Source organism: Bradyrhizobium sp. dw_78, assembly GCF_018449525.1.
In the GTDB taxonomy this organism is placed as follows: Bacteria; Pseudomonadota; Alphaproteobacteria; order Rhizobiales; family Xanthobacteraceae; genus Bradyrhizobium.
The window spans coordinates 57,672-172,228 of the sequence record NZ_JAAVUS010000008.1 but is presented as its reverse complement, the minus strand read 5'-3'; the positions used below and the strand labels follow the sequence as shown (position 1 = coordinate 172,228).

Annotated in this window: 104 protein-coding genes (2 of these 104 cut by a window edge); 49 read left to right on the top strand and 55 right to left on the bottom strand. The window is 63.4% G+C overall.

The features are described from left to right. Together HB630_RS20715 and HB630_RS20710 are read left to right on the top strand one after the other, a co-directional pair. Positions 1-980 carry the 3' portion of a site-specific DNA-methyltransferase gene (locus tag HB630_RS20715; protein WP_213774153.1) on the top strand. Its footprint begins 154 nt before the window's first position, so the window shows 980 of its 1,134 coding nt (coding positions 155-1,134); its start codon lies off the left edge, out of view; the stop codon is at positions 978-980. Positions 981-1,267: 287 nt separating this feature from the next. Continuing rightward, positions 1,268-1,954: a glutathione S-transferase N-terminal domain-containing protein gene (locus HB630_RS20710; RefSeq protein WP_213774151.1), complete on the top strand. Its 687-nt coding sequence runs from the start codon at positions 1,268-1,270 to the stop codon at positions 1,952-1,954. Positions 1,955-2,058: 104 nt separating this feature from the next. Here the strand turns inward: HB630_RS20710 and HB630_RS20705 are convergent, their stop codons facing one another. Together HB630_RS20705 and HB630_RS20700 are read right to left on the bottom strand one after the other, a co-directional pair. Then, complete coding sequence (locus HB630_RS20705; RefSeq protein ID WP_213774150.1) at positions 2,059-2,679, bottom strand: glutathione S-transferase N-terminal domain-containing protein; 621 nt, start codon at positions 2,677-2,679, stop codon at positions 2,059-2,061. Between the two features lie 69 nt (positions 2,680-2,748). After that, a complete protein-coding gene (locus HB630_RS20700) occupies positions 2,749-3,864 on the bottom strand; it encodes an A/G-specific adenine glycosylase (RefSeq protein ID WP_213774148.1) in 1,116 nt (371 codons plus the stop codon). A gap of 151 nt (positions 3,865-4,015) precedes the next feature. Between HB630_RS20700 and HB630_RS20695 the strand changes: the two genes are divergently transcribed. The 8 genes from HB630_RS20695 (at position 4,016) to HB630_RS20660 (ending at position 13,842) form a co-directional block, all read left to right on the top strand. After that, positions 4,016-4,495, top strand: a complete 480-nt coding sequence (locus HB630_RS20695; protein WP_213774146.1) for a DciA family protein — start codon at positions 4,016-4,018, stop codon at positions 4,493-4,495. Between the two features lie 121 nt (positions 4,496-4,616). Next, the gene (locus tag HB630_RS20690) at positions 4,617-5,273 is read left to right on the top strand and encodes a DsbA family protein (protein WP_213774144.1); all 657 of its coding nucleotides are present in this window, start codon (positions 4,617-4,619) and stop codon (positions 5,271-5,273) included. Between the two features lie 315 nt (positions 5,274-5,588). Next, positions 5,589-9,053: a chromosome segregation protein SMC gene (gene smc / locus HB630_RS20685; RefSeq protein WP_213774142.1), complete on the top strand. Its 3,465-nt coding sequence runs from the start codon at positions 5,589-5,591 to the stop codon at positions 9,051-9,053. 47 nt (positions 9,054-9,100) lie between these two features. Next, complete coding sequence (locus HB630_RS20680) at positions 9,101-10,081, top strand: small ribosomal subunit Rsm22 family protein (protein ID WP_213774140.1); 981 nt, start codon at positions 9,101-9,103, stop codon at positions 10,079-10,081. A gap of 150 nt (positions 10,082-10,231) precedes the next feature. Then, the gene (locus tag HB630_RS20675) at positions 10,232-10,792 is read left to right on the top strand and encodes a LemA family protein (protein ID WP_213774138.1); all 561 of its coding nucleotides are present in this window, start codon (positions 10,232-10,234) and stop codon (positions 10,790-10,792) included. Between the two features lie 152 nt (positions 10,793-10,944). Continuing rightward, the gene (locus tag HB630_RS20670; protein WP_213774137.1) at positions 10,945-12,165 is read left to right on the top strand and encodes a M48 family metalloprotease; all 1,221 of its coding nucleotides are present in this window, start codon (positions 10,945-10,947) and stop codon (positions 12,163-12,165) included. Positions 12,166-12,358: 193 nt separating this feature from the next. Further along, positions 12,359-13,114 (top strand): hypothetical protein, encoded by a 756-nt coding sequence (locus HB630_RS20665; protein WP_213774136.1) that lies wholly within the window; start codon positions 12,359-12,361, stop codon positions 13,112-13,114. Between the two features lie 59 nt (positions 13,115-13,173). Beyond that, the gene (locus HB630_RS20660; protein ID WP_213774135.1) at positions 13,174-13,842 is read left to right on the top strand and encodes a hypothetical protein; all 669 of its coding nucleotides are present in this window, start codon (positions 13,174-13,176) and stop codon (positions 13,840-13,842) included. A 49-nt stretch (positions 13,843-13,891) separates the two neighbouring features. Here HB630_RS20660 and HB630_RS20655 read toward each other — a convergent pair whose 3' ends face one another. From HB630_RS20655 to petA, 7 genes are all read right to left on the bottom strand, one after another. Then, on the bottom strand, positions 13,892-14,431 hold the full coding sequence (locus HB630_RS20655; protein WP_213774134.1) for an adenine phosphoribosyltransferase: 540 nt from the start codon (positions 14,429-14,431) through the stop codon (positions 13,892-13,894). Positions 14,432-14,555: 124 nt separating this feature from the next. Further along, positions 14,556-16,724, bottom strand: a complete 2,169-nt coding sequence (locus HB630_RS20650) for an anthranilate synthase component I (RefSeq protein WP_213774133.1) — start codon at positions 16,722-16,724, stop codon at positions 14,556-14,558. Positions 16,725-17,047: 323 nt separating this feature from the next. Further along, positions 17,048-17,338, bottom strand: coding sequence for a type II toxin-antitoxin system RelE/ParE family toxin (locus HB630_RS20645; RefSeq protein WP_213774132.1), 291 nt, complete (start codon positions 17,336-17,338; stop codon positions 17,048-17,050). Beyond that, a complete protein-coding gene (locus HB630_RS20640) occupies positions 17,335-17,562 on the bottom strand; it encodes a hypothetical protein (RefSeq protein ID WP_213774131.1) in 228 nt (75 codons plus the stop codon). The genes HB630_RS20645 and HB630_RS20640 overlap by 4 nt, the downstream gene beginning before the upstream one ends. Before the next feature lie 57 nt (positions 17,563-17,619). Beyond that, positions 17,620-18,294, bottom strand: coding sequence for a dienelactone hydrolase family protein (locus HB630_RS20635; protein WP_213774130.1), 675 nt, complete (start codon positions 18,292-18,294; stop codon positions 17,620-17,622). Positions 18,295-18,483: 189 nt separating this feature from the next. Next, on the bottom strand, positions 18,484-20,553 hold the full coding sequence (locus HB630_RS20630; protein WP_213774129.1) for a cytochrome c1: 2,070 nt from the start codon (positions 20,551-20,553) through the stop codon (positions 18,484-18,486). A 64-nt stretch (positions 20,554-20,617) separates the two neighbouring features. Next, positions 20,618-21,145 (bottom strand): ubiquinol-cytochrome c reductase iron-sulfur subunit, encoded by a 528-nt coding sequence (petA, locus tag HB630_RS20625; RefSeq protein ID WP_213774128.1) that lies wholly within the window; start codon positions 21,143-21,145, stop codon positions 20,618-20,620. Between the two features lie 418 nt (positions 21,146-21,563). Here petA and HB630_RS20620 point away from each other — a divergent pair, with 418 nt between their 5' ends. Genes HB630_RS20620 through hemF form a run of 4 tightly spaced genes read left to right on the top strand, consistent with a single transcriptional unit; the run spans position 21,564 to position 23,955 of the window. Then, on the top strand, positions 21,564-22,034 hold the full coding sequence (locus HB630_RS20620) for a tRNA (cytidine(34)-2'-O)-methyltransferase (protein WP_213774127.1): 471 nt from the start codon (positions 21,564-21,566) through the stop codon (positions 22,032-22,034). Beyond that, positions 22,031-22,663 carry a 7-carboxy-7-deazaguanine synthase gene (gene queE / locus HB630_RS20615; protein WP_213774126.1) on the top strand — a complete coding sequence of 211 codons (633 nt, stop codon included), beginning with the start codon at positions 22,031-22,033 and terminating at the stop codon, positions 22,661-22,663. Before HB630_RS20620 ends, queE begins: the two co-directional genes overlap by 4 nt. Before the next feature lie 31 nt (positions 22,664-22,694). After that, a complete protein-coding gene (locus HB630_RS20610) occupies positions 22,695-23,060 on the top strand; it encodes a 6-carboxytetrahydropterin synthase (protein ID WP_213774125.1) in 366 nt (121 codons plus the stop codon). Between the two features lie 7 nt (positions 23,061-23,067). Next, positions 23,068-23,955, top strand: a complete 888-nt coding sequence (gene hemF / locus HB630_RS20605) for an oxygen-dependent coproporphyrinogen oxidase (protein ID WP_213774124.1) — start codon at positions 23,068-23,070, stop codon at positions 23,953-23,955. A 23-nt stretch (positions 23,956-23,978) separates the two neighbouring features. Here the strand turns inward: hemF and HB630_RS20600 are convergent, their stop codons facing one another. Genes HB630_RS20600 through HB630_RS20585 form a run of 4 tightly spaced genes read right to left on the bottom strand, consistent with a single transcriptional unit; the run spans position 23,979 to position 26,771 of the window. Continuing rightward, on the bottom strand, positions 23,979-25,235 hold the full coding sequence (locus HB630_RS20600) for a CCA tRNA nucleotidyltransferase (RefSeq protein ID WP_213774123.1): 1,257 nt from the start codon (positions 25,233-25,235) through the stop codon (positions 23,979-23,981). Further along, a complete protein-coding gene (locus HB630_RS20595; RefSeq protein ID WP_213774122.1) occupies positions 25,232-25,495 on the bottom strand; it encodes a DUF6111 family protein in 264 nt (87 codons plus the stop codon). The genes HB630_RS20600 and HB630_RS20595 overlap by 4 nt, the downstream gene beginning before the upstream one ends. Beyond that, positions 25,492-26,163, bottom strand: a complete 672-nt coding sequence (locus HB630_RS20590; protein ID WP_213774121.1) for a CoA pyrophosphatase — start codon at positions 26,161-26,163, stop codon at positions 25,492-25,494. The genes HB630_RS20595 and HB630_RS20590 overlap by 4 nt, the downstream gene beginning before the upstream one ends. After that, on the bottom strand, positions 26,160-26,771 hold the full coding sequence (locus tag HB630_RS20585; protein ID WP_213774120.1) for a DUF1285 domain-containing protein: 612 nt from the start codon (positions 26,769-26,771) through the stop codon (positions 26,160-26,162). The genes HB630_RS20590 and HB630_RS20585 overlap by 4 nt, the downstream gene beginning before the upstream one ends. A 267-nt stretch (positions 26,772-27,038) precedes the next feature. On the opposite strand from HB630_RS20585, the gene HB630_RS20580 reads away from it, so the two are divergent. The 6 genes from HB630_RS20580 (at position 27,039) to HB630_RS20555 (ending at position 36,850) form a co-directional block, all read left to right on the top strand. Then, the gene (locus HB630_RS20580) at positions 27,039-28,043 is read left to right on the top strand and encodes a MoxR family ATPase (RefSeq protein WP_213774119.1); all 1,005 of its coding nucleotides are present in this window, start codon (positions 27,039-27,041) and stop codon (positions 28,041-28,043) included. Further along, a complete protein-coding gene (locus tag HB630_RS20575; protein ID WP_213774118.1) occupies positions 28,043-28,987 on the top strand; it encodes a DUF58 domain-containing protein in 945 nt (314 codons plus the stop codon). The genes HB630_RS20580 and HB630_RS20575 overlap by 1 nt, the downstream gene beginning before the upstream one ends. After that, a complete protein-coding gene (locus HB630_RS20570; RefSeq protein WP_213774437.1) occupies positions 28,987-31,800 on the top strand; it encodes a DUF4159 domain-containing protein in 2,814 nt (937 codons plus the stop codon). Before HB630_RS20575 ends, HB630_RS20570 begins: the two co-directional genes overlap by 1 nt. Positions 31,801-31,809: 9 nt before the next feature. Then, entirely contained in the window at positions 31,810-33,873 is a 2,064-nt protein-coding gene (locus HB630_RS20565) for a hypothetical protein (RefSeq protein WP_213774117.1), read from the top strand. 142 nt (positions 33,874-34,015) lie between these two features. Then, positions 34,016-34,438: a DUF2946 domain-containing protein gene (locus HB630_RS20560; RefSeq protein ID WP_213774116.1), complete on the top strand. Its 423-nt coding sequence runs from the start codon at positions 34,016-34,018 to the stop codon at positions 34,436-34,438. A 153-nt stretch (positions 34,439-34,591) separates the two neighbouring features. After that, the gene (locus HB630_RS20555; RefSeq protein WP_213774115.1) at positions 34,592-36,850 is read left to right on the top strand and encodes a TonB-dependent receptor; all 2,259 of its coding nucleotides are present in this window, start codon (positions 34,592-34,594) and stop codon (positions 36,848-36,850) included. Between the two features lie 78 nt (positions 36,851-36,928). On the opposite strand, the gene HB630_RS20550 is transcribed toward HB630_RS20555, so the two are convergent. From HB630_RS20550 to HB630_RS20540, 3 genes are all read right to left on the bottom strand, one after another. Then, positions 36,929-37,441 (bottom strand): N-acetyltransferase, encoded by a 513-nt coding sequence (locus HB630_RS20550; RefSeq protein WP_213774435.1) that lies wholly within the window; start codon positions 37,439-37,441, stop codon positions 36,929-36,931. Positions 37,442-37,555: 114 nt separating this feature from the next. Continuing rightward, positions 37,556-38,764, bottom strand: coding sequence for a hypothetical protein (locus HB630_RS20545; protein WP_249780949.1), 1,209 nt, complete (start codon positions 38,762-38,764; stop codon positions 37,556-37,558). Between the two features lie 45 nt (positions 38,765-38,809). Beyond that, entirely contained in the window at positions 38,810-39,301 is a 492-nt protein-coding gene (locus HB630_RS20540; protein WP_213774114.1) for an NUDIX domain-containing protein, read from the bottom strand. Positions 39,302-39,479: 178 nt separating this feature from the next. On the opposite strand from HB630_RS20540, the gene HB630_RS20535 reads away from it, so the two are divergent. Then, positions 39,480-40,367: a metallophosphoesterase gene (locus HB630_RS20535; RefSeq protein WP_213774113.1), complete on the top strand. Its 888-nt coding sequence runs from the start codon at positions 39,480-39,482 to the stop codon at positions 40,365-40,367. 98 nt (positions 40,368-40,465) lie between these two features. On the opposite strand, the gene HB630_RS20530 is transcribed toward HB630_RS20535, so the two are convergent. The 3 genes from HB630_RS20530 to aceA form a co-directional block, all read right to left on the bottom strand. Further along, positions 40,466-41,026 (bottom strand): hypothetical protein, encoded by a 561-nt coding sequence (locus HB630_RS20530; protein WP_213774112.1) that lies wholly within the window; start codon positions 41,024-41,026, stop codon positions 40,466-40,468. Between the two features lie 202 nt (positions 41,027-41,228). Then, positions 41,229-41,438, bottom strand: coding sequence for a hypothetical protein (locus HB630_RS20525; RefSeq protein WP_213774111.1), 210 nt, complete (start codon positions 41,436-41,438; stop codon positions 41,229-41,231). Positions 41,439-41,450: 12 nt separating this feature from the next. Continuing rightward, the gene (gene aceA, locus HB630_RS20520) at positions 41,451-42,761 is read right to left on the bottom strand and encodes an isocitrate lyase (protein ID WP_213774110.1); all 1,311 of its coding nucleotides are present in this window, start codon (positions 42,759-42,761) and stop codon (positions 41,451-41,453) included. 175 nt (positions 42,762-42,936) lie between these two features. On the opposite strand from aceA, the gene HB630_RS20515 reads away from it, so the two are divergent. Then, positions 42,937-44,382, top strand: a complete 1,446-nt coding sequence (locus HB630_RS20515; RefSeq protein ID WP_213774109.1) for an XRE family transcriptional regulator — start codon at positions 42,937-42,939, stop codon at positions 44,380-44,382. Positions 44,383-45,199: 817 nt separating this feature from the next. Further along, a complete protein-coding gene (locus tag HB630_RS20510) occupies positions 45,200-46,009 on the top strand; it encodes a hypothetical protein (RefSeq protein WP_213774108.1) in 810 nt (269 codons plus the stop codon). A 202-nt stretch (positions 46,010-46,211) separates the two neighbouring features. Here HB630_RS20510 and yghU read toward each other — a convergent pair whose 3' ends face one another. Then, a complete protein-coding gene (gene yghU / locus HB630_RS20505) occupies positions 46,212-47,087 on the bottom strand; it encodes a glutathione-dependent disulfide-bond oxidoreductase (protein WP_213774107.1) in 876 nt (291 codons plus the stop codon). Positions 47,088-47,463: 376 nt separating this feature from the next. Between yghU and HB630_RS20500 the strand changes: the two genes are divergently transcribed. From HB630_RS20500 to HB630_RS20480, 5 genes are all read left to right on the top strand, one after another. Further along, positions 47,464-48,216 (top strand): class I SAM-dependent methyltransferase, encoded by a 753-nt coding sequence (locus HB630_RS20500; protein ID WP_213774106.1) that lies wholly within the window; start codon positions 47,464-47,466, stop codon positions 48,214-48,216. A gap of 154 nt (positions 48,217-48,370) precedes the next feature. After that, positions 48,371-49,045, top strand: coding sequence for a hypothetical protein (locus HB630_RS20495; RefSeq protein WP_213774105.1), 675 nt, complete (start codon positions 48,371-48,373; stop codon positions 49,043-49,045). A gap of 222 nt (positions 49,046-49,267) precedes the next feature. Beyond that, positions 49,268-50,581, top strand: a complete 1,314-nt coding sequence (locus HB630_RS20490) for a lytic murein transglycosylase (RefSeq protein ID WP_213774104.1) — start codon at positions 49,268-49,270, stop codon at positions 50,579-50,581. 198 nt (positions 50,582-50,779) lie between these two features. Next, a complete protein-coding gene (locus HB630_RS20485; RefSeq protein WP_213774103.1) occupies positions 50,780-51,283 on the top strand; it encodes a DUF1993 domain-containing protein in 504 nt (167 codons plus the stop codon). Positions 51,284-51,704: 421 nt separating this feature from the next. Beyond that, positions 51,705-52,805: an alkene reductase gene (locus HB630_RS20480; protein WP_213774102.1), complete on the top strand. Its 1,101-nt coding sequence runs from the start codon at positions 51,705-51,707 to the stop codon at positions 52,803-52,805. A gap of 53 nt (positions 52,806-52,858) precedes the next feature. Here the strand turns inward: HB630_RS20480 and glpD are convergent, their stop codons facing one another. The 13 genes from glpD to HB630_RS20415 form a co-directional block, all read right to left on the bottom strand. Continuing rightward, positions 52,859-54,415, bottom strand: coding sequence for a glycerol-3-phosphate dehydrogenase (glpD, locus tag HB630_RS20475; RefSeq protein WP_213774101.1), 1,557 nt, complete (start codon positions 54,413-54,415; stop codon positions 52,859-52,861). A 56-nt stretch (positions 54,416-54,471) separates the two neighbouring features. Beyond that, the gene (locus HB630_RS20470; RefSeq protein WP_213774100.1) at positions 54,472-54,891 is read right to left on the bottom strand and encodes an acyl-CoA thioesterase; all 420 of its coding nucleotides are present in this window, start codon (positions 54,889-54,891) and stop codon (positions 54,472-54,474) included. A 122-nt stretch (positions 54,892-55,013) separates the two neighbouring features. Beyond that, positions 55,014-57,116 carry a 3-hydroxyacyl-CoA dehydrogenase NAD-binding domain-containing protein gene (locus tag HB630_RS20465; protein ID WP_213774099.1) on the bottom strand — a complete coding sequence of 701 codons (2,103 nt, stop codon included), beginning with the start codon at positions 57,114-57,116 and terminating at the stop codon, positions 55,014-55,016. 8 nt (positions 57,117-57,124) lie between these two features. Beyond that, positions 57,125-58,408, bottom strand: coding sequence for an acetyl-CoA C-acetyltransferase (locus HB630_RS20460; RefSeq protein ID WP_213774098.1), 1,284 nt, complete (start codon positions 58,406-58,408; stop codon positions 57,125-57,127). Continuing rightward, a complete protein-coding gene (locus tag HB630_RS20455) occupies positions 58,408-60,675 on the bottom strand; it encodes an acyl-CoA dehydrogenase (RefSeq protein ID WP_213774097.1) in 2,268 nt (755 codons plus the stop codon). The genes HB630_RS20460 and HB630_RS20455 overlap by 1 nt, the downstream gene beginning before the upstream one ends. Positions 60,676-61,015: 340 nt before the next feature. Next, positions 61,016-61,639 carry a flavin reductase gene (locus HB630_RS20450; protein WP_213774096.1) on the bottom strand — a complete coding sequence of 208 codons (624 nt, stop codon included), beginning with the start codon at positions 61,637-61,639 and terminating at the stop codon, positions 61,016-61,018. Between the two features lie 164 nt (positions 61,640-61,803). After that, a complete protein-coding gene (locus HB630_RS20445; RefSeq protein ID WP_213774095.1) occupies positions 61,804-62,412 on the bottom strand; it encodes a TetR family transcriptional regulator in 609 nt (202 codons plus the stop codon). 19 nt (positions 62,413-62,431) lie between these two features. Beyond that, positions 62,432-65,581 carry an efflux RND transporter permease subunit gene (locus tag HB630_RS20440; RefSeq protein ID WP_213774094.1) on the bottom strand — a complete coding sequence of 1,050 codons (3,150 nt, stop codon included), beginning with the start codon at positions 65,579-65,581 and terminating at the stop codon, positions 62,432-62,434. Positions 65,582-65,657: 76 nt separating this feature from the next. Next, the gene (locus HB630_RS20435; RefSeq protein WP_213774093.1) at positions 65,658-66,764 is read right to left on the bottom strand and encodes an efflux RND transporter periplasmic adaptor subunit; all 1,107 of its coding nucleotides are present in this window, start codon (positions 66,762-66,764) and stop codon (positions 65,658-65,660) included. Between the two features lie 171 nt (positions 66,765-66,935). Then, the gene (locus HB630_RS20430) at positions 66,936-67,682 is read right to left on the bottom strand and encodes a glucose 1-dehydrogenase (RefSeq protein ID WP_213774092.1); all 747 of its coding nucleotides are present in this window, start codon (positions 67,680-67,682) and stop codon (positions 66,936-66,938) included. Positions 67,683-67,864: 182 nt separating this feature from the next. Beyond that, positions 67,865-69,031, bottom strand: a complete 1,167-nt coding sequence (locus HB630_RS20425) for a crosslink repair DNA glycosylase YcaQ family protein (RefSeq protein ID WP_213774091.1) — start codon at positions 69,029-69,031, stop codon at positions 67,865-67,867. A gap of 69 nt (positions 69,032-69,100) precedes the next feature. Then, positions 69,101-69,331 (bottom strand): hypothetical protein, encoded by a 231-nt coding sequence (locus HB630_RS20420; RefSeq protein ID WP_213774090.1) that lies wholly within the window; start codon positions 69,329-69,331, stop codon positions 69,101-69,103. A gap of 329 nt (positions 69,332-69,660) precedes the next feature. Then, positions 69,661-70,251, bottom strand: coding sequence for a TetR/AcrR family transcriptional regulator (locus HB630_RS20415; RefSeq protein ID WP_213774089.1), 591 nt, complete (start codon positions 70,249-70,251; stop codon positions 69,661-69,663). Between the two features lie 140 nt (positions 70,252-70,391). Between HB630_RS20415 and HB630_RS20410 the strand changes: the two genes are divergently transcribed. Further along, positions 70,392-71,846 carry an MATE family efflux transporter gene (locus HB630_RS20410; RefSeq protein ID WP_213774088.1) on the top strand — a complete coding sequence of 485 codons (1,455 nt, stop codon included), beginning with the start codon at positions 70,392-70,394 and terminating at the stop codon, positions 71,844-71,846. 10 nt (positions 71,847-71,856) lie between these two features. Here the strand turns inward: HB630_RS20410 and HB630_RS20405 are convergent, their stop codons facing one another. After that, entirely contained in the window at positions 71,857-72,336 is a 480-nt protein-coding gene (locus tag HB630_RS20405; RefSeq protein WP_213774087.1) for a VOC family protein, read from the bottom strand. Positions 72,337-72,562: 226 nt separating this feature from the next. Here HB630_RS20405 and HB630_RS20400 point away from each other — a divergent pair, with 226 nt between their 5' ends. Beyond that, a complete protein-coding gene (locus HB630_RS20400; RefSeq protein WP_213774086.1) occupies positions 72,563-74,089 on the top strand; it encodes an amidohydrolase family protein in 1,527 nt (508 codons plus the stop codon). Between the two features lie 83 nt (positions 74,090-74,172). Here the strand turns inward: HB630_RS20400 and HB630_RS20395 are convergent, their stop codons facing one another. After that, positions 74,173-74,700, bottom strand: a complete 528-nt coding sequence (locus tag HB630_RS20395) for a cupin domain-containing protein (protein ID WP_213774085.1) — start codon at positions 74,698-74,700, stop codon at positions 74,173-74,175. 134 nt (positions 74,701-74,834) lie between these two features. On the opposite strand from HB630_RS20395, the gene HB630_RS20390 reads away from it, so the two are divergent. Next, positions 74,835-75,050, top strand: a complete 216-nt coding sequence (locus HB630_RS20390; protein ID WP_213774084.1) for a CsbD family protein — start codon at positions 74,835-74,837, stop codon at positions 75,048-75,050. A gap of 77 nt (positions 75,051-75,127) precedes the next feature. Here the strand turns inward: HB630_RS20390 and HB630_RS20385 are convergent, their stop codons facing one another. The 3 genes from HB630_RS20385 to ggt form a co-directional block, all read right to left on the bottom strand. Then, complete coding sequence (locus HB630_RS20385; RefSeq protein ID WP_213774083.1) at positions 75,128-76,111, bottom strand: D-2-hydroxyacid dehydrogenase family protein; 984 nt, start codon at positions 76,109-76,111, stop codon at positions 75,128-75,130. Positions 76,112-76,136: 25 nt separating this feature from the next. Next, entirely contained in the window at positions 76,137-76,547 is a 411-nt protein-coding gene (locus tag HB630_RS20380; protein ID WP_249780961.1) for an FKBP-type peptidyl-prolyl cis-trans isomerase, read from the bottom strand. Between the two features lie 101 nt (positions 76,548-76,648). Further along, positions 76,649-78,235, bottom strand: a complete 1,587-nt coding sequence (gene ggt, locus HB630_RS20375) for a gamma-glutamyltransferase (RefSeq protein ID WP_213774081.1) — start codon at positions 78,233-78,235, stop codon at positions 76,649-76,651. 253 nt (positions 78,236-78,488) lie between these two features. Between ggt and HB630_RS20370 the strand changes: the two genes are divergently transcribed. Both HB630_RS20370 and HB630_RS20365 read left to right on the top strand, forming a co-directional pair. After that, positions 78,489-79,241, top strand: a complete 753-nt coding sequence (locus tag HB630_RS20370) for a rhodanese-related sulfurtransferase (RefSeq protein ID WP_213774080.1) — start codon at positions 78,489-78,491, stop codon at positions 79,239-79,241. Next, positions 79,234-79,458 carry a SlyX family protein gene (locus HB630_RS20365; protein ID WP_213774079.1) on the top strand — a complete coding sequence of 75 codons (225 nt, stop codon included), beginning with the start codon at positions 79,234-79,236 and terminating at the stop codon, positions 79,456-79,458. Before HB630_RS20370 ends, HB630_RS20365 begins: the two co-directional genes overlap by 8 nt. A gap of 183 nt (positions 79,459-79,641) precedes the next feature. Here the strand turns inward: HB630_RS20365 and HB630_RS20360 are convergent, their stop codons facing one another. The 4 genes from HB630_RS20360 to HB630_RS20345 form a co-directional block, all read right to left on the bottom strand. Further along, on the bottom strand, positions 79,642-80,409 hold the full coding sequence (locus HB630_RS20360; RefSeq protein WP_213774078.1) for an alpha/beta hydrolase: 768 nt from the start codon (positions 80,407-80,409) through the stop codon (positions 79,642-79,644). Positions 80,410-80,594: 185 nt separating this feature from the next. Continuing rightward, complete coding sequence (locus HB630_RS20355; RefSeq protein ID WP_213774432.1) at positions 80,595-80,858, bottom strand: hypothetical protein; 264 nt, start codon at positions 80,856-80,858, stop codon at positions 80,595-80,597. A gap of 85 nt (positions 80,859-80,943) precedes the next feature. After that, positions 80,944-81,828, bottom strand: coding sequence for a LysR family transcriptional regulator (locus HB630_RS20350; RefSeq protein WP_213774077.1), 885 nt, complete (start codon positions 81,826-81,828; stop codon positions 80,944-80,946). Between the two features lie 341 nt (positions 81,829-82,169). Next, positions 82,170-82,406, bottom strand: a complete 237-nt coding sequence (locus HB630_RS20345; RefSeq protein WP_213774452.1) for a hypothetical protein — start codon at positions 82,404-82,406, stop codon at positions 82,170-82,172. On the opposite strand from HB630_RS20345, the gene hemE reads away from it, so the two are divergent. Continuing rightward, positions 82,384-83,430, top strand: a complete 1,047-nt coding sequence (hemE, locus tag HB630_RS20340; protein ID WP_249780947.1) for a uroporphyrinogen decarboxylase — start codon at positions 82,384-82,386, stop codon at positions 83,428-83,430. The two genes, HB630_RS20345 and hemE, sit on opposite strands and share 23 nt — an antisense overlap. On the opposite strand, the gene hemC is transcribed toward hemE, so the two are convergent. The 3 genes from hemC to bioB form a co-directional block, all read right to left on the bottom strand. Beyond that, positions 83,431-84,414, bottom strand: a complete 984-nt coding sequence (gene hemC, locus HB630_RS20335; protein WP_213774075.1) for a hydroxymethylbilane synthase — start codon at positions 84,412-84,414, stop codon at positions 83,431-83,433. A gap of 184 nt (positions 84,415-84,598) precedes the next feature. Then, positions 84,599-86,242, bottom strand: a complete 1,644-nt coding sequence (locus tag HB630_RS20330; RefSeq protein WP_213774074.1) for a choline dehydrogenase — start codon at positions 86,240-86,242, stop codon at positions 84,599-84,601. Between the two features lie 96 nt (positions 86,243-86,338). After that, entirely contained in the window at positions 86,339-87,349 is a 1,011-nt protein-coding gene (gene bioB / locus HB630_RS20325) for a biotin synthase BioB (RefSeq protein WP_213774073.1), read from the bottom strand. A gap of 218 nt (positions 87,350-87,567) precedes the next feature. On the opposite strand from bioB, the gene HB630_RS20320 reads away from it, so the two are divergent. Then, on the top strand, positions 87,568-88,824 hold the full coding sequence (locus HB630_RS20320; RefSeq protein WP_346656117.1) for a multidrug effflux MFS transporter: 1,257 nt from the start codon (positions 87,568-87,570) through the stop codon (positions 88,822-88,824). A gap of 35 nt (positions 88,825-88,859) precedes the next feature. Here HB630_RS20320 and HB630_RS20315 read toward each other — a convergent pair whose 3' ends face one another. Next, positions 88,860-89,732 carry an amidohydrolase family protein gene (locus HB630_RS20315; protein ID WP_213774072.1) on the bottom strand — a complete coding sequence of 291 codons (873 nt, stop codon included), beginning with the start codon at positions 89,730-89,732 and terminating at the stop codon, positions 88,860-88,862. A gap of 334 nt (positions 89,733-90,066) precedes the next feature. On the opposite strand from HB630_RS20315, the gene HB630_RS20310 reads away from it, so the two are divergent. The 7 genes from HB630_RS20310 to nuoB are packed head-to-tail and all read left to right on the top strand — an operon-like array spanning position 90,067 to position 97,485. Further along, the gene (locus HB630_RS20310) at positions 90,067-90,354 is read left to right on the top strand and encodes a helix-turn-helix domain-containing protein (RefSeq protein WP_213774071.1); all 288 of its coding nucleotides are present in this window, start codon (positions 90,067-90,069) and stop codon (positions 90,352-90,354) included. Positions 90,355-90,366: 12 nt separating this feature from the next. Then, positions 90,367-92,379 (top strand): hydrogenase 4 subunit B, encoded by a 2,013-nt coding sequence (hyfB, locus tag HB630_RS20305; RefSeq protein ID WP_213774070.1) that lies wholly within the window; start codon positions 90,367-90,369, stop codon positions 92,377-92,379. Further along, positions 92,370-93,326, top strand: a complete 957-nt coding sequence (locus HB630_RS20300) for an NADH-quinone oxidoreductase subunit H (protein WP_213774069.1) — start codon at positions 92,370-92,372, stop codon at positions 93,324-93,326. The genes hyfB and HB630_RS20300 overlap by 10 nt, the downstream gene beginning before the upstream one ends. A gap of 3 nt (positions 93,327-93,329) precedes the next feature. Beyond that, positions 93,330-93,995: a hydrogenase-4 component E gene (locus HB630_RS20295; RefSeq protein WP_213774068.1), complete on the top strand. Its 666-nt coding sequence runs from the start codon at positions 93,330-93,332 to the stop codon at positions 93,993-93,995. Next, positions 93,992-95,443 (top strand): hydrogenase 4 subunit F, encoded by a 1,452-nt coding sequence (locus tag HB630_RS20290; RefSeq protein ID WP_213774067.1) that lies wholly within the window; start codon positions 93,992-93,994, stop codon positions 95,441-95,443. Before HB630_RS20295 ends, HB630_RS20290 begins: the two co-directional genes overlap by 4 nt. A gap of 4 nt (positions 95,444-95,447) precedes the next feature. Next, a complete protein-coding gene (locus HB630_RS20285; RefSeq protein WP_213774066.1) occupies positions 95,448-96,962 on the top strand; it encodes an NADH-quinone oxidoreductase subunit C in 1,515 nt (504 codons plus the stop codon). A gap of 1 nt (position 96,963) precedes the next feature. Continuing rightward, entirely contained in the window at positions 96,964-97,485 is a 522-nt protein-coding gene (gene nuoB / locus HB630_RS20280) for an NADH-quinone oxidoreductase subunit NuoB (protein ID WP_213774065.1), read from the top strand. Positions 97,486-97,557: 72 nt separating this feature from the next. Here the strand turns inward: nuoB and pdxA are convergent, their stop codons facing one another. The 4 genes from pdxA to HB630_RS20260 form a co-directional block, all read right to left on the bottom strand. Further along, entirely contained in the window at positions 97,558-98,580 is a 1,023-nt protein-coding gene (gene pdxA / locus HB630_RS20275; protein WP_213774064.1) for a 4-hydroxythreonine-4-phosphate dehydrogenase PdxA, read from the bottom strand. A gap of 83 nt (positions 98,581-98,663) precedes the next feature. After that, positions 98,664-99,752 carry a four-carbon acid sugar kinase family protein gene (locus tag HB630_RS20270; RefSeq protein ID WP_213774063.1) on the bottom strand — a complete coding sequence of 363 codons (1,089 nt, stop codon included), beginning with the start codon at positions 99,750-99,752 and terminating at the stop codon, positions 98,664-98,666. Between the two features lie 133 nt (positions 99,753-99,885). Then, positions 99,886-100,128 (bottom strand): hypothetical protein, encoded by a 243-nt coding sequence (locus HB630_RS20265; protein ID WP_213774062.1) that lies wholly within the window; start codon positions 100,126-100,128, stop codon positions 99,886-99,888. A 484-nt stretch (positions 100,129-100,612) separates the two neighbouring features. Beyond that, positions 100,613-101,389, bottom strand: a complete 777-nt coding sequence (locus HB630_RS20260) for a MetQ/NlpA family ABC transporter substrate-binding protein (protein WP_213774061.1) — start codon at positions 101,387-101,389, stop codon at positions 100,613-100,615. A gap of 469 nt (positions 101,390-101,858) precedes the next feature. Here HB630_RS20260 and HB630_RS20255 point away from each other — a divergent pair, with 469 nt between their 5' ends. Then, complete coding sequence (locus HB630_RS20255) at positions 101,859-103,346, top strand: FAD/NAD(P)-binding protein (protein WP_346656116.1); 1,488 nt, start codon at positions 101,859-101,861, stop codon at positions 103,344-103,346. On the opposite strand, the gene HB630_RS20250 is transcribed toward HB630_RS20255, so the two are convergent. Further along, the gene (locus HB630_RS20250; RefSeq protein ID WP_213774060.1) at positions 103,321-103,986 is read right to left on the bottom strand and encodes a methionine ABC transporter permease; all 666 of its coding nucleotides are present in this window, start codon (positions 103,984-103,986) and stop codon (positions 103,321-103,323) included. The two genes, HB630_RS20255 and HB630_RS20250, sit on opposite strands and share 26 nt — an antisense overlap. Further along, positions 103,976-105,100: a methionine ABC transporter ATP-binding protein gene (locus HB630_RS20245; RefSeq protein WP_213774059.1), complete on the bottom strand. Its 1,125-nt coding sequence runs from the start codon at positions 105,098-105,100 to the stop codon at positions 103,976-103,978. Before HB630_RS20245 ends, HB630_RS20250 begins: the two co-directional genes overlap by 11 nt. A 580-nt stretch (positions 105,101-105,680) precedes the next feature. On the opposite strand from HB630_RS20245, the gene HB630_RS20240 reads away from it, so the two are divergent. Together HB630_RS20240 and zigA are read left to right on the top strand one after the other, a co-directional pair. Next, positions 105,681-106,499, top strand: coding sequence for a MetQ/NlpA family ABC transporter substrate-binding protein (locus HB630_RS20240; RefSeq protein WP_213774058.1), 819 nt, complete (start codon positions 105,681-105,683; stop codon positions 106,497-106,499). A 290-nt stretch (positions 106,500-106,789) separates the two neighbouring features. Further along, a complete protein-coding gene (gene zigA, locus HB630_RS20235) occupies positions 106,790-107,995 on the top strand; it encodes a zinc metallochaperone GTPase ZigA (RefSeq protein WP_213774057.1) in 1,206 nt (401 codons plus the stop codon). Between the two features lie 23 nt (positions 107,996-108,018). Here zigA and HB630_RS20230 read toward each other — a convergent pair whose 3' ends face one another. The 3 genes from HB630_RS20230 to HB630_RS20220 all read right to left on the bottom strand — a co-directional run bounded on the left by HB630_RS20230 (position 108,019) and on the right by HB630_RS20220 (position 111,089). Next, complete coding sequence (locus HB630_RS20230; protein WP_213774056.1) at positions 108,019-109,344, bottom strand: UDP-glucose/GDP-mannose dehydrogenase family protein; 1,326 nt, start codon at positions 109,342-109,344, stop codon at positions 108,019-108,021. Positions 109,345-109,402: 58 nt separating this feature from the next. After that, on the bottom strand, positions 109,403-110,200 hold the full coding sequence (locus HB630_RS20225; RefSeq protein ID WP_213774055.1) for an FkbM family methyltransferase: 798 nt from the start codon (positions 110,198-110,200) through the stop codon (positions 109,403-109,405). 139 nt (positions 110,201-110,339) lie between these two features. Beyond that, positions 110,340-111,089, bottom strand: a complete 750-nt coding sequence (locus HB630_RS20220; protein ID WP_213774054.1) for a sugar transferase — start codon at positions 111,087-111,089, stop codon at positions 110,340-110,342. Between the two features lie 499 nt (positions 111,090-111,588). On the opposite strand from HB630_RS20220, the gene HB630_RS20215 reads away from it, so the two are divergent. From HB630_RS20215 to HB630_RS20200, 4 genes are all read left to right on the top strand, one after another. Continuing rightward, the gene (locus tag HB630_RS20215; RefSeq protein ID WP_213774053.1) at positions 111,589-111,804 is read left to right on the top strand and encodes a hypothetical protein; all 216 of its coding nucleotides are present in this window, start codon (positions 111,589-111,591) and stop codon (positions 111,802-111,804) included. A 73-nt stretch (positions 111,805-111,877) separates the two neighbouring features. Continuing rightward, positions 111,878-112,615, top strand: coding sequence for a metallophosphoesterase family protein (locus tag HB630_RS20210; protein ID WP_213774052.1), 738 nt, complete (start codon positions 111,878-111,880; stop codon positions 112,613-112,615). A 128-nt stretch (positions 112,616-112,743) separates the two neighbouring features. Next, positions 112,744-113,334 (top strand): polysaccharide biosynthesis/export family protein, encoded by a 591-nt coding sequence (locus HB630_RS20205; protein ID WP_249780946.1) that lies wholly within the window; start codon positions 112,744-112,746, stop codon positions 113,332-113,334. 65 nt (positions 113,335-113,399) lie between these two features. Then, on the top strand, positions 113,400-114,557 hold the 5' portion of the coding sequence (locus tag HB630_RS20200) for an acyltransferase (RefSeq protein WP_213774051.1). Its footprint extends 63 nt past the window's final position; only the first 1,158 of its 1,221 coding nucleotides appear in the window; the start codon lies at positions 113,400-113,402; the stop codon falls past the right edge of the window.

Below are 114,557 nucleotides of genomic sequence, written 5' to 3'. Positions count from 1 at the left end.
ATCTGCAGCTCAGGGGCGACCTCAAGCGCCCCGACGAATCCCATGTCGACGCCGTCAACGACGATTGGGACAAATTTTCGTCCTTTGCCGCCTACGACGATTTCACGCGCGCCTGGCTGCTGGCCTGCCGCCGCGTCATGAAGCCGTCGGCGACGCTGTGGGTGATCGGCTCCTATCACAACATCTTCCGCGTCGGCGCGATCATGCAGGACCTCGGCTTCTGGGTCCTCAACGACATCGTGTGGCGCAAGACCAACCCGATGCCGAACTTCCGCGGCCGCCGCTTCACCAATGCCCATGAGACCATGATCTGGGCCGCGCGCGACGAGAAGGCGAAAGGCTACACCTTCAACTACGAAGTCCTGAAGGCCGCCAATGAGGACGTGCAGGCGCGCTCCGACTGGCTGATTCCGCTATGTACCGGCGAAGAGCGCCTCAAGGGCGAGGACGGCAAAAAGGTTCATCCGACCCAGAAGCCCGAAGGCCTGTTGGCGCGCGTGCTGCTGTCGTCGTCAAAGCCCGGCGATCTGGTGATGGACCCGTTCAACGGCACCGGCACCACCGGCGCCGTGGCCAAGCGCCTCGGCCGCCGCTATATCGGCTTCGAGCGCGACGAAACCTATGCAAAGGCGGCGGAAGCCCGCATCGCCGCCATCGAGCCGCTGCCGGAAGCGACGCTGGCGCCGTTCATGACCGCGCGCGAAGCGCCGCGGGTGGCGTTCTCCGAATTGATCGAGCGCGGCATGATCTCGCCCGGCACCAAGCTGGTCGATTCCAAGAAGCGTCATGGCGCGCTGGTGCGCGCCGACGGCGCCATCATGCTCGGCGACAAGGTCGGCTCGATCCACCGCATCGGCGCCGTGGCGCAAGGCTCCGAGGCCTGCAACGGCTGGACCTTCTGGCACGTCGAAACCAAGCAGGGTCTGCGCCTGATCGACGAGCTGCGCGCCGAGATCCGCTCCGAAATGGCGGCGGGCTGAATCTTCAGATCAGGCAATTTCCATCTGCCATTCCGGGATGCGCCTTTTGGCGCAGGCCCGGAATCCATTTACCCAAACAACCTGTGGCCCAATGGCTTCCGGGCTCGCCCTTCGCGCGCCCCGGAATGACGATTGGAAAGATCGTCTTCCTTTCACAAACTCGTCGCTTGCGCTTTCCGCCGAAATTTGCGCATGGACATAATCGCCCGCGGCAGCGCGCCGCATCCTGATTTTGTCCTGATTTTTCTTGGGGCCAATTTGGGCCAACAAAGCAAGGGAGATGTTAGATGCTCAAATTCTACTTCAACGGTGCGCCGAACCCGAACAAGGTCGCGCTGTTTCTCGAAGAGTCCGGCCTGCCTTTCGAGCCGGTGCCGGTCGACACCCGCAAGGGCGAGCAGTTCACGTCGGAATTCCTTAAAGTGAATCCGAACGGCAAGGTGCCGGCGATCGACGATGACGGCGTGTTCGTGTTCGACAGCAACGCGATCCTGTTGTACCTCGCCGAAAAGACCGGAAAATTCCTGCCGCCGAACACGCCGAGCAACCGCGCGCAGCTGTTGTCATGGCTGATGTTCATCGCCACCGGGCTCGGCCCCTATTCCGGGCAGGCCGTGCATTTCAGGCACGTCGCGCCCAAGGAATTGGAATACGCGCATAACCGCTACCAGTACGAAGCGCATCGCCACTACAAGATCCTCGATGATCATCTCGCGGGCAGCCGCTACATGGTCGGCGATACCTACACCATCGTGGACATGGCGTTCTGGGGCTGGGCGCGCATGGCGCCATACGTGCTCGGCGACGACGTCTTCACGAAATACCCGAACGTGAAGCGGCTGCACGATGAAATCTCGGCACGCCCGGCCGCGTCGCGCGCCATCGCGCTGAAGGACAAGTTCGCGTTCAAGGCGGAAATGGACGAAGACGCGCGCCACATCATGTTCGGCCACCTCAAGACCAAGGCGGCGTAATTCATCGACCGTCCATCGTCATTCCGGGTCCACGCGTCAACGCGCGGACCCGGAATCCAGAACGGCTAGGCGAGACTCCGGATTCACCAACCCCGGCCGCGACCTCAACTCTTCTGCTCGTCCATCACCTTGCGCACCGCCGGCCGCTCCGACATGCGCTTGCGATGATCGATCACCCGCGGCAGCGTCGACAAATCGACGCTGTCGCCTTCCAGCCATTGCGCGAGCGTGAACAGATAGGCGTCGCAAACCGTATAGACCTCGCCCATCACCCACGGCCCCTTCAGCATGTTGCGCTCGATCAGCGCGAAACTGGCGCCGACGGATTTGGGGATCATGCGCTTCATGTCGGCGAACGAGCTTTCCTCGCTGGCCCAGCGATAGCCCCGCCCCTTGTGGGCATGCGCCACATGCACTGTGGAGCACAGATAGCTGTTGAAGGCCTGGACCTGCGCGAAGGCAAAGGGATCGTCGAGCGGCGCCAGCCTGGCCTGCGGAAAACTCTGCGCGATATAGGCCAGCATCGCCGGGGTCTCGGTCAGCACGCCGCGCTCGGTCACCAGCGACGGCACCCGCCCCTTGGGATTGATCGCGAGATATTCCGGACGGGTCTGCTGGCCGGTTTTGAAATCGATCCGCTCGACCGTATACGCAGCGCCTGCTTCCTGCAGGGCAATGTAAGAAGCGATCGCGCAGGTGCCGGGGGTATAATAAAGTTTGAGCATTGCTGTCCTCGTGAGAGAGCTCGGAGGTTAGCGACACGCGCTTCCGCCGTCCATCCTCGGCCTGAACGGTCAGAGATCCAGCCCATGCGCAACCACCTTGCGCATGACGTTGGGCAACGCCTCGTCCGCAAGTGTTGCAATCGGCACCCAGCGCATCCCCTCCGGCGCCGCCATGCGTGCGGAGAGGTTGGCGGTATAGACCACAAGTTCGAGCGGAAAATGCGTGAAGACATGCGTCACTACGCCGGCCTTGCGGTGCCACCGCGCAACCCCTTTCAGGACAGGCGCTTGCTTCAACGCCACCCCGTCGTCCTGCTCTGCAAGCCAGTCCGACGTCGGCACTTCGGTCATGCCGCCGAGCAGACCTTTTTCAGGGCGGCTGCGCACCAGCAATTCGTCGCCGCGCGTGACCACGAACGCCGCGCCCCGGCGTAGCGCGCCGGCTTTCTTCGGCGCCTTTCGCGGAAAGGTTTCCTGATCGCCGCGCGCGCGGCTGACGCAATCTCCATTGAGCGGGCAGAGCGCGCAGGCCGGCTTCTTCGGCGTGCAGATCGAAGAGCCCAGATCCATCAGCGCCTGCGCGCTGTCACCGGCGCGAGATTTCCCGTCACCGGCCCGGATTGGGCCGAGCAGCGTGGAAGCGAGTTCCTGGATCAGCGGCTTGGCCTGCGGCAACGACGCTTCGGCGGCGAACAGCCGCGACACCACGCGCTCAATATTGCCATCGACCGGCATGGTGCGCCGTCCGAAGGCGATCGCGGCGATCGCAGCCGCCGTGTACGGCCCGATCCCCGGCAGCGCGCGCAGGCCTTCCTCGGTGTCCGGGAACACCCCGCCATGATCGCACAGCACCGCGACCGCGCAGGCATGCAGATTGCGCGCGCGCGAGTAATAGCCAAGCCCGGCCCACATCCGCAGCACGTCGTCGAGCGAGGCGCGTCCCAGCGCAGCGACATCGGGCCATCGCGCGACGAATTTTTCGAAATAGGGCCCCACCGTCTTGACGCCGGTCTGCTGCAGCATGATCTCCGACAGCCAGACCCGATAGGGATCGGCGCGCTCGCCAGCCGGCGGACGCCATGGCAACCGGCGGCGGTGACGGTCGTACCAGTCGAGCAGCAGCGCGGGACGGTCGGGCGCGCCGACGGGACGTGTAGCTCGTTTGCTGGCTGCGCTGGGACTCATGACAGCAGACTAGTATCAGAATACAAATCTCTCCACGTCATGCCGGCGCTTGTCGCAGGCATCCACGTCTTTCTTGGGCGCGCCGGCGCTATTTCCGGCCATGACGGTTGAGACCGTGCTTCAGGCAGATTGCGATGTGGTATAAGCAATCATGTCCAAACCCCGTCCGATAACCGCAAAGCCGCTTTCCGTCCTGCTCGGCGACGTGTTTTCCGAAGCCTACGCCAAGCAGGGATTTGCGGCGCGGGAACTGGTTACGCGCTGGGCCGAAATCGCAGGCCGGGACGTCGCCCGGTACTCCGAGCCGCTGAAAATCCAGTGGCCGCGGCCGGTGGAGGGACAGCCGCAGGAGCCGGCCACGCTGGTGTTGCGGGTGGAAGGCCCGACGGCGCTCGAAATCCAGCACGCCTCCAACACCATTCTGGAACGGGTCAACCGCTTCTTCGGCTGGCACGCTGTGGGCCGGCTGGCGTTGCGGCAGGCGCCGTTGGCGCGCCGCAACCCGCCTGCGGCCCCGCGCGCGCCCGATCCAGCATCGATCGCCAAAATCGAGGAAAGCCTTTCGGCGGTCGAGGATGACGAATTGCGGGCCGCCCTGGCGCGGCTCGGCGCATCGATCAAGCGAAATTGAGCCTGCCGCGATGTCCGGGGACGAAGGCGCGCCATTGCCACCATTGAAGTTTCAAGCTAGCGAACAGACCTCTTCTTTAGGTTCTTCGGGCGTACACGCGCCAAATTCCGGGAGCAGACCGTTGATCATTACGCGCCGCGCCTTCACCACCGCCCTGTCGCTGACAGGGCTTGCCGCCCTCGCCGGCTTCTCGCCGTTGCGCCTGATCTCGGGCGCGATGGCGCAAAGCGCTTCCGACGTTGCCAAGCCGGTGTCACTGCCTGACATGGCGCTCGGCCCCGCCGACGCCCCGGTGACGATCACTGAGTTCGCGTCGATGACCTGCCCGCATTGCGCGGCCTTCAACGCGGAGGTGTTTCCGAAGATCAAGTCGACTTATATCGACACCGGCAAGATTCGTTACATCTTCCGCGAATTCCCGCTCGACATCAAAGCGGCGGCCGGCTCCATGCTGTCGCGCTGCATCGCCAAGGATGACGCCGGCAAATATTTCGCCGTCACCGACATGCTGTTCCGCTCGCAGGCCGATTGGGTGATGAAGAACACCACCGAGACTCTGACCCGCATCGGCAAGCAGGCCGGGCTGAGCCAGCAGCAGGTCGAGGATTGCCTGAAGGATCAGGCCCTGCTCGACAAGATCGCCGCCGACCAGAAATACGCTTCCGAAGTGCTGAAAGTGAATTCGACGCCGACCTTCTTCATCAATGGCGACATGATCAGGGGCGAGGCCTCGTTCGACGAATTCGACAAGAAGATCAAATCGCTGCTGAAGAGCTGATTTTCAGGCTAAAGGGGCGTGGAACCCGGATCGGTTCCGCCCAAAACCCTGTAGAAGTCTCCCGGAAAAGCCTTCAGGCCAACGGCCAAAAGACTTTTCAGATCAAAAGGCTCGGGAGACAAAGGCTTTAAACGAAAAGGCTTTAAGCGATAAAGGCTTGGAAAAGCCCGGAGCGGCGGTTGCCCTGCGGCTCCGGCCTCGCCATTGTCGTGGGTCACGAGAGCCGTACAGGCGACTCGCCCACACACCGACATTGCCTTCCATGGTATTGTCGCGGCCGGGAGATTTGCATCCGGCCAACCGAGCAATTTGTCCATGAAACTTACGCGTCTTCGTCTCCACGGTTTCAAGTCCTTTGTTGAACCCACCGACTTCGTGATCGAACCGGGCTTGACCGGCGTGGTCGGACCGAATGGCTGCGGCAAATCGAACCTGGTGGAAGCGTTGCGCTGGGCGATGGGCGAGACCTCGCACAAATCGCTGCGCGCCGCCGACATGGATGCGGTGATCTTCTCGGGCTCCGGCAACCGGCCGTCGCGCAACCATGCCGAAGTGGTGATGACGATCGACAACACCGACCGCACCGCGCCGGCCGCGGTCAATGATCGCGAAATTCTGGAAATCTCGCGCCGGATCGAGCGCGAGGCAGGCTCGGTCTATCGCATCAACGGTCGCGACGTGCGTGCGCGCGATGTGCAGATCCTGTTCGCCGACGCCGCCACCGGCGCGCGCTCACCGGCACTCGTGCATCAGGGCAAGATCGGCGAAATCATTCAGGCCAAGCCCGAGCAGCGCCGCCGCGTGCTGGAGGACGCCGCCGGCGTCGCCGGGCTTCACGCCCGCCGCCATGAGGCCGAACTGCGGCTCAAGGCCGCGGAAACCAATCTCACCCGCGTCGAGGACGTGGTCGGGCAACTGACCGGACAGATCGACGGCCTGAAGAAACAGGCGCGCCAGGCGATTCGCTACCGTGAGGTCGCGACCAGGGTGCGCAAGGCTGAAGCCACGCTGCTGCATCTGCGCTGGCTGGAAGCCAACACCGATGTCGCGGAGGCCGGCCGCGTCCACGACCTTAGCGTCCGCGAAATGGCCGAGCGCACCCGCGAACAGGCGGAAGCCGCGCGCATTCAGGCGATCCGCGCCTCCGAGCTGCCGGCCCTGCGCGAGGGCGAGGCCCGCGCCGCCGCCGGACTGCAGCGGCTCACCAATGCGCGCGAACTGCTCGACCGCGAGGAAGAGCGCGCCAAGGAGCGCGTCGCCGAGCTCGATCGCCGGCTGACGCAGTTTTCGGCCGACATCGCCCGCGAACAGCAACAGACCGCAGATGCCGAGGTGGCGCTGCAACGGCTCGCGGTCGAGGACACCGAACTGAAGGAAGAGATCAAGTCGCGCGTCGAGCAACGCAGCGGCGTCGATGGCCGCGTCTCCGAAGCGGAAGCGACGCTGGCCGCCGCGGAACGTCTGTTCTCCGAGCTGACCACGGCGCTCGCCGACCTTAGCGCCAAGCGCAGGCAGCTCGAAGGCAATGTGCGGACGCACCGCGACCGGTTGGCGCGGCTGGATCAGGAAATCGCCAACGTTCAAGCCGAAGAGCAGAAACTGGCGCAGACGACCGGCGGTCTCGGCGACCTCGCCGAACTGACGGCCGTGACGGAATCCGCGCAGCAGAATCTCGCGCAGTCCGAGGCGACCGTGCAGGCCAGCGAAGCCGCCCACGTCGCCGCGCGCGCAAAGCTGGAAGCTTCCCGCGCCCCGCTCAACGAAGCCGACAAGCGCGTGCAGCGGCTGGAGACCGAAGCGCGCACGATCGCGAAGCTCGTCAACGGCGAAACCAAGAATCTCTGGCCGCCGATCATCGACGGCGTCACCGTCACCAAGGGATACGAGAAGGCGATTGGCGCCGCGCTGGGCGACGATCTCGACGCCCCGGTCGATCCCTCGGCGCCGATGCGCTGGACCAATGTAGGCGTGACCGACGGCGACCCCGCTTTGCCCGAGGGTGTCGAGTCCCTCGCCAGCCATGTCCAGGCGCCCGGCGAACTGGCGCGGCGTCTCGCACAGATCGGTGTCGTTGCGAAGGAGCGCGGCGCCGAACTGGTGTCGCAGTTGAAGACCGGCCAGCGGCTGGTATCGCTGGAGGGCGACGTCTGGCGCTGGGACGGTTTCGTCGCGGCGGCCCATGCGCCGACCGGCGCGGCGCGACGTCTTGCCGAGCGCGCGCGACTCGTTGATATCGAAAGCGAGCTCGAGCAGGCCCGCATCGACGCCAGCGCCAAGCGCCAGGCGCTGGAGACCGCCGACGCCGAATTGAAGGCCGCCGCCGCCGCGGAATCTTCCGCGCGCGAGGCATGGCGCGCCGCGCAGCGCGAAGCGGATGCCGCACGCGAACGTCACGCCAATACCGAACGCGAGATCAACCGCCACGCGGCGCGGAAGTCGGCCTTGACCGAGGCGCATAGCCGCCTCGACGCCGACCGCAGCGAAGCCGACAACGCGCATCAAAGCGCCACGGTAGCGCTCGACGAATTGCCGCCGAGCGTCGATGCCGAGACAAAACTCGCCGCCGTCCGCAGCGATATCGACGGCCATCGCCGCCTTGCCGCGCAGGTGCGGGCCGAGGCGCAGGCGCTGGCGCGCGAAGCGGAACTGGCGGACCGCCGCCTGCAAGCCATCGTCGCCGAGCAGACCCAGTGGCAAAACCGCAAGCAAAGCGCCGCGTCGCAATTGGCCACGATCGAGGCCCGCATCACCGAGATCACGGCCGAGCGCACCGACCTTGCCAATGCACCGGCGGTATTTGCGGAAAAGCGCAGCGCCCTGATCAGCGAGATCGAGTTTGCCGAGAACGACCGGCGCGTCGCCGCGGATGCTCTGGCCGCCGCCGAAACCGCGATGGCGGAGACCGATCGCGCCGCCAAGGCTTCGCTCGAAGCGCTGTCGAGCGCGCGCGAGGCGACCGCGCGCGCCGAGGAACGCATGGAAGGCGCCAGGCGCCGTCTCGCGGATGTCGAACGCGAAATCCACGACATGCTGGAAGTCGAACCGCAGGCGGTGGCTGGCCTTGCGGAGATCACGCCGGAGACGGCGTTGCCGCCGCTTTCGGAGATCGAGGAGAACCTGGAAAAGCTGCGCCGCGACCGCGAGCGGCTCGGCGCGGTCAATCTGCGCGCCGAGGAAGAACTGCACGAGGTCGAAGCCCAGCACACCGCGCTCACCACCGAGCGCGACGATCTGGTGGAAGCCATCAAGCGGCTGCGCCAGGGCATCCAGAGCCTCAACCGCGAAGCGCGTGAACGCCTGCTGACCTCCTTCGAGACCGTCAACAACCATTTCAAGCGGCTGTTCGTCGAACTGTTCGGCGGCGGCGAGGCGGCGCTGCATCTGATCGAAAGCGACGATCCGCTGGAAGCCGGGCTCGAGATCATCGCCAAGCCGCCCGGTAAGAAACCGCAGACGCTGTCCCTGTTGTCGGGCGGCGAACAGGCGCTGACGGCGATGGCGCTGATCTTTGCGGTGTTCCTCACCAACCCCTCGCCGATCTGCGTGCTGGACGAGGTCGACGCGCCGCTCGACGATCACAATGTGGAGCGGTTCTGCAACCTGCTGCACGAGATGACCGGAACCACCGAAACCCGCTTCATCATCATCACGCACAATCCGATCACAATGGCGCGGATGAACCGGCTGTTCGGCGTCACCATGGCCGAACGCGGCGTGTCGCAACTGGTCTCCGTCGATCTCGAAAATGCGGTGAAGATTCTCGACCAGCACGTGGCATAGGCTCTCTTCATCCCATTCTCACCAAGGGAGAGGGGAAGAAGGCGGTGATGACTGTCGCTCCCGACCTTCCCGCCGAACTCAAAGCGGCCCTCGACGCCAGATTGCAGGGCGTTTCACGCAACGACGCCGCCGAGCGTGCCGCGCGGATCTCGCAGACCTATCGCGGCGGCGGCAATTCCGTCGCGATCCGGTCCGAGGCCGATGCGCTCGCCTATGCGCTGGCGCGGATGCCCGCGACCTATGCCGCGGTGATCGCGAGCCTGAACGCGCTGTGCGGGAGCAGACCCGGCTTCGCACCTGAAAGCCTGCTCGATGTCGGCGCCGGGCCGGGCACGGCGACGTGGGCGGCCGCCCAAGCCCTGCCGTCGCTCGCAAGCTTCACGCTGATCGATGCCAACAGCGCCTTGCGTGAACTGGCGCTCGATCTCGGCCGCGGCAGCACCCGGCTGCGCGACATGCGCTACCAACGCGGCGAGGCTCTCGCCACGCTGGCGAACGCGCCGGCCGCCGATCTCGTAGTGGCGAGCTACATGATCGGCGAGATCGGGCAAGCCGGGCAAGGCCCGCTTGCGGAACTGATCTGGGCCAAAACCCGCGACACGCTGCTGGTGGTCGAACCCGGCACGCCCGCAGGCTATGCCAGGATCATGGCGCTGCGGGAACGGCTGATCGCGCTTGGCGCGCATGTCGCCGCGCCCTGCCCCCATGATAGAAAATGTCCGCTCCAGCCGCCGGACTGGTGTCACTTCACACAGCGCCTGCCCCGTTTGCGCGTACACAAGCAGGTCAAGGGAGCCGACCTTCCTTTCGAGGACGAGAAATTCAGCTATCTCGCGCTTACCCGCACGCCGGTTTCGCCACGTCCCGCCCGGGTGCTGGCGCAACCCAATGTCACCAAGGTCGAGATATCGGCGAAACTCTGCACCTCGGAGGGCGTTGCTGTCATAAAAGTGCCGCGCCGCGCCAAGGCCGACTACGCCCGTGCGAGACGCTGGCGGTGGGGCGACGCGGTGGCGGGAAAAGACTGATATCGGGTTAAAGATTTCTTGAACTTAACCTATCTTAGGCTGACCAAAGGGCTGGAGCCCTTCTTATGATGACCTGCTGATGACCTGCCTCTCAGGCTCGTTTTCATCTAAAATCCGCGCAGCTATCCGTCCCATCAGGAGTTGTCTGCCATGTCGACCGGCTGGATCGTTCTCGGCGTCATCGTCGTTCTCGTCCTCTTCGCATTCGCCGCCTATAATCGCCTCGTCACGCTCGGCCAGCGCGTCAACCAGGCGTTCGCCGATATCGACGTGCAGCTCAAGCAGCGCCACGACCTGATCCCGAACCTGGTCGAGACCGTGAAGGGCTATGCCGCGCATGAGCGGGGCACGCTGGACGATGTCGTCAAGGCGCGCAGCGCCGCGGTCTCGGCGCAGGGACCCGGACAAGTCGCAGCGGCCGAAAGCCAGTTGACCGGCGCGCTCGGCCGGCTGATCGCGCTGTCGGAGGCGTATCCGGACCTCAAGGCCAACGCCAACTTCCAGCAATTGTCGAGCGAGCTCTCCGACATCGAGAACAAGATCGCCGCCAGCCGCCGCTTCTTCAACAACGCGGTTCAGGAATACAACACCGGCATCCAGCAGATGCCGGCCGCGCTGTTCGCCGGCATGTTCGGCTTCACCCGCAAGGATTTCTTCGACCTCGGCACCAGCCGGGCCGAAGTCGAGCAGGCGCCGGCGGTCAAGTTCTGATCGTCCCGATCGAAATGAAAGTTTGTTGCTCCCGTCCTTCCGGGACGTCGCAAGGCAATAGCTTCGGAACCGCCTTTCGATCCGGAATCTCCGGATTCCGGGCTCGCCGCGATGCGGCGCCCCGCAATGACTGCGATTAGCGGAAGCGCGTCATGGCCGCCTATGGTCTCTACACGCATATCGCCTCGAACAGATTCCGTTCGATGCTGCTGCTCGCCGGCCTGTTTCTGCTGGTCTATGTGATCGTCTATGCCGGCGCGCTGATCATCGAAGTCGTGAACAACAGCCAGGGCACGGTCGACTATTATCTGACGGTGGCGCTGGATGACGTGATCCGGACCCTGCCCTATTCGACCGGCGCGGCGGCGCTGTGGATCGTGATCGCCTATTTTTTCCACCAGTCGATCATCGACGCCGTGACCGGCGGCGAGGACGTCACGCGGCAGCAGGAGCCGCGGCTCTATAATCTCCTGGAAAACCTCTGCATCTCGCGCGGCATTCCGATGCCGAAGCTGAAGATCGTGGAAAGCGGCGCGCTGAACGCCTACGCGACCGGGCTCAACCGGCGGCAATATGCCGTCACCGTCACCAGAGGCCTGTTGAACGCGCTCAACGACCAGGAGATCGAGGCCGTGCTCGGCCACGAACTGACCCACATCCGCAACGGCGACGTGCAGATGATGGTGATCGCGGTGATCATCGCCGGCGTGGTCGGCTTCTTCGCGGAATTGTTGTTCCGCGGCTTCGCCAATTTCGGCGGCTACGGATGGGGGTGGGGCTATGGCGGCGGTGGCGGTTCATCGTCCTCGTCGTCCTCCGACCGCGGCGACGACAGGAAAGGCTCGGGCGGCGCGGCGATCATCATCGTTCTCGTTGCGGTCGCGCTGATCGCGCTCGCGTGGCTATTGTCGCAACTGGTCCGTCTGGCGCTGTCGCGGTCGCGCGAATTCCTTGCCGATGCCGGATCGGTCGAACTGACGAAGAACCCCGACGCGATGATCTCGGCCCTGCGCAAGATCGAAGGCCGCGGCGAACTTCCCGGCGCGACCTCGGCCGTGATGGAGCTGTGCGTCGACAATCCGCGCGAAGGCTTTTCGGACCTGTTTGCGACCCATCCTTCGGTGGATCAGCGCGTCGCCGCGCTGGTGCGATTCGCCGGCGGCCGCGATCCCGGACCACTGGCCCTGCCGCCGGAGACGACTGGTCAGCCCGATTCGCCTCAGGTCTCGTCGGTCGATAGCCAGACTCCTCAGCCCTTGCCAACGGGACCGTGGGGCGCCCACGTCGATTCCAGCGCCACGACGCAGGTCCCGCCGCAGGAGCCGTCACCAAGCCCCTGGAGCGATCCGCCGGGTCCCTGGGGCCGCCGCTAGATTTTGCCCTCATACCATCGGCCAAGTCCGCCCTTAAAGCCCCTTTGCATGAACGACATGCGCAGTGATTATTCTCGGGCAGCCGCTCTTAAAGAATTGAATTCTCCCTTGTTTCTGCCATGTTCGCGCCCAAAGCAGGGACACAGGAACATTGTGGTCGCCGATCGCGACCCGGGGCGCATAAGGAAAGTTCATGGCTAAGCCGGTAGTGATCGTCGTAGGTGCCGACAAGGGCGGGGTCGGCAAGACCACCATCTCGCGAACCTTGCTGGATTATTTCAGCGCCAACAATATACCCACCCGCGCCTTCGATACCGAATCTCCGCGCGGCACGCTGAAGCGGTTCCATTCGGATATCACCGAGATCGTCGACATGACGACGACCGCGGACCAGATGAAGATCTTCGACACGCTCAATGCGGTCAGCCCGTCCGTCACCGTGATCGACGTCCGCGCCGGACTGATGTCCCCCGCGCTGGCCTCGCTGCGGGATATCGGCTTTCTCGACGCGGCGAGATCGGGACAGATCACCTTTGCCGTGTTCCATATACTGGGCCCCTCGATCGCCTCGCTTGACGAAATCGCCGAGACCGCGAATTTCATGCAGGGCGCCAAATATTTCCTGGTGAAGAATTTCATCAATAACACCAGCTTCTTCGAGTGGGACCAGTCGACCTATAATTCCTATTTCCACCGCATCAAGGACGCCACCGACCTGGTGATCCCGAAACTCAACGAGATGGCCTTCGAGCAGGTCGAGGTGGCCTCCGTGCCCTTCCTGAAATTCGTCGCCAACAAGGGCATGAGCGACGAGGCCGCCAATTATTCCTTCGTGCTGCGCGGCTATGTGCGGCACTGGCTCGCCAACGTCTGGAGCGAGTACGACCGCATCAAGCTGACCGATCTCGTCGGCGCCAGCAAATCGGTCACGCGCAGCGGCGAAAAATAATTGCGCGGCAGCCGGGATTGGGCTGGATTAGGCGGAGAATCCGCCTGATATAGCCTGTGATGAGCTACACGCCCGTCTACATCATCTGCTCGCCCCGCCCGCTCGTCGGCAAGACGATGGTCGCGCGGCTGCTGAGTGAATTCCTGCTGCTGAAGAACGGGACGGTAGCCTCCTTCGACATCAACCTGAAGGAACCGTCGCTGCTCGATTATCTCCCGAAGATCACCGAGACGGCCGAGATCGACGACACCTTCGGCAAAATGCAGTTGATGGACCGGCTGATTATCGATGACGGCGTCGCCAAGGTGATCGACCTCGGCTTTCACGCCTTCGACGAATTCTTCAAGATGTCCGAGGAAATCGGCTTCATCAAGGAAGCGGCGCGGCGACACATCGCGCCGATCATCCTGTTCGTGGCGGACACCGACCGCGTCTCGGCGCGCGGACACGAAATGCTGCAACAGCAGATCCCGGCCTCCGCGCTGGTCACCATCGACAACGAATTTGTGGTGCGCGGCGAAATGCCTCCGGCATTTTCCAACGACCGGATGCTGCGCATTGCCGCACTTCCGGTGTTCCTGAAGACCTATATCGACCGGCTGAATTTCTCGTTCACCGATTATTTGCGCCAGGAGCGGGATTCATCGACCGAACTGCATCAATGGATCCGCCGCAACTATCTCGGTTTCCGCGAGATCGAGCTGAATTTGATCCTGCAGAAGTCGTGACCGCCCGTCGCCCCGGCAAACACCGGAACGGCGGCTGGCTTGCCGAAATTCAATGCCCGTCGAAGGCCATCAGCGTCCGCACCGGCACATCCATCGCGCGCAGTTTCGCCGCGCCGCCGAGGTCGGGCAGGTCGATGATGAAGCAGGCTGCAACCACGTCGGCGCCGATCTGCCGCAGCAATTTCACCGCGCCCTCCGCGGTGCCGCCGGTCGCGATCAGATCGTCGACCAGGATCACGCGTTCGCCGGGACGGATGGCGTCGGCATGCATTTCCATCTCGTCGAGACCGTATTCCAGCGAATAGGCGATCCGCACCGTGGTATGCGGCAGCTTGCCCTTCTTGCGGATCGGCACGAAGCCGGCCGAGACCTGATGCGCCACCGCGCCGCCGATGATGAAGCCGCGCGCCTCGATGCCGGCGACCTTGTCGATCTTCGAACCGGCCCAGGGCTGCACCAGTTCGTCGACCGCGCGACGAAAGGCGCGCGCATCGCCGAGCAGCGTGGTGATGTCCCGGAACAGGACTCCAGGCTTGGGGTAATCGGGAATGGTGCGGACGGCGGCTTTCAGATCCTGTTCAAACGTCATTGGTTCTCTTTCAGTCAATGGTCATTCCGGGGCAACGCGGCAGCGTCGAAACCGGAATCTCGAGATTCCGGGTTCGCTCGCTTCGCTCACGCCCCGGAATGACGGCACGTGAAACTCTATTCAGTCAATTCGCATTCGCCTCTTCCCCAAGCCGGAATGCGTTCTCCACGATGCGCAAACCGACTTCGTCGCCGAGCGACATCAGCGACTCCGGATGAAACTGCACTCCACCGACGGGCAGGGTCTTGTGCTCGATCGCCATGGCGACGCCGTCCTCGGTGCTGGCGGTCACGCTCAGCACATCGGGCATGCTGTCGCGCTCGACATAGAGCGAATGATAGCGGCCGATCACGATTTCATTGGGCAGGTTCCGCATCAGCCGCCCGCCGCGCACCTGGACCCGCGACGGCCGCCCATGCGCCGGCTGGCCGAGTTGCCCGAGATGCCCGCCGAAATATTCGCCGATCGCCTGCACCCCGAGGCAGACGCCGAAAATCGGCAGCTTCTTCTCAAGCGCGGTGTCGATCGTCCCGGAGATCCCGAAATCCTCCGGCCGCCCCGGTCCCGGCGACAGCACCAGGAGATCGTACTCCTTGCTGCCCAGCATCTGCTGCGCATGGATATAGCGCACCACGGTCACGACGGCGCCGACCTGGCGGAAATAATCGGCCAGCATATGCACAAAGCTGTCGTCATGATCGATCAGCAGCACCCGCTTGCCCGAGCCGGTCGCGTCCGGCGCGACCGCCGACAGCGGCTTGGGCGGATCGCCGCGCAGCGCCTGAAACAGCGCCGCAGCCTTGACCTGGCATTCGCGGTCCTCGGCCGCTGGATCGGAATCGAACAGGCAGGTGGCGCCGACGCGCACTTCCGCCAGGCCGTCCTTCATGCGGATGGTGCGGATCGTCAGCCCGGTATTGATGCTGCCGTCGAAATTGACCGCGCCGATCGCGCCGGCATACCAGCGCCGCGGCGAGCGCTCGTGATCTTCGACGAACTGCATCGCCCATAATTTCGGTGCGCCGGTCACCGTCACCGCCCAGGCGTGGGTGAGAAAGGCATCAAGCGCATCGAAACCCGGCCGCAGCGTGCCTTCGACATGATCGACGGTATGAAACAGTTTCGAGTAGGTCTCGATCTGGCGCCGCGCCAGCACCTTGATGCTGCCGGGAACGCACACGCGCGCCTTGTCGTTGCGATCGACGTCGGTACACATGTTGAGTTCGAATTCGTCCTTTTCCGAATTCAGCAATTGCCGGATCTGCTCGGCGTCGCCGATGGCGTCGCGGCCGCGCGCAATCGTGCCCGAGATCGGGCAGGTCTCGACCCGTTTGCCGTCGGAGCGCACGAACATTTCCGGCGAAGCAGACACCAGGAATTCGCCGTCGCCGAGATTCATCAGCGCGCCGTAGGGCGACGGATTGATCCGGCACAGCCGCTGGAACACTTCCGCCGGCGAGCGGTCGCAGGGCTCCGCAAAGAGCTGCCCGGGCACCGCCTCGAACAGATCGCCACGCGCGAACGCGGCACGCGCGGTTTCGACCGTGGCCTGATATTCGCCGGGCGCATGATCGGCAAATCCCTGCTGCGGCGTCCTGGCATAGACGCTCCCGGCGGTTTCGCGCGGCAGGCCGGAAGTGGACTTTGCCTTCCAGGTGAAATCATAGGAGAGCAGCACGCCGCGCCCGGTGGCGCGGTCATAGGCCAGGAGCCGGTCCGGCACGTAAAGCACGATATCGCGCTGGTCCTTTTCGCGCGGGCGTTTCTGCACGATATCCTCGATCTGGAACACGAGATCGTAGGCAAAGGCGCCGAACAGGCCGAGCATCGGATCGTCATTGGCGCTGAACGCCGCCACCAGCGTGCGCACCAGCGACATCACGCTGGCGCGCCGGGTGCGCTGATCTTCATCGACCGGCGCAGCGCCGCGGACGATATGGCCGGCAAGGCGGGTCGCGCTTCGCTCGGAGATGACGACACAGGGCTCGTTCAGGACATCGCCGAGGAAAGCGATCAGCACCTCGCCCCGCGCGTTCAGCGCCGCCAGCGAGAAATCAGAGCCGGCCGTTTCCAGCCGCAACGGCGGATCGGAAAAACCGAGGTCGAAGCTCTCGTAGCGGCCGGGCACCGTGGTGCCCGACGACAGCACCACGCCGCGGCGGCGGTCGAGCAGATCGATCAGGTCGTCGAGCCTGCGGCCGCCGGTGAAATGCTCCACCGCACGGAAAACCTCAAGGCCGCCACGGGTGCGGTATTGGCTATGGGCGGGAAGCGAGAAGGCTGTCCTGTTCATGTGATCCTCTTACGAAACTTGCCGAGGGAACGCCACACAGGACAAACGAAAAGGCCGTCGCGCTGCGATGACGGCCTCTCACGATTGGAAATAAAATCGCACCGGCCACCTTTAAAAGGTGCGCCACCACAGACGGTTTTCGCGAACGACGATGCTCATGGCCTTAGGTAAACACCATAGCGCGGCGGGACGTCAAGGGCATCCCGCCCGTACCTCGGCCGGCTGGTTCTCCCCCTCCATCGCGCCAGCCGAGCCCGCCCCGGAAAATATACGGGCGATTCGATCAAGCCCGGCCAGGCAGTTCAGCCCCTATGCCGCCTTACTTACAATGCCTCGGTTTTCGGTGCGTCACGGCGCCCATCGCGAACATGGATGATGACCAGTTCGCCCTCGCGCACCCGATGATAGACGAGGTAGGGATAACGCGCGGTCGGAAACACGCGAATGCCTGGGATATCGGTTTCCCGCCCAAGGCCGGGATGTCGCGCAAGCAATTCGCTCGTCAGGCGAATCTGCCGCACGATGGCAACCGCCGCCCGCCCGTTATGCCGGGCAATGTATTCGTGGATATCGATAATGTCGGTGTAGGCACGTGGTGCGTACCGCAGTTTCACGGACCGCACTTTTTCCAGAGTGAAGCCATTTCGTCGTCACTCATGAACTCGCCACGCTCGGCTTGCTCAAGTCCTTCAAGCACGGCCGCACGATGCTCCTCCGGTATGCTGAACAGATCACTGCCGGCGGCGGCAATCTGTTCCAGCACCTCGGCGACATAGGCTTGCCGGTCCTCCGGCAACCTCCTCACCTTTTCGATGGCATCTTCCAGAACCTTCGTCATCGACGCACCATATAATTATTCTGCCGGGCGACGCGAGTTGCAGCGTGACAGCTCAATTCACCCCAGATGCTTCTTGAAAAACTCGGTCGCGCGGCCCCAGGCGAGCTCCGCCGCCTGGCGATCATGCACCGCCATCCGCTGCTCGTTGGCGAAGGCGTGCTCGGCGTCATAGCGGAACAGCTCAAACGACTTGCCGGCCGCCTTCATGCCGTTTTCGAACGCATCGACCAGCGCCGGCGTACACCAGTCGTCCTTGTTGGCGAAATGCGCCTGCAACGGAATCCTGATGTCGGCGGGCTTTGCCGCCTGCTCCGGCGGAATGCCGTAGAACACCACGCCCGCGGTCAGCTCCGGCACCTTGGCCGCGCCGATGATGGTCACCGCGCCGCCGAGGCAGAAGCCGGTCAGGCCCACCTTGGCCCCGTTCCTGGAAAGGTATTGCACCGCGCCGCGCACGGTCTGCGTGGTGGCATCGATGAAATCCAGCGAGTTCATCTCTTTGCCAGCCTTATCGGTATCATGATACGGAACCACTGTACCCTTGTAGAGATCCGGCGCCAGCGCATCGAAACCGGCCACCGCGAAACGGTCGCACATCCCCTTGATCTGCTCCGACAGGCCCCACCATTCCTGGATCACCACCACGCCCGGCGCATTACCGCGCGCGGCGTTGGCGAGGTAGCCGTGAGCTTCCTTGCCGTCGGGACGTTTGAACGTGATGCTGGTGCCCATGGGGTGGTCCTTCGCTGATATCCTGATGCCGATTGACAGCTATTTTGGCGATTGCGCGGCCGGGACGCAATCAAGACTGCGTCATTCCGGGTTCAAGGCTCCGCATCGCCCCGGAACGACTTTCTACATCATGGCCAATAAAAAAGCCCCCGCAGGGGCTCTTTTCCGTTCTCAATTTCTGTTGCGGTCTCAGTGCGCGTTGGCCCAGACCTTCTTCTTGGTGAAGTACATCAGGCCCGCGAACAGGATCAGGAATATGAACACCTGCATGCCGACCCGCTTGCGCGCTTCCATATGCGGTTCGGCGGTCCACATCAGGAACGTGGCGACGTCATGGGCATATTGCGCGACCGTCGCGGGCGATCCGTCGTCAAACGTCACCTGACCGTCGCTCAACGGCTTCGGCATCTTGATGGCGTGACCCGGGAAATACTTGTTGTAATAGGACCCCTCCGGAATGCTCACCCCGTCCGGGACCTTGTCGTCAAAGCCTTGCAGGATCGCGGAGACGTAGTTCGGCCCCTGCTCCTGAAACTGGGTGAAGAAATCAAAGATGAATTGCGGGAAACCGCGCTCGTAGGAACGCGCTTTCGTGATCAGCGATAGATCGGGAGGCGCGGCGCCGCCATTGGCCGCGCGCGCCGCCTGCTCGTTGGGAAATGGCGAGGGGAAGTAATCCGCCGGCCGGCCGGGCCGATCGAACATATCGCCCTGGTCGTTGGGACCGTCCTTGACGGTGTAGCCGGCCGCGAACGCCGTCGCCTGGGCCGTCGAATAGCCGGGGCCGCCCGCATCGGCGAGGTTGCGGAACGCAATGTAAGACAGCCCGTGGCAGTTGGAGCAGACTTCCTTGTAGACCTTCAGGCCGCGCTGCAACGCGCCGCGGTCGTATTTGCCGAAGGGACCGGCAAACGACCAGCTCAACGACGGCGGCGTATCGTCTTCCGCCGCGCGGGCGCTTTGCGCGCTGCCGGCAAACAGCGCGCCGGCGACCGCGAGCGCGATCACCGTCGATACCATCGGCGCCGCCTTGCCGCCGGATTTGGCCAGCACGTCATCGGCGATCGAATTCGGCAGCGGCCGCGGCGTCTCGATCCTGGAGAGCAGCGGCAGCACGATCAGGAAATAGGCGAAGTAGCAAACCGTCAGGATACGGCCGGCGATCACATAGATGCCTTCCGGCGGCTGGGCACCGAGATAGCCGAGCAGCACGCAGACGACGACGAACATCCAGAAGAACTGCTTGGCCAGCGGCCGGTATTTGGACGAACGCGTCTTGGCGCTGTCGAGCCAGGGCAGGAACGCCAGCACGACGATCGCCGAAAACATCGCGATGACGCCCGCGAGCTTGTTCGGGATCGAGCGCAGGATGGCGTAGAACGGCAGATAATACCATTCCGGCACGATGTGCGTGGGGGTCACGCCCGGATTGGCGGGAATGTAGTTGTCGGCGTCGCCAAGGTAGTTCGGCATGTAGAAGATGAACCAGGCGAAGAAGATCATGAAGCAGGAGACGCCGAACATGTCCTTGATGGTGGCGTAGGGCGTGAACGGCACGGTGTCCTTTTCCGTCTTCGGCTCGACGCCGGCCGGATTGTTCTGGCCCGCGACATGCAGCGCCCAGACATGCAGCACGACCACGCCGGCGATCACGAACGGCAACAGATAGTGCAGCGAGAAAAACCGGTTCAGCGTCGGATTGCCGACCGAATAGCCGCCCCACAGCAAGGTGACGATGCTCTCGCCGAAATAGGGTACGGCCGAGAACAGGTTGGTGATGACGGTGGCGCCCCAGAAACTCATCTGGCCCCAGGGCAGCACATAGCCCATGAAGCCGGTCGCCATCATCAGGAGGTAGATGATGACGCCGAGGATCCAGAGCACTTCGCGCGGCTCCTTGTATGATCCGTAATAGAGGCCGCGGAACATATGGATGTAGACGGCAAAGAAGAACATCGAAGCGCCGGCCGCATGCGTGTTGCGCAACAGCCAGCCGTAGTTGACGTCGCGGACGATGCCTTCGACCGAACGGAAGGCGAGATCGGCGTTCGGCGTATAATGCATCGCCAGGATCACGCCGGTCAGGATCTGCACCGCCAGCATGAAGGAGAGGATGGCCCCGAAGGTCCACCAATAGTTCAGATTGCGCGGGGTCGGATAGGCCACGAACGAGGAGTGGACGAGACCAAAAATCGGGAGTCGCCGTTCAATCCACTTCAAGACTGGATTCGTCGGCTGGTAATCGGATGGTCCGCTCATGATGCGATCCTGAGGAATTTGAAGACGACGCGACGGGCGTAGGCTCGGATATCAAACCCGGGCGTCAGCCAATCTGGATTTTGGTGTCGGAAACAAATTGATAGGGCGGGACGGGCAGGTTGGCGGGCGCCGGCCCCTGGCGGATGCGGCCGGCGGAGTCGTACTGCGAACCGTGGCATGGGCAGAAGAAGCCGTCGTAATTGCCTTCATGCGCGATCGGGATGCAGCCGAGATGGGTGCAGATGCCGATCACGACCAGCCACTGGTCGTGGCCCGCCTTGACCCGGGATTCGTCGGTGGCGGGATCGGGAAGGTTTGAAAGCGGCACCGCGCGCGCTTCGTCGATCTGCTTCTTGGTGCGGTTCATGATGTAGATCGGCTTGCCGCGCCAAAACACCTTGATGTCCTGACCTTCGGCGATCGGCGCCAGATCGACCTGGATCGGCGCACCGGCCGCGATCGTCGAGGCGTCCGGGTTCATCTGGGAAACGAGCGGCCAGACCGTGGCGACTGTGCCAACCGCGGCGACGGCTCCTGTTGCAACAAAGAGGAAATCACGGCGTGTCGAGCCCGCCGAAGACGCTGTCGTCACGATTCCAACCCCTTTCTTACTTATCAGCCGCAGCCGGTGGACCTACCCCCAGGGAACGCCCGTACACGGACCCGGAAGAGGCTGCCGGCTCCCGCGACCCCCGCGGCGGCAGAGGACCGCTTTGCCCAGCCAAATAGGCGGAACAAGCAATCCAGAATCGTTCTATTCGCACCCTTGCCGGGAGAGCGCAAGCCCGCTATCGGCAGACAAAGGTGCAATGCGCTATAGCGTTTTCAAACGAAAGCCGGCTCCGGACTTGATCCAGGTTGGCTTCCGGTTCGCGTAAAGAAAACGCGTCAAAACCGAAGAGTAGAGCCTTTTCGGTCCTGATTCCATCAGAACCGAAAAGGTTCTAAATCCGCCCCACGCGATGATTTGTTCAGGCATTTCATCGGGACTTTTTTCAAACCGCCGCATCATGCAAATCGCGCTGTTCCAGCCCGACATCCCCCAGAACACGGGAACGATCCTGCGCCTTTGCGCCTGCCTGGACGTGCCCGCCCATATTATCGAGCCGGCCGGCTTTGCGACCTCCGACCGGCGTTTCCGCCGGGCCGGCATGGATTATCTCGATCAGGTGACCCTGACCCGTCACGATTCCTGGTCAAAATTCGAGCAATGGCGTAAGGACGCTGGTTACCGGCTGATCCTGTTCACGACCAGCAGCGCCAGTTGCTATCTTGATTATCAATACCGGACCGGCGACATCCTGCTGTTCGGGCGCGAAACCGCAGGCGTGACCGACGAGGTCGTGGCGGCCGCCGACGCCCGGCTGGTGATCCCGATCAAGCCCAGCCTGCGCTCGCTCAATGTCGCGATGACGGCCGCGATGGCGTTGGGCGAGGCGCTGCGGCAGACCGGAACCGGAAAACAGGAGATTCAGAGGTGAGTTACGCGGTCAAGGAAATCTTCCTGACCTTGCAGGGCGAAGGCGCCCATGCCGGCCGCGCCGCGGTGTTCTGCCGTTTCGCCGGCTGCAACCTCTGGAGCGGCCGCGAGCAGGACCGCGCGAGCGCGACCTGCCGATTCTGCGACACCGATTTTGTCGGCGCCGACGGCACCCTGGGAGGCCGCTACGGCTCGGCCTCGGAACTCGCCGATACCGTCGCCGCGCAATGGCTGGGAGAAGGCGCCAACCGTTACGTGGTATTGACCGGCGGCGAGCCATTGTTGCAGGTCGATAGCGCCCTCATCGACGCCCTTCGCGCGCGCGGCTTCTCGATCGGCATCGAAACCAACGGCACGATCGCCCCGCCCGGCGGCATGGACTGGATCTGCGTCAGCCCCAAGGCCGGCGCGGAGCTTGTCATCCGGCGAGGCCATGAACTCAAACTGGTTTACCCGCAGGCGGATGCCGCGCCCGAGGCCTTTGCCGGCCTCGCCTTCGAGCGCTTCTCGCTGCAACCGATGGACGGTCCTGACGTGATCGAAAACACCGCGCGCGCGGTCGATTACTGCCTGCACCATCCGCAATGGCGGCTCAGCCTGCAAACGCACAAGACCCTTGGGATCAGATAAACCCCGGGATCAGATAAAGTTGGATTTACCGATGTGGGAATTGACGAAATCGTTCCGCTTCGAGGCTGCGCACGCGCTGCCTGGAACGACCCTTGGCCCTGCCTCCGAGGAGATTCATGGCCACTCCTTTCGCGCCGAAGTGAGCATCCGCGGCACGCCCGATCCCGCGACCGGGATGGTGCTCGACCTTGGCCTGCTCGAACGCCGCATCGCGGAAGTGCAGAAAATGCTCGACCACAAGCTGCTCAACAAGATCGACGCGCTCGGGCCGCCGACGCTGGAAAACCTCTCCCGCTTCATCTGGGAGCGGGTCCAGCATGCCGGCCGCGTCACCCGCGTCAGCGTTCACCGCGACAGTTGCAATGAAAGCTGCACTTATTTCGGCCCTCAGGGTTAGGTGAAGCATGGACGGCCCGCTGATCGACGACCGCAAGACACGCGCGCGGAACTGGTTCGAAACCCTGCGCGACGACATCTGCGCGGCCTTCGAGAGACTGGAGGACGAGGCGCCTGCCGCGATCTATCCCGGCCATGCAGGACGCTTCGTGCGCACGCCCTGGGATCGCACCGACCATAGCGGCAGCCCCGGCGGCGGCGGCGTGATGTCGGTGATGCATGGGCGGCTATTCGAGAAGGTCGGCGTGCATTGCTCGACGGTGCATGGCGAATTCGCCCCCGAATTCCGCGCGCAGATTCCGGGCGCCGCCGAGGATCCCCGATTTTGGGCCTCCGGCATTTCGCTGATCGCGCATCTGCGCAACCCGAACATCCCGGCGGGGCATATGAACACGAGGTTCGTCGTCACCACCAAGGCGTGGTTCGGCGGCGGCGCGGACCTGACGCCGGTGCTCGACCGCCGCCGCGCCCAGGAAGACGCTGACGCCCTCGCGTTTCACGCCGCGATGCAGGCCGCCTGCGACGCGCACGCGGCGATCGCGCCTTACGAAAAATACAGGAAATGGTGCGACGAGTATTTCTACCTGCCGCACCGCAAGGAGGCGCGCGGCATCGGCGGCATTTTCTACGACTGGCACGACAGCGGCGACTGGAGCGCCGACTTCGCCTTCACGCAGGATGTCGGCCGCGCGTTCCTGAAAATCTATCCCGAACTGGTCCGGCGCAATTACGCCGAGCCGTGGAGCGCCGCCGACCGCGAGGAGCAGTTGATCCGGCGCGGCCGCTATGTCGAGTTCAACCTGCTCTACGACCGCGGCACCATCTTCGGATTGAAAACCGGCGGCAATGTCGATTCGATTCTGTCCTCGTTACCGCCCGAGGTGAAGTGGCCGTGACCTTACGAGAGCTGCCGCAAGGTTCATAGCCGGTGGTCGTGGTTGAAACGCGTGACGGTCTGATCGGCGATGGCTTTGAGTGCAGGTTCGTCGACCGGAAAACCCGCCGCCAGCCAGGCGTCTTCCGCCAGGGTGAGGACGTGTCCGAGCGCCGGGCCCTCGGCAAAGCCGCGCGCGATGAAGTCAGCCGCCTTCAGCGGAAATTTCGGCGCGCTCCAGCGCTCCGGCAATCCGACAAATTGCCGCCAGAACAGATCGTCCGTGCCGGCGCCCGAACGCGCCCATGCCAGCAGCAGCCGGTCCCGGTAACGCTCCGCGCCCAGCCGATAAAGCAGCCGCCGCGCCCTCGCCTCGTCCATGCCGGCGAGCCGCCACCAGCGATGGCCCATGGAATCGAGAGTTTTGGTTTCGCTGTTGGTCAGCCGCAATTGCGCCGAGAGCCGTCTTGCATCCTCGGTGACGGCGACCGCCAACGCGCCGAGCCGGCGGACCGCATTCGGCTCAAGTCCGAGCGACCCCTCGATCGCGATCATGGCGGCGAACGGGCCGATATAGCCGATGCCGCCGAAAATCGTCTGCAGCAGCCCGCCATCGGCCATCGCCTCGATGGCGGCGACCGCACCGTTCGCCGCCATCAGTTTCAGCACTTCCATGCGGACGCGTTCGGCGGACAACGTCGCAAGACCTTCGCGCCCGGCAATGCAGGCGAGGTATCCCGCGCGATCCGGCTCGCCTGCGCCATAGGCGGCGTGAATGCGGAAGAAACGGAGGATGCGCAAGTAATCCTCGGCGATGCGGCGATCGGGATCGCCGATGAAGCGCACCCGCCTTGCGGCGATGTCCGCGAGCCCGCCGACGTAATCATGCACGACACGATCGGCGCCGACCGACAGGCCGTTGATGGTGAAGTCGCGCCGCGCCGCGTCGCGCGCCCAGTCGCGGCCGAACGCGACCTTGGCCTTGCGGCCGAAGGTCTCGATGTCCTCACGCAGCGTCGTGACCTCGAACGGCTGTGCATCGACCACCAGCGTCACGGTGCCGTGTTCGATGCCGGTCGGCACGCTCTTGATGCCGGCTTCTTTGGCACGGCGGATCACCTCGTCGGGCAATGCCGTGGTCGCGATGTCGATATCGCCGACCGGAATCCCGAGCAACGCGTTGCGCACCGCGCCGCCGACCACGCGCGCTTCCGTGCTGTCGCCGTTCAATAGCGCGAGCACGCGCGCAGGCGGCCCGGAACGGAGCCAGGGCACGTCATCAAGCACGCGTGCATCCGTCATTTTTCAACTCCGGGCACGAATTTGCCGTTCTCGATATGCGCGGGGATATAGGTCGAGTTGGGCGGCGCACCGGAAAAATGCGCCAGCAAAGCGAAACCGATCAAGGCAAGCACCAGCGAACCCACCGCGAGTTTGGCGACGACATGCAGCGGCCATGACGCCCGCACCAGAAATCCGGAACGCGACGCTATCAGAAACACGACATAGACCGCAAAAGGGATCAGGAAAAGTCCGACTTCGGTCAAAGCCGGACGGATCATGATAGATAGATCCGCTCATACAACACGCGCAGGATTCCGGCGGTCGCCCCCCAGATGTAACGTTCCGCATACGGCATAGCGTAATAGGATCGGGTGATACCGCGGAAATCCCGGCTGTGCAGTTGATGGTTCGCCGGATTCATCAGGAATGCCAGCGGCACCTCAAACGCGTCGTCAACCTCGGCCTGGTTGATGCGCAGCCTGAAGCCCGGCCGGACCCGCGCCACCGTCGGCAGGATACGAAATCCGAAGCTGGTGCCATAGAGATCGAGATAGCCGATCGGGTCGACGAACTCGCGCGCGAGGCCGACCTCCTCAAAAGCCTCGCGCAACGCCGTATCAAGCGGCGAAGCGTCGGTCGCATCGATCTTGCCGCCGGGAAAGGAGATCTGGCCGGCATGCTCGTTGAGATGCGCCGACCGCTGCGTCAGCAGCACGGTCGGCTCCGGATGATCCACCACCGCAATCAACACCGCCGCGGGACGCACCGGCTGCTCGCGCGCGATGATCTCAAGCATGCGGTCGGTGCCGGCATCGCCGCTCGGCGGAATGATGTTCGGGTCGACCAGGCCGGGCGGAACGTCGAAGCGCAGCCGTGCGCGGGCGCGCTCGAAGAACTCCGCAGAGGAGATCGCGGCGGGTTCCGTCTTCACCATCGGCTCGTTCAAAGCGCCGCCCTCACCTGCTCCGCATCGGCCATCGCGAAGAATGCGCCGCCGGATGCCACCCCGAACATCGGACGGCCATCGACCACTCGCTCCTCGCTGATGTCAACCAGATCGTAATAGACCGCCCGTGTCACCTTGGCCCACAAATCGGCGCGGACGTGCAGATAGGGCGTGAGGCCACCGTCAGCCGCCGTCTTGAACCGCAGCGGATGCGCGGCGTCGCAAACAACCCAGTCATCGACATTGGTGCGGAACCGCAGCAGCCTGCCACTCTCGTCGTTCTCCTGGCGCATCTCGACGGCAAGGAATGGCGCGTCGTCGACGCGGATGCCGACCTTCTCCACCGGAGTCACGAGAAAGTGCTTGCCGTCCTCGCGCTTCAGAATCGTCGAGAACAGCCGCACCAGTGCCGGCCGCCCGATCGGCGTTCCCATGTAGAACCATGTTCCATCGCCGGCGATTCGGATATCGAGATCGCCGCAGAACGGTGGATTCCACAAATGCACCGGCGGCAGACTCTTCTCTCCGGAGCCGGCATTGGCGGCGTCGCGGGCCGCGGCGGTCAATCCTTCAAGGCCTTGATGCGGGATCTGCCCTTGCTTCGCCATTGTTTGCCCTGAATCTGATTGCTTCCATCTGGCACGATTGGTGCAGGCATCACTGCAGCGTTCGTTTGCGGTCCGGACGCGAGCGCGGCTGGAATCTGCTGTGGAATCTTAAAGCCAAACTCGCCATATCGTGATGCCGTTCATACCCTGTAATACCGATAATATGGGGATACTTTAATTCAACGAATGCATGGGCTTTGCATAGGTTTAGCATGGGGTTCATGGCATGACGACGCCAGCGGCGGCGGTTTTGTGAGGGAGTGATGGATGGCAGGCGCGGACAGTGTCGAAAAACTGGAAGATGTGATCGTCCGCTCGGCCGAGCAGGTCGCGGGGCAAATTCGCGCGGCCAAGGAGGCGATCGCAACCGTCATCTTCGGTCAGGACCGCGTCATCGAGAACACGCTGGTGACGATCCTGTCGGGCGGCCACGCGCTCCTGATCGGCGTGCCCGGCCTTGCCAAGACCAAGCTGGTCGAGACGCTGGGAACGACGCTCGGGCTCGACGCCAAGCGCATCCAGTTCACACCGGACCTGATGCCGTCGGATATTCTCGGCGCCGAGGTGCTGGACGAGTCGAGCGCCGGCAAGCGATCGTTCCGTTTCATCGCGGGCCCGGTGTTCGCGCAGCTCCTGATGGCGGACGAAATCAACCGCGCCAGCCCGCGCACGCAATCGGCGCTGTTGCAGGCCATGCAGGAGCAGCACATCACGGTCGCCGGCGCGCGGCATGATCTGCCGAAACCGTTCCATGTGCTGGCGACGCAAAATCCGCTGGAGCAGGAAGGCACCTATCCGCTGCCGGAAGCGCAGCTCGATCGCTTCCTGATGGAGATCGATGTCGATTATCCGGATCGCGATGCCGAACGTCGCATCCTGTTCGAAACCACCGGCGCGGATGAAACGCTGGCCAAGGTGGCGATGGACGCCGACATCCTGCTGACGGCGCAGCGGCTGGTGCGGCGGCTGCCGGTCGGCGATTCCGTCGTCGAGGCGATCCTATCGCTGGTGCGCTCGGCGCGTCCGGGTCCCGAAGCCGGAGAAGCCGGCAAGCTGATCGCCTGGGGACCGGGTCCCCGCGCCAGCCAGTCGCTGATGCTCGCGGTTCGCGCCCGCGCGTTGCTCGATGGTCGTCTCGCGCCTTCGATCGACGACGTGCTCGACCTCGCCGAGCCGGTACTGAAGCATCGCATGGCGCTGACCTTCTCCGCCCGCGCCGAGGGCCGCACCATTCCCGACGTGATCCGGCAATTGAAAGCGCGGATCGGTTGATGGCAGAAGACGACACGCTCAAAGCCAAGGAGATCACAGCAGTCCGACGTGCCGATGGCGAAAGCCGAACGCTCGCCGCCTCGCTGCCGCGCCTTGTGCTGGAAGCTCGTCGCATCGCCGCCAACGTGATCCACGGCCTGCATGGCAGGCGGCGCGCCGGCACTGGGGAAAGCTTCTGGCAATACCGCCGCTTCAATTCCGGCGAACCGTCGCAGAATGTCGACTGGCGCCGCTCGGCGCGCGACGATCATCTCTATGTCCGCGAGCAGGAATGGGAAGCGGCGCATACGGTGTGGCTGTGGCCGGACCGTTCGCCGTCGATGGCGTTTGCCTCCAGGCAGGCGCGCGACAGCAAGCTGGAGCGCGCTTTGATCGTCACTTTCGCGCTGGCCGAATTGCTGGTCGCGGGCGGCGAGCGCGTCGGCGTTCCCGGCCTGATGAATCCCACCGCAAGCCGTAGCGTGATCGACAAGATGGCGCAGGCGATGCTGCATGACGCCGCCGACCGGCCGAGCCTGCCGCCGTCGTTCATCCCGTCAGCACTGGCCGAGATCGTGGTGCTGTCGGATTTCTGGTCGCCGATCCCTGAAATCAAAACCATGCTCGCCGGCCTCTCGGCCTCCGGCGCGCATGGCACGCTGATCCAGATCGTCGATCCGGCCGAAGAGAGCTTTCCCTATTCCGGCCGTGTCGAATTCGTCGAGCCGGAAGGCGGCGGCGTGGTCACTGCCGGCCGCGCGGAGCGATGGGCAACCGACTATGTCGCGCGCCTTGCGCTTCACCGCGACCAGATTCGCGCCGAGACCGACAAGCTCGACTGGCTGTTTTCGATCCACACCACCGACCGCTCGGCCGCCGAACTGTTGTTGTTCCTGCATAGCGGCATGATGGTAAGCAAGTCGGGCGCACGCGCCGCGACCGTCAAGGCAGGACGAAGCGCATGATGGCCGGGCTGCCGCTTTCCTTCGCCGAACCCGCTTTGCTGCTGGGCCTGTTGAGCCTGCCGGTGCTGTGGTGGATGTTGCGGGTGATGCCGCCGCGGCCGCGGCGCATCGAGTTTCCGCCGACACGGCTGTTGTTCGACATCGCGCCGAAGGAGGAGACGCCGTCGCGGACGCCCTGGTGGCTGACGGCGTTGCGCCTGTTGGCGGCGGCACTGATCATTTTCGCCGCCGCGGGGCCGACCTGGAATCCGCAGACCGGCGCCACGCGCAGCCGTGCGCCGCTGGCGATCCTGCTCGATGACGGCTGGAGCGCGGCGGCAAGCTGGGACGTTCGCGTCAAGGCCGCGGACGAGTTGATCACGCAGGCCGACGGCGACCGCCGCCCTGTCGCGCTGATTCCGCTGTCCGAGCCGACACGCGATATCACCCTGATGCCTGCCGGCACCGCGCGGGTGGCGCTGCGCCAGCTGGAGCCAAAGCCCTATTCGATCGAGCGGGTTGAAACCCTGCCCATGATCGGACGTTTCCTGCAGGCCACGGGCGATTGCGAGATTGCTTGGCTGTCGGACGGCGTCGACACCGCGCGCGGACCGGAATTCATCGAAGGCCTGGGCAAGACGATCGGGGATCGCACGTTGACGGTTTTCAAGGACGGCACGCCCACCCCGCTCGCGCTGGCCGCCGCCGAAAACGCCGCGGCGAAGATGACCGTGAAGGTGCTGCGCGCCGACAGCGGCGGGATCGGCTCCGGCGTCGTGCGCGCGCTCGACCTGAAGGGGTCGCCGATCGGCGAGGCTCGCTATAGCTTCGACGCGCAGAATCGCGAGACCGAAGCCTCGTTCGACCTGCCGGTCGAACTGCGCAACGATATCGCGCGGCTTGAGATCGCGGGCGAACGCTCGGCCGGCGCGGTGCAACTGCTCGACAAACGCTGGCGTCGGCGCTCGATCGGCATCGTCAGCGGATCGACCAGCGACACGTCGCAGCCGCTGCTCGCGCCGACATTCTACCTCACCCGCGCGCTGGCGCCGTTCGCCGACATCCGGCTCGGCGATCGCGGCGCACCGCAACAGACCATCACGCAATTTCTCGACCAGAAGCTGCCGATGATGGTGCTCGCGGACGTCGGCACGCTGTCGCCCGAAATTCGCGAACGCCTCGACGCCTGGATCGAACAGGGCGGCGTGCTGGTACGTTTCGCCGGCCCGCGGCTGGCGCAGTCAGAAGACGACGATCTGGTGCCTGTGAAGCTGCGCAGCGGCGGACGCACCCTTGGCGGCAGCCTGACTTGGGAAAAGCCGCAGCACCTCGCCTCGTTCTCCTCCGGCGGACCGTTCGCCGGCCTTGCCGTGCCGAACGACATCACCGTCAACCGCCAGGTGCTGGCCGAGCCGGACGCCGCGCTGGCGACGCGAACCTGGGCCTCGCTGGAAGACGGAACGCCGCTGGTGACGGGCGAACGCCGCGGCAAGGGTCTGGTGAGCCTGTTTCACGTCAGCGCCGACATGCGCTGGTCCGATCTGCCGATGTCCGGCACCTTCGTCGAAATGCTGCGGCGGATCGTCGATCTGGCGGGTTATGCGTCCAATCCGGATGCGGCCGTCACCAGGACGGCCAATACCGAGACGGTGGCGCCGCTGCGCACGCTCGACGGCTTTGGCGCGTTCGGGCCGCCACCCTCGACCGCCAAGCCGATTCCTTCGGACTTCCACGATCGGGCGGCGGCGGATCATCCGCCCGGCTTCTATGGCCCGGCCGACGGGCCAATCGCGGTCAACACGCTCGCGGCAACGGATCGCATCGCGCCACTGGATATCTCGCCGCTGCGGGCGCGGCGCGGCAGCTACACCAATTCCGAGCCGAAGGATTTGCGCGGTATCCTGCTGTCGTCGTCACTGGCGCTGTTCCTGATCGACGCCATCATCGTCGCGCTGCTTGGCGCCGGCCTCGCCGCCCTGTTCAGGCGGCGAACGGTTTCGGCAGCCATCGCATTCGCCGTCCTGCTGTCCGCGATGATGGCCGCGCCCTCGCCGTCGCGCGCCGACGAAAAGGATGATTTTGCGATCAAGGCGACCACGCAGACCCGGCTCGCCTATGTCGTCACCGGCAATGCCGACGTGGATTCCATCGTCAAGGCGGGCATGGCCGGCCTGACGCTGTTTCTCGCCCAGCGCACCGCGCTGGAAGCCGGCGATCCCGTCGGCATCGATCCGGCGCATGACGAACTGGCGTTCTTTCCTATGATCTACTGGCCCGTAGTGCCAGGCGCGCCGAAGCCGCCGCAGGACGCCCTCAACCGCATCGACGCCTACATGAAGAACGGCGGCACCGTGGTGTTCGATACCCGCGACGCCATCGAGGCGCCGCCGGGCGAAGCTGGCGCTTCGCAGACGCCGGGCATGCAAACCTTGCGCGAGATTCTTTCCGCGCTGGACGTTCCCGAGCTTGAACCGGTGCCGCGCGATCACGTCCTGACCAAGACGTTCTATCTGCTGCGCGACTTTCCGGGCCGCTTTACGTCGGGGCAGACCTGGGTTGAGGCGCTGCCGCATGAGGATGACGAGGACGGCACCGCGCATCCCGCCCGCGGCGGCGACGGCGTCTCCCCGATCATCATCACCTCGAACGATCTGGCCGGCGCCTGGGCGATCCGTCCGGACGGCCAGGCGATGCTGCCGCTGACGCCGGGCGAGCCGCGGCAACGCGAATTCGCCTTCCGCGCCGGCGTCAACATCGTGATGTACACGCTGACCGGCAATTACAAGGCCGACCAGGTGCATGCGCCGGCGCTGATCGAACGGCTTGGACAATAGGAACGCGACATGAGCTACGGCATCGCGTTTACACCGCTCGTCCCCTCCCTCGTGCTATGGATCGCGCTCGCCGCCATCGCCGTGATCGCGACGGTGCTGTTGCTTGCAAGGTCGCGCGGCGCTGCGGTGCGCGTGGCCGCGCTGGCGCTGATCGTGCTGGCGCTTGCCAATCCGTCCTTCACCCGCGAGGACCGCGAACCGCTGTCGTCGGTGGCCGTGGTCGTGGTCGACAAGAGCCCCAGCCAGAATTTCGGCGAGCGCACCCGCGAGACCGACCAGGCCCGTGAGGCGCTGGTCGATGAACTGAAGAAGATCAAGGGGCTGGAGGTGCGGGTCGTCGACGCGGGCCAGGCCGACGGCGAGACCGATGGCACCAAATTGTTCGGTGCGTTGAGTTCGGCGCTGTCGGACGTGCCGGTCGATCGGGTCGCCGGCGCGTTCCTGATCACCGACGGACGGGTGCATGACATTCCCGCCAACGCCGCGGCGCTGGGATTTCAGGCCCCCGTACACGCCCTCATTACCGGACGCAAGGACGAGCGCGACCGCCGCATCGCGATTTCGGCCGCCCCCCGTTTCGGCATCGTCGGACAGAGCCAGACCATCACCTACCGTCTCGACGATCAGGGCGTCAGCGGCGATAGCGCCAGGGTTGTGGTGCGCCGCGACGGCGAGGTTATCAACGAGCGCACCGTCCTGAGCGGCCAGACCGTCAACGTCGATATCGACATCAAGCACGCCGGTCCCAACATCGTCGAGATCGAGGCCTCGCCGCTCGAAAATGAGCTGACGCTGGTCAACAACCGCGCGGTGGTCTCGATCGAGGGCGTGCGCGACAAATTGCGGGTGCTGCTGGTGTCGGGCGAACCACATGCCGGCGAGCGCACCTGGCGCAACCTGTTGAAGTCCGACCCCAGCATCGATCTCGTGCATTTCACGATTCTGCGTCCGCCGGAGAAGCAGGACGGCACCCCGATCAATGAATTGTCGCTGATCGCGTTTCCGACCCGCGAATTGTTTCAGCAGAAGATCAACGAATTCCAGCTGATCATCTTCGACCGCTATGCCCGCCAGGGCGTGCTGCCGATCGCCTATTTCGACAACATCGCACGCTATGTTCGCGCCGGCGGCGCGGTGCTGGTTTCGGCCGGTCCCGATTACGCCTCGAGCACCAGCATCTGGCGTACGCCGCTGGATTCGGTGCTTCCGGCCGAGCCGGTCGGCGTCACCGAGAAACCGTTTTATGCGCATCTGAGCGAGGCCGGCAAACGCCATCCGGTGACGCGCGACCTCGAGGGCTCCGGCTCCGAGCCGCCGCATTGGAGCCGGTTCTTCCGCACCGTCGATACCCGCAATGCGACCACCCCGCCGGTGATGACGGGCGCCGATGGCGAGCCGCTGCTGCTGTTGTCGCATTACGGCGAAGGCCGCGTCGCGCTGCTGTTGACGGACCATATCTGGCTATGGGCGCGCGGCTACGAGGGCGGCGGACCGCATCTCGATCTGTTGCGGCGGATGTCGCACTGGCTGATGAAGCAGCCTGACCTCGACGAAGAAGCGTTGCGGCTGGCGGTTCACGGCAAGGATCTGACGGTCGAGCGCCAGACCATGGCGGACAGCGTCGCGCCGGTCACGGTGACCTCGCCTTCCGGCGCCACGCGCGAGCTGACGCTGACCGCGGGCGAGCCCGGCGCCTGGAGTTCGACGATCCCGGCCAATGAACTCGGCCTGTGGCAGGCCACCGACGGCACCCTGAAAGCCCTGATCAATGTCGGCCCGACCAATCCGAAGGAGTTTTCGGAAGTCACCTCCACCACCGATACGCTGAAGCCGCTGGCGCAGGCGACCGGCGGCGACGCCAGGCGCGTTGTCGACGGTTCAAGTGTCGAGCTGCCGCGCATCGTTCCGGTGCGGTCATCCAGCGCGTTTCACGGCGACGGCTGGATGGGCGTGCGCATGCGTGATGCCAGCGTGGTCAAGGGTGTCGGCGTATTGCCGGTATTCGCCGGCCTGATCGGCTTGCTGCTGCTGCTCGGCGCGTTTGCCGCCACCTGGCTGCGCGAGGGACGCTGACCGTTGCAAAATTACACACGGCCGACGAAATCTTAGGACACATTCCGCACCGCGGTTGACAGCGGCCCGATATCCCTGATGTTATAATATAACATCGAGCGGCCAGGATGCTTTGGCCCTCCGCTGCGGGGCGTCCATCGGCATGAAGTGGTTCCGGTCGAACATCAAATATGGGTCGCGGCTTGCGCTGTTGGCGCTGGCGATTCAGATTGCGTTGTCGTTCGGGCATTTCCATGCGGTCGCAGCCGAAGCGGCACCCGCGATTCAGTCGAGCCTTTCGCAGGCAGATGCTTCCCACGGCAAGGGCCTTGCGGCGCCGGATACGTCCGGTCGATCGGCGCAACGCCAGCAAAAGCCCGCACCCGACCCGGATTCAGGGCAATCGAACGACGCCTGCGCGATCTGCGCCGTCATCGCGATGGCGAATGCGGTGCTGTTTGCAACGCCGCCGTTGTTGGAGCTGCCGGAAGCGGCTGAATTTCTCTACCGGACCACCGATGCCGAGTTCATCCATCTGAACTCCGTCCGCGTCGCTTTCCAGCCGCGTGCTCCCCCGATCTCCTGACCTCGATTGATCACTTAGCCTTAGAGGAACCGCCGCGCGCGGCTACTCTCGGAATCAATAGGAATCAGTCCGTCGCGGATCGACGGCAAGCCGAGCCGGACTTCCCTCTCAGGCGGGAAGCTGACTGCGGTTCATGGGGATCGGAATAAATAGATGTCAGTATTCGACAAGCGACTGTTGACCGCATCGAGTGCAGCCTCGCTGCTGCTTTGCAGCCTGAGCGGCCCGGCACAATCGCAAACAGCGGCACCGGCGGCAAATGGGACGACCGCGCTTCCGGACATCGAAGTCACGGCGCCCAAGCGCACGCAGCAACCGCGCCGTCCGCGGACGCGCGTGGTGACCAACAAGCGCCGCGAAACGCCACCGGCAGCGCCGCCACCGACCCAGGCGCAGGTGGTCGCGGGCCAGAACGACCGGCTGGACGAAGTCCGCCGCAGCCTCGTCGCGCCCACCGGCGCCGGCTCCTATGAGATGAGCCAGCAGTTCCTCGAATCGCTGCCGCAAGGCACCAACACCACGCTCGACAAGGCCTTGTTGCAGGCTCCGGGCGTATCGCAGGATTCGGCCGCGAGCGGCGATCTGCACGTGCGCAACGAGCACGCCAACCTGCAATACCGCATCAACGGCATCATGCTGCCCGACGGCGTCGGCGCCTTCGGTCAGATTATCGACACCGGCATCGTCGGCAGCATGGCCCTGATCACCGGCGCGATGCCGGCCCAATACGGCCTGCGCACGGCGGCCGTGCTCGACATCCAGACCAAGGCCGACGCCTTCAACAACAGCGGCAGCGTCGGTGTCTACGGCGGCAGCCACGGCACGATCACGACCTCGCTCGAATATGGCGGTACGGTCGGACAAACCCAGTATTTCGTGTCCGGGCGCTATTTCGGCAGCAACCTCGGAATCGAAAATCCGACGCCGGCCTATAACGCCATTCACGACAACACGTCGCAGGAAAAGGGATTTCTCTATCTCTCGACCGTGCTCGATCCGCAAAGCCGCCTGACCTTCATGAGCGGCGTCTCGAACGGCAATTACGAGATTCCCAACAATCCCGGACAGCCGCCGGGCTTCACCGCCTTCGGCATGTCCAACTTCGATTCCGCGCAGCTCAACGAACGGCAGACCGAGTTCAACCAGTTCAACGTCCTTGCCTATCAGCATTCCGGCGACGGCTACGATTACCAGATCTCCTATTTCAACCGTTACAGCCAGTTGCACTTCCAGCCCGACACCATCGGTGACCTCATCTTCAACGGCGTGGCGTCGGATGTCTACCGCCAGAGCATGATCAATGGCATCCAGGAAGATACGTCGTACCGCATCGGCTTCGCACATACGCTGAAGTTCGGGTTCTCCGTCAGTACCGAAGACTCGCTGGTCAACAACGGCTCTGTGGTCCTGCCGACTGACGACACGGGCGCTCAAACAGACGATCCGCCAAGATCGGTTTTCGACTCCAGCGCCAAGACCGGCTACCTGTTCGGCAGCTATCTCGAGGACGAGTGGAGGATCACCAACCAGCTCACCTTGAACGCCGGCCTGCGCTTCGACCAGATGTGGCAATATATCGACGCCAACCAGCTCAGCCCGCGCGTCAACCTGACCTGGAAACCGGCCGACGGCACCACCTTCCACGCCGGCTATTCGCGCAACTTCACGCCGCCGGAACAGGTGCTGGCGGCGCCAACCAACCTGGCGCTGGTGCAGGCCTCAACCGCGCAGCCCCAGGTGTCCCAGAACGATCCGGTGCAGCCGGAACGCTCCAACGTGTTCGATGCCGGCGTTACCCAGAAGATCTACGCGATACCCGGCCTCGAACTCGGGGTCGACGCTTACTACAAGACCGCGACCGACCTGCTTGATGACGGCCAGTTCGGCGCCGCCTATGTGCTGACCGCGTTCAACTATGCCAAGGGCATCAACCAGGGCGTCGAACTCACCGCGACCTACAACAACGGCAATCTGCATCTGTACGGCAATCTCGCCTGGGCCAGACAGGTTGCGACCGACGTCGTGTCCAACCAGTATCTGTTCGATCCCGACGAGCTTGCTTTCATCGCCAACAATTACGTCTACACCGACCACGCCCAAATCCTGACGGCGTCGCTCGGCGGCTCGTATTTGTGGAACGGCACCAAGTTCAGCGCAGACATGATCTATGGCAGCGGCTTGCGCGACGGCTTCGCCAACACCAGCACCGTTTCGCCCTATACGCAGGTCAATCTGGGCGTGTCGCACGACTTCAACATCGTGTCACCGACCAAGCCGACGACGCTGCGCCTCGATGTCGTCAACCTGTTCGACACCGTCTACCAGATCAGGGACGGATCCGGCATCGGGGTGTTCGCGCCGCAATACGGGCCGCGGCGCGGCGTTTATTTCGGCATTTCACAGAAGTTGTAACAGCCGCCGCCTGACGGCGTTATTTTGAAAAAGCACGAGTAGACGCCCTCGGACCATGTCCGAGGGCGTCTACTCGGATTATCGCGCAAAATTCCAGTCGGGACGAATTGCGCCGGAGACCTTGTCGAAGGCGCCGTCCACCAGCTCCGCCACCAGCAAGCGGTTGTAGTCGACCGGTCCCGGCATCACAGCGCGGCCCTTCGGAACGGCCTTGAAGCCGACGCGGCTGTAATAGGGCTCATCGCCGACCAGCAACACCAGACGGTGGCCCTTGGCTTTCGCATCCTTCAGCGCACGGTCCAGCAGCGCGCGGCCGATGCCCCGGCTGCGAAACGGCGGCTCGACCGTCAACGGCCCCAGCAGCAACGCGCTCGTATCGCCGACACAGATCGGCAATTGCCGTACCGACCCCACCAGCAAGGTCCCGATCCGGGCGGTGAAGGAAAGATCGAGCAGGTGATCGACATGCTCGCGGATCCGGTAGGCGCTGAGCACGAAGCGGCCGGGCCCGAAGGTGCGCTCGTGCAGCCGTTCGATCGCCTGCGCGTCATAGGTGGTTTCGGCCAGAATCGTCAAGGAAAGGTCATTCATCGCGGGCGGGGATAGCATCTCACTGTGCCTCGGTCCATCGTCCCGGGCTTTGGTACAGACCAATCCCGGTCGGTCCGGACCGGAGACGGACAGTGAAAAACGTGCCTGCCGCAATCAAGCGTTTGCCGCCTGACCGAGAACACGCCCGTCCACCGCTGCTGCGGGCTGCGGCAGCGCGGCGAACAGCAGGCTCCATAGCGAAAGCATGGTGACGGGCACGGTGTAATAGGGCTCGAAGATGGGATGGCTCAGGAAGAAGGCGAGATTGATGGCAAGATTCCCGGCTCCCACCAGAGCCACGCGTCTAAGACCGGTTTCGCCACGACGATACAGGATCGATGCGATCGACGCGGTGGCCAGCACGAGCAGGACAAACTGCATATCCCTGACATATTGCCCGATGATGTGGAGGCTAAAGGTCGGCGGCGCCAAATCGACACCCGCATAGGTCGTTGCGAAGGGGCTCCCGGCATTGATCGCGTTCGCAAGCAGCGTCGGCGCCATTCCCGCAAGACACGCAACGCCAAACCAGACGGCTTGCCATATGGTTTCGATTTTGCGGGACGACAGAAACGACCCCAGAAAAAACAGGCCATATCCGGACGCGAGAAACAGATTTGGCAATCTGAAATCGACCGAGAGGCCAATCACAAACCCCACCAGCGCCGACAACAGAATGCGCCGGCCGGCCTGCCCGGCCGAGAAAAGCCTCGACGTAAAAAGCCTCGCCGTCAAGAAACCTGCAACGGCGCAGCAAACCATGGTCGGCGCCATCGAATAGCTCGCCCTGGTGGGATTGACCATCAGATACATCGCAAGCCCTCCGAAGGCCGCCGTGAGAAGGATGGCATCGCGCGCACGCGCGTAGGAAAGAGCCAGCAACACAAAGCCAAAGACGATGGCGTTGGCCAGAACATAAAGCGGGATCATCTGGAATCCGGAAGGAAACAGCGCCAGCAGGAAACCCGTGCCCGGCGGATATTGCAGCACCCTTTTATGCGTCGCCGGCATCAGGCTGTGACAGGGAGCCTCCGCCGGATCGTTCCAGGCGGCAAATCCGATCTGCTTCAGACTAGAGGACAGATAGTGGTCGTCGTCCCGCGCAATATCCGTATTGAGCCCGCCGAGGCCGAACTTTTGGAAAAGATGCGCCTGCCGGAGATAGCAGACGTCGTCATAGACGCCCCTGCTTTCATTCCAATGCGCGATGGTCCAGACATTGCTGAGCAGGATCAGAAAACATATGACGCCGCCGGCCAGCTTCAAATATCGCGACGTCCGGCACTCAAGACTCATCAGCCTGTTCTCGGGAATTTGCAGCATTCAATCGTGGTCCCTGTCTTGCGGCAACAGCACGCGGCGGGCAAGTCAGGAATCGCGCCAGGTTGGAATGGGCGGCTTGCCTTCGAGCACCTCGGCGATCCGCAGCCGCGTTCCCTTGGTGGCCTCCGGCGGAAGCGCGGCGGCATCGAAGAAGCCGCTGTCGATGATTTCGCGGTTGGGCTCGGGCGGGCGATCCTGCCCAAATTGCCTGACCACATAGATCGCAACATGGTCTCGCCGCGACACATGGCTGTTGAGGAACACGCCATGAAGCACCGGCTCTCCCATCACCTCGATCCGTCCTTCTTCCATCAATTCGCGCCGTAACGCATCGATGAACGTTTCGCCGACTTCGACGCCGCCGCCCGGCAGATGCCAGCCGGAAACATAGCTGTGCTTGATCAGAAACACCTTGCCCTGACCGTCGAGCACGACGGCACGGACCCCCAGCGTCATGCCGCGGGCGAAACGCCAATAGAGATGAAACAGCCGCCGCAACGCCGGTTCAGATCGCCTTCGCAGGTTCTGCAGGGTCATCGCCGCCGAGCATCCCGATCGCAAAACATCATGCTTGATCCCTGCCTGTTTGGTCTCTGCCTGTTTGATCCTTGCGTCCCGGCGCCCGGCTTGCCAATAGAGGGGCGGGTTTCACAGGATATCACGAGATGATCGTGCTTGTGTGTTGTCGCACGGACGGCCCAATCGGACATTTGTGATGGCAGCCTTCACCCTCGCCCACCTGTCGGACCCGCATCTTCCGCCGTTGCCCGCTGTGCGGCTGCGCGATCTCATGGGCAAGCGCGCCTTCGGCTATCTCAACTGGACGCGCAACCGCCACAAATACCAGCGCCGTGACGTGCTCGACGCGCTGGTGTCGGATCTGCATGCGCAGACCCCCGACCACATTGCGGTAACCGGCGATTTCGTCAACCTTGCGCTGGATGCGGAATTCGAACCGGCGCGCGCATGGCTCGAAAGCGTCGGCCCTCCCGACCGCGTCACCATCGTACCCGGCAATCACGATGCCTATGTCCGCGCCACGCAGCATCGCATCGCCGAAGCCTGGGGAAGCTATTTCGCCAGCGACGATGCGCCGGACGGCGGCGCATTTCCGTTCCTGCGCCGGCGTGGCCCGCTGGCGCTGGTCGGCGTCTCGTCCGCGGTGCCGACGCCGCCGCTGATGGCGACAGGATGGCTCGGCCGCACCCAGCTCAATGCGCTGGACCGGCTGTTGAGCCGTCTCGCCGCCGAGTCGTTTTTTCGCGTGCTGCTGATCCATCATCCGCTGCGTTCGGACGCGCCCGCCAAGCGGCTGACCGATGCGGCTGACCTGCTCGCGCTGCTGCAACGGCATGGCGTGGAGCTGGTCCTGCACGGGCACGACCACGTCCATTCGACGATCTGGATCGACGGCCCGAACGGCGCGATCCCCGCGGTCGGCGTGCCCTCGGCCTCCGCGCTCGCGCATGGGCACTATCCTGCTGCTGCGTATAATCTGTTTTCGATCATGCGCGACGGAGATGCGTGGCGATGCGAGCAGACCGTGCGCGGATTGGATGACAAACGGTGTGTGCGGCAATTAAGTCAGACGCGGTTGATCTAGAATGCAACTCTCCCAGTCATTCCGGGATGGTCCGAAGGGCCAGACCCGGAATCTCGAGGTTCCCGGCTCGATGCTTCGCATCGCCCCGGAATGACGTGTCAAAAATCCCGCAGGCTCGCGAACAGGGCGAAGCCGAACAGCGCGAGCGCGCCGACCACCACCCCGAGCACGAACATCCAGAATCCGCGGCGGCGCGGCTTCTCGGGCACCATCGCAGGCTCCGCAATTGGCGTCGCCACCAGCGCGTGCTCGCGCTCGACCATGCGGCGGGCGACATAATCGGTCACCGCCTTGACGACGGCCGCGACATCGCGGGATTCCGCAAGCACAATCCGGCCGAAGCGCGTGTCCTGCACAAAGCGATAGATCCGCTTGTCGCGCCCCATCACGACATGCGCGACCACGTCGATCCACAGCCGCGGCGTCTCGCCCTGGCTGATGCCGCGATCGAACAGATCGACCTGCTCCGGTACCTGCGCGAACAACGGATCGAGCGCCTCGTTGAGGATCTCGAGCCGCGCCACTTCGGCGTCGCGCAGATCGACGACGACCCCGGTGCGGTCGGCGGCCTCGATCCGCGCCTGCCGGAGCGCATCGCGCAGCCGGATTGGGCGTACCTCACTGGCGGCGTTGCTCCCGGTGCTCTGCGCGTCTGACATCCTTGAAACGGCCTTTATCTTAATAGCTTACGGAAGCGATTAACCTACCAGTAACCAAATCCGTTCGCAAAGACCGTTTACTTCCAAGCACTTGCTTCTTTTGCCGCCCCGTCCGTCGGCGGGTCGCGAGAACAAACGCCAACGGCCTCAACCGGAAACCGGCTGAAGCCGCAGTCGTCCCTGGTCGTTTCTTCTAACCCTTTCAGGCCGGGACCCGCGACGGTTCTTCCACGATCGAGAAGCGCACGCCGGCCTTGTGGCGGGTCTGTTCCGAGACCTCGCGCCAGCAATCCTCCGCTTCCTTGCGGGTCTTGAACGGGCCTTTGACCTGAGCCGAGCCCTCCACCAGCTTGTGGAAGTTCATCGAGCCGAACTCGCCGCCGATCACCCAGAAATTACTGCCGTTCATCATGAGAGCCTCCTTCTATTCAGCCGCCTGAACCTGGATATCCGAACCTCTCGCCTTGAACTGCGCGGCCTCGGTGGAGTCGTGTAGCGCCGTGGTCGACGAGGCGCCGCCGGTGATCGTGGTCGAGACCAGATCGAAATAGCCGGTGCCAACCTCGCGCTGATGGCGCGTCGCCGAATAGCCGAATTTTTCCGACGCGAACTCCGCCTGCTGCAGGCGCGAGTAAGCCGCCATGCCTTCGGTCTTGTAGCCGCGCGCCAGTTCGAACATGCCGTGGTTGAGCGAGTGGAAGCCCGCCAGCGTCACGAACTGGAATTTGTAACCCATCGCCCCGATCTCGCGCTGGAATTTGGCGATCGTCGCCTTGTCAATATTGGCTTCCCAGTTGAACGAGGGCGAGCAATTATAGGCCAGCATCTTGTTCGGATAGACTTTCCGCACCGCTTCCGCGAACTGCCTGGCTTCGTCGAGGTTTGGCGTCGAGGTCTCCCACCACAGCAAATCGGCATATTTCGCGAACGCGATGCCGCGCTTGATGCAATGCGCCAGCCCGGTGCCGGGCTTGAGCCGGTAAAAACCTTCCGCCGTGCGCTCGCCGGTGATGAACTCGTGGTCGCGCTCATCGACATCGGAGGTGATCAGCTTGGCGCTCTCGGCATCGGTGCGCGCCAGCACGAAGCTCGGCACGCCGCAAACGTCGGCGGCCAGCCGCGCCGCGATCAAATTGCGCTCATGCGCGGCGGTCGGGATCAGCACCTTGCCGCCCATATGGCCGCACTTCTTTTCAGAAGCGAGTTGGTCCTCGAAGTGAACGCCGGCCGCGCCCGCCTCGATATAGGCCTTCATGATCTCGAACGCATTCAGGGGACCGCCAAAGCCTGCTTCCGCGTCGGCCACAACCGGCAGGAACCAGTCGATCCTGGCGCCGCCTTCGGAGTGCTCGATCTGATCAGCGCGCTGAAAGGTGCGGTTGATGCGGCGGCACAGTTCCGGGCCGGCATTGGCCGGATAAAGGCTCTGGTCGGGATACATGGCGCCGGCCGTATTGGCGTCGGCGGCGACCTGCCAGCCCGACAGATAGATCGCGGGCAATCCCGCGCGCGCCTGCTGCATCGCCTGGTTGCCGGTGACGGCGCCGAGCGAATGGACATAGGGCTCGGTCTTCAAGGCCCGCCACAGCCGGTTCGCGCCGCGCTCGGCCAGCGTGTATTTGATCTCCACCGAGCCGCGCAGCCGTTCCACCTCGGCCGCGCTGTAGGGACGGCTGATGCCGTCGAAACGGCCTTTCGGGGTGTTGGGAACCAGCTGCTCAAAGGTCTTGGTCATCATTTTCTCCAGTCCACAGTTTTGACATTCGTGCGAAATGTGTGTCTGGAGCTAAACGCGAAACTTCCAAATCCGTATAGATATCTTGTTTTTGAATGGTGATATCCTGTAACATCAAATCCTGTAATATATGTCGTTTTGTAAATTTTGTAACAAATAGGTCAGCAAGCCTGCCATGCCCGCCGATTCCGGAAAAAAGCTGTTCGTCGGCCCGCGCTTCCGGCGCATCCGCCAGCAATTGGGCCTGTCGCAGACCCAGATCGCAGAGGGCCTCGGCATCTCGCCGAGCTACGTCAACCTGATCGAACGCAACCAGCGCCCGGTGACGGCGCAGATCCTGTTGCGGCTGGCGGAGGCCTACGACCTCGACCTGCGCGACCTCGCCACCGCCGACGAGGACCGCTTCTTCGCCGAACTGAACGAGATCTTCTCCGACCCGCTGTTCCGCCAGATCGATCTGCCGAAGCAGGAGTTGCGCGATCTCGCCGAGCTCTGCCCCGGCGTCACCCACGCGCTGCAACGGCTTTATGCCGCTTACGCCGAAGCGCGCCGCGGCGAGACGCTGGTGGCGGCACAGATGGCCGACCGCAACGAAGGCGCCCGCTTCGAGGCCAATCCGATCGAGCGCGTGCGCGATTTGATCGAGGCCAACCGCAATTATTTCCCCGAGCTCGAACAGGCGGCGGAAAACCTGCGCGACGAATTGAACGTGCCGGCCGAAGGCCTGTTCGCCGCGCTCACCGCACGGCTGCGCGAAAAACATTCGGTTCTGACCCGCATCATGCCGGTGGACGTGATGCGCGAGACACTGCGGCGGTTCGATCGCCACCGCCGGCAACTGCTGGTCTCGGAACTGGTGGACGGCCCCGGCCGCACCTTCCAGATCTCCTTTCAGATCGGCCTTGCCGAATGCAGCGGTGCCCTCGATGCGATCGTCAGCCGCGCGGGGCCGCTGGACGACCCGGCCCGACGGCTCTACCGCATCACGCTGGCGAATTATTTCGCCGCTGGCGTGATGATGCCCTACCAGGCTTTTCTCACGGCCGCCGAAGCGCTGAACTACGATATCCACGTGCTGGCGCAACGTTTCAACGCCGGCTTCGAGCAGGTCTGCCACCGCTTGACCACGCTGCAACGGCCGAATGCACGCGGCATCCCGTTCTTCCTGCTCCGCGTCGACAATGCCGGCAACGTCTCGAAGCGGTTCTCCTCCGGCACCTTCCCGTTCTCGAAATTCGGCGGCACCTGTCCGCTGTGGAACGTGCATTCGACCTTCGACACGCCGGACCGGCTGCTCAAGCAGGTGATCGAACTGCCCGACGGCGCGCGTTATTTTTCGATCGCACAGATGGTGCGGCGTCCCGTGGCGCCACACCCGCATCCGCAACCGCGCTTTGCGATCGGGCTCGGCTGCGAGATCCGCCACGCCGCCAAGCTGGTCTATGCGGCCGGCATGGACCTCGCGAAGGCCGAGGGCACGCCGATCGGCGTCAATTGCCGGCTCTGCGAACGCGAGAATTGCAGCCAGCGCGCCGAGCCGCCGATCACGCGCACCCTGATTTTGGACGAGAACACCCGCCGCGTATCGTCGTTTGCGTTCAGCAATGCGCGGGAGTTGTGAGGGGTTGAATTTACGGGTCGAGCCAATACCGCTCCCCGTCCCCGCATGACGCCGATAGCGACACCCCGCATATTGCTGATCCAGGTTGTCAAACAGCAGATATGAATCCGCGATCCCGCGGCGCGGACAGCACCCGGCTTGTGCATGATCTTTCGCCACTCGAAAGGCAGAGGGCGCAGCGCAACCCTCAAATGAGGGCGCGGGGAAGGCCGGGTGCCCGTTGCACCCGCAGCCTCGCGTGCAAAATAGATAAGCACACGAGTTCGTCACCACAGGTACACCGGGACAACCCGGCCTTCCCTGCGCAATGGTTTTAACGGCTTACTCCGCGCTCTCCCCGGTGACCGGGCTTTATTGTCACCGTCGCCAGCGTGATGCGCAGGCATCATCGCCAACTTGACGCCAGCGTCGGGGCGTCAGGACCACACGGCTTCGCCGTCCGCGTTCACCGGCGTTCGTCTCTCGCCGCTGCCGCGTCCACCGCTTCCCGCGCCCAACGTCCGTGACGATCGCGATACGCCCCTCTTGCGGGTGCGGGATGGGGCGCGACATAGAGGTGTTTCTACCAAGCGGGGAAGTGAAAAATTTCACGAGACGGGGCTGGACAGGCGACTCAGCGCATCGCGCATGTACCGCAAGCGCTCGCCGCATCACCGCCGCTCGTTAGGTTAATTCCTGCATAACGGCCGGGATATTCTTGACGGCGGAAGATTAATCGCGCCGCAACGGCGGGTGACATAGCGTGCCAGCGCTCGCCATTCTTAGGAAACCACGGCCGGTCTTTCGCGGCTGATGACCGGACAGCAGGGAAATCATCATGCGCGTTGCGTTGGCCTTTTCAGCGATCATCGCTTTGGCGCTCGGCGGCAATGCCGCCTATGCGGGACCGCGCGTGCTCCAGCTCGAACCTTCCGACAGCGCCACGGCGCCGGCCGGTTTCGAGACGTACCGCGGTTATGCCTTCGACCTGTCGGAATATGCGGGACGCAAGGATCTCGACGCGCTCAGGGACAATCTCAAGCACCAGCTCGACATGGTCGAAAGTGCGGGCTTCAGCCCGCGGGTGCTGAAGTTCTTTCATTCCGTACCGCTCATCGCCAGCGAGACGGCCTGTATGGAAATCGGCGCCGGCGCAGCATGTTACGGCGCCCTGGTGCCCGACGGCTATCACCGCGGATCGCGCGCGCTCACCATCTGGGATCATGACAAGCAGCGATGGACCAATCCGGACATGGTCCAACTGGCCGCCGATGCCGGAACCGGCGTCATCATGCTGAGCCCGAACATGACGCGCTACGCGGCGGAACCGATCGTGCTGCACGAATTCCTGCACGCCTATCACGCCAGGCTGATGCCGAACGGCTTCGACAACCTCGGCATCAAGGGCTTCTACGCCTATGCAAAGTCAAAGGATCTGTTTCCAAAGGACACCTACGCGCTGACGAATCCCAAGGAGTTCTTTGCCGTGACCGCCAGCATCTTCCTGGCGGGCCAGGACTCCGTGCATGATCCCAAGACCCGCGACAACCTGAAGGAAAAGATGCCCGACTATTACAAATATCTGGTCGAGCTGTTCGGATTCGATCCCGGCCCGCCGACGGTCACGCCGATCGCTTCCGCCGATTGATGACCGGCAGCAGGATTTATTTAGCGGGTAGCAACCATTAAACACGACCATCATTCCGGACGACGCGAAGCGGCGATCCGGAATGATGACAGTTAAAATTGGTGGGTTGGTAAAGCGTAACCCGCCATCCACTGCAGCTAAACGACGGCGGATTACGCTGACGCTAATCCACCCCACCGATAATCATCATCGGTGGCGCCTATTACGCCTTCGCGGCCTCGATCTTGTCCTGTGTCTTGGTTTCGAAATCGCTGGCGTCGTGGCGTTCGTGCAACTGCCCCGCGGGATCGCCCCAGGCGCGGTTGACCATGCGGCCGCGCTGCACGGCGGGACGGCTGGCGATATCAGCGGTCCAGCGTTGCAGGTGCTTATAGTCCTGCACGCTCAAGAATTCGCCCCCGCCGTAGAGCAGGCCCTGCGCCAGGCCGCCATACCAGGGAAACACCGCGATGTCGGCGATCGTCAGCATGTCGCCCGCGAGATATTTGTTGTCGGCCAGCCGCCGGTCGAGCACGTCGAGCTGGCGCTTGGTCTCCATCGCGAAGCGGTCGATGGCGTATTCGATCTTGAACGGCGCATAGGCATAGAAGTGACCGAAGCCGCCGCCGAGATAGGGCGCGCTGCCCATCTGCCAGAACAGCCACGACAGGCATTCGGCGCGGCCCGCGGCGTCGGCCGGCAGGAAGGCGCCGAACTTCTCGGCGAGGTGCAACAGGATCGAACCGGATTCGAATACCCGGATCGGCTTCGGCCCGCTGCGGTCCATCATCGCCGGGATCTTGGAGTTGGGATTGACCGCGACGAAGCCGGAACCGAATTGCTCGCCATCGATCTTGATCAGCCAGGCGTCATATTCCGCGCCGCTATGGCCGGCCGCCAGCAATTCCTCCAGCATGATCGTGACCTTCTGGCCGTTCGGCGTCGCCAGCGAATAAAGCTGCAGCGGATGGCGGCCGACTGGCAGCTCCTTGTCATGCGTCGGGCCCGCGATCGGCCGGTTGACGCTGGCGAATTTGCCGCCGTTTTCCTTGTTCCAGGTCCAGACCTTGGGCGGCGTGTAGGCGGTATCGTCGGTCATTCGTTCAAGCTCCAGCAAATCTGACAGGACGCCAATGAGCAGCAAATGCCAGCGAATGGCAAATTGGCGCGGCGGCGGGATAGAGACTATCGGCGGATTACGCCTCCGCCCCACGGACTGTAATATAGATAACAGGGTGGCTGCACTATCCTGTGATCGGCATGGGGTGAAACGTGATCCGCCCAAGCTGGTCACGATTTCGAGCGCGCCATAGGTTGAAGCTAATCTGGGTTGAAGCGGATCTGGGTTGAGGCAGGCCCGGGTTCCGGCGCACATGTCGCGCGAGTTGGCTGCTGCGCGGCTTCATCCGTGGCGCGGTTTGCCGTTCCACCTCGCTGCAAGCCGTTCAGATGAACCATAAGGATTTACCGCCACGATGGGACGCTTCGCGACGACGGTTCCGCTGTATGAGGAATTCCGGCCGCCTTATCCGCCCGAATTCTTCCGCACCGTGGCCGAGGGGCTGGGATTCACCAAGGAGCATGCGCTGATCGATCTCGGGACCGGGCCCGGGCTGATCGCGCTCGGCTTTTCCCGCTATGTCGGCCGCATCGTCGGTGTCGATCCGGAAGCCGCGATGATTGCCGCCGCGCGGCAGGCGGCCGCGCACGCCAAGCAGGATTTCACCCTGATCGAAGGCAGGGCCGAAGCGCTGCCGGCCGACATCGGCAGCTTCGATGTCGTCACTATCGGCCGCGCCCTGCACTGGATGGATCGCGATGCGATCGCCGCGCTGCTCGAGCGGCTGGTCAAACCCGAAGGCGTGATCGTCGTCTGCGCCTCGCGTTCCGCCGCGGACGGACGCAATCCGTGGCTCGACGAATATAACGAAGCGCGGCGCTTCTGGTCGCCGGGGCCTTCCGGCAGCGAGCGATCCCGTGAGGCGCTTGCGGCCGTGCTCGAGGGTACCCGGTTTCAACTCATCGACGAGATCAATGTCGAGACCAGCCACGAGCTCAGCGTCAGCGATCTGGCGCGACGCGTCCTGACGTTCTCGACGTCGTCGCCCGAAATCCTCGGAGACAAGGTGGACGCGATGCTGCACGACGTCGAGGCGCGGCTGATGCCGTTCAGCCGTGAGGGCAAGCTCGCCGAAATCGTGGTGTCGACGGCGAAGGTCGTCTGCTGACGCCCCGATTCCGCTCTGGAAGCGCCGCGGCATCTTCATCTCTGTGAATTCTGCATGACAGCCCGCGGATAGTGGCAAGGCGGTCAAATTTCCAACGCGATCGCCCCTTTATCAATGCCCATGCAGGGCGCGGCGTGCGAGGCGGGCGTTTCGAATGGATATTCTTTGGCATGTTATCTATTTCATCGCGACCTCCACGTTTCTGGTCCTGTTCGCGACATTCTCTGTCTTGCCCATATTGATCGCTCTGTCGGTCTGGAAAGCCGGGGCGCGCCATCTAAAATATTATTCGATCGTCCTTGTTTTCGCGTTCCTGAACTTATTCTTTGGAACGGATATCGCGGTCGGCACCGTGCATGCGTTCGGCGAGAAGGGCACCGCTACCATCACCGGCAGTTACGACACCAGCACGATCTACAACAATCACGACGTCGTCGGCTATCACGTGCTGCTCAAGACGACGGACGACAAGGTGATCGAAACGAGCTTCGAGGACGACGACTTCAACATCTACCCGCCGAAGAACAGCGTGGTTTATCCGGGCGTCGGCGATCATTTCACCGTCTATTACCTGCGCCGGTTTCCGCAGGATTTCGTCATCGTCGACGACGACGACAGCCCGTGGGCGGCGGCGCTGAGGTGTGGACGGCTGCGGAAGCAAGCGCAGGAAGCGAATGCAAAGCATGAATTCGACCGCGGCAGCGCCGGCTATCGCACGACCTATATCGACCTCGTCAACAGGCTGCTGGTCGGGAAATGCGTGGCCGATGAAGACGAGGCCGATGCCTTCCGCCAGGAGATCGAGAATGTCGAGGCAGGGCAGCGCTAACTGTTCGGTTTTCGGACCGGTTGGGCCTGCAATCCTTGGAACGGGTCGAAAGCGCAATCCGCCTCTATTATCGGCGTTGAACGGCCGATGACGCTGCGCTGATCCGCCCACGTTCCGTTGATGGGATCAGAACCGCGTTCCGATCCGCTGCAAGGACGTTTCCTTTGCAGCGGCTTTCAGATATTCCGTGCCCGGATATTTATGCGCCAGCCGGTGAAACCAATGCCCATCCCTTCATCCGCCATTCGAACCGTCATCGCAACGATTGCGGCATTGCTGGCCCTGTCATCCCCGGCATCGGCGCAATCCGCCTTCCCGGCGCCAGCCCGTCCGGCTGCCGCCGCGCCGCGCGCCGCATCCTGCCACAACGGCGAAAATTTCGAACGCTTCCTGGCCGGATTGAAACAGCAGGCAGCCGCGGCCGGCGTGTCGCAGCGCGCGATCGCGGAAGCCTCGCCCTACCTGGTCTACGATCAGGGCATCGTCAATCGCGACCGCGGCCAGCGCGTGTTCGGACAGATCTTTACCGAATTCGCCGGCCGCATGGCGGCCCCTTACCGGATGCAGCAGGGGCAACAGCGGATCAGGACCTACGCGGCCGCGTTCGCGCGCGCCGAAAAGGAATATGGCGTGCCGCCGGCGGTGATCGCCGCGTTCTGGGGGCTGGAAAGCGATTTCGGCGCCAATATGGGCAATCTGCCGACACTGCGCTCGCTGGTGTCGCTGGCCTATGACTGTCGCCGCTCGGAGATGTTCCAGGGCGAGACCATCGCCGCGTTGAAGATCATCGACCGCGGCGATCTTTCGCCCGCCGAGATGATCGGTTCCTGGGCCGGCGAACTCGGACAGACGCAATTTTTGCCGGCGCATTATTTCAACTATGCCGTCGATTACGACGGCGATGGCCGGCGCAATCTGCTGCGCAGCGGCCCCGACGTGATCGGCTCGACCGCGAACTATATCGCCACCGGCTTGAAATGGCGGCGCGGCGAGCCGTGGCTGGAAGAGATTCATGTGCCGCAAGATTTCCCGTGGCAGCAGGCCGATCTCACCATCCAGTTGCCGCGCTCGAAATTATCGCAGCTGGGCGTGACCTATCCGGACGGCCGCGCGCTGCCGAATGACACCATGCCGGCTTCGGTGTTGCTGCCGATGGGCCGCAACGGGCCGGCGTTTCTCGCCTATGCCAATTTCGCAGCCTATACGCAGTGGAATAATTCGCTGATCTATTCGACCACCGCCGGCTATCTGGCGAGCCGCATCGCGGGCGCGCCACCGATGCGCCGTCCCGCGGGCCCGGTCGCGCAACTGCCGTTCAACGAAATCCACGAATTGCAACAGATGCTGGTGCGCGCCGGCTTCGATGTCGGCAAGGTCGACGGCGTGCTCGGCCAGCAGAGCCGCAGTGCGATCAAGGCGATGCAGATCAAATACGGACTGCCCGCGGATTCCTGGCCGACCGCGGAATTATTGGCGAAAATGCGCGGCGGCCCGCGCGCGCAGACGCTCTCGCCGGATTCGGAGGCTGCACGTTAAAGGCCACATCCGATCACGATAAATTCGATCTTAACCTTCACCTCTCCCATCGAAGCCGGATCTATCCGGCTTCGACAGATCTAAGATGCCCAACTCGGATAGACCCGAGTTGGGTGGGGAGAGGTCGGATCGCGTCAGCGATCCGGGCGAGGGTTTGGAATTCCAACAACGAAACTTCCCAACATGAAAGAGCACCACATGTCCTTCTACGACGCCGCCGTTCCGGCCTATCTGCAAATCCTCGGCAGCCTCTCGGGCCTCCTCGCTAGGGCCGAAGCGCATTGCGAGGCAAAGAATATCCAGCCGGAGGTGCTGCTCGGCGCGCGGCTTTATCCGGACATGCTGCCGTTGAGCAAGCAGATCCAGCTCGCCTGCGATTTCGCCGCCAAGGGCTGCGCGCGGCTGACGCATAGCGACGTCCCCACCACGCCCGACACCGAAAAGAGCTTTGCGGAATTGCGGCAGCGGCTGGCTAAAACCATCGATTACGTGAAGACGTTCAAGCCTGCGCAGTTCGACGGCGCCGACAGCCGCGATGTCACCTTTCCCACGGGGCCCGACAAAAACCTCACCCTCAAGGGGCAGCAATTCCTCACCAGCTTTTCCTTCCCAAACTTCTATTTCCACGCCGCGACCGCGCACGGCATCCTGCGCCATAACGGTGTGGAAATCGGCAAGCGCGATTTTCTCGGGGTGAGCTGACGGTCTCCGGGGCAGGCCAGGCACAAACCCAAAATCTCGAGATTCCGGGCTCGACACTTGGTGTCGCCCCGGAATGACGGGTGGTCATCCGCCTGCCTCGACCGCCCCGCACGCTACGCTTCGGCCAGAGCCTTTTCGGTTCTGATGGAATCAGAACCGAGGCTCCATTATTCTATTTTAACGCGTTTTCTTCACGCGAACCGGAGGCCACTTCGCTCGAAAACGCTATAGATGCCGCCTGCCGGCGGTAATCCATTCTGCGTTGCCCCCGAATTCGAATAAATCCTTCCGCATTGATGCCGGTCAAATGATCGGCATCGGGCGCGCCTAGCCTGCGCTAACTTGGATGGCTTGTGGCATTGCGATAGTTTGCTGCAATGCCCACTTTCTCCTCATCCGTCATTTTTCCCGGAAAAACAACATGAGCACGACCAAACTGTTCGACAGCTACAAGCTTGGCTCCCTCACCCTTCCCAACCGGATCGTCATGGCGCCCTTGACCCGCAACCGCGCGGTCGCGGGTCTGGTGCCCAGTCCGCTCGCGATCGAATATTACGGGCAGCGCGCCTCCGCCGGTCTTCTGATCAGCGAGGCCAGCCAGATCTCGCAGCAGGGCCAGGGCTATCAGGACACCCCCGGCATCTATTCCAAGGAGCAGGTCGCGGGCTGGCGCAAGGTCACCGACCGCGTGCATGAGCGCGGCGGACGGATCTTCATCCAGCTCTGGCATGTCGGCCGCATCTCGCATACCTCGCTGCAGCCGAACGGCGGCGCGCCGGTCGCGCCTTCCGCGATCCCCGCCAAGGGCAAGACCTATGTCGGCGGCGCCTTTGCCGATGTCTCCGTACCGCGCGCACTCGAATTATCGGAAATTCCCGGCATCATCGACAGCTACAAGCGCGGCGCGGCGAACGCGATCGAGGCCGGCTTCGACGGCGTCGAGGTCCACGGCGCCAATGGCTACCTGCTCGACCAGTTCGCCAGGGACGGCACCAACAAGCGCACCGATTCCTATGGCGGCTCGATCGAGAACCGCGCGAAATTGATGCTCGAAGTGTCCAAGGCGGTGGCGGCCGAAATCGGCGCGGAAAAGACCGGCATCCGCATCTCGCCGGTGACGCCCGCGAACGATATTTCCGACAGCAACCCGCAGCCGCTGTTCGACTATATCGTCGATCACCTCAACGCGCTGAAGCTGGTCTACATCCACGTCATCGAGGGTGCGACCGGCGGCCCGCGCGACATCGCGCCGTTCGACTATGGCTCCTTGCGCAAGCGCTTCAAGGGCACCTATGTCGCCAATAACGGCTACGACTTCGCACTGGCGACCAAGGTGCTCGCCGCCAACGAGGCCGACCTGATCGCGTTCGGCAAACCCTACATCGCCAATCCCGACCTGGTCGAGCGCCTGAAGAAGGGCGCGCCGCTCAACGAGCCGGACAAGGCGACCTTCTACGGCGGCGGCGCCAAGGGCTATACCGACTATCCGACCCTCGACGCCGCGCTGGACCCGGCGGAGTAAGACGCCGCACGAAAGATCGTCGCGACCGCGAAAGCCGGCGATGATGAAGAAAATCAGGAAAGGCCGGGCATGAGTCCGGCCTTTCCACGTACAGACTGATTTGTTGCCATCCATTGATCGAGCGCGGCGATCTCGTCGGCCGACAACCGCAGCCCGAGCTTGGAGCGCCGCCACACCACGTCCTCGGCGGTGAAGGCCCATTCGACCGCCATCAGATATCTGACTTCGGCCGCGCTCAACGTCGCGCCGAAAGATCGGCCGAGATCGCCCAAGGATTTCGCGCTGCCAAGCAGCTTGCCTGCACGCGTGCCATAGGCATGCGCCAGCCGGCTGGCATGGGCCAGCGTCAGGAACGGATAGTCGCGCATGAGCTCGGCGGTCAGCGCCGGCAGCGCCGTGACATCCATGTCGCCGCCGGGCAGCGGCGCCTTCGCGGTCCAGCCTTCGCGCGCGCCCGTGCTGAGATCGGATGCGCCCTTGAGATAGGGCGCGAGCTTTTCCAGCGCCTCTTCGGCGAGACGGCGGTGGGTCGTGATCTTGCCGCCATAGATCGACAACAGCGGTGCGCCGCCGGGCATATCGAGCTCGAACACATATTCGCGCGTGGCGGCCTTGGCTTCGCTGGCGCCGTCGTCATACAGCGGACGAACGCCGGCATAGCTCCAGACCACGTCGGCGGGCTTGACGGGGTTGGCCAGATATTCGCTGACGGAATCGCACAGATACTGGATCTCTTCCGCCGTGGCGCTCACCTTGGCGGGATCGCCGTGGTAATCGCGATCGGTGGTGCCGATCAGCGTGAAGTCGTCCTGATAGGGAATGACGAAGACGATGCGGCCATCGCTGTTCTGCAACATATAGGCGCGGTCGTGGTCATAGAGTTTGGCGACGACGATGTGCGAGCCCTGCACCAGCCGAACCTTTGCGCGGGCGTTGACGCCCGATCCCAGCGCCAGCACCTCTTCGACCCAGGGCCCGCCGGCATTGACCAGCGCGCGCGCCGCGATGTCGCTGCGCTCGCCGGTCAAATCATTCTGCACGGTGACGCGCCAGATGCCGTCGGTCTGGCGGGTCTCGACCGCGCGCGAGCGGGTGCGGATCTCGGCGCCGCGGTCGGCCGCGTCGCGCGCGGTGAGAACGACGAGGCGCGCGTCATCGACGAAACAGTCGGAATATTCGAACCCCTTGCTATAGCGGCCGGGGATCAGGGGACGTCCGACCTCGTCGCGCGCCAGATCGACCGAGCGCGTCGGCGGCAGCAGGTGCCGGCCGCCGATATGGTCGTAGAGGAACAGGCCGAGCCGCAACAGCCAGGCCGGGCGCAGGCCGGCATGATGCGGCAGCACGAAGCGAAGCGGCCGGATGATGTGCGGGGCGATCCGCCAGAGGATTTCGCGCTCGATCAGCGCCTCGCGGACCAGCCGAAACTCGTAATATTCGAGATAGCGCAGGCCGCCATGCACGAGCTTGGTCGACCAGGACGACGTCCCGCTCGCCAGATCGTTCATCTCGCAGAGGAAGACCGAATGACCACGTCCCGCCGCATCGCGCGCGATGCCGCAGCCGTTGACGCCGCCGCCGATGATCGCGAGGTCGAAAATCCGGTCCAACACGCTTCCCCGGCGTTCGCCGCTTCAATCGAGGCGCACCTCGTGCGAAGCAGCTCCTATGATGCGCCATCCTGCTTGATGATTTGCGGACGGCCATCGTCGTCGATCGAGACATAGGTGAAGTTGCCGTCGGTCACCAGGATCGACTGCACCTCCCTGCGGCGCAGGACCCAGGCCTCGAGATGCACCGTGATCGAGGTCCGGCCGATCCGCACCAGATTGGCGTGTACGGAGACGAGGTCGCCGACAAACACCGGCTTGCGAAAATTCATCGCCTCGATCGCGACCGTCACGGTCCTGGATTTCGCGACCTTGGACGCGAACACGCCGCCCCCGACGTCCATCTGACTCAACAGCCAGCCGCCGAAAATATCGCCGTTGGCGTTGGTGTCGGCCGGCATCGCCAGCGTGCGGATGCAGAGATCGCCGGGCGGCTCGTTATCCAGCGCCGCCTCAACAGCTTGGGTGTCGGTCATGTCAGGTACCTGTCGAATCGTGGTTTCAAATAGAGCAAGATTACGATCCGATCGGATCATAATCTCATTTTTATTTGAGCATGATCTATCCGGAAAACCGGTTTCCACTTTTCCGGATCATGCTATTTGAAACTATCCCAGCCGGCATCGGGCGTGAACCGGTCGCCGAATTTTTGCGCCAGCGCGCGCAGCGCCGACACCACGTCCTCGACGCCGCGGCTGCGCGCATAGTTCAGCGGGCCGCCGCGGAACGGCGCATAGCCGGTGCCGAAGATCATCGCGCCATCGACCGTGTCGGCATGGTCGACGATGCCTTCGCGCAAGGCCGCGACGCAGACATTCGACATCGGCAGGATCAGACGATCGGTCATTTCCGGCGTCGGCTGCGCCTCCGGCGCCGGGCCCTTGTCGGCCCTGCCGCCTTTCCAGACATAAAAACCCTTGCCGGTCTTGCGGCCAAGCTCGCCCTTGGCGACCTTGTCGCGCAGCCAGGCCGGCGTCGGCGGCAGCGCATCGCCGAATTTCGAGCGCAGCATGTCGCCGACGTCGAGGCAAATATCGAGCCCGACCTGGTCGGCCAATTCGATCGGTCCCATCGGCATGCCGAATTTCTTCGCCGCCGCGTCGATCGTGAGCTTGTCGATCTTCTCGTCCAGCATCACCATCGCCTCCAGCATGTAAGGCGTCAGCGCGCGGTTGACGAGAAAGCCGGGCGAGCTCTTGACCGGCAGCGGCAGCCGATCGATGGCGCCGACAAAGGCCAGCGCCTGTTTCAATATCTCCTGATCGCTGCCGTCATGGCTGACGACCTCGACCAGTTGCAGCCGCGACACCGGGTTGAAGAAGTGCAACCCGACCAGCCGCTCCGGCCTCTCGAGGCCGCTGCGCAAATCCTGTAGCGGGATGCTGGACGTGTTGGTGGCGAGGATCGCGCCCGGCTTCATCTTCGGCTCGAGCCCGGCATAGACCTTCTGCTTCAATTCCAGTTTTTCCGGCACCGCCTCGATGATGAGGTCGGCGTTGCGGACGCCCTCGCCTTCCATATCCGGCACCAGCCGGTCGAGCGCGTCGCGCACGCCGGTCCGCTTGCGGATGATCTTGCCGAACAGGTCCGCCGCGCGCTTGATCGCGCCGGCGATCGGCTCCGGCTTCATGTCGGCCAGCGTGACCCGCAGACCTTCGTTAGCGCACCAGGCTGCGATATCGCCGCCCATCGCGCCGGCGCCGATGACGTGGACATGACCGATCTTGTTGCCGCCGCCCGCCAGCTTCTTCATCTGCTCGCGCAGGAAGAACACCCGGATCAGGTTCTGCGCCGTCGGCGTCACCACCAGATTGGCGAACGAAGTTTTCTCCGCCGCCAGCATCGCGGCCTTGCCGCCGCCGTGCTTTTCCCAGAGATCGATCAGCGCGAAAGGCGCCGGATAGTGCGCGTGCGGCGCGGCCTTTTCGGCCTCCCGACGCATCCGCGAACCGAGAAAGCCTCTCGCCGGACTCGCATTGAGGATCATGTTCAACACGCCCGGCTTGGCGCGTTTCAGGCGGCCGAACACCGCGTCCTTGACCGCATTACGGACATGGCGCTCCTGCGTCACCACATCGACCAGCCCGAGCGATTTGGCGCGGCGCGCATCGACGGTCTTCCCCGTCAGCATCAGCGTCATCGCCTGCACCGGGTTGACCAGCCGCGTGAAGCGCGCGGTGCCGCCGAGGCCGGGATGCAGTCCGAGCATCACTTCCGGAAAGCCAAAGCGCGCGCCGTCGATGGCGATACGCGACCGGCAGGCCAGCGCGACTTCGAGGCCGCCGCCGAGGCAGAAGCCGTGGATCACCGCGACCGTCGGAATCCTCAGAGCTTCGAGCCGGTCGATCACCACATGCGCGCGGCCGATCGCGGTCTCGACGGCGCCGGCATCGCCGGCGCCGCGGAATTCATTGACGTCGGCGCCGGCGATGAAGCCGGATGTCTTGGCGGAGCGGATGACGACCCCCGACGGCCGCTGGCTTTCCAGCGCCGCCAGCACCAGGTCCAGCTCCTCGATGACATCGGCCGACAGCGTGTTGGCGCTGGCGCCGGCGCGGTCGAACAACAGCCAGGCGATGCCGTCGCTGTCCTGCGAGAGCCTGAAATGGCGATAGGGACCGCTCTCGCCGGGCTTCTCGGCCGCTTTCGGACCGAGTTCGAGCACGCGATCGCCGAGGACATCCATGACCTTCGAATCCATGACGTGCCCTATACCATTTCGATCAACATCGCACCGCCCAGCCCGCCGCCGATACATTCGGTGGCGATGCCGCGCTTGGTGCCGAGCCGCTTCATCGCGTTGACGAGATGCAGCACGATGCGGTTGCCGCTGCAGCCGACGGGATGGCCGAGACTGATGGCGCCGCCATCGACATTGAGCCTGGCGCGGTCGATCTCCCCGGCGGCGCCGTCGAGATCGAGAATCTCGCGGCAGAATTTTTCATCGCTCCAGGCGGCGAGGCATCCCAGCACCTGGGTGGCAAAGGCCTCGTTCAATTCCCAGGTCTCGATTTCCTGCAACGTCAACTGATTGCGCTTCAGGAGTTCGGTCGCCGACAGCACCGGCCCGAGGCCCATGATGCCGGGATCGAGCGCCGACCACTGGCTGTCGACGATCGCGGCCTTGGGCGTCAGACCATGTTTGGCCACCGCGTCTTCGGAGGCGAGGATCACCCAGGACGCGCCATCGGTGATCTGCGACGAATTGCCGGCGGTGACCTGCCCCCACGGCCGCTCGAACACCGGCTTCAGTTTTGCCAATGTCTCCGGCGTGGAATCGGGACGCACGCCGTCGTCATGGTCGAAAAACTTGCCGTCGCGCGAGAACGCGGTTTCGACCTCGCCTTTCAGCCAGCCTTGCGATTGCGCGTTGGCGAGCCGCTTGTGGCTTTCGGCGGCATAGGCGTCCGCCTGCGCGCGGGTGATGCCGAACAGATGCCCGACCACTTCGGCGGTCTGGCCCATGTTCAATTCGGTGATCGGATCGGTCAGGCCGCGTTCGAGGCCGATGATCGGCTTGAAATAGCTGGGGCGGGTTTTCAGGAGCGCGGCGATCCTGGCGCCGATACCCTTTGCGCCGACAAGCCCCGCGAACCAGCGCACGCCCTGCTGCGGCCATACCAGCGGCGCGTAGCTCAGCGCTTCCGCGCCGCCGGCCAGGATCAGATCCGAATTTCCTTCGCGGATATAGCGATAGGCGGTGTCGATCGACTGCATGCCAGAGCCGCAATTGATCTGCACCGTAAACGCCACCATGGCTTCGCCCATGCCGAGCCGCAGCGCCGCGACACGGGCCGGGTTCATCTCGTCCGCAATCACATTGACGCAGCCGAGGATCACCTGATCGAAATCGGTCGGCGCGAAGGGCTGCCGGGCCAGCAGCGGCCGGCCGCATTGCACGGCGAGATCGACCGGCGTGAACGGGCCGGGCCCGGAGCGCGCCTTCAGGAACGGCGTCCGGCTGCCGTCGATGATGAAAACCGGCCGCGCCATCAGCTTGCCGCCCTTTGCTCGCCAAGTTCCATGAAGAATTGATGCACGTCGGCGGCCTTCCTGTAAATCGGCGAGATCGTCTCCGGCGCGAAGTCGTCGACCTCGATCACCTTGGCGACCGCTTCATGCGCGGCCGCCAGCTTCTCGCCCTCGCCTTGGGTGATGACGCCCTTCTTCACCGCCTCCCGCCAATCATGCAGACGGGCCGCGCGCATCTTCTTTGCGACATCCTCGGCGCCAGTGACCAGAACAAACGCCTTTTCCAGCCGCGCGACGCCGCGGTCGTCATCGACATGCGACAGGCCGGACGTCAGGCGATCGCGCGCCGCCGACGGCTCCAGCACGAGCTGGGCGCATTGATGGATCACGCGGTCCGACGGGCCGAGCACGCGCGCACCGAACGGCTGGACCAGGAATTTCAGCATGACAGCGACAAACCGGTTCGGCAGGTTCGCCAGGATTTCCGCCAGGCGGATCTCGATGGTTTTGAAGCCGGTTTCCATGCACCATTCGAGCGCGGCGAAATCCGCCGCCTGACGCCCTTCGTCCTGCCAGCGCTTCAGCGCCGCCGACAGCAAATACAGTTCGGAGAGGATGTCGCCGTAGCGCGCCGACAGCATCTCCTTGCGCTTCAGCGCGCCGCCGAGCGTCAGCAGCGCCATGTCGGCACACAGCGCGAACGCCGAGGAATAGCGTGAAAGCTGGCGATAGAATTTCGTCGCCGCGCCGACGTCGGGCACGGTGATCAACCTTCCGCCGCTCCAGCTCCGGCCCCACGCCCGGAACAGCGTGGTGATGCTGTGGCCGACATGTTTCCAGAACGCCTTGTCGAAGGCGTCCAGGCCTTTCGCCTTGTCCGGCTCGCCGAGCGCATTCATCTCTTGCAGCAGATAAGGATGCGCGCGAACCGCGCCCTGCCCGAATACGATCAGGTTGCGGGTCAGGATATTGGCGCCTTCGACCGTGATGCCGACCGGCACCGCGCGATAGAGGCTGCCCATGTAGTTCTGCGGCCCGTCGATCACCGCCTTGCCGCCATGAATGTCCATCGCGTCGTCGATCGCGATCCGCATCCGCTCGGTCGCGTGCAGCTTCATGATGCCGGAGATAACGGCGGGATGACGCCCCTGGTTGAGCGCCGCGCAGGTCAACCGTCGCGCCGCGTCGAGCAGATAGGCGGTGCCGGCGATGCGGGCGAGCGGCTCTTCGATGCCTTCGAACTTGCCGATCGGGATGTTGAACTGCTCGCGGATCCGCGCATAGGCGCCGGTCGTGCGCGCCGCATAGGCCGCACCCGCGGCCGACAGTGACGGCAGCGAGATGCCGCGCCCGGCGGCGAGCGCCGTCATCAGCATCTTCCAGCCTTGCCCCAGGCGCTCCTTGCCGCCGATGATATAGTCGAGCGGGATAAAGACATCCTGGCCCCAGTTGGGGCCGTTCTGGAACACCTGCATCGCCGGCAGATGGCGATGGCCGATCCTGACGCCGGGCAGATGGGTCGGAATCAGCGCCACCGTGATGCCGAGGTCTTGCTGCGGGCCGACCAGATGATCCGGATCGTAGGCCTTGAAGGCGAGGCCGAGCAGCGTCGCGACCGGCCCGAGCGTGATGTAGCGCTTGTGCCAGTTGAGACGAAGCCCAAGCACTTCGTTGCCTTCAAAATTGCCCTTGCAGATGATTCCGGTGTCGACCATCGAGGCCGCGTCCGAACCGGCTTCCGGGCTGGTCAGGCCGAAGCAGGGAATATCGTGGCCGTCGGCCAGACGCGGCAGCCAATGCTGCTGCTGGCCCCTGGTGCCGAAGCGCATCAGCAATTCGCCGGGGCCGAGCGAATTCGGCACCATCACGGTGACGGCCGCGGTGATCGAGCGCGTCGAAATCTTCCGCACCACTTCCGAATGCGCATAGGGCGAGAAGCCGAGCCCGCCGAACTCCTTCGGGATGATCATGCCGAAGAATTTGTGCCGCTTGATGAAATCCCAGGCTTCCGGCGGCAGGTCGCGCCATTCCCAGGTGATCTTCCAGTCGTCGAGCATGGCGCAGAGTTCATCGACCGGGCCGTTGAGGAAGGCCTGCTCTTCGTCCGTCAGCACCGCCGGCGCCGTGGCAAGCAGCTTGGACCAGTCGGGATTGCCGGTGAAGAGATCGGCGTCCCACCAGACATCGCCGGCCTCCAGCGCCTCGCGTTCGGTATCCGACATCGCCGGCAGCACGCCGCGCGCGAAAGCAAAGATCGGCCTGGTGATGAAGTCGCGGCGAAAGCTCATGGTGGCATCCTCGGCGAGATCCTGAAGGCCAGCCGCACGGCGCGCTGGCAGGCCTATCCCTTAAGCCACCTATTCTAACGGAAAGTATGCAACATGGGTGATGCTTGGCATTGAAAGTTTGGCATCGAAAGTTAAGCGAAATTAAATCAGGCGCATAGTGCGCGTGATAACGGCAAGGCGGAGCCGTGGTTCCGGGAAAGAGCGCCGTTGTCCGTCATTCCGGGGCGCGGCGAAGCCGCAATCCCCGGAATCCATTCATCAAGGCAATCTGCGGCACGATGGATTCCCGGCCCGCGCCCCGCGGCGCGTCCCGCAATGACGATGTGGCTATGGTCAGAGATCAGTCCGGCCGCACCATTTCGAACATGGCGTCGGGACGGATTTCAAAATAGTCGCCGCGGCGACCGGCCCGGACGATGGGGCGGGCCAGCGCGGTCTGGTAGACCCCGTCCTGGATCAGGCTCTTGTCGATATGCACGGCGACGACCTCGCCCAGCGTCAACCAGCCATTCACCTTGCTGCCGTCGGCGGCCTGCAGCTGGATGATCTGCGTCAGCTTGCACTCGAACGAGACCGGGCTTTCCGCGACCCGGGGCACGTTGACGCGGCGGCTCGGCGCCATCGTCAGCCCCGCGATTTCGAATTCGTTCACCTCGCGGGCGACATGCGCGGCGGTCGCGTTCATCTGCTTCGCCAGATCCATCGTCGCCAGATTCCAGACGAATTCGCCGGTTTCCTGGATGTTGACGACGCTGTCCTTCCAGGAGGTCGAGGAAAAGCCGATGATGGGCGGAATGTAGTTGAAGCCGTTGAAGAAGCTGTAGGGCGCCAGATTGACATGGCCCCCGGCGTCGCGGGAGGAGATCCAGCCGATCGGTCGCGGCGCGATGATGGCGTTGAAAGGATCGTGCTTGAGGCCGTGGCCGCTCGCCGGCTCGTAATAGTGCAAATCCCTCTCGGTCACGCTCGATCTTCCTTTCCATTGGTAAGGCCGCGCCGGCTTCGGCCGCCGCCACTGTCGTTCCGGGACGCGCCACAAGGCGCGGGCCCGGAATCCATTGTGCCCATAACCGGTTGAACCATGGATTCCGGGTTCGCGGCTTCGCCACGCCCCGGAATGACGAGAACCTAATTCACTTTATGACGAGGTGAAAGCGCCGCGAGCACAAAGTCGATCATCTGGTCCAGCGACGGGCCCGGCTTGTCGGCGCATTGCGCGATCATCTGCGGATGGAAGAACCGCATCATCGCCGAGCAGGTACACATCGCCGCCAGCGGCACGTCATCGGCCTTGAATTCACCCGACGCCGCGCCCTCGGCGATGACCTCGCCGATGGTCTGCGTGATCCGCTCCATATGGGCGACGCAGACCTCCCAGCTCTCCTCCATCGCGATTTCGACCATCTCGTGCAGCTTGGCGTCGCCGACATAGCGTTCGCAGTTCATGCGGTGGATCGTCGTCAGCAGCTCGCGCAGCCTCAAAGCCACCGGGCCGTGCTTCGCCGCAATGGCCTGCGCCGCGTCCTCGACCCCGCCCATCAAAGCGCGCGCGACGCCTTCGTGGATCGCCTTCTTGGATTCGAAGAATCGATACACATTGGCCGGGCTCATGCGCAGCTCTTTGGCGATATCGCCGACGGTGGTCTTCTGGTAGCCGATCTGACGGAACAGGCGTTCCGCCACCACGAGAATCCGCTCTCGCGTGTCGGGTTCAACATGTTCGGTAATCAGCGTCATATCGGTTGCCAATGTTCAATTATTCCGCGGCCGCGGCAAGCGGAAAAGCGGGCTGCGCTTCACCATGCTGCTGCGGCGCGAGATCGTCACCCTTATCGTTCGCACTCCGGCCGCTCTGTTCGAGGCTGTTGCGGAACCAGAGCGCATAGAGGCCCGGCAGGTACAGCAAGGTCAGGAACGTTGCAACAAACAAGCCGCCCATGATGGTGATCGCCATCGGCCCCCAGAACGCCGAACGCGACAGCGGGATCATCGCCAGGATCGCCGCGAGCGCGGTCAGCACCACCGGGCGGGCGCGGCGGACGGTGGCCTCGACGATGGCTTCCTTGCGCGTCAGGCCGTGGGCCACATCGGTCTCGATCTGATCCACCAGGATCACCGCATTGCGCATGATCATGCCGGCCAGCGCGATCAGGCCCAACAGCGCCACGAAGCCGAACGGCTGGTTGGCGACATTGAGCCCCAGCGAAGCGCCGATGATGCCGAGCGGCGCGGTGAGGAACACCAGAAACAGCCGCGAAAAGCTCTGCAACTGGATCATCAGCAAGGTCAGCATGACGACGACCATCAGCGGAAACAGCACGAAGATCGAGGCATTGCCCTTGGCCGATTCCTCGACCGCGCCGCCGATCTCGATCCGGTAGGCCGGCTCGAGATGATCGCGGATGTCCTGCAATTTCGGCCAGATCTGGTTGGTGACGTCAGGCGCCTGCACGCCGTCGGCGACGTCGGCCCGCACCGTGATCGCCATGTCGCGGTTGCGCCGCCACAGGATCGGTTCTTCGTGGGAATATTCGATTTTCGCGATCTGCTGCAACGGCACCGCAACGCCGTTGCGCGAGGTGATGGTGAGTTCGCCGACCCGGGCGAGATCGAGCCGCTCGGAGGGCACCGCGCGCGCGATCACCTGGACCTTCTCGATGCCGTCGCGCACGGTGGTCACCGGCGCGCCCGAGATCAGCATGCTGAGCGCCTGCGAGACATCCTGCGGGGTCAGGCCCATCGCGCGGGCGCGGTCCTGATCGACCACGAGCTTCAGATAGGGCGACTGCTCGTTCCAGTCGAGCTGCGGATCCCTGATATCGGGGTTCTGCCTGACCACGTCGCGGACCTTGTAGGCGATCTCGCGCACCGTCTTGGTGTCCGGGCCGATCACGCGGAATTGCACGGGGAAACCGACCGGCGGGCCGAAATTGAAGCGGTCGACGCGCACCCGCGCCTCGCTCAACATGCCGTCATCGGCCGCCTTTTCCAGCCGCGTCTTGATCCGCTCGCGCGCCTCGACGTCTTTGGCGACGATGACGATTTCGGCAAAGGATTCGTCCGGCAATTGCGGATTGAGGCCGAGCCAGAACCGCGGCGAGCCCTGGCCGACATAGGCGGTGTAGGTCGAGATGTCCTTGTCGTCCTTCAGCAGCGTTTCCGCCGTTTCCACCGCCTTCTGGGTGACGCCGATCGCCGTGCCCTCGGGCAGGCGGAGTTGCAGGAACAATTCGGGCCGCTCCGAAAGCGGGAAGAACTGCTGCTGGACATGGCCGAAGGCGACGATCGAGAGCGCAAAGATTCCGACGGTCGCGAGCACGACCTTGACCCTGTTCTCGACGCACCACTGGATCGTGGCGCGCAGCATGCGGTACATCCGCGTCTCATAGATCGCATGCGGATCGTGGTTGTGATGCACGGCGAAATCCGGCAACAGCTTGACGCCGATATAGGGCGTGAAGATCACCGCCACGAACCAGGACGCGATCAAGGAGATCGCGACGATCCAGAAGATGCTGCCGGCATATTCGCCGACCGCCGAATTGGCGAAACCGATCGGCAGGAAGCCGGCCGCGGTCACCAGCGTGCCGGTCAGCATCGGAAACGCGGTGGATTCCCAGGCAAAGGACGCGGCGCGGACCCGGTCCCAGCCCTGCTCCATCTTCACCACCATCATCTCGACCGCGATGATGGCGTCGTCGACGAGCAAGCCGAGCGCGATGATCAGCGCGCCGAGGGTAATGCGATGCAGGTCCATCGACATCGAATTCATGACGATGAAGACGATCGCCAGCACCAGCGGCACCGACAGCGCCACCACGATGCCGGTCCGCCAGCCCAGCGCCAGGAACGAGACGAACAGCACGATCGCCAGCGCCTCGATGAAGGAATGCACGAATTCGCTTACCGCATGCTCGACCACATTGGGCTGATCGGCGATCTGTTCGACATTGATGCCCTGCGGCACCGCTCGCATGAATTCGGCGGTCGCGTCGGAAACGTCCTTGCCGAGTTCCAGAATATTGGCGCCCTTGGCGGTGACCACGCCGATGCCGAGCGCGGGCTTGCCCTTCTGGCGCACCACGAAGCTCGGCGGATCGACATAACCGTGGCTGATGGTCGCGATATCGCCGAGCCGGAACACCCGGCCGTTGCTCTCGACCGGCGTTTCCGCCACCGCTTTGACGCCGTCGAGCGCGCCGGTGACGCGCAGCGGCACGCGCTGCGCCGACGTCTCCACCGTGCCGGCCGGCACGACGTTGTTCTGCTTGGCGAGCGAATCGAACAGCGCCTGCGGCGTGATCCCCAGGGTGGCAAGCTTGGCATGCGAGAACTCGACGAAGATCCGCTCGTCCTGGATGCCGTAGAGATCGACCTTGGTGACGCCGGGCACTTTGAGAAGGCGCTGGCGCATGCCTTCGGCGGCCTTCTTCAACTGCGCGTAGTCGGCGCCGTCGCCGGTCATCATGTAAAGGATGGAATCGACGTCGGAGAATTCGTCGTTGACGACCGGGCCGAGGATGCCGGCGGGAAGATCGCCCTGCGCATCCGCCAGTTTCTTGCGCAGCAGATAAAACAGATACGGCACGTCCTTTGGCGGCGTCGAATCGCGGAAGGTGACCTGCATCGCCGTGAACGCCGGCTTGGAATAGGTCTGCACCTTCTCGAAATAGGGCAGTTCCTGCAGCTTCTTCTCAATCGGGTCGGCGACCTGCATCTGCATTTCATAGGCGGTGGCGCCCGGCCATATCACCGAGACGTTCACCACCTTGACGGTGAAGAACGGATCTTCCGCGCGGCCAAGCCGCTGGTACGACAGAAAACCGGCGGCGCCGAGCGCGATGATCAGGAACAGGATCAGCGTCGGATGGCTGACGGCCCAGCCCGACAGATTGAAGCGCTTCATTGAACTCTCCAAATCGAAAACTCGGCTTCGTCATTCCGGGGCGATGCGAAAGCATCGGACCCGGAATGACGGCAATCTAGAACGACAGCGAGGACACGACCCGCACCTTCTGCGACGGATCGAGCTTCTGCACGCCGAGGGTCACGACCTGCGCGCCTTCGTCGACGCCGGCCTTGATGACGACGTCGTTGCTTTCGTAGGATTTCACGCTCACCGGCTTCAGCGCGATGTCGCCGGAGGCGTCGACGACATAGAGCGAAGGTGCGCCGCCTTCGCTGAACAGCGCCGACAGCGGCACCCGCGCCACGCGTTCGGTTTCGGGATCGGCCAGCGTCAAGGTCGCGGTCATGCCGAGCGAGACCCGGTCATCGGCTTCCGGCAGCGAGAATTTCGCCAGATAGGTCCTGGTCGCCGGGTCCGCGGACGGCGCGACTTCGCGAAGCTTGGCGAGGTATTTCTTGTTCGGCTCGGACCACAGCGTCACGGTCGCCACGCCGTCCTTGGCCCGCCCCAGCAAGGTTTCGGGGATCGCGACCACGGCTTCCTTTTCGGCAAAGCGCGCGACCCGGATCGCGGTCTGTCCGGCGGCCACGACCTGGCCGGGTTCGACCAGGGTCGAGGTGACGACGCCGCGGGAATCCGCTTCCAGCGTCGCGTAGGACAGCGAGTTCTTGGTGAGATCGACCGAGCGCTCGGCGCGGTTGAGGCGCGCCCGCGCCTCGTCGCCGGCCGCTTTGGCCTGGTCGAGCTGCGCGTCGGTGGCCCAGCCCTTGGCGCGCAGGTCGATCGCGCGCTGCTCGGCCGCCGCCGCCTGCGCCAGCACGCCGGTCGCGGCATGGAACTCGGCGTCGGCCTGTTCGGCCTGCAGCTTCAGATCGATCTCATCAAGAGTCGCGAGCGGTTGTCCGACGCCGACGGTGTCGCCGACCTCGACCAGGCGCTTGGCGACCTTGCCGGGAACCCGAAAGCCCATGTCGGCCTCGATCCGCGGCCGGATAACGCCGACAAAACTCCGTTCCGGCGATTCCGCCTCATAATGCACGGTCGCGACCAGCACGGGCCGGTTGGGAGCCGGCTTTTCCGCGACCTTGTCGTTGCAACCGGCCAGCGTGAGCGCCGCAAGCGCCAGCGATGATCCTACTAATAGTTTGGAATAGCTCAACAAAATCGGTCGGACCGGCATCCTATACTCCTCCGGCTGAAGCCTGATGAGGAGTATCGAGTGACTAATGATGAATGTCAATATTCATCAGTAATCATTTTCATGGCCATTCCTCCGCGGCTGCGTGCCGCCCGCGTCCACTCCAGCGCCACACGGCTCAAGGGAAGTCATCCGGCATCCCACCGCAAAACCCTACGAGGCGGTCTTGCCGCCGTTCACCGCGATGATCTGGCCGGTGATGAACGACGCCTTGCCGGAAGCGGCGAACACGATGGCGTCGGCGATTTCTTCCGGCCTGCCGGCCCGCTTGAGCGGGACGCCGGCAACCAGGCCCGCCTTGCGGTCGGCACTCCCGGTGAAGCGATCCAGCATCGCGGTCTCGACCGGGCCCGGCGCCACCGCGTTGACGCGAACGCCGAAGGCCGCCGCTTCGAGCGCGGCCGATTTGGTCAGCCCTTCGACCGCGTGCTTGCTGGCGGTATAGAGCGATGCGCCCGGCGCGCCGCGGTGGCCCATGGTCGAGGACAGATTGACGATGCTGCCGCTGCCCTGCTTCTGCATCACGCGCAATTCATGCTTGAGGCTCAGAAGGACGCCGAGCACGTTGGTATCGAACGTCGCGGCATAGCTTTCCGCGGTTTGCTCGACGATGGGCCCCGGCGTGCCTTCCGTGCCGGCATTGTTGACGGCGACGTCGAGGCGGCCGAACCGGGCGACGGTCTTATCGACCAGATTCTGGACATCGCTCTCATGGCGCATGTCGGCGCGAACAAACTCCGCTTCGGCGCCGGCCGCGCGAAGCTCGGCCACCAGCGCATGGCCGGCGTCCTCGTGGCGGCCGGAAACGACGAGACGGGCGCCCTCTTTCGCGAAGGCCAGGGCAGTGGCGCGGCCGATGCCGGTCAGCGCGCCGGTGATCAGGACGACGGGATGGCTCATGTGATCTCTCCTCTTGGCAGCGGGCCATGCCTGGCTGGATATGCGGACATTCCACGCCGGTCAGCGGCATTCGCCGGGATTGGCGTCTGGCCGCTGCAACTGAAAGAGATCTAGGTGGTGCCGGCGTTCGGGAGAAAGACTTTGCAGGGCCGCATCCATACTTTTAAGGCATGGAGCAACGTTCATTCCGCGAGCTGGAAGCGCTCGAAGCGATGCAGCTGCTCCTCGATGCGGCGCTTGAGATCCTGGCGTCCGCCCCGTCGCGCGCCAGCGCCGACCCAACTCCATTTCTGCATCAGCAGCCTGCCATTCTTGCGGTCGGTCTTGAGATCGATCGCGGCGACGATGTCGTCGCCGGCCAGGACCGGCAGCGCGAAATAGCCGAACAGCCGTTTTTCCTTCGGCACATAGGCTTCGAAGCGATGCCCATAGCCGAAGAACAATTCGGTGCGCTTGCGCTGGATGACCAGCGGATCGAACGGCGAGAGGATATGCACGAGGCCGGAAACCGCCCTCCCGGCCGTCTCCAGCGTCTCCGGAGACGCCCAGTGCTCCTGCTTGCCCGCGCCTTCCACGGCAACCGGCACCAATTCCCTGCGGCGCACCCTCGCCTCGATCAGCCGCCGCACCGCCATTTTGTTCGGCGCGTCGAGATGGCAGATCGAATCCAGGCTGACGAGGCCTTGCGCGCGAAGCGCGCGGTCGAGCAGATAGGCGGTGACTTCCCGCGCAGACGCCGGTTTCGGCGGCTTGTCCCAGCCGAAATGCCGCGACGTCAATTCATAGGTTTTCAGCATGCCGGTGCGCTCGCTGATGGTGAGCACGCCGGTATAGAAGGCCAGTTGCAGCGCCCGCTTCGACGGCTTGCGGCTGGCCCACAGATGCAGCTTTTCGGTCAGCACGTCGTCGTCGATGTCGCGGATGGTGAGCGCGCCGCCGCGCCGGATCAGCGTCATGACCTTGCGGGTGTCGGCGGGCGTCACCGAAGCGAACCATCGATGGCCCTCGCGCTTGTGCTGCTTCATCGCCGGAATGAAGAAGCGGAAATCCCTGGTCGGCACATAGGACAGCGCATGGGTCCAGTATTCGAACACGCTTTTGTCGACGCTCTGGGCTTGGCGCAGGTCGGCGCGCCGGTATTCGGGAATCCGGGACCACAGCACGTGGTGATGGGAGCGCTCGATGACGTGGATGGTGTCGATCTGCACATAGCCGAGATGCTCGACCGCGGCCGTGGTCGCCGGCGCTCCGGCGCCGAACGGCGCCGGCGCATCTAGCCGCTGGGCGCGCAGCCAGATGCGCCTGGCGTCTATCGTGCTGATGAAGGGGGACTTGTCGGCCGCGGACATGACGAAGGCAATGTAGCGGGATTCGCGCCGGCTGACAGGTGCATCGCGGTCCGGTGAGACCGTCCACGGTCAAGGTTTCGGCCGGTCACTGACGCTTCCCGTCGCCGCCTGCGCATCGCAGGAGGCCCGGCCGCGCTCGGACGCCTGGCATCGATAGACGCTGCCGGTGAGCCGGTCGATCAGCCAGACGGTCTCCTCGGAGGGACTGTCCATGCCGACGAACCGCGTGCCGGCGACCGTGATCAACGTCGACAGTAAAATCGCCGCAGCGATCATCGCCGCGCCGACCAGCACCGGCATCGATATTGCCGTACGATCCTGCGTATCCCCGCGATGTCCCTGATAGTCGCTGTATCTTTTCGGTGGTTGAAACACGACCCGGTTGCTTCGTTTTCTTTGTTGTTGAGGTGCTTTGCTATGCCGCCATCTGGCCGATTTATTGTCGGCACACCGGCCTTCCCGCGACGGCTTTGCGTCGGCAGCAAGCCACGCGCATTTTTTGCCCCGCGAAAGCTGGCTTCCTGCTCTGTAACATAGTCACATCAATCGCCGCATCCGGGTCGTCAGCATCGACACCAGAACCGACGTGAAATGACAGCGCCGGGCCCGAGGCTGCCTCGATCCGGCGGTCAAGCCGAGCCGGCATCCGCCTCGCCGGCCAGCACGAGCGCGGCGCTGATGCCGCTCTCCAGGATTTCATCGGAGAGTTGCCTGTCGTTGACGGCGCGCGCGATCTGCAACGTACCCACCATCATGCCGTAGATCGCGACCGCGTTGCGCCGCCGCTCGCGCGCCGACCCGTTACGGATCTGGGTCGCGATCAGTTCGATGAAGCTGGAGATCTTGCCGGTAAAGGCATCGCGCGTCGGCTTCGGATGGCGCGCGACCTCCGCGACCAGCGCCGCGGTCGGGCAACCGCCGCCCGGACGATCGCGATGGCGCGCGGACAGGTAGTCCCGGATCGTCGCCTCCAACCCCGCATCGGCCGCGGATGCGCTCCGGAGCGTCTCCTCGCGCCGCCGCAGCGCGTTGGAAAGCACGGCCAGAACCAGATCCTCTTTCGATTTGAAGTGGGCGTAAAAGGCGCCATTGGTCAGCCCGGCGCCGGACATGATGCCGGCAATGCCGACCGCGGCGACGCCATTCTCGCGAAACTGCCCGGATGCGGCGTCGATGATGTGCTGGCGCGTCGCGTCCTTGTGCCCTTTCTCGTACCGCATCCCGGCTTCCCGCTGTCAGCCCACGATAGCACCGCGTCCCGCCGTCCAACGAAATCGTGATCGGCGCTTATTGAATTACGATCATAATAATGCATTATGGTCATAATGCAATGGCCGCCTGCGGCGACGGGAACGTGAAGATGGAACTGAAAGCAGCAACCGCGGCGCTTGCGCTGGATTCAATGCCCGGCGAAGAAGACGGGGCCGTTGAAACGATTCCCGAAGCCAAGCCCGCGCCGGCGCGCAACGACGCGGCGCGCGCGGCAATCCTGACCGGGGCCATTCTGCCGACGCTGCTACGGCTGGCATTGCCGACCATGATCGTGCTGGTCGCGCAGACCGCGGTCAACGTCGCCGAGGCCTATTATGTCGGATATCTCGGCACCGACGCGCTCGCCGGCGTGGCGCTGGTGTTTCCGGTGTTCATGCTGATGACGATGATGTCGAATGGCGGCCTCGGCAGCGGCGTTGCGTCTGCGGTGGCGCGCGCGGTCGGCGGCGGCCGCAGACAAGACGCCGATGCGCTGGTGTTCCATGCCCTGGTTCTGGCGATCGTGGTCGGCGCGCTGTTCACATTCGCCGCGATCAAGGGCGGACCTGTGATGTACGGCATGCTGGGCGGCCGCGCCGAGGCGCTCGACGCCGCGCTGAAATATTCCAACTACCTGTTCGCCGGCGCGATCCCGGTATGGATCGTCAACCTGCAGGCCGCGGCCTTGCGCGGCGCGGGCAACGTCAAGGTGCCGGCGACCGTGACGCTGGTCGGCGCGCTGGTGATGATCCCGGCCTCGCCGCTTTTGATTTTTGGCTTGGGTCCGATTCCCGGACTGGGCATCCAGGGCGCGGGCATCGCCTTCGCGGTCTATTATTGCGGCGCGATGCTGGTGCTGCTGCGCTACATGGCGTCGGGACGTTCGGGCCTGGCGTTCAAATTCGTGCCGCTGCAAAGACGGCTGTTTGTCGATATCCTGAAAGTGGGCGTTCCGACCGCTATCAACGCGATCCTCACCAATCTCACGGTCATTCTGGTGACCGGCGCGGTCGGGCTGTTCGGCACCACGGCGCTTGCCGCCTACGGCATCTCGTCGCGGCTCGATTACATCATGATCCCGCTGCTGTTCGGCCTTTCCACCGCGGTGCTGACGATGGTCGGCGTCAATATCGGCGCCGGCCAGATCGCACGGGCCAAGAAGATCGCCTGGACCAGCAGCGTGGTCGGCCTGGCGCTGACCGGATCGATCGGCCTCGTCGTCGCGCTGTTTCCGATGCTGTGGCTGCACCTGTTCTCCAGCGACCCGGTCGTGCTCGCCGACGGCACCACCTATCTGCGCATCGTGACGCCGGCCTACGCTGCGTTGGGCTTCGGCTTCGTCATCGCCTTTGCCGCGCAGGGCGCGGGCCATGTGTTCTGGCCGTTTGTCGCCTCGGTCGCCCGCATCGTTCTCGCGGCCGGCTTCGGCTGGATCGCCGTCGGCTATCTTGGCGCCGGCCTGGCGACGCTGTCGGCGATGGTGACGGCGTCGCTCCTTGTTTACGCAGGCTTCTGCGCGATGGCGATGATCGCCGGTTCGGTCTGGCGGCCGGACAGAACGTGAAGCTCAACGCTCAACGGCCATCATAAGCCTTTTGCAGCGCGGCGATGTCGAGCTTGACCATCTTCATCATCGCCTGCATCGCGCGCTGCGCGCCGGCGGGATCCGGACCGCCCAGCAGCTTCGGGAAAACCGACGGAACAATCTGCCAGGACACGCCGTAGCGATCCCTGAGCCAGCCGCATTGCACGGCTTCGCCGCCGTTGGACGACAAGCCGTCCCAGAGACGGTCGACCTCGGCCTGATCGGCGCAATCGATCTTGAACGAGATCGCATGGGTGTAGTCGATGCGCCGCCCACCGTTCAGCGCCATATATTCCTGACCCGCCAATGTGAATTCCACCACCAGCACGGAACCAGCCTTTCCGGCCGGCGTGTCGATGGGGTTGCGCTGGATCCTGTCGATCCGGGAATCCGGCAGCAGCGAGATATAGAATTTCGCGGCCTCCTCGGCTTCGCCGTCGAACCACAGGCAGGGAGCGATCTTGGACATCGGCAGGTTCCTTGTGTTCCGTTACGTTCGCGCCTCAAGGACGAACGGGCCCGGGCCGATCCGACAGTAGGTTATAGATTTTTTGTTCGTCATTCCGAGATGGGAAGCACCAATCGAAAAACCGTGATGGTGAAAGGAGAGGCTTGCCCGACGCCAATACAGGTCTAGTCTTTCGCCATGCAACCGCGGGGCATCCATCGCGGAGCAACATATGGAGGAAGAAGCCGTGAGCAGCCAACTGACCGAAGCCGAGCTCGCCGCACTGATGCCGTCGGAATTCTGCCACTATCCGACGCCGATCCCGACCCAGATCGTCTCCAGCGACGAGTTTTATCCCGATCCGCAAAACGAGCGACAGCGCGAAGTCGAGGCGAGATTGCTGGCGATGGCCGACGATCTCGGCGGCAAGCGTGGCCTCGACCGCCGCAGATTCTTCCAGAGCGCAGCCGGCATGGCGGCCTCCTTTGTCGCGATGAACGAGGTTTACGGCGCGCTGTTCGACGCGACGCCGGCGGAAGCCGCGACGCCCGCGATGGCGCAGGAGCGCGCCAATGCGCTGAAGGACCAGTTCATCATGGACATGCATACGCATTTCCTGCGCGACGACACCCGCATCACCACTTTCGTCGACATGCGCAACGCGGTCGGCAAGGCAGGCTGGAACAAGGAACTGGCCGACCACGAACAGACCATCGAGGATCTTAAATTCAACAACTACAAGAAAGAGATGTTTCTCGACTCCGACACCAAGATCGCACTGATCTCGTCGGCGCCGTCCGATATCGAACAGGACTGGTTCCTGACCAACCAGCAGATGGCCGACGCGCGCAAGAAGATCAACGACGAGGCCGGTTCGCGGCGGTTGTTCTGCCATGCGATCTTCACGCCGGGACAGCCCGGCTGGCTCGACAAGCTCGACGCCGGCCTCGCGCTCAAACCTGAGTCCTGCAAGGGCTACACCATCGGCGACAACACCCACAAGGAGATCAGTCACTATCCCTGGCGGATGGACGACGAGAACGTCACCTACAAGGGTTACGAGAAAATGGTGAAGGCCGGCATCAAGAATGTCTGCATTCACAAGGGACTGTTCCCGCCGGGAATCGAGAAACAGTTTCCGAACCTGCGCGGCTTTGCGGATGTCGCCGATGTCGGTCAGGCCGCCAAGGATTGGCCGCAGCTCAATTTTGTCATTTATCATTCCGCCTACCGCCATGTCGGCGGCGATCCGCGGGTGGCGCTGGCCGAATTCGAGCGCACCGGCCGGATTTCCTGGACCAGCGACCTCGCCGATATTCCGGAGCAATACGGCGTTAGCAATGTCTATGGCGATGTCGGCCAGTTGTTCGCGACGACGCTGGTGGCTGAGCCGAATGTCTGCGCGGCGCTGATGGGCACGCTCATAAAAGGCCTTGGCGTCGATCACGTCTGCTGGGGCACCGATGCGCTGTGGACCGGCGCGCCGCAATGGCAGATCGAGGGCCTGCGGCGGCTGGAGATCCCGGAAGTGATGCAGAAGAAATTCGGCTTCGCCCCGCTGGGCCCGGCAGACGGCCCGGTCAAGACCGCAATCTTCGGCAACAATAATGCGCGGCTTTACAATATCCAGCCGAAGCGGGCGATGCTCGACCTCAAGGGCGACCGCCTCGCGATGATGAGGGCGGAGTACGAGAAGGCCGGACCGGAGCCATCCAACACGCGCTACGGCTATGTGGTGCCGAACGGCACGATCGATCACTCGGTGTTTGCCTAAGCGCGAGACCGTCATTGCGATGACGGTTCGTTGTCATTCCGGGCGCAAGTGAAACGCGCGAGCCCGGAATGACGGGTGTTGTTCTATTTCGTCTCGGCGGGATCGCGATGCACGGGGTCGATCCACAGAACCGTCTCCGGCTTCTCCACCGGCTCGATATCGAGATTGATCGCGACCGCCTGACCGTCGCTACGCACCAGCACGCATTCCAGCGTCTCGTCCTCGCTGGCGTTGATCTCCTGATGCGGCACATAGGGCGGAACGAAGATGAAATCACCGGGACCCGCTTCCGCGGTGAATTGCAGCTTCTCGCCCCAGCGCATCCGCGCCTTGCCCTTCACCACATAGATGATGCTTTCGAGATGGCCGTGGTGATGCGCGCCGGTCTTGGCGTCGGGCTTGATGGTCACGGTGCCGGCCCATAATTTCTGCGCGCCGGCGCGGGCGAAATTGATCGCGGCCTTGCGGTCCATGCCCGCGGTGGACGGCACGTTCGGATCGAGCTGGTTGCCGGGAATGACGCGGACGCCGTCATGCTTCCAGCGTTCGTCGTGATCGTGCGAATGATCGGCATGATCGTGCGAATGGGTGTGATCGTGATGGTCTGTCATATTGTCGTTTCCCCGGAAAAACGTTCCACCCAAAGGTAGCGAAAACCCCGGCCGCAAACCAGCCGAATCAAGGAACTACCGGCGCGTGCGGGACTTGTCCTAACGAAGCTTAACACCTGCAAAGGAGAGTTCCCATGGGTGCAACGGCAGACAAGGTTAAAGGCGCCGCCAACGAAGCCATCGGCAAGGCCAAGCAGGGTATCGGCGAAGCCACCGGCTCCGACCGGCTGCAGGGCGAAGGTACGGTCCAGGAAATCAAGGGCAAGGGCCAGAAGGCGGTCGGTGACGCCAAGGAAGCAACCAAGGAGGCCGTCAACAACGCGGCCGCCGCGGCGAACAAGAACCTCTGATTCCTTTCGATCACGACGGAAAAGGGGCTGGCCTAGACAGAGGCCGGTCTCTTTTCGTTTAAGTTACAGCTTTCGGACTACGGCCTGCGGCGGCCAAGCACGTCCGGATTGACGACGTTGATGGGCGCGCCGGCGGCGTAGGCCAGGATCTGATCGAAAATATCGGTGAACTGGAGTTCGTATTCGTCGCGCGTGACATAGCCGAGGTGCGGCGTGCAGACGACATTGTCCATGTTCAGGAGCGGATCATTGACGTCGCGCATCGGCTCCTGCTCGTAGACGTCCACCGCCGCCATGCCCGGCCGCCCTTCACGTAACGCTTTCACCAGCGCATTCGGCGCGATCAGCCCGGCGCGGCTGGTGTTGACCAGCAGCGCCGATGGCTTCATACGCGCCAGATCAGCCGCCGTGACAATGCCGCGCGTGGCATCGACCAGGCGCATATGCAGCGACAGCACGTCGCATCGTTCGAACAACGACGCTTTGCTTGCCGCGGCCTCGTGGCCGTCGGCGCGCGCCTGCGCCAGCGCCTTCTCGCGCGCCCAGACCAGCACCTTCATGCCGAACGCCTTGCCGTAACCGGCAACAACGGCGCCGATCCGGCCATAGCCATAGATGCCGAGCGTCTTGCCGCGCAGCGTGTGGCCGACGCCGATCTGCCAGTTGCCCGCCTTCAGCGCCGCCATCTGCCGCGGGATGTCGCGCATCGCCGCGATGATCAGCCCCCAGGTGAATTCGGCGGTCGCATAGGAAGGCCTGTCGGCGTGCTGGGCCGAGGAGACGACGACGCCGAGCCTGGTGCAGGTGTCGACATCGATATGGGGATAGACGCTGAGCTGGCTGATCAGTTTCAGCTTCGGCAACCGCTCCAGCAGGGCGTTACGGATCTGCGTCCGTTCGCGGATCAGCACCAGCGCGTCGGTATCGGCAAGCCGTTCGGCCAGAACACCGACATCCTGGACGTGATCGTTCCAGATCGTAACGTCATGACCGGCGAGCCTGGTAAAACAATCGAGGCCGCGCACCGTGTCGAAATAATCGTCGAGGATGGAGATCTTCACACCGCGCCCTCCTCGAGGTTGAGGATTATCTCACGGCGAGCAGTTCGACGTCGAAGATCAGCGTCGCGTTCGGCGGGATCACGCCGCCGGCGCCGCGCGCGCCATAGCCGAGCGCGGGCGGAATGATCAGCGTGCGCTTGCCGCCGACCTTCATGGTGGCGACGCCCTCGTCCCAGCCGGCGATCACCCGGCGCTGGCCGATCGGAAACTCGAACGGCTCGTTGCGGTCGACCGATGAATCGAACTTCTTGCCCTTCTTGCCGTCCTCGTAGAGCCAGCCGGTATAGTGCATGACGCAGGTCTGGCCGGGCTTCGGTGAAGCGCCGGTGCCGACGACGGTATCGATGATCTGCAAGCCTGAAGGAGTGGTCATGGGTTTTCCTGCGGTCTGGGCCAATGCGCGGGACGGCGCAAGGGCAACGGAAACGCCGATCATGCCGATGGCAACGGCAAGGGCGAGCGGGAGGCTTCGAAACTTGAAACGTCGTCGCATGTTCAGCGTCCTTTAACGAGAAGGAAGAGGCCGAGGCTGCTCGCTCAATAGCCGAGCGCGCAGCCGTCCTTGCGGGGATCGGAGCCGCCGGTGAGCGTGCCCTTGTCCCAATCGATCCAGATCGCCTGGCCGCCGCCGAGCGGCCCGACCACGCTGGTGGTCTTGTGTCCGAGTTTCTTCAGGCCCTCGACGATCTCGGCGGGCACGCCATCCTCGAGCTGATAGACGCCCTCATAATGGAGGCCGCGCGGCATATCGATGGCTTCCTGCACGTCGCAGCCGTAATCGAGCATGTTGGTCAGCACGTGGGTCTGGCCGACCGGCTGGTACTGCCCGCCCATCACGCCGAACGGCATCACCGCGCGTCCGCCCTTGGTGGCGAGGCTCGGGATGATGGTGTGCAACGGCCGCTTGCCCGGCGCGATGCAGTTGGGATGGCCGGGCTGGATACGGAAACCGCCGGCACGGTTCTGCAGCAGAATGCCGGTCTTGTTCGAGACGATCGCCGAGCCGAACGAATGCGCGATCGAATTGATGAACGAGCAGACGTTGCGGTCCTTGTCGACCACCGTGATGTAAACGGTCGAGGGATTCATCGGCGGCGCCACGTTGGGCAGATCGACCATCCGGTCCATCCTGATCTTGCCGGCATGTTCGTCGGCGAAATCCTTGGCCAGAATCCGAACCACGTCGACATCGACATGGGCGGGATCGCCGATATACTGCTCGCGCATCATGTAGGCGATCCGTGCGGCCTCGGCTTCGAGGTGGAAACGCTCGACGCTGAGCGGCGGGAACTTGGTCAGATCGAACCGCGACAGGATGTTGAGCATCACCAGCATGGTGATGCCTGGACCGTTCGGCGGACACTGCCAGACGTCGTGACCCTTGTAGAGGGTGCCGATCGGGATCGTGGTCTCGGTGCTGTGGGCGGCAAAATCCTCCAGCGTATGCAGGCCGCCGATGCCGCGCAGCGTCTCCACCATGTCCTCGGCGATCGCGCCCTTGTAAAACGCGTCGCGGCCGTCTCTCGCGATCGCCCGCAAGGTCTGGCCCAGCTCAGGCTGATGGATCACGTCGCCGGCGACCGCGGGCTTGCCGTGCGGCAATAGATAGCGCTCGGTATTGGTGCCCTTCTTCAATTTCTCGAACTGGTTCTTCCAGTCAAAGGCGATGCGGGGCGCGACCACATAGCCCTCCTCCGCGGCCTTGATCGCCGGCTGCAGCACGGTGTCGAATCCGAGCTTGCCGTGATCGCGCAGGATGGTAGCCCAGGCGTCGATCGCGCCGGGGATGCTGACCGCATGCGCCGAGGTCAGCGGCACCGAATGGATGTTGCGTTCGAGATACCATTCGGCCTTGGCCGCCATCGGCGCGCGGCCGGAGCCATTATAAGCGACGATCTTGCCCTCGCCTTTCGGCTGCACCAATGCGAAACAATCGCCGCCGATGCCGGTCGATTGCGGCTCGATCACGCCGAGCAGCGCGCAGGCCGCGACCGCAGCGTCCGCGGCGGTGCCGCCGGACTTCATCACCTCGATCGCGACAAGCGCCGCCTGCGGATGCGACGTCGCCACCATCGCGTTCTGCGCATGGACCGTCGACCGGCCGGCAAGATGGAAATTCCTCATATCGAATGGCTCACTCTAACGTTGTTTCACATTATCATCCCGCCCGGCCCAGGCGCGGGCCTACATGACACATTCATGCCGGGCTGGGCAATGGCAGACGGCGCCCCGCCCGGGTCACCCCGGCGAACCGCCAGGGGCCCATCAAAAGATGGTGACCTTTTCGATATTTCGGACGCAAGCGGCCGTGGATCCCCGCTCTCGCGGACGACAGGAAAGGGTTTTCCCCTGCTACCCCTGCTGATAAACCACCGCCATGTCGTACAAGGTCGCTGCCTTCTATCAATTCGCCGCTTTGCCGGACTTCCAGGAACTGCGCCAGCCGCTGCGGGCGATCTGCGCCGGACTTGGCTTGAAAGGCAGCGTGCTGCTGGCCCATGAGGGCATCAACGGCACGCTGGCGGGCAGCACCGGCGGCATCGGCGAACTGGTTAACGAATTGCGCGACGGGCCGCTGTTCGGCGGGCGGCTCGACCAGCTCGAACTGAAATTCTCGCCGGCCACGGCGATGCCGTTTCAGCGCCTGAAGGTCAGGCTAAAAAAGGAGATCGTCACCTTCGGCGATGCCAACGCCGATCCGACGCGGCAAGTCGGGGTCTATGTCGACCCGGCGGACTGGAACGCGCTGATCGCGGCTCCGGATACGCTGGTGGTTGACACCCGCAACGCGTTCGAGGTCGCGATGGGCACGTTCGCGGGCGCGATCGATCCCGGCATCGCCAGCTTCGGACAATTCAAGGATTTCGCCGCGCGCCATCTGCATCCGGCGAAACACCGCAAGATCGCGATGTTCTGCACCGGCGGCATCCGCTGCGAGAAGGCCAGCGCCTATCTGCTCGCGCAGGGCTTTGCCGAGGTCTACCACCTCAAGGGCGGCATTCTCAGATATCTCGAAGACGTGCCCGAGGCGGAGAGCCGCTGGCGCGGCGAATGTTTCGTATTCGACGAACGGATCGCGCTCGGCCACGGATTACATGAGCGCTCAGCGAGGCAGCACGACCATGAATAAGACGAATGACCTGAAGACGCTCGGCGATCGCCTCGACGCCGTCGAAAGCCACCTGATGCATCAGGACAAGACCATTGAATCCCTCAACCAGACGATCACGGATCAATGGCTCAGGATCGAAGCACTGGCGCGCCAGATCGCCAATTTGAGCGAACGCGTCGAGGAAACCGAGGCCAGCGCGCCGGCACCGGCGAACGAACGGCCGCCGCATTATTAAAGCGTTTTCGGTTCTGATTGAATCGGAGCCGGGCTCTCATATTTTTGTTTTGACGCGCTTCTTCGCGCGAACCGGAATCCCCTTTGCTCGAAAAGCTATAGAGCGCTGTACAGAAATCCTGACCGGTTGCATCAACCGGTATCCACTTTGCGCTAACGCGGCCCTTCGGGTCCGGATCACGGTCTAGGCCTGTCCGGCCGCGTCCAGAATCAGCTTCGTGATCGTATCCGGCTGGGAGATCAGCGACAGGTGGCTTGCCTTCACTTCAATCGTCGTCGCGCCCATCCGCTTCGCCATGAAGCGTTCGAGATCAGGATTGATGGTCCGATCTTCGGTGGACACGGCGTACCAGCTCGGCTTCGAGCGCCAGGCCGCATGGGTTGTCTTGCCGGCAAGTAACGCACGTTCGAACGGTTCCTGTACGGCATACAGCACGCGCGCTTTCGCGGCCGGCAGGTCGCCGGCAAAATCGCGCAGGAAAGCGGCCTCGTTGAGCTGCCCGTAATCGCCGGACCAGACGATGCCGGCGGAGGCCGGCGGGGTCGGGAATCGCTTCGCCAGCGCCGTGTAATCCTCACCCGCATCGGGGGCCCGCGCGGCGACATAGACGAGCGAAGTAACCTTGGGGTCGACGCCGGCTTCGGTGACGATCATGCCGGCAAAGGAATGTCCGACCAACACCGTCGGGCCATCCTGCAGTTCCAAGGCGCGCTGGGTCGCCGCTACGCTCGCTTCCAGCGTCGTCAACGGGTTTTGCACAGCCGTAGCGTTGAGTCCCTTCGCTTGAAGCCGTGCGATGACTTCGGACCAGCATGACCCGTCAGCAAACAGCCCATGGACAAGGACCACATTGCGTACTTTTGGCAAAGGCTGGGCGCTGGCGGCGCGATGAAGGATTGAGCTCGCTGCGCCGGAGGCAGCCAGAATACCCAAGAAAGTACGACGATCCATCCGCGTGCTCCCGCGCAACCGAGGTTGAAATCCCAGCCCGCCCGGGAAACCTCGATCCTCCGGGCTTTAACATGCCCGACCATGCCTTCTTCGTTTCCGGCCGAGCTTTGTTACTCACGAAGCGGCGAAGTACACGCCACGCAATTGAGTTGGCTTGTGAGTTGGTTTGGCCCTCGCACACGCCCCTATCGGAACACCGCGCGCACCCTGTCCCAGAGTGAACTGCCTGCCCGGTCGTAGTCCGGTTCCGGATCGAAATCGCCATCATCGCGGCGATCGCTGTCGTGCTTCGATCGCGCGGGCTGCGCGGCGCTGACCGGATCGGATGCCGGGAATGTGTCGATCAGACCAGCTTCCAGCCTGGCATGCATGTCGCGATCGGCCGCAGCCGCCTCGCACGGATCGGCGGCGTGCTTGTCATGCGCCACCGGATTGAATTTCTCGGCGATTTTCGCGGCCATCGGATCCTCCATTTCGCCCCGGGGGATAACCGCGCCCGCGCCCGGAAGGTTCCTGATAACCACGCCGCCGCTTTCAGTTTCCGCTACTCGCCGCGGCTTTCGGCTTCTCGAAGAACAAGGCCGATAACTGTCTTTTCAATGCGGCGGCCTGGTCTGTTTCAAACGCCAGCCGGGCGCATAACAGCGCCTTGATGGGCGGAAGTTCCGGCAGATAATATTCCCTGGCCTGCACCAGATCGGCCGGCACCATGCTTCCGGGAACGGCGGTGAGACCGAGACCGGCTTTCGCAGCAGTCAGCTTGGCATGATAGTCGGGGCTGTTGAACACGATCTTGTAGGTAAGGCCGTGCTTCGTCAGCGTCGGAATCATCCAGTCGTCTCCCGGCCAGGTGAGAATGGGAATCGGCGTGCCCGGACTGAGAATGAAATCCCTCGACCGCACCCACACCAGGGGATCGTCGAACTCGTTGACGACCATTTGCTCGACTTCCGGCTCAGTTGCCTTGCTTTCGAAAATGCAGGCGACGTCGATATATCCGTCAACCAGCCCCTTCCCGATCGCGGCCGAATGACCGGTATGGATGAAAACGTCGGCGAGTGTTTCCGCCGTTTGCTGCTCGATAAAGGCATTGACGAACAGGGTGCTCAACCCGAGCCTGAGCGGATGCGGGCCGACATTGTCGCCGCCGAGCCTGAGCAACTGGTCGTTCGCTTCCAGGATTCGCCTGGCCTGGTAGAGCGCGATCTTTCCCAATTCGGTGGTGGTGGTTCCATTCGCGGTCTTCAGGAAAAGAGCGCCGCCGACCAAACTCTGCAATCGCTTGACCTGCGAACTGATGGCGGGCTGGCTGAGGCCGAGACGTTCGGCCGCCTTGGACAGGCTTCCGGTTTCCGAAATGGCGACAACGGTACGAACGATTTCAATCGGTATATTGAGATGTTGATGCCGTCTATGCATTGGAACGCTCCCCCGAGCTGTGTGCCAGCAAGACTGGACCGGCCTATATTGACCTATGGTTGCATTGTTTAAATTCGCCAATTAGCTGGGAATATTATGATTCTCCCGGTTCCTTCCTTGAACCGCCGCGCGGCGCCGCACCGCGCTTGTCTTTCGATGCAACTAAGTTCGTGAAAATCTTATCATGCAGAGCATTCGGACCGGAATGCAACTTTACGTCACATCAACCGCGAATTAAAAATCGCGCGAGCTTAAATCGCGAAGTGGAACCCGAAGCTCATCGTCGCACAGCCCTGGGTTGCCAACGCCTGATCGTGGTTCCGCAATGGAACGATCGGGTTTCATTGGCTGCCGATCGCGGGCGCGGCTTCGCAACCATTGATGTCATCCGTTGCTTTCAACGGACAATCTTCCGACGGCAGTCTTCTGATGGCAGCCTTTGACAGGCAGCCCTGCAGCGATACCGCGCCATCGGCCGGCAACCAGTCCTTGGCCCGGCTCCCGCCGGCGTGTATCAGAAGCTGAAACATGCTTCCCATTACCGGCGGACCAGCCTTGCCCCCGATTTCTTCTTCCAAACCTTTTCTCGACGTGCTCTCCGGACACCGGCAGCCGATACCGCCGGTCTGGATGATGCGGCAGGCCGGCCGCTATCTGCCGGAATATCGCGAATTGCGCACGAAGGCCGGCAGTTTCCTCGATCTGTGCTTCACGCCGGAATATGCCGCCGAAGTCACGCTGCAGCCGATCCGCCGCTTCAACTTCGACGCCGCGATCATCTTCTCGGACATTCTGGTGGTTCCCCATGCGCTCGGCCGCGCCGTGCGGTTCGAGATCGGCGAAGGCCCGCGGCTCGATCCGCTGGATACGCCGGACAAGATTGCGGCGCTGGCGACACAGGCGGATTTTGCCAAGCTCGAGCCGGTCTATGAGGCGCTGCGCCGGGTGCGCGGCGAACTCGATCCGAACATTGCGCTGATCGGCTTCTGCGGCGCGCCCTGGACGGTCGCGACCTATATGGTGGCCGGGCAAGGCACGCCGGACCAGGCGCCGGCGCGGATGATGGCCTATCGCCATCCGGACGCATTCGCAGACATCATCGACGTGCTGGTCGAGAACTCGATCCAATATCTGCTTGGGCAGCTCAAGGCGGGCGCCGATGCGCTGCAGATTTTCGACACCTGGGCCGGTGTGCTGCCGCCGCGCGAATTCGAACGCTGGTCGATCGAGCCGACCCGGCGCATCGTCGCAGGCGTGCGCGCGAAAATGCCGGGCGCGAAGATCATCGGCTTTCCCCGCGGCGCCGGCGCGCTGCTGCCGGCCTATGTCGAGGCAACCGGCGTCGACGCCGTCAGCATCGACTGGGCGGCCGAGCCGTCCTTGATCCGCGAGCGGGTGCAGAGCCGCGTTGCGGTCCAGGGCAATCTCGATCCGCTCGCATTGATCGCCGGCGGCGGCGCACTCGACCGCGCCATCGACGACGTGCTTACGAATTACGCCGGGGGCCGGCTGATCTTCAATCTCGGTCACGGCATCCTGCCGGAAACGCCGATCGCGCATGTCGAGCAGATGCTCAAACGGGTGCGGGCCTATAAAGGCTGATCACACCGGGCGGCTGCGCTCGATGATGTCAGCCGCGCCCTTGTGCAACAGTTCAAGCCCGACGGCGCGGCCCAGTTCACGCGGCCGGTCGGCGGGCCCGGTACGCGACGCCTCGATGAACACGCCGCCGGCATGATCCAGCACCACGGCGGTCAGCGACATCCGCGCGCCGTCGATGGCTGCAAACCCCGCCACCGGCGAGTTGCAGTGACCATTGAGCACCCACAGCACTTCGCGCTCGGCGTCAGCGCACCGATGCGCGGTGGCATCATCGATCAAGGCGAGAATCCGCCGCGTCGGCCAGTCGTTCGCCGCGCACTCCACCGCGACGATGCCCTGTCCTGCCGCCGGCAGCATCTCCTGCGGCGAAAACTCGTAGGCGATGCGGTTCGCGAGACCGACACGCTCCAGACCGGAGCGCGCCATGATCAGCGCATCGGCCGGGCCGACCGCGCCACCGTCGGGCAATCGCTGCATTTCCAACCGGTCGAGCTTGCGGATTCGCGTATCCGCGGCACCGCGAAAATGAATCACTTCGACGTCCGGAAACAGCCGCCGCGCATAGGCGGCGCGGCGCACCGCATTGGTGCCGATCTTGAAACCCTTGCCGCGCGTTCGCCTGAGCTCGTCGATCGAGACGCCCTGGCGCAGCACCAGCGCATCGCCCGGCGGGTCGCGCGCAAGTGTCGCGCCGATCACCAGCCCCGGCGTGTCCTCATTGCCGGGCATGTCCTTGAGCGAATGCATCGCGGCCTGCAATTCGCCGGACAGGATAGCGCTGCGGATTTCGGCCACGAACGCCCCGCCCTTGCCGCCATGCGGCAACAGCTTGCCGACCTGATCGGAATCGCCCGTGGTCTGGAACTTGACGATCTCGACATCGAGGCCGGGCACGGCCGCGATCAGGCGGCGGGCGATTTCGTCGGTTTGCGCCAGCGCCATCGCGCTCTTGCGCGTACCGATCCGGATCCTGCTTGCCGCCATTGATGCTCCCATCGACGCCTGTCCGGACGTCGCGCCTCAGCTCCGGCCGGAACATAGGACCAGCCGACGAGGGAAGCAAACGCGAGGGTTAAAAGACTGAATCAGAATCGAAGCTCTGGATTGTTGTTTTGACGCATTTTCTTCACGCGAACCGGTACCCACTTCGCTCAAAAACGCTATGGCGCTACCGCGCATCCTCCAAAATCATGTCGGAGGCTTTTTCCGCGATCATGATGATGGGCGCGTTGGTGTTGCCCGAGACCAGGTCCGGCATGATCGAGCCATCGACCACGCGCAATCCCTCGATCCCACGCACCCGCAGCCGTTGATCGACCACCGCCAGCGGATCATTGCCCATCCGGCAGGTCGAGGTCGGATGATAGATCGTGCTGCCGCGCCGGCGGCAATAATTCAGCAGCTCCTCATCGCTGACGACTTTGGAGCCGGGATCGACCTCCTCGACCACATAAGGCTTGAGCGCCGGCGCGTGCAGAATTTTGCGCAGGATCTTCAGGCCTTCGACATTGGTGGTGCGATCGGTTTCGGTGGCGAGATAATTGATCCGGATCTCCGGCGGGACCAATGGATCGGCGCTCTTGATGCGCAGCGAGCCGCGGCTCTCCGGGCGCACCTGACAGACCGAGGCGCTGAATCCGGAAAACGGGTGCAGCTTCTCGCCCATCTTGTCGGTCGAGAACGGCAGGAAATGGATCTGGACATCCGGCGTCGCCAGCCGCGGGCTGGTCTTGAAGAACCCGCCCGATGTGCCGGCGGCGATCGTCAACGGCCCGGTGCGAAACGCGGCGTAGCGCGCACCGGCGAGGACTCGGCGCACCGGATGGTTGACGATATCGTTCAGCGTGATCTTCCGGGCGCAGCGCATGACCACGCGGACCTGCAGATGATCCTGCAGATCGTTGCCGACGCCGGGCGCGTCGAGCACGACATCGATGCCGTGCTTGCGCAACAATTCCGCGGGCCCGACGCCGGAGAGTTGCAGCAGTTGCGGCGAGTTGTAGGCACCGCCCGAGACCAGGATCTCCTTGCGCGCCCGCGCCGTCCTGACGGTGCGGCCTTGCCGGTACTCGACCGCCTTCGCACGGCGTCCGTCGAACAGGATGCGTTGCGCCTGCGCGGAGGTTTCAACATGCAGGTTATTGCGGCTCCGTGCCGGACGCAGATAGGAATAGGCCGTGCTGGCGCGGCGGCCGCGCCGGGTCGTGGTCTGGAAAAAGCCGGCGCCTTCCTGGGCCGCGCCGTTGAAATCGGGATTGGTCGGAATGCCGGTTTCCGCCGCCGCGACGACAAAGGCTTCCGACAACGGATCGGCGTGCCGCCAATCCGACACCGGCAGCAGGCCGCCGGCGCCATGAAATTCGTTCTCGCCGCGTTGCTGGTCTTCCGACTTCTTGAAGTACGGAAGCACGTCGTCATAGCCCCAGCCGGCGTTGCCGCGCTGCCGCCAGCGGTCGTAATCCTGATGCTGGCCTCGCAGATATAACAGGCCGTTGATCGAACTCGACCCGCCCAGCACCTTGCCGCGCGGCTGGAATATTGTTCGGCCGTCCAGTCCGGGCTCCGGCTCGGTCTGGTACATCCAGTTGACGGCTTTTTCCTTGAACAGCTTGCCGTAGCCAAGCGGCACGTGAATCCAGAGATTGGTATCCGCCGGTCCGGCTTCCAGCAGCAGCACCGTGTGCTTTCCGTCTGCGCTGAGACGATTGGCAAGAACGCAGCCGGCCGATCCCGCGCCGACGATGACATAATCATATTCCGCCGCTTCGGGCGCGGGATGGCCCGAGGCGCGCGAGAAGGTTTCCTTGCTCATGTATTTCGTTTCTTCCCTGGTTTTTTATTTTTTATTTTTGATGCGTTTGTTTTAGCCGAAAACGCCGTCGTCGAAATGGGAGGAGACGCCCCGGACTCAGGACGGCTGCTCCAATTCCATCGGCTGCAGGCCGAGCCGCTGAAACAGCGCCATGTCCTTGTCGTTTTCCGGATTGCCGGCGGTCAGCAAGGTGTCGCCGACGAAGATCGAATTGGCGCCGGCGAAGAAGCACATCGCCTGCATCTCATCCGTCATCGCCGAACGTCCGGCGGACAGCCGTACCATCGATTCCGGCATCATGATCCGGGCCAGCGCGACCGTGCGCACGAAATCGATCGGATCGATCGGAGCGGCGTCTGCCAGCGGCGTGCCGGCGATCGGAATCAGCATGTTGATCGGAACGCTTTCGGGATGTTCGGGAAGATTGGCCAGCGTCACCAGCATCTCGATGCGGTCGATTCCTTCCTCGCCCATGCCGACGATGCCGCCGCAGCAGACCTTCATGCCGGCGGCGCGGACGTTCTCGAGCGTCTCGAGCCGGTCGGCGAAATGCCGCGTGGTGATGATCTCGCTGTAATAGCGTTCGGACGTATCGATGTTGTGATTGTAATAATCGAGCCCCGCCTCGGCCAATTGCCCGGACTGCTCGCGGTCGAGCATGCCGAGCGTCATGCAGGTTTCCATGCCCAGCGCTTTCACGCCCTTCACCATGGCGACCACCGCCTCCATGTCGCGCGGCTTCGGATTGCGCCACGCCGCTCCCATGCAATAACGGGTCGCGCCGGCGTCGCGGGCCTTCCTCGCTTCCCTGATCACGCGCTCTACTTCCATCAGCTTGGAGGCGGACAGGCCGGATTCGTGATGCACGGACTGGCTGCAATAGGCGCAATCCTCCGGACATCCGCCGGTCTTGATGCTCAGGAGACGGCTGAGCTGGACCCGGTTCGGGTCGAAGTTCTCGCGATGGACGGTCTGCGCCTTGAACAGGAGATCGTTGAGCGGCATCCGGTACAGCGCCGCGGCCTCCGTCGCCGACCAGATCTTTCTGAGGCCGGGTTGGGCGGAAGACGACTTCTCAGGGGCTGTCTGATAGCTCGTGACGGTCATGGTCTCTCCAAGGTTCAATCCACCCGCACGCGGGCATAATCGCTGTTTAGCTTGCAGGCGCGGATCATCATAGAGGGAGCGAAACGGGTCGGAAACGAGGGATCGGCAGAGCCGGCCCCGACCACCGTTTTTTGATGTCAGGGCTGGTATTCCCGAACGCGGATTGTGCGGCGCAACATGACCCATTAATCGGGTGTTTCCAACGAGGTGCGCGCCACGTGACCGATACCAATGCCGATGTTTGGGTCTCCTCGACCCATGACCCGATGGGTTTTCCCGAATTCGTCGTCGTGATTGCGTCGATCATGGCATTGAACCCGCTGGCGATGGACATGATGTTGCCGGCGCTGCCGAACATCGCCTCGACCTTCCAGATTCCGGTTCCCAACCGGCTGCAGGAGGTGCTGTCCACCTTCATGATCGGTTTCGGGCTCGGCCAGTTCGTGATGGGGACGCTGTCGGACCGGTTCGGCCGCCGTCCGGTCCTGCTCGGCGGCATGCTAGTCTATTCGATCGCCAGCGTGCTGGCGATCGCCGCGCCCACGTTCGAGACATTGCTGCTGGCGCGGGCGCTGCAGGGACTCGGCACCTCGGCCACCCGCGTGATCGCGACCGCGATCGTTCGCGATTGCTATGCCGGCCGCCGCATGGCCAGCGTGATGTCGCTGGCGATGATGGTGTTCATCGCGGTGCCCGTGATCGCGCCATCGTTCGGCCAGGCGGTGATGCTGCTGACGCAGTGGCATGGCATCTTCGTGATATTGACGGTGTATGGGGCGCTGGCGCTGATCTGGAGCGCGCTGCGGATGCCGGAAACCCTGCCGGTCTCCGAGCGGAAGCCGCTCGTGATCGGCAAAATTCTCGACGCCTTCCGCCAGACCATCACCAACCGCCAGACCCTGGGTTATGCGCTGGCCGCCGGCGGCGTGCAGGGCTCGCTGTTCGGCTTCGTGTTCTCCTCGCAGCAGATATTCACCGGGATCTACCAGCTCGGCCGTTATTTTCCGCTGGCCTTTGCCGGCATCGCGGTCGGCATCGCCGTGGCCGGATTTCTCAACGCCCGCCTGGTGGGACGCATCGGCATGCGCGTGATGTCGCATGGCGCGCTGGTCGGGTTCGTCGTGGTGGCGGGAATCATGTTTTTCACCGCGCAGATGGACATGTTGCCATTGCCCCTGTTCATGGCGCTGGGCGCGCTGATGATGTTCGCGTTCGGGCTGACCTTCGCCAATTTCACTGCGCTGGCGATGGAGCCGCAAGGTCACATCGCCGGCACCGCCTCATCCCTGTACGGAACGATCACGACCCTGTTGGGAATCGGCATCGGCACCTTGATCGGCCAGGACTTCAACGGAACCCTGCTGCCGTTCGCCACCGGGTTTTTGCTGTGCGCCCTGATGGCGCTGGCGGTGGTCGCGGTTGCGGAAAAGGGCCGTCTGTTCACGCCCCATCGCGCGGTGCCCGATCGTCCCTGATCGCGCCCGCAGGCCGCGATCTGAAGGCCGCGGCCTTATGGCGCAAAACCGTAAAGCCGCGCCGGATTGTCGACCAGTATCTTGCGCCGCAATTCGTCCGATGGCGCCCAAGCGCCGAGCAGATCGAACAGCTCGCCGTCATCGGGCATATGGGTGTCGCCGAACAGGCTCGGATGGGGCCAGTCCGTGCCCCAGACGCAGCGATCGGGAGCGGCTTCGATATAGCCGCGCGCGATCGGCGCCACGTCGTCATAGGGATAGCCTTTGACCGAACTGCGATAGCCCGACAGTTTGACGTAGGCTTGGCCTGATTGCATCAGGCCGACGGTGGCCTGAAATTCGGGACTGGCAACGCCGCGATCGCCTTGCACGCCGGCCATGTGATCGAGCACGACGGTGACCGGCAGCTTCCGGATCACCGGCGCGAGATCGGCGATCTGATCGCCGTTGGTATAGAACTGGATGTGCCAGCCCAGGCCCGTGACCCGAGCCGCAAGCGCCTCAAGCTGCGCCAGCGGCGTGCCATTGCCGCTCACCGCGTTGAACCGGACACCGCGCGCGCCGCGCTCGTGCATTTCTGCCAGCACGCGCTCGTCCACGCCGTCATCGACCACCACGACGGCGCGGGTGTTGTCGCGCCCGAGCAACTCCACCGCATCCAGCGTACAGCGATTGTCGGTGCCGAAGGTCGAAGGCTGCACAATCACCATGCGCTCGATGCCGATGGTGCGCGCCATCGCCTGATAGTCCGGCACCGTCGCTTCCGGCGGCGAGTAGAAGCGGCCGGGACTGAGCGGATAGCGGTCATACGGACCGTTGATGTGGAAATGACAATCGGTGCTGCCCGCGGGCGCTTTCCAATGCGGCGCCGAGGTAACGGAACGGGGCGGCAGGCAAGGCTTTGTCATGCGAGATGATCCTGAATGATTTCGCCACCTCTAGAACCTTTTCGGTTCTGATGGAATCAGAACCGAGGCTCTATGTTTTTGTTTTGACGCGTTTTCTTCACGCGAGCCGGAAGCCGCTTCGCTCGAAAACGCCAATGGTCCGGATGGTTTCGGTCTTTCCATGCTTTTCGACGCATGATCGCGTCCACCAGGCCATCTCCCGCCAATGATGTATAAAACATCTCAAGTCATGCTACACAGTTTACAATTGAGGACACGAGGGATATATCTCATATCTGCAACATCTCCGGTCGGCATGACCCTGGGTTGATGACTCTGCCATGATCACGTCCGCATGATTACTGCCGCGCAATTGCGGGCCGCGAGGGCCCTTCTCGGTATCGACCAGCGCCGCCTCGCGGAGCTGTCCACGCTATCGGTGCCCACCATCCAGCGCATGGAAGCGAGCGAAGGCGTCATCCGCGGCAATGTCGATTCGCTCATGAAGCTGATCGAAGCGCTCAATCAGAACGGGCTCGAACTGATCGCGGAGGGAACCCCGAGCCAGGCCGGCGGACGCGGCGTGCGATTGAGATCCACTTCCAGCGCTTCTCAAGGCGAAAGCAGCAGCAAAAGGGACTGAGGCCGCACCCCGATGAATGTCGTTGCATTCCTCCTGCTCTGCATCGCGGCGTTCCTTGGGGTGGCCGTTCTGGCCGTCGTCACCTCGCATCGGCGCGCGAGCACGCGGATCGTCTATGGCGCGACATTGCTGCTTTCCGGAATGGCGGCGGTGGCGGCGTTCTCGGCGCTGACCGGATACGCCGCCGCTGCGAAGCTGGTGCTGCCGCTCGGCCTGCCCTGGATCGGCGCGCACTTCCGGATCGATGCGCTGGCCGCCTTCTTCCTCACCGTCGTCAATCTCGGCGGCGCGGCGGCGAGCCTTTATGCCATTGGCTACGGCGCACACGAAGAGGAGCCGCACCGCGTCTTGCCGTTCTTTCCGGCGTTCCTCGCCGGCATGAATCTCGTCGTGCTGGCCGACGATGCGTACAGCTTTCTTCTCGCCTGGGAATTCATGTCGCTCACGTCATGGGCGCTGGTCATGGCCCATCACCATGCCCCCGAAAACCGGCGCGCCGGTTACGTCTATCTGGTGATGGCGAGCCTGGGTTCGCTGGCGCTGTTGCTTGCCTTCGGCCTGCTCGCCGGACCGGACGGCGGCTACGCGTTCGAAACCATCCGCGGCAGCACGCGCCCGCCGCTGACCGCGGCGATCATCCTGATTCTGGTCCTGGTCGGCGCCGGCTCCAAGGCTGGCCTCGTCCCGCTGCATGCGTGGCTGCCGCTGGCGCATCCCGCCGCCCCCAGCCACGTTTCCGCGCTGATGAGCGGCGTCATGACCAAGGTTGCGGTCTACGCCTTCATCCGCATCGTCTTCGACCTTGCCGGCGTGCTGCCCTGGTGGTCCGGCATGCTGCTGCTCGCTTTCGGCGGCGTCAGCGCCGTGCTCGGCGTGCTGCAAGCGCTGGTGCAGGACGACACCAAGCGCCTGCTGGCCTATTCCACCATCGAGAACATCGGCATCATCTTCATCGGGCTCGGCCTCGCGCTGGCCTTTCGCACCAATGGCATGAATGCGGCCGCGGCGCTCGCCATGACCGCCGCGCTGCTGCATGTGTTCAACCACTCCCTGTTCAAGAGCCTGCTGTTTTTCGGGGCCGGCGCGGTGCTGACCGCGACCGGCGAGCGCAGCATGGACCGGCTCGGCGGGCTGATCCACCGCATGCCGGTGACGAGCTTCCTGTTCCTGATCGGCTGCATGGCGATTTCGGCGCTGCCGCCGCTCAACGGCTTCGTGTCGGAATGGCTGACCTTTCAGGCGATCCTGCTCAGCCCGGACATGGTGCAATGGGCGTTGAAGATCATCGTCCCCGCCATTGGCGGCCTGCTGGCGCTGGCGGCCGCACTCGCCGGCGCGACCTTCGTCAAGGCGTTCGGCATTACCTTCCTCGGCCGGCCGCGGAGCGACCAGGCCGCGACGGCCATGGAGGTCGACCGCTTCTCGCTGTCGGCGATGGCGCTGCTCGGCGCGCTATGCCTGGCGGCGGGACTGCTGCCGGGCTTCATCATCGATGCGCTGGCGCCGGTCACGCAGCAATTCGTCGGCGGCGCGATTCCGTCGCAGGCCACGCTACCCTGGCTCTCGATCGAACCGTCGGCCGTGAGCGGCAGTTCGTATAACGGCCTTCTGGTCTTCCTCTTCATCACCATGTCCGCGCTGATGGCGGTATGGGCGATCCATCGCTTCGCGTCGCGGGCGCTGCGCCGCGCGCCGCCTTGGGATTGCGGCTTCCCCGACCCGAGCCCGATCACGCAATATTCCGGCAGCAGCTTCGCCCAGCCGATCCGCCGGGTCTTCCTGGCCGGCACGTTTGCGACCGGCGAGACCGTATCGATGCCGGCGCCGGGCGACATGCGGCCCGCCCGCTTCACCCTGACCCTCTCCGATCCGGTATGGGAACGGCTGTACGAACCGGTGGCCGGCGTCGTCAGCTTTGCCGCGTTGCATCTCAACAAGCTCCAGTTCCTGACCATCCGCAGCTATCTCAGCCTCGTCTTCCTCGCGCTCGTCTCCCTCCTGCTGGTGCTTGCGATATGGAGCTGATCTCGAGCCTTCTCGTGCAAGTGATGCAGATGACGCTGGTGCTGCTGGCGGCGCCGCTGCTCACCGGCTTCGTCCGCAAGGTCAAGGCGCGGTTGCAGCGCCGCCGCGGGCCTTCCGTCATCCAGCCCTATCGCGACCTGCTGCGGCTGTTGAAAAAGGAAGCGGTGGTCGCGGAGAATGCTTCGTGGATCTTCAGGGCCGCGCCCTATCTGGTATTTGCCGCGACCTGGGTAGCGGCGGCGCTGGTTCCGACCTTCGCCAAGGGGCTGCTGTTCAGTTGGTCGGCCGATCTCATCGCCATCATCGCGCTGCTCGGAAGCGCGCGCTTTTTCCTCGCGCTCGCCGGCATGGACATCGGCACCGCCTTCGGCGGCATCGGATCGAGCCGCGAGATGATGATCGCCTCGCTCGCCGAGCCCGCGATGCTGCTGATCGTCTTCACGATGGCGCTGGTCGCCCATTCCACGCAATTGTCCGATGTCGCCGACCTGCTGTCGTCGCCGAACGTGGGACTGCGGGTCTCGCTCGGGCTTGCCGCGATCGCGCTCATCATCGTCGCCATCGCCGAGAACGGCCGCATTCCCGTCGACAACCCGGCGACGCATCTCGAACTGACGATGGTCCATGAAGCGATGGTACTGGAATATTCCGGCCGCCATCTGGCGATGATCGAACTGGCGGCCTCGGTCAAGCTGCTGCTCTACATCTCGCTGATCGGCTGCATCTTCGTGCCCTGGACCCTCACCGAGCCCGGCGCATCCGTCGCCAGCTACCTGGCCGGCTTCGGACTCTATCTCGCCAAGCTCGCGGTGTTCGGATTCCTGCTCGCCGTGTTCGAGACCATGATCGCCAAGATGCGCGTGTTCCGTCTGCCGGATTTCGTCGGCACCGCGCTGATGCTCGGCCTTCTCGGCACCCTGTTGTTGTTCGTATCGAGGAGCCTCTAGACGATGGGGCACGGACTGACATTCGATGTGGCGCATCTGTTGGGCGGCGGGCTGGTGCTCGTCAGTTTCCTGATGATCACGCAACACCGGCTCTATGCGCTGCTCAATGCCTTCGCGCTGCAGGCGGTGCTGCTGGCCCTATCGGTGGCGTGGCAGGCCAGCGTCCAGCACGCGCCGCATCTCTATATCACGGCGCTGATCGCCCTCGTCTTCAAGGCGATCATCGTTCCGGTCGGCCTGCACCGGATCATCCAGCGCCTCGGCATCCACCGCGAGATCGAAACGGTGATCGGCTCGGGCACCACCATGCTTGCGGGCATGGGCCTCGTCGCACTGTCGATGACGGTGATGCTGAAGGTGACGCCCACCGCCGATCCGCTGGCGCGCGAGGATCTCGCCTTCGCGCTCTCGGTGGTGCTGCTCGGCCTGTTGATGATGGTGACGCGGCGCAACGCCGTGAGCCAGGTCGTGGGCTTCATGTCGCTGGAAAACGGGCTGGTGTTCGCCGGCACCGGCGCGCGCGGCATGCCGCTGGTGGTCGAGATCAGCGTCGCCTTTTCGGTTCTGATCGCCTTCTTCGTCATCGGCGTGTTCCTGTTCCGGATACGCGAGCGCTTCGACACCGTCGACATCGAGGCACTCGATCGCTTTCGCGGAGAACGCCGATGATTTTTTCGGCCTCCACCAGCATTGCGCTGGTTCTCGTCATTCCCGTTGTCGCGGCGGCGGTACTTGCGCTGCTGCCCGATTATCGCCTCTCCTCCCGCCTCAACATGCTGGCGTCGGGACTGACCTTCGCCGCATCGCTTTCGCTGTTCTTCGTGGCCCGGCCGGCGCCGGGGCAATATCTGTTCGTCGACGACCTCAACGTCGTTTTCATCGTGCTCAACACCTTCGTCGGCTTCACCACCAGCGTCTTCTCGGCGAGCTATATCGGGCATGAGCTGGAAACCGGACGGCTGACGCCGACCTATCTGCGGTTCTATCACGCCATGTACCAGGTGATGATGGGCGGCATGAACCTCGCGCTCACCGCCAACAATATCGGCCTGATGTGGGTCGGGATCGAACTGGCGACGCTGACGACGGTGCTGATGGTCGGCATCTACCGCACCCATGAGGCGCTGGAAGCCGCCTGGAAATATTTCATCCTCGGCAGCGTCGGCATCGGGCTGGCGCTGTTCGGCACCATCCTCGTCTACATGGCCGCGCTGCCGGTCGTCGGTGAAGGCGTCGACGGCATGGTGTGGACCGTGCTGGTCACGCAGGCCTCGCATTTCGATCCGGCCCTGATCAACGTCGCCTTCGTGTTCCTGCTGCTCGGCTACGGCACCAAGGTGGGCCTGGCACCGCTGCATGCCTGGCTGCCGGATGCCCATGCCGAAGGCCCGACGCCGATCTCGGCGGTGCTGTCCGGCCTGCTGCTCAACGTCGCGCTCTATGCGGTGCTGCGGTTCAAGATCCTGCTGGCCGCCAATCTCGGATCCGTTGCGCCCGGGCCGCTGATGATGACGCTCGGCCTGGTGTCGCTGGTGTTCGCCGCCCTCATGCTCTACCGGCGGCGCGACATCAAACGCCTGTTCGCCTATTCCTCGATCGAGCATATGGGGATCATCACCTTCGCTTTCGGCATGGGCGGACCGGTCGCGAATTTTGCCGGCCTGCTGCATATGGCGATGCACAGCCTGACCAAATCGGGCATCTTCTTCGCCGTCGGCCATGTCACGCAGATCAAGGGCACGCAGAAGATCGCGGAGATCCGCGGCCTGACGCAGACCCATCCCTGGCTCGGCTGGAGCCTCGTGATCGGGGTCGTCGCCATCGCCGGGCTGCCGCCGTTCGGCGTCTTCATGAGCGAATTTCTGGTGGTGAGCTCGACCTTCGCGCGCGAACCGTGGCTGGCGATTCCGCTGGTGCTCGGCATTGTCCTCGCGCTCGGCGCGCTGTTCTATCATCTGAACGGCATCGCCTTCAGCGATCCCACCGGCAGCACCGCGCCGTCCGACGCCTCCTATGTGCCGATGATCGTCCATTTCGGCCTCGTGCTCGTGGCCGGCGTTTTCCTGCCGCCGACTTTGGTGGTGTGGTTCCGGCATGTCGCCGAGATCCTGGGGTAGCGCGATGGCAGGCATCAAAACACTCATCGGCAAGGGGACGATGGCCCAAAACCACCGGCCCTGGCCGCGCGCCGTCGTCACGGCGGAAACCTGGGCCGGTGCGATCGCCGGACTTGCCGCGGGCCAATGGAATCTGCTCGGCCTGTGGGGCGAGCCGGCTTGTGTCCACATGGCGCTGCTCGACGCGACGGACGGCGAGATCGCTGTTCTCAGCCTCGACGGCGCGAGCGGCCGGTATCCTTCGGTCGGCCTGCACCATCCTCCGGCGCTGCGGCCCGAACGGACGATCCGCGACCTGTTCGGACTGGAGCCGGACGGTTTGCCCGATCCCCGCTCCTGGCTCGATCACGGCAACTGGGATCTGCGGCATCCGCTGGCTACGAAACCTTCATCGGTGCCGATCGAAAAAACCTACGCCTTCTTGCCCGCGGAAGGACCGGGGCTGCACCAGATCCCCGTCGGCCCGGTCCATGCCGGCATCATCGAGCCCGGCCATTTCCGTTTCACCGCCAATGGCGAGACGGTGGTGCGGCTCGAACAGCGGTTCGGCTACGTCCACAAGGGCATCGAAGGATTGATGACGGGTGCGACGATCGCCGCTGCATCCCGGCTCGCCGCGCGAACCTCGGGCGACAGCACCGTCGCTTACGGACTGGCGTTTGCACGGGCGGCGGAAAGCGCGCTTCAAATCGACGTGCCGCCGCGCGCCATCTACCTCCGCGCGCTGATGGCTGAACTGGAACGGCTCGCCAATCATCTCGGCGATTTCGGCGCGATCTGCAACGACGCCGCCTTCGCGCTGATGCTGGCCCATTGCGGCGTGCTGCGCGAGAAGGTGCTACGCATCGCGAACGATGTGTTCGGCCACCGGCTGATGCGCGACCGGATCCAGCCGGGCGGCGTCACCGGCGATATCAGTTCGGATGATTTCACGACGCTGCGCGCGCTTGTCGCCGACATCGCCGCGCGCTTCCCCGCGCTGGTCGATCTCTATGACAACACGGCCTCGCTGCAGGACCGGACGGTTTCGACCGGCATCGTGACCACCGAACTGGTACGGCAATATGCGGCCGGCGGATTCATCGGCCGGGCGTCGGGCCGCGCGTTCGATGCGCGCAAGAATCTGCCCTATGCGCCCTACGACAGTCTCGCCTTCGACGTGCCCCTGCTCGACGCCGGCGACGTCAATGCGCGGGTGTGGATCAGGATCCGCGAGATCGAACAGAGTCTCGCGCTCGTCACCCAATTGCTGGACCGGATGCCGGAAGGTTCGATACGGAGCAATCTGCCGGCCGCCGGCAAAGCCTGCGAGGGCATGGCGCTGGTCGAAGGTTTCCGCGGCGACATCCTGGTCTGGCTCAGCCTTCATCCGGACGGGACCGTCGCACGCTGCCATTTGCGCGATCCGTCCTGGCTCCAGTGGCCGCTGCTGGAAGCCGCGATCGAAGGCAATATCGTCGCCGACTTTCCCCTTTGCAACAAATCCTTCAACTGCTCCTATTCAGGTCACGACCTCTAACATGCGCAAACTGCTGTTCCAGAGTCTCGTCCAGATGCCGCTGACGGAAGCCGCCCCTTCCGCCGACGACAAGGCGCTCGCCGAACTCGGCGCGTCGCTGGCGCGCGTCACGCGGCGCCGGCTCGGCCGCTCGCTCTCGATCCGCGAGGTCGATGCCGGCTCCTGCAATGGCTGCGAACTGGAAATCCAGGCGCTCGGCAACGCCTATTACGATCTGGAGCGGTTCGGCCTGCGCTTCGTCGCCTCGCCGCGCCACGCCGACGTGTTGCTGGTGACCGGCCCGGTGACGAAAAACATGCGGATGGCGCTGGAGCGCACCTATAACGCCACCCCCGATCCGAAATGGGTCATCGCCGCGGGCGACTGCGCGCTGGACGGCGGCTGCTTTGCCGGCAGCTATGCCGTCGTCGGCGGCGTATCGGCCGTCGTGCCGGTCGATCTCCATATCCCCGGCTGTCCACCGCCGCCGCTCGCCATCCTGCGCGGCCTGCTGGCGCTATTGGAAAAAGTCAGCGCCGGTTAGCGACTTGACGTCATCGACCTGGGTAGCTGGAGAAGTTTACCTATCCCGGCGGCTGCAATTCCGGAAACTCGCTCACACATTGCCGGCAAGGCGCTCGGCATATTCGATCGCCTCGATCATGCTACGCTCGTTGGCGATGCCCTGGCCTGCGATATCGAACGCCGTGCCGTGATCGACCGAGGTGCGGATGATCGGCAGGCCGAGCGTGATGTTGACGCCGGAAAGCTCCTGCCACTTGCCGGTTGCGGGATCGACTTCGAAACCCAGGAGCTTGACCGGGATGTGCCCCTGATCGTGATACATCGCGACCACGGCATCGTATTGTCCCGCGCGCAGCTTCACGAAGACGGTATCGCCGGGGACGGGACCGACGACATCAAGGCCGTCGGCGACCAGTTTTTCGATCACCGGCTGCGACACCTCGATGTCCTGCCGGCCGAACAATCCGCCCTCGCCGGCATGGGGATTGAGCGCGGCCACCGCGATTTTCGGATTCGCAATTCCGATTCCGCGCAGCGCCTTATGGGTCAGGTCGACGACGTGACGCAGACGCTCCGGCGTCAGGCGGGACGGAACGTCCTGCAAGGCAACGTGGGTCGAGACGTGGCTGACGCGCATGTTGCCGTGGGCCAGCAGCATGACGGAGCCACGGACGCCGGTTAACTCCGCCAGCATCTCGGTATGGCCGGGATAATGGTAGCCGGCCTTGTTGAGCGCCTCCTTGTTGAGCGGCGCGGTCACGATGCCGCCGACCCGGCCCGACAAAGCGAGACGGACGCCCTGCTCGACCGCCTTGTAGGCGAAGCGGCCGCCATCGGCGGACAATATGCCGGGCTGGATCGCTTCGCTCTCGTCGTCGGCTTGCAGAAAAGCCAGATTGGGCCAGTCCGCGTCATCGACGCCGACGGGCGCGATGTTGATGCCGGCGGCGAGCTGGCGCTCGGCCTGTTGCAGGGCCCGGCCGCTGCCGATGATCAGGAGCTTGAGATCCGACGTTTCGAGACGGTCGCGCAACCGCGCGCAGGCTTTCAAGATGATCTCGGGACCGATGCCGGCCGGATCTCCCATCGTGATCGCGAGATGTCGCTTCGGCATGGCGTTGTTCCCTAGAGCAGGATGACTTTCTATTTTAGCATGATCTTTTCGGAAAACCGGTGCCCACTTTTCCGGATCATGCTCTAGATCAACTTGTTTTCGTTCAGCAGCTTCCACCCCAAATCGGGCGGCCCGAACGCACCCGATTTCGATATCACATCAACGCCCGCCCAGGCTCCGCCCTGTAGCACGGATCTGGGCACGCCGGGCTCCAATCGTCCCAGAACTTTCAGCGCGCGGGCTCCGACGGCAAGACATTGCGCCTTCAGGGTCTCGCCACCGGCGATCATCAACGTACCGGGCGGATCGATCGCCAAGCTTAGTCTTATGATTTCCTGTTCAAAAAATTGCGCCGCTTCCGCCCTGGAACTCGCCTCGGGCGCCTCCAACTTCACCAGCGCGACGCCATCGTCCAGTCCGCGCCTGACCTGATCGATCTCCGTCCGGCCGCCCGTCCCTTGTACCACCACGCTCCGGCACATCGCCAGTTGGGCATCGGTCGTGGCGTGATCCGAACCGAACACGCCGAGCAGCGGCCTCTTGAGCTGTCTGGACGCGCTGACTTCGGTGCCGCGTGCCAGCGCACCCGCCAGTCCTCCGGTGCCGCACCACAACACCTTCCCGCCGTAACTCCGGCCGATCCGGACGATGCGGTCCAGATCGTCATCGGTCTCGGCGTCGAACACGCTGACGCCTGGCGGCAGCGCCGTATCGAGGCGGCCCGGCTGCGCGTCGAGATTGTGCCGGCGAAGCTCCCGGATGATGTTCTCGCCGACGGCATTCCAGCTTCCGTCGGATGCCCTCGCATATTGCTGGCCGGCGCGGGTCCGGCGGCCCTGATGCGCGAAGGCCGGCGCGACGATGCAGCTATCCCAGAATCCGGTTTGAAGACACGCCGCTATTTCCGCAGCCCAGGGGCCGCGCAGCAGACTGTCGATCTTCTTGTAGGCGATGCCGCCGCCATGAAGCAGCGGCGCGAGCGGACGCACGACCGCAGAGGCGTGTTCTGCGTGAGCTTCCCGCGTCCCGCTGTCGATACAAAAGCTAACCTCCTCCGCCGGAGCTGCAACGGCGGACCAGAGAACATCCAACGGGCCGAACGCGCCGACAAACTCCGCGGACGTATCCAGGGCGCCGGTCAAATCGTCGGCCAGAAGCCTTAATGATGGCATGGCATTCCGGGCGGGAAATTGTCTGTCGCTTCCCTTATTACCGGAACTCTTCCCTCAAGTAACGATCCCGAATCGATAAACAGCACCCATCGTGCGGATCGGAGCTAACGCCATGCCGCCATCATTGCCGGGGTCACTTCGCCAGCAAGCCGACCAAATCCTGAGTCGCGCGCAAACAGCGAAGCTCATCGATCTGACGGGACACCACCAGCGCCCGCGCCTTCAGCGACTCGATCTTCGAACTTTCCGAATTGAGGCTTTCGAGCTGTCGTATCTGCTTGTTGAGGCTGGCCAGGTCCAGATGAAGACGCTCGATTTCGGCATCGTTGTCGGACGCGGACGCTTCGGCCCGCGGCAAAGCTCTTTCTGCCTGCATTGTCGTCCCCCTATCGCAGTTTCGCGCTTGTGAGCCGGATATGTGGCAGCATCTGGAAGAACCCGAGTCGGACTTCGGCCAATCGCGCGACATTCTTTCAGCGGCGGATCGCATGGCCCTGGAATTCAGGGCATAATCGCGCCGAGCTTTCGGTTACCTGTCATAGGCATAACCACGGGCGGTCGCGTGGGTTACGCGACGGAGGTGGAGTCAACACGCACCCACGCGACAACCGATCAGTTCCGGGAAGACTCATCCGGCGTTGCTGGTTCGCCGGCCGATCAACCCGAAACTCCCCACTCCCGAGCAAAGCGACTGGCTTCATCTCACATTAGCGCGCCGCCCGCCCGTGGACGAGACCTCAAAAAACTATGGCTCCGGAAATTTCATGTCCATGTCAAATTTTGCCGGCTGCATGGAAGATCATTATCGGATGCAGGCCATCATGTACTTCATCCGTTGCATGGCAGCGACGGCACGCGCCTCACCACGCTGCGAGATAGGTGCCCTTGAAACGCTTCTCGATAAAGGCCTTCACCGGATCGGAGTGATAGGCATCGATAAGCTGCTTCACCCAGGGCTTGTCCTTGTCTTGCTCGCGCACGGCGAGAATGTTGACCCAGGGGCCGCCGGCGCTCTCATGCGCGATCGCATCGGTCGCAGGGTTAATCCCAGCCTGAACCGCATAATTGTTGTTGATCGAAACCAGATCGACATCCTGAAGCGAGCGCGGCAGCTGCGCCGCATCGAGCTCGATAAAGCGCAGCTTCTTTGGATTTTCGGTGATGTCGGCAACCGTCGATGCGACGTCGTTCGGGTCCTTCAATTTGATCACGCCATGCAAAGCGAGGATCATCAGGCCGCGCGCGCCGTTCGACGGATCGTTGGCGATCGCGACCCGCGCGCCTTCCGGCAGGTCGGCCAGATTCTTGTATTTCTGCGAATAGACCCCTTGCGGCGAGATGATCGTGTTGGCCACCTTCACGATTTTCCAGCCTGTCTTCGCTATCTGGTTCTTCAGATAGGGTTCGTGCTGAAACGAATTCGCTTCGAGGTCTCCCAGCGCAAGCGCCTGGTTCGGAATGACATAGTCCGTGAACTCGACGATTTTGACGTCGAGGCCGCGCTCGGCCGCCACCTGCCTGACGACCTCCATGATCTCGGCGTGGGGACCGGCGCTCACGCCGACCCGGATGGTCTCCGCTTTCGCGGCACTCCCGAGCGCGAGAACCGCCGCAACGATCACAGCAAATCTACGCATGAACTTCTCCAAACATCGGACAATGGTGTTCGCAAAAATGCCTTCCGAAACGGAATGCGAACATTAGAGCCGGACCATTAGTGCTGATCATTTTCGGCTGCAATCATCCCTGCGATAAAAGCAAGGAAACGGCTGTACTTAACGCTCATCGAAACGAAAACGCCTGCGCCCGCTTTCGAGACGGAAATCCTGTTCTCCATCCGGCTCCGCCTCCGGAATTGCAACCAGCCCGCGATTGGCTGCATGGCGGCCACGCGACAAACCCGATGCCGCCGCCGTCAATCTCTGGACGCCTGGAGCCTGATTCGACTAGGCTGAACCGGAACATGATCCTATCTGCTTGTTGGAGCATGGTCGCTGCCCGCGCAGACGTCCGGCGTCTGTCGCGAGAGAAGACCACCCTCCCACTTTGCGCTAACATGGCCCTCCGGATCCGGATCAATCTCCAAGGGCCCATAACGGAATCAGCGTGCCTCTCACAAACCGACCTGCATCTTCGCCACCGGCTTTCGCCGCCGACAGCCGCCACATCCGCAAGCCGGTCATCGCCATCATCGGCGGCGGCTTTTCCGGCGCCGCCGTCGCGCTGCACCTCAACCGGGCTGCGCCCGGCGGGGCGCGGATCGTCATCGTTGAACCCGCCGCGGAAATCGGACGCGGCCTCGCTTACGGGACCACCGATCCGGGCCACCGCATCAATGTGCCGACCCACCGGATGCAGCTGTTTTCGGATGATCCCGAACATTTCAGCCGCTGGTGTACGTCGTCTGACGTGGCGGCCCGCGACCCGGCCGCGCTTGATTCCGCGGGACGGCTGTTTCCAACGCGCCATGCCTTCGGAACCTATGTCCAGCAGCAGGTCGCGGCGCTCGGCCCCGCTTTGCTTCATGTGCGGACCAGAGCTGTTGCGGTGGAACGGCAGACAGCGGGATATCGGGTGATCTGCGCCGATGGCGATCCGATCGAGGCCGACGCGCTGGTGCTGGCGATCTGTCATCCGCCGCCCTCCGTGCCGGCCGTTTTCAAAGATGTCGCGAACGACGCCGCCATGATCGCCAATCCCTGGCGCGACGGCGCCTTCGAAGACATCGCGCGCGATTCCCGCATCCTGATCGTCGGCACCGGCCTGACGATGGCGGACATCGTCACGACGCTGGAGCGCCAGGGCCATCGCGGCAAGATCACCGCGATCTCGCGGCGCGGCCAGCGCTCGCGCGACCATGCCGCAGCCCCGGTCGAGCCGTTCGGCGACTTCCTGTCGCCGCCACCGCGCACCGCGATCGAACTGCTGACGCGGATCCGCCGGGCCGTTGCGGAAGCCGCCGGTCAGGGCCTGTCGTGGCACGGCGTGCTCGACCAGGTGCGCATTCAGGCAAGCGACATCTGGCGCGCGCTGCCGACCGAGCAGAAGCACGCGCTGCTACGTCACTTGCGTCCATTCTGGGATACGCACCGTTTTCGCGTCGCGCCCCAATTAAGTCAGACCATCGAGCGCCTGACCGCGGCCGGACGGCTCCGCGTGCTGCCGGCCGCCTTGCAGGAGATCGCAAAGGCCGGCGCGGAATTGCACGTGACGGTGCGGCACAGCCGGCGCCGGTCCACCGAACAGATCTCCGTCGACCGGATCATTCTTGCCACCGGGCCCGCGCATGGCGACGTATGCCGGAACGATCCGCTGCTCAAGGCCATGCAGCAGGCCGATCTGCTACGCCCCGATCCTTTCGGCCTCGGCATCGAGGTCGATGCGCATTCGCGTCCGCTCGACCGGTCGGGCGCCGCCGAAGGCCGGCTGTTCGTGGCGGGGCCGCTGGCCCGCGCCACGTTCGGCGAATTGATGGGCGTGCCGGACGTATCGATCCACGCCAGGCGGGTAGCTGAAGCGTTGGTCGATGTGTTGCACGTCGAGGAGTCAACGTCCCTCGGCACCGGACTCAGCGATGCCGCAGGCGGCGGTTGACCCGGCGCGCCAGATAATCGCCGACGGTCTGTACGGTCTGCACCAGCGCGATCAAAACGACGACCACGGCGAGCATCATGTCCGGCATGAAGCGCTGGTAGCCATAACGAATGCCGAGATCGCCCAGGCCGCCGCCGCCGACCGCGCCGACCATCGCCGAGTAACCGATCAGGCTGACCACCGCGAGCGTCAGCGCCAGAACGAGTCCGGGCAGCGCTTCGGGGATCAGCACCTTGAACACGACCTGCAGCGGACTGGCGCCGAACGACGATGCGGTCTCGATCAGGCCGGCATCCACTTCACGAATCGCGCCCTCGACCAAGCGCGCGATGAAGGGCGTCGCCGCGATGCTGAGCGGAACAATCGCGGCGCCCGACCCGATCGACGTACCCGCCACCAGCCGCGTGAACGGAATGATGGCGACGACAAGGATAATGAACGGCGTCGACCGGGTCGCATTGACGATGATGCCGAGGGCCGAGTTGACCGCCGGCGCGGCGAACAACTCTCCCTTCCGGCTGGTCGCCAGAAAAATGCCGATCGGCAGGCCGAACAGCGTCGCGATAATCGCGGCGACGCCGACCATAAACAGGCTTTCCCAGGTCGCCTGGACAATCAGATTGATGAGATCAAGCGACATAGCCGAGACGCTCCGCTGAGAAATGATGTTGTGAAAGATAGGCCAGCACCTGCGTTGCCCCGGCATCGTTCGCCGGCACGCCGAGCGTCAATGAGCCGATCGGCTGGCCGCCAATCTCGTCGACACGCGCCGATAGCAACGCCACGTCGATCGCAAGCTCGCGCGCCAGACGGGCGACCAGCGTCGCGCCGCCGTCCATTCCGCGAACCAGCACGCGAATGACGGCCTGACTGCCGGGACCGGGCTGCGGCTGCAGCCGGCTCGACAACGAGACCGGAACCGCGTCGCCGAGAACCTCGGAAAGAAAGCTCTGCGTGATCGCCTGCCGCGGATGGGTGAAGATGTCAGCGACGTGGCCTTTTTCGACGATATGCCCGGCATCGAGCACGACGACTTCCTTGGCGAGTTGTCTGACCACGGACATCTCATGGGTAATCAGGACGATCGTGACACCGAGTTCGCGATTGATGTTCGCCAGCAGATCGAGGATCGATCGCGTGGTCTGCGGATCCAGCGCCGAGGTCGCCTCGTCCGACAACAGCACGCTGGGCCGCGTCGCCAGCGCGCGGGCGATGCCGACCCGCTGCTTCTGGCCGCCGGATAATTCCGACGGGTAGCGATCGAACTTGTCGGCGATGCCGACGAGGTCGAGCAGTTCGGACACCCGGACCGCGATATCGGATTTCGACCAGCCCGCGATTTCGAGCGGCAGCGCGATATTGTCCGCCGCCGTTCGAGAGGACAGCAGGTTGAAGTGCTGGAAGATCATGCCGATCGAACGCTGCGCCAGCCGCAACCCGTGGCCGGCGAGACCGGAGATGTCGCTTCCGTCGACGATCACGCGGCCGGCGTTCGGCTTTTCAAGGCCGTTGATCAAACGTACAAGGCTCGACTTGCCGGCCCCGGAACGGCCGATCACGCCGGTGATCGAGCCGCGTGGAATTGAAAAATCGATGGCTTCGAGCGCACGCACGCTCGGCTTGCCGCGATGGGCGGGATAGATCTTCGAGACCGCCTCGAACCGCACCATCGCATCCGACACCGAAGGATCGGGCGCGACCGCCGGAAAGGACGGAAGCGCTTGTCCGGTGAGCAATGATTGATGCGCATTCATTCCAGAATCCTTTTCCCGGCAGGCTCTACCGCAACATCATCCAATGAGCGTGTTCCGGCTCTCGCTCCGAGACCTCTTGCTCCAGGCCCTCCTGATGCGCGGCGCAAAGCCCGCCGCGCATCGGTCTTCTATCAGGATGGAAAAACCCTCGGCACAGGCGCATCTCCTCACTGCACCGCAACAAAGCCAGGATCGCGCGAGACTGCATTTCTGGCAATTTCAGATATTCATTGAGGCTTGGATGAAATTTTCCCTGACGCCCAGCTATAGAGAAAATCCATCTGGCGACGGAGGCCGATGCCCATTCTCCAGGCACCCATCCGATCGCACCTCCTCTGGATCGATCGCCGCAGCGACACTGCGATCAGTGAATTCATCTCCACTCGCGCATCAAACGACGGGCTTCATGCTCTTAACGAGCGCAACAACGTAAATTCCTTTCATCGACATTGTCGCGATCGGGCACCTAGATAGGGAGCGGTGACGTCAGTTCCCCGCGGGACAGTCCGGCAGGCGCCGGCACCGTTCAAGATATTCGATTTGCTAAATCTCCCATCCATCAAGGCGCTTCGAGAACGAGATGAAGAAAACCTGGTTGCTGCTGCTGTCCGCCCTCCTGATCCTTCCCGCACTGACCGGCGGACCGTCCTTTGCCCAGGATGCGTCCAAAAAGGAAATCAAGGTCGGCTTCGTGCCGGGCCCTTATAGCGACGAGTTCAAGGCTGGCGTCGAACCGGAACTCAGGAAGAAGGGCTACAGCGTGCGGTATTACGAATTCAGCACCGGCCTGGAAGCCAACACCGCCGTGTTCCGCGACGACATCGACGCCAATATCATGCAGCACACGGTGTTCCTGAACTCCTATAACGAACGCAACAAGACCGACCTCGCCGGCATCGTCGCCGTGCCGACGCCGCCGATGGGGCTTTATTCCAAAAAGCATCCGCGCGATGTAAAGGTGAAGGCCGGCATGACCGTCGCGGTGCCGAACGATCCCGTCAATCTGCAACGCGCGCTCTGGATCCTGCGCGACCTCGGCTGGATCGAGATCAGGGACAATAATCCGGTCGATGTCACCGAACTCGACGTGGTCAAGAATCCGAGCGGCATCCGGCTGATCCCGCTCGAAAACGCCCAGGGTCCGCGGGCGCTCGATGACGTCGATTTCGCCGCTGTCCAGGGCAATTTCGCCATCTATAGCGGTCTGAAATTGACGGACGCGCTGGCGCTCGAGAAAATGACCTCGCCCTATCACAACGTCGTGGCGGTCAGGCGGGGCAACAGCGACAAGCCATGGGCCAGGGATATCGTGACCGCCTTCACCTCCGAGACGTTCAAGTCGGCGATCCGCTCGAACAATTTCTACGACGGATTTGCGCTGCCGGACTATTTCAACTGAGGCCCGGCCCGCGTCACCGGAGCGGCAATTTCTGACGCACGTCCGAACGGACGCTTCCGTTATTTGAAGACGATCCGCACACGAAAATCGGCATTGGCCGGTGACGGCCGGAAATCCCGGCCTTGCCGGTGCTGCTTGCCGCTCCACCCAGCCACAGCCAATTGCCGGAAGACAGCCTTGACAGGGCGGGCTTATTCCGGGAATGTTATGTTATAACATAACATATCCGAGGCCAACCATGCCCGCCTCCGGGCACCAACCCATCCCTCTCAAAAGGCTGTTCGACCTCCATGCGAAAACTCCCCGTCACCGTCTTGTCCGGCTTCCTCGGGGCTGGAAAGACCACTTTGCTGAACCACATCCTGAACAACCGGCACGGCCTGAAAGTGGCGGTGATCGTGAACGACATGAGCGAGGTGAACATCGACGCCGATTTGGTCCGCGATGGTGGTGCGAATCTTTCCCGGACCGATGAGAAACTGGTCGAGATGACCAATGGCTGCATCTGCTGCACGTTGCGCGACGATCTCCTGAAGGAAGTGCGCGCGCTGGCGGAGAATGGCCGCTTCGATTATCTGCTGATCGAATCGACCGGAATTTCGGAACCGCTTCCGGTCGCGGCAACCTTCGACTTCCGCAGCGAGGATGACGAAAGCCTGTCCGACGTCGCGCGGCTCGACACCATGGTGACCGTGGTCGACGCGGTGAATCTGCTGAAGGACTATTCCTCGACCGAATTTCTCGGGTATCGCGGCGAGGCGCTGGAAAACGACAAGCGCACGCTGGTCGACCTCCTCGTGGAGCAGATCGAATTCGCCGACGTCGTCGTTCTGAACAAGGTCGACGACGCCTCGCAGGAACAGCGCGACGCCGCGCGCAAGATCGTTCGCTCGCTCAATCCGGAAGCCGACATCATCGAAGCGAACCACGCCCAAGTCCCTTTCGACCGCGTTCTCGATACCGGGCGCTTCAATTTCGAAAAGGCCCAGCAACATCCGCTCTGGTACAAGGAACTCTACGGCTTTGCCGACCATGTGCCGGAAACGGAAGAATACGGCGTGAAGAATTTTGTCTATCGCGCCCGGCGTCCGTTCGAGCCCGCCAGGTTCGATCAATTCATCAAGGCGCCCTGGCCGGGCGTCATTCGCGCCAAAGGGCATTTCTGGCTGGCGACACGGCCGCAATGGCTCGGCGAAGTCAGCCAGGCTGGCTCGATCGTCCGCACCGAAGCACTGGGTTTCTGGTGGGCGGCCGTTCCCGCCGAGCGATGGCCCGACGATCCCTTTTGGCGGAAGAATCTGCGGAAGCACTGGAACGAGATCTATGGCGACCGGCGGCAGGAAATCGTCTTTATCGGTGTCGACATGGACGAGGCTGCCATTCGTGCGCGCCTCGATGCCTGTCTCGTGCCGGGAAAGCCCGCGATGAACATCGCCGACTGGGCCAAGCTGCCGGACCCCTTCCCGAAATGGCGGCGCGCCGACGAAGCGGCTTGACCGCGAGCGAAGCCGGGAACTTCCTAATAAGCGAACGGCTTCGGCCGTCCGACCCCGCAATAATGGAATCCGTTTCGCCGCACCTCTTCCGGCGCGTAGATGTTGCGGAGATCCACGATGACGAAACTTGCCATGATCGAGGCCAATTCCTTGAGGTCGAGCGCGCGAAATTGCTCCCACTCGGTCACGATGACGATCGCGTGGGCGCCCTTTGCGCAGTCATAGGCATCCTGGCAGAAGGTGACGTTTTCGAGCACCTTGCTGGCTTGCGGCATGCCGACGGGATCGAACACGCGGATTACCGCCCCCAGATCCTGCAAGGCGGTGATCAGCGGAATCGAAGGCGCGTCCCGCATGTCGTCGGTATCGGGCTTGAACGTGACGCCGAGCACGGCGATGAATTTTCCGCGCAGATTGCCATTGCCGCCGAAGGCATTGGCTACCTTGCGGGCCATCGCGCGCTTGCGCTGGTCGTTGACCGCGACAACCGTCTCGACAATCCGCAGCGGCGTCTCGTTATCCTGCCCAGTCTTGATCAGCGCCATCGTATCCTTTGGAAAGCATGATCCGCCGAACCCGGGTCCGGCATGCAGGAATTTAGGGCCGATGCGGTTGTCCAGGCCAATGCCGCGCGCAACTTCCTGAACATTGGCGCCGACTTTCTCGGCGAGGTCAGCGATTTCGTTGATAAACGCGATCTTGGTCGCGAGAAAGGAATTGGCTGCATATTTGGTCAGTTCCGCGGTACGGCGATCGGTATGGAGAATCGGCGGCGCATTGAGGTGAAGCGGCCGATAGACTGCGGTGACGATCTCCCGTGCGCGGGCATCGCTGGCCCCGATCACGATCCGGTCGGGATGCTTGAAGTCGCGAATCGCCGCACCTTCCCGCAAGAATTCCGGATTCGACGCCACCGCGAATTCCACGTCGGGGTTTGCCTCGCGGATGATCCGCTCAACCTCGTCGCCGGTGCCGACAGGCACAGTCGACTTGGTCACTACGACCGTGAACTTCGAAAGCGCCCTCCCGATCTCGCGCGCCGCTGCATAGACGTAAGACAGATCGGCATGTCCATCACCGCGGCGCGACGGGGTTCCGACGGCGATAAACACCACTTCGGCGTTCGCGACCGCCGATTTGATGTCGCTTCCGAAGGCGAGACGGCCCTGGCTCACATTGTTGGCCACCAGATCGGCCAGGCCCGGTTCATAAATCGGGATTCGGCCGGCTTCGAGCGCGGCAATCTTGCCTTCATCGCTGTCGATGCAGGTCACATGGTGACCGAAATCGGAAAAGCACGCCCCCGACACCAGCCCGACATAGCCGGCGCCTATCATGGCAATACGCATTGACACCCCACCTTACGATCTGTCCCGCTCAGCCCTGGAGTTGATCTTCATGCGCCGGCTATGAGCCGTTCAGGATCGATTCCCCATCCAGATGCTGCGGGAAGAAGAAGAAATTGTTGATGTAGTGCTTGCCGCTCTTGCGGCCGCCGTCGGGCAGCAGCACATCGGCATCCTGCAACTCCTCGGTCCGGAACTGATCGACCGGAAGCGCGCTGCCGTCCTTCAGGAAAAATCCCCGATAGGACCTGCTTGCGAAGAACTCGAAGATCGATCGCGTCGCCCGCTGGCGATGCCGGTCCTCGGCCTCGACCAGGAATACCGGCTGGCTACGCTCAAGCAGGCCGGTCGAGCCGTTCAGAACATTCAGTTCGTGCCCTTCCACGTCAATTTTGACAAAGGCCACCTCGTCACGGATGACCGCGTCCAGACGGGCCTTTGGCACCGTCGTCGAAACAATCTTCTGCTGGCTTGACGCGCCCTGCCTGGGTTCGAGCGAGGCCAGGCCGTAGACCGGCTCATCGTCATCCTGCGGAATGAACAGCTCCGCGTCCCCCGCCTGATCGGATAGCGCCATTTCGTGAATATTGACATTCGGCGCTGACGTTCGCCGCAGCAGAACCGCCATCTTGTGCGAAGGCTCAAAGGCATGGACCTGCCGCGAAAGCCGCGCCAGCTTGCGGGTATAGAGGCCGCAATTTGCTCCGACATCGACGGTCACCGCTCCGTCCGGAACGACCCGGTCGAGCAACGACAATTCCTGCTCGGCCGAAGCCGGACGGTGCATGAAATGCCAATGCAGCCAGACCGACGGAAATGTTTCCTTCAACAGCTCTCGGGTTCGTTGCCTGGCGCTCATCGCGGCGATCTCTCTGTTTTGGTTGAATGGATTGCAGCCGGTTCGATGGCTCGATCGATGGCCGCGGCGATGGCTGTATGCGCCGAACCTGTGTGCCCGCATCCTCAGCCCACCTCCGAATCGCCCTATTCTTTATGATCTAGAAGCCGCTGCCCGACAGGAACTCCCTGCGGACCGTCCGTACGATGATCGCGATATCCATGCGCAGCGACCATTTCTCGATATAGTCGAGGTCATAGTCGATACGTGAAATCGCGCGGCCGGCCTCGACGGTGCTACCCCTGCAACCGCTTACCTGCGCAAGGCCAGTGATTCCCGGCCGCGCCGTATGCCGCTGGAAATAGTACGGAACCAGGTCCTCATAGGGTAGATCGGCCGCAAGCATTCCCGGAACATGCGGACGCGGACCGACCAGCGACATATCTCCCCTGATGACATTGATCAGTTGCGGAATTTCATCGAGGCTCGTTTTCCGCAACACCTTCCCGACCCGCGTCACCCGCGCATCGCCCTGCACCGTCTGCTTCACACCGGCTGTGTCGCCGGCCTCCACGCGCATGGTTCGAAACTTGTAAATCCTGAAGAACCGGTTGCGGTAACCGTACCTCGGCTGAATGAACAATACCGGGCCACGCGACGTGAGCTTGATGGCAACCACGATCACGATCAGGAGCGGCGCGAGAAACATCAAGGTCGCGCTCGCAACCGCGACGTCGAAGATCCGCTTGCCCGCCGAGGCGGACGGTTCCGTTCGCGCCAAGTGACGCGAGCGACGGTGACGGTATCGGCTGGCGTCACACTCGACCGGCCTTACCGATATGAACCGCCGCTCGTTGCGCAGCGGAACCACATTGTCGTGTTGCAAACCGGCCGCAATGGGGGGCGCCATGGGTCTCGCCTTCTGCTGGAGTGTTGTTCACGTCACTGAGCGGAACACAACGCAACCCTGCGCCCGGGAACAGCGGTTCCGCTGTCGCCGAAGCGAACGCTTACCTAATCGCGCTCGACGCGCGGCGATCCGCCTTGATTAAAGCTTTCCTAAATTCTTGAGCGAATTTTGGCGGCGCAGCGGAAACATCGCGAATATTTTTGCAGCGCGACGCAGATCAGCTCGCATGCCGTGGAAAATGACGTTTTCCAATAGGAGCTTAGTTCTGCTTGCGCGTATATTGAGCTGCGTGCATTTCGGCGCTGCCATGCATAATCGAAAATCTGGAACTTCTTACGCACGAGCTGACGCGGCCTTCGAAGCGAGTGTACCCGTGCCATCACAAAACAAAAAGTCGTGCCATATCGTCGCTTTTGAGCTTCAGGATTAAACCAAAACTAAGTCGCGTTCCCGTAGTCTCGCATTGAACGGTTGAACCCCGAGCCGCGACAAACTTCCGATGATCGTACAACTGCGAAAGACCGAAGCGACTTCAGCTGGCGGGCTGCCTGTCTCCAAGGAGCACAGGGAGGCATCGATGATTGCTGGACGTTCCGACTATCGCCTGCTTGAGCAGGACGAAACGTCAGGTCGACGATTGCGGAACCTTATTATCCTGGCGAATGCAGGTGCCTGGGTGCTGATCGCTGCGGCGATCTGCGCGATTTTCTTCTGACGCCGATCATAGATGTTGATCGTCAGCGCTTTTATTTGACCGCGACGCCGTTCCATGATCGCTATGGCGGACGATGCGATCACTGTCCGCCGCCCAATCGCGACCGGTTGCCGCCTCGACGCCGGCGGAGACGCGGATTTATGCCATCGGCGATATTCACGGCCGCGCCGACCTACTCGGCGAAGCCATTCACCATATCGATGACGATCTCCGGCGCCGGCCTGTCAGATATGCCGTCGAGATCTATTTGGGCGACTACATCGATCGTGGGCCCAATTCGAAAGCAGTCCTCGATCTGTTGGCTGTGCGGCTGGTCCGAAACAACGCGGTGTGCCTGAGAGGCAACCACGAAGACCTCATGGAAAGCTTCCTGCGCGACCCGCGCGCACTTCGCCCTTGGCTGCAACTCGGCGGCGACCAGACCCTTGCATCCTACGGCGTCTTTCTGCGTTCCGACGCCACCGAAACCGGCAGCGAGCTGCATCGCCGCTTCTGCCGCGTATTTCCGCTGACGCACCGGCTTGTCCTGCAGTGTCTGCGGCCAAGCTTCTGCTGCGGTGACTTTCTGTTCGTCCACGCCGGGATTCGTCCGGAGATCCCGATCGAGCGGCAGAACACCCGGGATTTTCTCTGGATCCGTCACGAGTTCCTGGACTCGCCGCTCGACCACGGCAAGCTCGTCGTTCACGGACATACGCCGGTTGCGCATCCAGAAATACGGCACAACCGGATCAATATCGACACCGGCGCCTGGCGCACGGGAACTTTGACATGCGTAATTCTTGAGGACGCCTCTGTTCAATTCCTGTGATGATGCCTTGTGACGATGGCGCTTACGCACGCGGGAGCGCATCCACCGATGAAACCCGGCCTCACATTCTTTTGCCTTGTTTGCGCAACTATCATCTGCCGCCGGATATAATTCGCGGGGATGAAGTCATGCAGCAGCCATCGATGCGCGCCATCGGATTCGCCTTGCTCCTTGCTTCAATCGGGCTTGCGGCATCGGGGATCGGCGCTCGATCTGCGGCGTCGGCGCAACAAGATTCGGCGCAACAAGCTCCGAACGCGGGGAACTACGTGCTTGGGCCGAACGATCGGGTTCGTGTGAAAGTCTATGGCGAGCCGGACATCGCCGGAGAGTATGAAGTTGACAGCACCGGCCAGATATCGGTTCCGCTTGCGGGGCATGTGATGGCCTCCGGGCTGACGACGAAGCAGCTGGAGCGTTCGATTGCATCCACGCTGGCGAAAGGAATCGTTCGCGATCCCCGCGTGAACGTCGAAGTGGCGCTGTACAGACCTTATTATATCCTCGGCGAGGTCAAGAAGAGCGGCGAGTACCCTTATCGCCTTGGCCTGACCGTATTGGACGCCGTCGCGAGCGCCGGAGGGTTCACCTACCGCGCCAACGAAAACAAGGTCTTCCTGCGGCGATCGGGTGGAACCGCCGAAGAAGTCCATTCGCTGGACTCGCCGGTTCCGGTTTTTCCCGGCGATAACATCCGCATTCCTGAACGCTACTTCTGAAACTTCGCCGCACTTCGCGGTTCCCCGACGTCGCGCGTCCGTGCGTTGCTCCAGAAGACGCCGGCATGTCCGACTATTCCCGAGGCCACTCGAAGGAAGCGGTGAGCAGAATGCCCATTGTGCCGAAGTCCAATACGGATGCACTGGCGCCCGGGATGGCGCTTTCCCATGTGCTGAACTTTTCCCGCGCCGTCGCCGCCCTGCTCGTCCTGTTCTTCCACATTCGATCGTCGCTCGTCGTTCCCTATAACTTGCTGAGTGTATACAACTGGCCCGCGCGCGCATTTTTTGTGATCACAACGTTCGGGCACGACGCCGTGATCATTTTCTTCGTGCTGAGCGGCTATCTCGTAGGCGGCGCCGTTCTCAAGCTCGACATCCGCTCCCCTCACGACCTGCGGGAATACTGGATCGATCGCAGCATCAGGATCGGGCCGGTTCTGATTGCCGCGACCGCCCTTTCGGCCACCCTTCAATATATGGCGCCGGCGCTCGACTGCGCCGACACATCCACAACAATTCTCGGAAATGCGGCCGGGTTTCAGAATTTCCTGGTCAAACCGCTCTGCAACAACCTGCCGCTTTGGAGCATCTCCAACGAAATCGTCTACTACTTCGTGTTTCCGGTTGTGATCGCCGCCTTTTCGCGGGTGTTTACAATTTGGCTGGCGATTTCACTTGCGGGCACGGCGCTGATCTTTGTTTTGTCTGTGAAGCTGGCGCCGCTCGACGACACCAACATTGTTCTCGACTTTCCGTTCTGGCTTTTCGGCGCCGCGCTCTGGTTCATGCCGGGCAGCTTCCCGCGACGGCGCCGGATTGCACTGCTGGCAATGGCCGCGTCGCTGCTGTTCGGCCGGCTCGAATTCAGCAAGGAACATTTCTGGTTCCGCGACCTGTTCCTCGCCGCTTCATTCTCCTACACGCTGGCGACATTCTTTAACCAGCCGATGCCTCGGACCAGCATTCGCGCCACGCTCGCAAGCTATATGGCGAGAGCCAGCCGGTGGTTCGCCGAACTTTCCTTCTCCCTGTATGTCACCCACTACCCGCTGATCAGGCTCTACATTTACTTTTACTTCCTGAACGCTGGCCATCATAGAACGCGTTACACGGCGGTGACGCCGGAGTTCTTGCTGGAATTCGCCGGCCTCAGCATCGTTTGTATCCTGATCGCTTTCTGCTTCAGCGCATTGTTCGAACGGCCCCGACGGCTGTTCAAG

What these genes read in the sequence shown, in the direction of transcription:
- HB630_RS20710 (WP_213774151.1), top strand. Translation starts at nt 1,268, where the DNA reads ATGCTCAAATTCTACTTCAACGGTGCGCCGAACCCGAACAAGGTCGCG.
- HB630_RS20705 (WP_213774150.1), bottom strand. Translation starts at nt 2,679, where the DNA reads ATGCTCAAACTTTATTATACCCCCGGCACCTGCGCGATCGCTTCTTAC.
- HB630_RS20700 (WP_213774148.1), bottom strand. Translation starts at nt 3,864, where the DNA reads ATGAGTCCCAGCGCAGCCAGCAAACGAGCTACACGTCCCGTCGGCGCG.
- HB630_RS20695 (WP_213774146.1), top strand. Translation starts at nt 4,016, where the DNA reads ATGTCCAAACCCCGTCCGATAACCGCAAAGCCGCTTTCCGTCCTGCTC.
- smc (WP_213774142.1), top strand. Translation starts at nt 5,589, where the DNA reads ATGAAACTTACGCGTCTTCGTCTCCACGGTTTCAAGTCCTTTGTTGAA.
- HB630_RS20680 (WP_213774140.1), top strand. Translation starts at nt 9,101, where the DNA reads ATGACTGTCGCTCCCGACCTTCCCGCCGAACTCAAAGCGGCCCTCGAC.
- HB630_RS20675 (WP_213774138.1), top strand. Translation starts at nt 10,232, where the DNA reads ATGTCGACCGGCTGGATCGTTCTCGGCGTCATCGTCGTTCTCGTCCTC.
- HB630_RS20670 (WP_213774137.1), top strand. Translation starts at nt 10,945, where the DNA reads ATGGCCGCCTATGGTCTCTACACGCATATCGCCTCGAACAGATTCCGT.
- HB630_RS20665 (WP_213774136.1), top strand. Translation starts at nt 12,359, where the DNA reads ATGGCTAAGCCGGTAGTGATCGTCGTAGGTGCCGACAAGGGCGGGGTC.
- HB630_RS20660 (WP_213774135.1), top strand. Translation starts at nt 13,174, where the DNA reads ATGAGCTACACGCCCGTCTACATCATCTGCTCGCCCCGCCCGCTCGTC.
- HB630_RS20655 (WP_213774134.1), bottom strand. Translation starts at nt 14,431, where the DNA reads ATGACGTTTGAACAGGATCTGAAAGCCGCCGTCCGCACCATTCCCGAT.
- HB630_RS20650 (WP_213774133.1), bottom strand. Translation starts at nt 16,724, where the DNA reads ATGAACAGGACAGCCTTCTCGCTTCCCGCCCATAGCCAATACCGCACC.
- HB630_RS20640 (WP_213774131.1), bottom strand. Translation starts at nt 17,562, where the DNA reads ATGACGAAGGTTCTGGAAGATGCCATCGAAAAGGTGAGGAGGTTGCCG.
- HB630_RS20635 (WP_213774130.1), bottom strand. Translation starts at nt 18,294, where the DNA reads ATGGGCACCAGCATCACGTTCAAACGTCCCGACGGCAAGGAAGCTCAC.
- HB630_RS20630 (WP_213774129.1), bottom strand. Translation starts at nt 20,553, where the DNA reads ATGAGCGGACCATCCGATTACCAGCCGACGAATCCAGTCTTGAAGTGG.
- HB630_RS20620 (WP_213774127.1), top strand. Translation starts at nt 21,564, where the DNA reads ATGCAAATCGCGCTGTTCCAGCCCGACATCCCCCAGAACACGGGAACG.
- HB630_RS20610 (WP_213774125.1), top strand. Translation starts at nt 22,695, where the DNA reads ATGTGGGAATTGACGAAATCGTTCCGCTTCGAGGCTGCGCACGCGCTG.
- hemF (WP_213774124.1), top strand. Translation starts at nt 23,068, where the DNA reads ATGGACGGCCCGCTGATCGACGACCGCAAGACACGCGCGCGGAACTGG.
- HB630_RS20600 (WP_213774123.1), bottom strand. Translation starts at nt 25,235, where the DNA reads ATGACGGATGCACGCGTGCTTGATGACGTGCCCTGGCTCCGTTCCGGG.
- HB630_RS20595 (WP_213774122.1), bottom strand. Translation starts at nt 25,495, where the DNA reads ATGATCCGTCCGGCTTTGACCGAAGTCGGACTTTTCCTGATCCCTTTT.
- HB630_RS20585 (WP_213774120.1), bottom strand. Translation starts at nt 26,771, where the DNA reads ATGGCGAAGCAAGGGCAGATCCCGCATCAAGGCCTTGAAGGATTGACC.
- HB630_RS20580 (WP_213774119.1), top strand. Translation starts at nt 27,039, where the DNA reads ATGGCAGGCGCGGACAGTGTCGAAAAACTGGAAGATGTGATCGTCCGC.
- HB630_RS20575 (WP_213774118.1), top strand. Translation starts at nt 28,043, where the DNA reads ATGGCAGAAGACGACACGCTCAAAGCCAAGGAGATCACAGCAGTCCGA.
- HB630_RS20570 (WP_213774437.1), top strand. Translation starts at nt 28,987, where the DNA reads ATGGCCGGGCTGCCGCTTTCCTTCGCCGAACCCGCTTTGCTGCTGGGC.
- HB630_RS20565 (WP_213774117.1), top strand. Translation starts at nt 31,810, where the DNA reads ATGAGCTACGGCATCGCGTTTACACCGCTCGTCCCCTCCCTCGTGCTA.
- HB630_RS20560 (WP_213774116.1), top strand. Translation starts at nt 34,016, where the DNA reads ATGAAGTGGTTCCGGTCGAACATCAAATATGGGTCGCGGCTTGCGCTG.
- HB630_RS20555 (WP_213774115.1), top strand. Translation starts at nt 34,592, where the DNA reads ATGTCAGTATTCGACAAGCGACTGTTGACCGCATCGAGTGCAGCCTCG.
- HB630_RS20550 (WP_213774435.1), bottom strand. Translation starts at nt 37,441, where the DNA reads ATGAATGACCTTTCCTTGACGATTCTGGCCGAAACCACCTATGACGCG.
- HB630_RS20545 (WP_249780949.1), bottom strand. Translation starts at nt 38,764, where the DNA reads ATGCTGCAAATTCCCGAGAACAGGCTGATGAGTCTTGAGTGCCGGACG.
- HB630_RS20540 (WP_213774114.1), bottom strand. Translation starts at nt 39,301, where the DNA reads ATGACCCTGCAGAACCTGCGAAGGCGATCTGAACCGGCGTTGCGGCGG.
- HB630_RS20535 (WP_213774113.1), top strand. Translation starts at nt 39,480, where the DNA reads ATGGCAGCCTTCACCCTCGCCCACCTGTCGGACCCGCATCTTCCGCCG.
- HB630_RS20530 (WP_213774112.1), bottom strand. Translation starts at nt 41,026, where the DNA reads ATGTCAGACGCGCAGAGCACCGGGAGCAACGCCGCCAGTGAGGTACGC.
- HB630_RS20525 (WP_213774111.1), bottom strand. Translation starts at nt 41,438, where the DNA reads ATGATGAACGGCAGTAATTTCTGGGTGATCGGCGGCGAGTTCGGCTCG.
- aceA (WP_213774110.1), bottom strand. Translation starts at nt 42,761, where the DNA reads ATGACCAAGACCTTTGAGCAGCTGGTTCCCAACACCCCGAAAGGCCGT.
- HB630_RS20515 (WP_213774109.1), top strand. Translation starts at nt 42,937, where the DNA reads ATGCCCGCCGATTCCGGAAAAAAGCTGTTCGTCGGCCCGCGCTTCCGG.
- HB630_RS20510 (WP_213774108.1), top strand. Translation starts at nt 45,200, where the DNA reads ATGCGCGTTGCGTTGGCCTTTTCAGCGATCATCGCTTTGGCGCTCGGC.
- yghU (WP_213774107.1), bottom strand. Translation starts at nt 47,087, where the DNA reads ATGACCGACGATACCGCCTACACGCCGCCCAAGGTCTGGACCTGGAAC.
- HB630_RS20500 (WP_213774106.1), top strand. Translation starts at nt 47,464, where the DNA reads ATGGGACGCTTCGCGACGACGGTTCCGCTGTATGAGGAATTCCGGCCG.
- HB630_RS20495 (WP_213774105.1), top strand. Translation starts at nt 48,371, where the DNA reads ATGGATATTCTTTGGCATGTTATCTATTTCATCGCGACCTCCACGTTT.
- HB630_RS20490 (WP_213774104.1), top strand. Translation starts at nt 49,268, where the DNA reads ATGCCCATCCCTTCATCCGCCATTCGAACCGTCATCGCAACGATTGCG.
- HB630_RS20485 (WP_213774103.1), top strand. Translation starts at nt 50,780, where the DNA reads ATGTCCTTCTACGACGCCGCCGTTCCGGCCTATCTGCAAATCCTCGGC.
- HB630_RS20480 (WP_213774102.1), top strand. Translation starts at nt 51,705, where the DNA reads ATGAGCACGACCAAACTGTTCGACAGCTACAAGCTTGGCTCCCTCACC.
- HB630_RS20470 (WP_213774100.1), bottom strand. Translation starts at nt 54,891, where the DNA reads ATGACCGACACCCAAGCTGTTGAGGCGGCGCTGGATAACGAGCCGCCC.
- HB630_RS20465 (WP_213774099.1), bottom strand. Translation starts at nt 57,116, where the DNA reads ATGGATTCGAAGGTCATGGATGTCCTCGGCGATCGCGTGCTCGAACTC.
- HB630_RS20460 (WP_213774098.1), bottom strand. Translation starts at nt 58,408, where the DNA reads ATGGCGCGGCCGGTTTTCATCATCGACGGCAGCCGGACGCCGTTCCTG.
- HB630_RS20455 (WP_213774097.1), bottom strand. Translation starts at nt 60,675, where the DNA reads ATGAGCTTTCGCCGCGACTTCATCACCAGGCCGATCTTTGCTTTCGCG.
- HB630_RS20445 (WP_213774095.1), bottom strand. Translation starts at nt 62,412, where the DNA reads ATGACGCTGATTACCGAACATGTTGAACCCGACACGCGAGAGCGGATT.
- HB630_RS20440 (WP_213774094.1), bottom strand. Translation starts at nt 65,581, where the DNA reads ATGAAGCGCTTCAATCTGTCGGGCTGGGCCGTCAGCCATCCGACGCTG.
- HB630_RS20435 (WP_213774093.1), bottom strand. Translation starts at nt 66,764, where the DNA reads ATGCCGGTCCGACCGATTTTGTTGAGCTATTCCAAACTATTAGTAGGA.
- HB630_RS20430 (WP_213774092.1), bottom strand. Translation starts at nt 67,682, where the DNA reads ATGAGCCATCCCGTCGTCCTGATCACCGGCGCGCTGACCGGCATCGGC.
- HB630_RS20425 (WP_213774091.1), bottom strand. Translation starts at nt 69,031, where the DNA reads ATGTCCGCGGCCGACAAGTCCCCCTTCATCAGCACGATAGACGCCAGG.
- HB630_RS20420 (WP_213774090.1), bottom strand. Translation starts at nt 69,331, where the DNA reads ATGCCGGTGCTGGTCGGCGCGGCGATGATCGCTGCGGCGATTTTACTG.
- HB630_RS20415 (WP_213774089.1), bottom strand. Translation starts at nt 70,251, where the DNA reads ATGCGGTACGAGAAAGGGCACAAGGACGCGACGCGCCAGCACATCATC.
- HB630_RS20410 (WP_213774088.1), top strand. Translation starts at nt 70,392, where the DNA reads ATGGAACTGAAAGCAGCAACCGCGGCGCTTGCGCTGGATTCAATGCCC.
- HB630_RS20405 (WP_213774087.1), bottom strand. Translation starts at nt 72,336, where the DNA reads ATGTCCAAGATCGCTCCCTGCCTGTGGTTCGACGGCGAAGCCGAGGAG.
- HB630_RS20395 (WP_213774085.1), bottom strand. Translation starts at nt 74,700, where the DNA reads ATGACAGACCATCACGATCACACCCATTCGCACGATCATGCCGATCAT.
- HB630_RS20390 (WP_213774084.1), top strand. Translation starts at nt 74,835, where the DNA reads ATGGGTGCAACGGCAGACAAGGTTAAAGGCGCCGCCAACGAAGCCATC.
- HB630_RS20380 (WP_249780961.1), bottom strand. Translation starts at nt 76,547, where the DNA reads ATGATCGGCGTTTCCGTTGCCCTTGCGCCGTCCCGCGCATTGGCCCAG.
- ggt (WP_213774081.1), bottom strand. Translation starts at nt 78,235, where the DNA reads ATGAGGAATTTCCATCTTGCCGGCCGGTCGACGGTCCATGCGCAGAAC.
- HB630_RS20370 (WP_213774080.1), top strand. Translation starts at nt 78,489, where the DNA reads ATGTCGTACAAGGTCGCTGCCTTCTATCAATTCGCCGCTTTGCCGGAC.
- HB630_RS20365 (WP_213774079.1), top strand. Translation starts at nt 79,234, where the DNA reads ATGAATAAGACGAATGACCTGAAGACGCTCGGCGATCGCCTCGACGCC.
- HB630_RS20360 (WP_213774078.1), bottom strand. Translation starts at nt 80,409, where the DNA reads ATGGATCGTCGTACTTTCTTGGGTATTCTGGCTGCCTCCGGCGCAGCG.
- HB630_RS20350 (WP_213774077.1), bottom strand. Translation starts at nt 81,828, where the DNA reads ATGCATAGACGGCATCAACATCTCAATATACCGATTGAAATCGTTCGT.
- hemC (WP_213774075.1), bottom strand. Translation starts at nt 84,414, where the DNA reads ATGGCGGCAAGCAGGATCCGGATCGGTACGCGCAAGAGCGCGATGGCG.
- HB630_RS20330 (WP_213774074.1), bottom strand. Translation starts at nt 86,242, where the DNA reads ATGAGCAAGGAAACCTTCTCGCGCGCCTCGGGCCATCCCGCGCCCGAA.
- bioB (WP_213774073.1), bottom strand. Translation starts at nt 87,349, where the DNA reads ATGACCGTCACGAGCTATCAGACAGCCCCTGAGAAGTCGTCTTCCGCC.
- HB630_RS20315 (WP_213774072.1), bottom strand. Translation starts at nt 89,732, where the DNA reads ATGACAAAGCCTTGCCTGCCGCCCCGTTCCGTTACCTCGGCGCCGCAT.
- HB630_RS20310 (WP_213774071.1), top strand. Translation starts at nt 90,067, where the DNA reads ATGATTACTGCCGCGCAATTGCGGGCCGCGAGGGCCCTTCTCGGTATC.
- hyfB (WP_213774070.1), top strand. Translation starts at nt 90,367, where the DNA reads ATGAATGTCGTTGCATTCCTCCTGCTCTGCATCGCGGCGTTCCTTGGG.
- HB630_RS20300 (WP_213774069.1), top strand. Translation starts at nt 92,370, where the DNA reads ATGGAGCTGATCTCGAGCCTTCTCGTGCAAGTGATGCAGATGACGCTG.
- HB630_RS20295 (WP_213774068.1), top strand. Translation starts at nt 93,330, where the DNA reads ATGGGGCACGGACTGACATTCGATGTGGCGCATCTGTTGGGCGGCGGG.
- HB630_RS20290 (WP_213774067.1), top strand. Translation starts at nt 93,992, where the DNA reads ATGATTTTTTCGGCCTCCACCAGCATTGCGCTGGTTCTCGTCATTCCC.
- HB630_RS20285 (WP_213774066.1), top strand. Translation starts at nt 95,448, where the DNA reads ATGGCAGGCATCAAAACACTCATCGGCAAGGGGACGATGGCCCAAAAC.
- nuoB (WP_213774065.1), top strand. Translation starts at nt 96,964, where the DNA reads ATGCGCAAACTGCTGTTCCAGAGTCTCGTCCAGATGCCGCTGACGGAA.
- pdxA (WP_213774064.1), bottom strand. Translation starts at nt 98,580, where the DNA reads ATGCCGAAGCGACATCTCGCGATCACGATGGGAGATCCGGCCGGCATC.
- HB630_RS20270 (WP_213774063.1), bottom strand. Translation starts at nt 99,752, where the DNA reads ATGCCATCATTAAGGCTTCTGGCCGACGATTTGACCGGCGCCCTGGAT.
- HB630_RS20265 (WP_213774062.1), bottom strand. Translation starts at nt 100,128, where the DNA reads ATGCAGGCAGAAAGAGCTTTGCCGCGGGCCGAAGCGTCCGCGTCCGAC.
- HB630_RS20260 (WP_213774061.1), bottom strand. Translation starts at nt 101,389, where the DNA reads ATGCGTAGATTTGCTGTGATCGTTGCGGCGGTTCTCGCGCTCGGGAGT.
- HB630_RS20250 (WP_213774060.1), bottom strand. Translation starts at nt 103,986, where the DNA reads ATGTCGCTTGATCTCATCAATCTGATTGTCCAGGCGACCTGGGAAAGC.
- HB630_RS20245 (WP_213774059.1), bottom strand. Translation starts at nt 105,100, where the DNA reads ATGAATGCGCATCAATCATTGCTCACCGGACAAGCGCTTCCGTCCTTT.
- HB630_RS20240 (WP_213774058.1), top strand. Translation starts at nt 105,681, where the DNA reads ATGAAGAAAACCTGGTTGCTGCTGCTGTCCGCCCTCCTGATCCTTCCC.
- zigA (WP_213774057.1), top strand. Translation starts at nt 106,790, where the DNA reads ATGCGAAAACTCCCCGTCACCGTCTTGTCCGGCTTCCTCGGGGCTGGA.
- HB630_RS20230 (WP_213774056.1), bottom strand. Translation starts at nt 109,344, where the DNA reads ATGCGTATTGCCATGATAGGCGCCGGCTATGTCGGGCTGGTGTCGGGG.
- HB630_RS20225 (WP_213774055.1), bottom strand. Translation starts at nt 110,200, where the DNA reads ATGAGCGCCAGGCAACGAACCCGAGAGCTGTTGAAGGAAACATTTCCG.
- HB630_RS20220 (WP_213774054.1), bottom strand. Translation starts at nt 111,089, where the DNA reads ATGGCGCCCCCCATTGCGGCCGGTTTGCAACACGACAATGTGGTTCCG.
- HB630_RS20215 (WP_213774053.1), top strand. Translation starts at nt 111,589, where the DNA reads ATGATCGTACAACTGCGAAAGACCGAAGCGACTTCAGCTGGCGGGCTG.
- HB630_RS20210 (WP_213774052.1), top strand. Translation starts at nt 111,878, where the DNA reads ATGCGATCACTGTCCGCCGCCCAATCGCGACCGGTTGCCGCCTCGACG.
- HB630_RS20205 (WP_249780946.1), top strand. Translation starts at nt 112,744, where the DNA reads ATGCAGCAGCCATCGATGCGCGCCATCGGATTCGCCTTGCTCCTTGCT.